The following is a 112,239-nucleotide window of genomic DNA, read 5'->3' on the forward strand; positions in this document are numbered from 1 at the left end:
AAAAGGCATTACGGCTCAAAGTCATGGCTCACCTCAAAATAAGGGTGCGGTGCGATCACCGCTTGGGAAACTAGATAGTTCCGAAACCCGACGTTTCAAGGCGACAAACCGGCAGGCCCGGCGGTAGCATCCCCGGCGTTGCCATACCTTCAGCGAGTACATGATGACCATCCAGATCGGACAAACCATCCCGGATATCGAGGTCGCCGTCGTCGACGGCAATGCGGCCGTGGAACGGCTATCAACCACGCGCCTTTTTGCGGAACGCAAGGTGGTGATGTTCGCTGTACCGGGTGCTTTCACACCCACCTGTTCAGAACGGCATCTGCCAGGCTACGTGAAACACTTTCCCGACTTTCAAGCTCGCGGTGTCGACGTCTACTGCATGGCGGTGAACGACGCATTCGTGATGAAAGCCTGGGCAGTATCGCAACATGTGCCGCCTGGCTTGAAATTGCTGGCGGATGGAAATGGCTCGCTCACCAAAGCGCTGGGACTTGAGATGGACGGCAGCGCCTACGGCTTGGGTATGCGATCACGGCGCTTTGCGCTCTACGCCGAGGATGGCGTGGTGAAACTGCTCAACGTCGAAAGCCCAGGTGAATTGCGCGTCTCGACCGCAGAGACAATGCTGACTTCAATTCAGCATTGAGGCCTACAAAACAACGAGATTATCATCACATTACAAAGGCGGTTTTTCTTACAGAGTAGCCATAGGCTTTCGATCCGATGTGTAAAAGGGATCGCTCGAGGGGGAAACAGCGATGATGATCCGCCGCATTTCAACAACTTTTGCCGTGCTGGCCGTGTACGCAACTAGCCTTCATGCCACAACGGCATCGGGAGTCATCCAGTTTACCGGGCTGGTTTATCAACCGGCCTCGGCGCCCATGGTTTTTCACGCATCCGGATCGCAAGAGCGAACATGGATCGTTCAAACCTATCCGCTCAGCGAAGCCATGAATAAGCTGCACAGCGATGTCCTCGATTACTTCGCGACCTACGCACGCAGAAATTCCACCGTCGTGAGCGCCACTTACGAGTAATCACTTCACATGGCTTGTGCTGAGTGTTGAGTGATGCGGGTTCATTGACAAAAAAAGCCCCGGGTTGACCGGGGCTCTTCCACGATGCATCGGGCGAACTTATTCGGCGCTCGGTTGCGTATCCGACGATTCGCCCTGCTCCGGCGGCAGATCTTCGCCGGCATCTGTCTCATCGCCGTTGCTTTCATCGGCGTCCAGGCGAACCACACTGACCAGCGATTCTTCGGTCGGCAGGCGAATGAGCGTGACACCCTGCGTGTTGCGGCCTAGCTGTGACACTTCGGCAACACGCGTACGCACCAGGGTTCCCTGATTCGAGATCAGCATCAACTCGTGAGCTTCCGTCACCTGCGCTGCAGCAACCAGGGCACCATTGCGCTCTGAGCACTGAATGCCGATCACGCCTTGCGTACCGCGCCCCTTCTTCGGGAACTCGTCGAGCTGCGTACGTTTGCCGTAGCCGCGTTCGGTGGCGGTGAGGATGTCACCCTCTGCGGCAACGATCAGCGACACGACTTCCGCACTATCCGCGAGCTTCATGCCACGCACACCGGTAGCGGTACGGCCCATCGGACGTACCTCGCTTTCGTCGAAGCGAACGACCTTGCCGTTCGACGCGAACAGCAATACGTCGCTGTTGCCGTCGGTGATCATCACGCCGACCAGCGCATCGCCCTCATCCAGGTTGATGGCGATCTTGCCCTTCTGCAGCTGATAGGCGAATTCCGTGAGCGGCGTCTTCTTGACCGTGCCTTGCGCGGTGGCGAAGAACACGAAGCGGTCTTCGGTGTATTCGTGCACCGGCAACACCGCCTGCACTTTTTCACCCTCCGCCAACGGCAACAGATTCACCATCGGCTTGCCGCGTGCATTCGGACCCGCGTCGGGCATCTGATAGACCTTGAGCCAATAGACGCGACCGCTACTGGTGAAAGTGAGCAGCGTATCGTGCGTATTCACTACCCACAGCTGCTCGACAAAATCCTCTTCCTTCAGCGCCGAAGCCGAACGCCCCTTGCCGCCGCGACGCTGCGCACGATAGGTGTTTGCAGGCTGGCGCTTCACGTAGCCAGCATGCGACAAGGTGACGACCACGTCTTCCGGCGCGATCAGGTCGAGAACGTTGAGATCTTCCTGCGAGTGCTGAATCTCGGTGCGGCGCGCGTCGCCGAACTCGGCCTTGATGGCCTCGAGCTCGTCGCGAATGACCGCCAGCAAGCGCACCGGATCTTCCAGGATCTGGATGAGGCCGCGGATGGTCTCCAGAATCTCGCGATATTCGTCGGAAAGTTTTTCCTGCTCCAGACCGGTCAGTCGGTGCAAGCGCATGGCGAGGATTTCCTGCGCCTGCGTGTCGGACAACTGATAACCCTCGGCCTTCAGGCCGTCGCGCGGGTCCATGTCTTCCGGACGCGACGCTTCCGCACCCGCGGCAGAGAGCAGCGCACTCACCATGCCGGGCTGCCACTTGCGGGCCAGCATGCGCTCGCGCGCTTCTTGCGGCGAGGACGAGGTCTTGATCAGCTCGATCATCTCGTCGATGTTGGCGAGCGCGACGGTAAGGCCTTCCAAAATGTGCGCACGCGCGCGTGCCTTGCGCAATTCGAAAATCGTGCGCCGCGTGACCACTTCGCGACGATGGCGAATGAAGGCCTCGAGGATTTCCTTGATGTTGAGCGTGCGCGGCTGGCCATCGACCAGCGCCACCATGTTGATGCCGAACGTTACCTGCAGCTGCGTCTGCTGGAACAGATTGTTCAGCACCACATCGGCCATCGCATCGCGGCGCACCTCGATGACGATGCGCATGCCATCCTTGTCGGACTCGTCGCGCAGTTCGGAGATGCCCTCGACTCGCTTCTCTTTGACCAGCTCGGCGATCTTTTCGATCAGGCGCGCTTTGTTTACCTGGTATGGCAGCTCGTGGACGAGGATCGTCTCGCGGCCATTGGATTCGGTTTCGATCTCGGTGCGCGCGCGCACGAAAATACGGCCGCGTCCCGTGCGATACGCTTCGACGATGCCCGCCGCGCCATTGATGATGCCCGCCGTCGGGAAATCCGGACCGGGAATGTGCTGCATCAACTCATCGATGCTAAGCGACGGATTGTCGATCAGGCCGATGGTGGCGGAGATCACTTCGCTCAGGTTGTGCGGTGGCACGTTGGTGGCCATGCCCACCGCGATACCGGCCGAACCGTTGATCAGCAGGTTCGGTACGCGCGTGGGCAGCACCAGAGGCTCGTGTTCGCTCTCGTCGTAGTTGGGGCCGAAGTCGACCGTTTCCTTGTCGATGTCGGCAAGCAACTCATGCGTGAGCCGAGCCATGCGCACTTCGGTATAACGCATCGCCGCGGCGTTGTCGCCGTCGACCGAACCGAAGTTACCCTGGCCGTCCACCAACATGTAGCGCAGCGAAAACGGCTGGGCCATGCGCACGATGGCGTCGTACACCGAGGCGTCGCCATGCGGATGGTATTTACCGATCACGTCACCGACGACACGCGCGGATTTCTTGTACGGCTTGTTCCATGCGTTGCCCAGCTCGTTCATCGCGAACAACACACGGCGATGCACTGGCTTCAGGCCGTCGCGGACATCCGGGAGGGCGCGTCCCACGATCACGCTCATCGCGTAATCGAGGTAGCTCTGGCGCATTTCGTCTTCGATATTGACGCGGATGACTTCTTTGGCGAGCTCTGCCATCAATAGGCTTCCCTGGTGACAAATAACAACCCTTGGACAGGCGCACAAAAAGCGTGTCCGCGAGGGTCAGGCGGTGATGTAAAAGTGTAACACAAAAAGACTTGGAAAGCGCTTATTTAAGCCTTTTCAATCAATGAGTTACGAGCGTGTTTTGGCGCGCTTAAAAAGCAGTGTCCGGGCACTGATGAAATTGACTCCGGCGGCAATTGCCGAGCCCACCGCCACGGCCAGAACAGGCCATTTATGCCAGCTCGGAAATGCCAGCAGGCAGGCCACGAAAGCACCGTAATTGACGGCTGCCCCGCCCCCCATGAGGGCCATCCAGTGCAGCCATTCGCCCAATAGGGAACGCCCGCTATGGCGCGCCGCGAAGGTGTGGCTACGATTCCACCACCATGTCGCCGTGGCGGCTGCCAAAAAGGAAATGATCCGGCCAATGTACGGATTGACGTGCGCAAAACTGACGAGCATCTGCACGATGCCTGCATCGACGACAAAGCCGATTCCTCCGCCGACCGCAAACAGCATGACCTCGTGGCGCAATCTCATGCGGTGAAAACGGCTCGCATGCCTTCAACCGTCGGCTGTTCGATCACACCACGCTCCGTCACGATGGCATCGATCAGCGATGCAGGCGTGACGTCGAACACCGGATTCCAGGCTTGCGCACCTTCCACCACCGTGCGACGTCCAGCCACGCTCAGAAGCTCGGCCGAATCGCGCAGCTCGATCTCGATATCGTCTCCGGAAGCCGTGGCCATATCGACCGTCGACGACGGCGCAACCACCATGAACTTCACGCCGTGATGGCGCGCTGCAATCGCAAGCTGGTACGTACCGATCTTGTTCGCCGTATCGCCGTTGGCCGCAATACGGTCGGCACCGACGATCACCCACTTCACTTCGCCGGATTTCATCAGATGCGACGCGGCGGAATCGGCAATCAGTTTCGCCGGGATACCGTCGCGGACCAGCTCCCACATGGTGAGTCGGGCGCCCTGCTGCCAGGGACGGGTTTCCCCGGCATAGACCTGCTGGATGCGCCCCGCTGACACGCCTGCGCGAATCACACCGAGGGCCGTGCCGAAGCCGGACGTTGCCAGTGACCCGGTATTGCAGTGGGTCATGACACTGGAACCCGGTGCGATCAACGCGGCGCCCAGTTCGCCCATGTGCCGGTTTGCGGCCAGATCCTCGTCTTGTATCGCTTTCGCCTCGCGCTCAAGAGCCTGCGTGTCCGCGCCGGCCGCGATGCGCGCCTTCATGCGGTCGAGCGCCCACATAAGGTTCACCGCCGTAGGCCTTGCGGAACGAAGATGTGCAAGCGCTTGCTCCAGCGGCTCTCCACGTAGCGCCGCCAATACCACACCCCACGCCGCCGCGATGCCGATAGCGGGGGCACCGCGCACCGCAAGATCCTTGATCGCGTGGTAGACGGATTCCGAGTCGCGGCAATCGATCCACTTCTCTTCGGCCGGCAAAAGCCGCTGATCGAGCAGACGGAGACGGTCGCCGTGCCATTGCACGGCGCGGATGGTGTCGTGGATCTGGGGGATATTTGTAGAGGTCATCCGGCTAGTTTAGAGGGCCGTGCCACTTGGGGCGAGAAAAAAACATGAGCGCCGGGAATCCGGACTACCGGCTACCTGAAAAAATATCGTCATCCAGGCGAAGTGGAAAAACGAGCCGCGCCTTGATCGTTTCAACCCGCGCGATATCTTTCAGCTCCGCTCTCTCAGCCATTGGTGGATGGCCGGAGCCACCTCGCGTTGCGCACGTCCCGAGACATAGATGCCGATGTGCCCGCCCTTGAATGCCAGCTCGGTGTAATCGTCCGTGCCAAGGTGGCTCTTCAGCGAGCGGGACGCGTCAGGCGGCACCAGATGGTCCTGGACCGCGTAAATGTTCAGCACCGGCTGACCGATCATGCCCAAGTCAACGGGCTGATTGCCGATCTGCAGATCGCCCTTGATCAGCTTGTTCTGCTGGTAGAAATCCTTGATGAACTGTCGGAATGCCTCGCCCGCCTGATCCGGCGAATCGAAGATCCAGCGCTCCATGCGAAGGAAGTTCTTGAGCTCTGCCGGATTGTCGAGAATATCGACCAATCCCACATACTTCTGCTGATTGAGCCGCAATGGCTTGAGCATCAAGTACACCCAGTTCATCAATTCCGCCGGAACATTGCCCAACGTGTCGACGAACAGATCGACGTCCATGCTTTGCACCCATTGCGAAAGCATGTTGTCGGGTGTCTGGAAATCCACGGGTGTCACCATGGTGACCAGGTTCTTCACCTTCTCCGGATGCATCGCGGTGTAGCACAGCGAAAACGTACCGCCCTGGCAAATGCCCAACACGTTGATGGCATCAATCCCATGGCGCTTGCGCAATGCGTCGACGCAACGGTCGAGATAGCCGTTGAGATAATCGTCGAGCGTCAACCAGCGATCTGCGCCGTCGGGATAACCCCAATCGATCAGGTAAACATCTTCGCCTTGCGCCAGCAGGTTGCGCACGAGCGAGCGGTCATCCTGCAGATCGGTCATCCACACCGTGTTGACAAGCGCGTAGACGATGAGCGTCGGTACTTTCGCGGTGGGCTGGGTGTTGCCCTTCATGTGCCACACCGTGAGCTTGTCCTCGCGATAAACGGCTTCGCGTGGCGTATTGGCGTATTCCTGCTCGCCCAGACCGCGCAGATGCTGCATGCCGGCTGCGAGTTTCCGCTGGAAGGCGGCGACTTCGTTGAAAGCTTGCTGGGGGTCGATGTGCAAAGGCGTCTGCATGGCCGATCCTTACTTGCGCTTGGCCGAGGCGGAGCCCGCTGCTTTCGCGCGTGGCGTGGCCGTCGAATGCTTGTCGTTGTCGCCGGATTTGATCGGCCTGACCGCCGCGGTCTTCGTCGATTTGCTGGCCGCCAGCTCGCGCTTGAGCGTTGCGATTTCCGCGCGCAGAACGTCCACTTCCGACGCGTCCGCTCGCGGGCTTTCCTGGTGCCGCACCTGCATGTCGCGCCGCAGTTGCTGCACGCGCTTGCCCAGGCTATCGAGTTCGCTGCGCGTCGGAATGCCTAGTTCACGACACATCTGCTCGGTCTGCTGTTGCTGCAGTTTGCGCACCTGCATTTGCGCATTGACCAAAGCTCCGAAAACTTCGCGGTACTCTCCGGAAAGCGCCATTTTCGAATAGGCGTCTTCCATCGCGTCGACCCACATGTCATACAAACCCTTGAGCGATTCGATCTGCTTGCCGGGTTCGCTATGCTCCTTGAGCAGTTCCTGCATGCGCTCGATGCCCTGCGCATTCACCTGCTGCAGCAACGTTTGATAGCGCGCGTTGATCTGCGCGTATTCGTTCATGGCCGCAGCCATGGCCTGCTGATCCAGCTGCACTTCGCGCGTGATGCCAAACGCAGCCATCGCGCTGGGCATGGACATGCCACCCATACCACTACCACTCATGCCACCCATGCCGCTGCGTTGCATCGCCTGCAGCCAGGACTGCCATTGATGGTCCAGGCCAAACGCGGAAGCGCTGTCGAGGCCCGCCACCGTCTGCGCGAAAGGCTGATTGAATGCCGCCAGGAACGGTTGCATGGCCGCAGGCTGCTGCCAGTTGCCGAACTGGCCCGTCGCCCCGGCGCCGGCGGCCTGCTGGAGCCAGCTGCCGTAGGCCTGAAGGTTGGCGAGGCTGCGCGTCAGAAAGTCATTGGCGGGAGGCGTCGGTGGGGGACTGAAGCCGAAGGGAACGGAAGCACCGGGTTGTTGCTGGAGATATCGCATCCAAGCATCCCAGGATTGCTGTGCGAACGCCTGGTAGTCCTTCAGAAATTCATTGGCCTGGTCGGGCATGCCTGCATCCTCGAACTGAAACGCCATCGTACCAAATACAAGCTTGCGAAAATGAGAACGCCCGGCTACGGGAGCCGGGCGTTCTTGATGATCAGCTTGTCGGAAAAGCTCAGGCGCTGGCGCCTTCGTCCTCGGTGACAGCCTTCATGGACAGGCGGATACGGCCCTGCTTGTCCACTTCGAGCACTTTGACCTTCACGATGTCGCCTTCCTTGAGCTTGTCGGACACCTTCTCGACGCGCTCGTTGGAGATCTGCGAGACGTGGACGAGACCGTCCTTGCCCGGCAGGATCGTGACGAAAGCACCGAAGTCCATCAGCTTGGCAACCTTGCCTTCGTAGATGCGGCCCGGCTCGACGTCGGAAACGATCTGCTCGATGCGTGCCTTGGCGGCGTTCGCCGCTTCGCGGTTGACTGAGGCGATCACGACGGTGCCATCGTCGGTGATGTCGATGGTGGTACCGGTTTCTTCGGTGATGGAGCGGATGGTGGCGCCGCCCTTGCCGATGACTTCGCGGATCTTGTCCGGATGGATCTTGATGGTGAGCAGGCGCGGTGCGTACTCGCTCATTTCCGAACGCGGCGTGCTGATCACCTTGGCCATTTCGCCCAGGATGTGCAGACGACCACGCTTGGCCTGCTCCAGCGCCAACTTCATGATTTCTTCGGTGATGCCTTCGATCTTGATGTCCATCTGCAGCGCGGACACGCCATCGGCGCTACCGGCCACCTTGAAGTCCATGTCGCCGAGGTGATCTTCGTCGCCCAGGATGTCGGAGAGCACGACGAAGTCGTTGCCTTCCTTCACCAGGCCCATGGCGATACCGGCCACCGGCGCCTTGAGCGGCACGCCGGCGTCCATCATGGCGAGCGAGGAACCGCACACCGAGGCCATCGAGGACGAACCGTTCGACTCGGTGATTTCCGACACCACGCGCAGCACGTACGGGAACTCTTCCATCGTCGGCTTCACGGCCTGCACACCGCGCTTGGCGAGACGGCCATGACCGATTTCGCGGCGCTTCGGTGCACCGAAACGACCGGCTTCACCGACCGAGAACGGCGGGAAGTTGTAGTGGAACAGGAACGGATCCTTCGACTCGCCTTCCGGCGCATCGATGATCTGCGCATCGCGCGCGGTGCCCAGCGTGGCCACGACCAGCGCCTGGGTTTCGCCGCGGGTGAACAGCGCCGAGCCGTGGGTACGGGGCAGCACGCCCACGCGCACGCTGATCGGACGGATGTCGTCCAGCTTGCGGCCGTCGATGCGCACCTTGGTCTTCAGCACGCCGTCGCGCATGGTGCGGTATTCGATCTCGGCGAAAGCGTTGCTGACGTCCAGGTCGCTCCAGCCGTGCGAAGCGGCAGTTTCGGCGATGCCGGTCTTGATGTCGGACTTCAGCGCTGCGATGGCGTCGCGGCGCTCCAGCTTGTCGCGGATCGCGAAAGCCTTTTCCAGACGGTCGCCGAGAATGCTGCCGATGTCGTTGAACAGCGCATCGTTGCGAACCGGCGGCGCCCACGTGAAGGACTTGCGGCCGGCCTGGGCGACGAAGTCGTTGATCGCGTTGATCACGGTCTGCATCTGCTTGTGGCCGAACACCACGGCGCCCAGCATCACTTCTTCGCTGAGCAGCTTGGCTTCCGACTCCACCATCAGTACGGCGTTGGAGGTACCCGCGACGACCAGGTCCAGATCCGAGGTCTTGAGCTCGGTGGCGGTCGGGTTCAGCAGGTACTGGCCGTTGGCATAACCCACGCGCGCGGCGCCGATCGGGCCCTTGAACGGGATACCGGCCAGCGTCAGGGCGGCGGAGGCGCCGATCATGGATGCGATGTCGCCGTCGATTTCCGGGTTCAGCGAAACGACCTGCGCGATGACCTGCACTTCGTTCTTGAACTCTTCCGGGAAGAGCGGGCGAACCGGACGGTCGATCAGGCGCGAGGTGAGCGTTTCCTTCTCGGTCGGACGGCCTTCGCGCTTGAAGAAGCCGCCCGGGATACGACCAGCGGAGTAGAACTTCTCGACGTAATCGACGGTGAGCGGGAAGAAGTCCTGGCCTTCTTTCGCCTTGGCTGCCGCCACCACGGTGACCAGCACCACGGTGCCGCCCATGCTGACCATGACAGCACCCGAAGCCTGGCGGGCGATTTCGCCCGTCTCCAGTGTGACTTCGTGATTACCGTACTGGAATGACTTGGTTACTTTCGCCACTGGGTTTGTCCTCGGTCCGATCAACGACGCAAGCCGAGGCGCTCAATCAGGCTCTGATATCGGCCCAGATCGCGATCCTTCAGGTAGCCGAGCAGACGCTTGCGCTGGTTGACCAGCTTGAGCAGACCGCGGCGGGAGTGATGATCCTGCTTATGAGCCTTGAAATGATCGGTAAGGTGATCGATGCGGGCCGACAGCAGGGCAACCTGCACTTCGGTCGAACCGGTGTCGTTCGGCGCGTGGCCGAAGTCAGCAATGATCTTGCCGGACTGTTCTGCAGTAAGGGACATGTGTATCTCTTCCTAATAAAAACGGGTGCGGAACTTGCGCAACGTCACCGGGTGATGAGGTTGCGCAAGCTCCGACAGATTGAATGAAAGCTACTGAGTCAAGTGGGTTATTGTACCGAGCCTGACCGCGTTGCAACAAGACCATAATCCGGAAGTGTTAAGCCTTCCCGGGCGGTACAGGCAAATTGAAGCCGCGCAGAATGCGTACGCGCCCCAGCTCATCGCAGTCGACGAGCGCCAGCAGCCGCCCATCGCTGGCGAACGCGGCGGTGCGCTCCCGCAGGGCCTGGCCAGGCCAATCGATCTGGCGCCCCTGTGAGACGGCCTGGCTGGCATCCGGGTCCAGATGCAGCGCAGGGAGGTCCGCCAACCCCGCCGCCATGGGCAAGACAAGCCGATCGAGCACCTCATCCCCCTGCTCCGCCGCGTCCCGGAGCTGATCCAGCGTCACCATGGCCGGCTCCCGGAAGGGTTCGACCCACAGGCGCCGCAAGGCGGTCAGGTGCGCGCCACAGCCCAGGCGCTCGCCAAGGTCGACGGCAAGGCTGCGGATATAGGTTCCCGATCCGCACTCCACTTCGAGGGTCAGCGTATCCGCGGTGCGGGCGATGAGCTCCAGCCGATAAACCTCCACCTCGCGGGGTGGTACCTGGACGTCTTCACCACGCCTGGCCCGGAGATAAAGCGGTTCGCCGTCCTGCTTGAGCGCCGAGTACACGGGAGGAACCTGAACAATGCGTCCGCGCAGTGTGGCAAGCGCGGCCTCGGTCATCGCCTCGTCGAGTTCGGGCACGGATCGTTGGCTGAGCACCTCGCCTTCGCGATCCGCCGTCGTGGTCGTCACGCCAAGCTGGCATTCCGCCAGGTAGGCCTTGCGCGAACCGAGCAACGTACCCGCGATCTTGGTGGCTTCGCCGAAACACAGCGGAAGCAGGCCGGTGGCCAACGGATCCAGCGCGCCGGTGTGTCCGCCTTTTGCCGCACGGAGCATGCCCAACGCCACCTGCAGCGCCTTGTTCGAGCTCATGCCCAATGGTTTGTCGAGCAGCAGGATGCCGTGAAGGTCACGGGCACCGGGGCGTTGGCGGCGGCGACTCATGGTGTTGGGTACAACCGTTGGGGAAACTCAGTCGTCGCTATCTTCGGACGAGCTGCTGGCGGGATTCTCGCGCAGCAAATGATCGATGCGCTCGCCCTTGTCGACCGAGTCGTCGTACTTGAAGCGCATCTCGGGCACACGACGCAGGCGCATCTGGCGCGACAGCGTGCGGCGGAATTCGCCGGCCAGTTCGTTCAGCGCCTTCACGGCTTCCTTCGACTGCTCAGGCAGCAGTGCGGTCACCCACACCGTCGCCCAGTCGAGATCGCGCGTGACCTCGACGTCCGACACGCTGCACGAAGGCAGGCCGTGATCGCGCACGGCGGCATGCACCAACGTGCCGATTTCGCGGCGAAGTTCGGCGCCGACGCGGTCTGTGCGTTTGAAGTCGCGGGAAGGCATGGTTCGTTAGGAACTCTGTCAAAAGCCCTCTCCCTAATGGGAGAGGGCGGTCAAGACTTACAGGGTGCGGGCGACTTCGATGCGCTCGAAGCACTCGATCTGATCGCCCACCTTCACGTCGTTGTACTGCTTCACGGCGATACCGCATTCCATGCCATTGCGCACTTCGTCGACAAGGTCCTTGAAGCGGCGCAGCGATTCCAGTTCGCCCTGGAAGATCACGGTGTTGTTGCGCAGTACGCGGATCGGCTTGCTGCGCTTGACCGTGCCTTCCACCACCATGCAGCCGGCGACGGCGCCAAACTTGGAGCTGCGGAACACGTCGCGCACCTGAGCGATACCGATGATTTCTTCGCGCACTTCCACCCCCAGGAGACCCGAGGCGGCCTGCTTCACCTGGTCGATCACGTCATAGATGATCGAGAAGTAGCGGACGTCCAGACCGGCGGTGTCGATGACCTTGCGCGCGGAAGCGTCGGCACGCACGTTGAAGCCGATGATCAACGCCTTCGATGCGGCGGCGAGCGTCGCGTCGGATTCGGTGATGCCGCCGACGCCGGCCGCGATCACGTTCACCTTCACGTTCTCGTTGCCGATCTGGCTCAGCGATTCGCGCAACGCCTGCACCGAGCCCTGCACGTCGGCCTTGACGAGGATGTTGAGCGTCTGCTGTTCGGACGCCTGACCCATCTGCGCCATGATGTCTTCAAGACGATTGGCCTTGCTGACCATGCGCGAGTCGCGGCGCTTCTGCTGACGCTCCGCCGCCACTTCACGCGCCAGGCGCTCATCGGCGACAACAACGAAATCATCGCCGGCTTCCGGCACGCCGGAAAGACCGAGCACTTGCACGGGAATCGACGGACCGGCTTCCTGCACGGTCTTGCCGGTTTCATCGATCAACGCGCGCATGCGGCCGTATTCAATACCGCACACCACGAAATCGCCGCGCTTGAGCGTACCCTGCTGCACCAGCACGGTAGCGACCGGACCGCGGCCGCGATCGAGCGCGGACTCGATGACCACACCCGACGCAGCACCGTCTTTCACGGCGGTGAGTTCCATCACTTCGGCCTGCACCAGGATCGCGTCGAGCAGGTCGTCGATGCCCAGGCCGGTCTTGGCCGACACCGGCACGAACGGTGTGTCGCCACCCCACTCTTCCGGAATCACTTCCAGGTTGCCGAGGCCTTGCTTGACGTGGTCCGGATTGGCGTCGGACTTATCCATCTTGTTGATCGCGACGATCAGCGGAACCTTGGCAGCGCGAGCGTGCTGCACGGCTTCCTGCGTCTGGGGCATCACGCCGTCATCCGCTGCGACGACCAGCACCACGATATCCGTGGACTGCGCACCGCGTGCACGCATCGACGTGAACGCGGCGTGGCCCGGGGTATCGAGGAATGTGATCACGCCCTTCGGCGTGTCCACGTGATACGCACCGATATGCTGCGTAATGCCGCCCGCTTCGCCCGACGCGACCTTCGTGCGGCGAATGTAATCGAGCAGCGAGGTCTTGCCGTGGTCGACGTGGCCCATGATGGTGACCACCGGCGGACGCGTGGAGCGCTCGCCTTCCAGCTCGGCATTCTGCGTATGCGCGGCAAGCGCGGCTTCCGCGCCTTGATCGCTGGCTTCGACGACCGTGTGACCCAGCTCCTCGACCACGAGCACGGCGGTGTCGTGATCGATGGTCTGGTTGATGGTCGCCATGACGCCCATCTTGAAGAGCGCCTTGACCACCTCGGAACCTTTGACCGCCATTTTCTGCGCGAGCTCGGCCACGACGTTCGCATCGCCCACGACCACTTCGCGCACAACCGGCGCGGTCGGACGCGAGAAACCGTGCGTGCCGGCAGCTGCCGGAGCACCGCCGCGCGGAGCTTCGCGTACTGCAGCCCTGCCACCCTTTCCTCGCTTGTTGGAACGGCGGGCGCGATCGGCTTCGGAAAGATGCAGCTCGCCTGCGGCAAAGCGCTTGCCTCCTGGCACGTCATCCCGATCGCGTACGTTGTGGTGGACTTTGCCGCCACGGGCGGCACCGCCGCCACTGGTCGGCGCAGGAGTGGCTGCCGCTGCCGCTGCTGGCGCGGGAGCAGGTGCAGGCGCAGCGACCGGCTTCTTCTCACGCTTACGCGGCTCGTGGATGCGCGGGAGAATCATGCCCAGCGAATGCTGGTCGATACGCTTCACCGAAGCCGCTTCCTGCTCGGTGCGCTCTTCGGGTTCTACTGTTTCGGCCTCGGGCGCGCTGACACTCTCGGGCGCCGGCTGCGCAGCCCTCTGTTCCGCCTCGGCCTTGGCCCTGGCAGCGGCTTCGGCGGCTGCCTGCGCTTCCTGATGCGCACGTTCGGCTTCGGCCGCGCGACGCGCTTCCTCTTCGGCATGCAGGCGCGCTTCATCCTGGCGCCGACGCTCGGCGTCGATGCGCTCGCTTTCCTCATGCTCACGCAGCTGCTGCGATTCATGCAACTTGCGCAGCGCATCTTCGCGCTCCGGCTCGGCGCTCGCTTCCTCGGCGATCACGCTGCGCTTGACGTAGGTGCGCTTGGCGCGCACTTCCACGTTCACCGTCTTGGCGCTGCTCGGCGCGCCGCGGCCGCCCGGCGTGGCGACTTTCAGTTCGCTGATCTTTCGGCGCTTGAGCGTGATCTGCCTGGGCGAGGAGTCATCGGCCTCCGGCGCGACATCGGCTTTGCCGTGCGTGCGACGCAGGAAACCCAGCAGCTTCACCTTCTCGGTGCTGCTGATGACTTGCTCCGGATCGGAGAATTTCATACCCGCTTCGCCAAGCTGCGTGAGCAGCCTGTCGACGGGCATACCCAGAACCTGGGCGAGTTGTTTAATCGTGACGTCCGACATCGTGTTCTTTCTCCGCCGTTCCCGCGCTTATCGTCCGTACAAAACCTCTTTGCACGGCCACCTCCGTCCTTGGTGGAGACGTTTCAGTCTCCCGGCGCGCCCATCCAGGGCGCTGCCGCCGGGTTAGCCGCCCTTCTCCAGCCGCGCAATCATCGGCGCACGTGCCGCCATGATGAGTGCCGCTGCGCGTTCTTCATCCATGCCCTCGATGTCGATCATGTCGTCGACCGCGAGGTCGGCCAGATCGTCCATCGTGACGACACCGCGCTCGGCGAGCGCATAGGCCGTCGATTCGTCCATGCCGTCCAGTTCAAGCAGTTCCTGCGAAGGCTGGTGTTCGTCGATGTTTTCTTCGACGGCCAGCGCTTCGGTAAGCAGCGAGTCGCGAGCGCGGGCACGGAGTTCTTCGACGATGTCTTCGTCGAAGCCTTCGATGGCCAGCAGTTCGGCGCTCGGCACGTAGGCGATTTCCTCGACGCTGGAGAAACCTTCCTGCACGAGGATGTTCGCGATTTCCTGGTCCACTTCCAGCTTGTCCATGAAGAGCTGGCGGGCGGATTCCTGCTCGGCTTCGCTCTTGGCGGCCACCTGGTCCTGCGTCATCACATTGAGCTGCCAGCCGGTGAGCTTGCTGGCCAGACGCACGTTCTGACCGCCGCGGCCGATGGCCTGCGAAAGCTTGTCTTCGGCGACCGCGATATCCATCGAGTGCTTGTCTTCGTCCATGATGATGGACTGCACTTCGGCGGGTGCCATCGCGTTGATGACGTACTGGGCCTGGTTTTCATGCCACAGGATGATGTCGACGCGCTCGCCGTTGAGTTCGTTGGATACAGCCTGTACGCGCGAGCCGCGCATGCCGATGCACGCGCCGATAGGATCGGTGCGGCTGTCGTGCGCCACCACCGCGATCTTGGCGCGATCGCCCGGATCGCGGGCGCAGCCCTTGATTTCGACCAAGCCCTGACCGACTTCCGGCACTTCGAGCTTGAACAGCTCGATCATGAATTCCGGCGCAGCGCGCGACACGAACAGCTGCGGACCGCGCACTTCGGAGCGCACTTCCTGCAGATAACCGCGCACGCGGTCGCCGACGCGATGCGATTCGCGCGGAATGGTCTTGTCGCGCGGGATGAAGGCCTCGGCATTGCCGCCAAGATCCAGATATACGTTGCCGCGCTCGACGCGCTTGACGATGCCGGTCACCAGCTCGCCGACGCGATCCTTGAACGCATCGACCACCTGCTGGCGCTCGGCCTCGCGCACGCGCTGCACGATCACCTGCTTGGCAGCCTGCGCAGCGATGCGGCCGAATTCGGCATTTTCGATCTGCTGTTCGATGAAATCGCCCACGGTGGCGTCTGCGCGCTCGTCGACGGCATCCATCAGGCGCAACTGGCGGAACGGCGATTCCATCTCACCGTCGTCGGCGATGACTTCCCAGCGGCGGTAGGTTTCGTAGTCGCCCGAGTTGCGGTCGATGCTCACGCGGATGTCCGGATCTTCGTCCGGGTAGCGCTTTTTGGCAGCCGACGCCAACGCAGCTTCCATGGCCAGGAAGATCACGTCGCGCGACACGCCTTTTTCGTTGGCAACTGCATCAACGACCAACAAAAGTTCTTTGCTCATTGCAACCACTCCGTGAACGCCACCCGGCGCTCCATCGACAGATTGAATTATTTCGAAGCCTTCTTGCCCGGCTTACGGCCACCGGGCTTGGGTTGCGGCACATATCCGAGCGCGACCCAGTCCGGCACGATGCGTGCGCTTTCCATCGCATCGTGTGCAAATTCAAAAACCTTGCCTTCGGCTTCCAGCGCGATCTGATCGCCTTCCACCGATGCCACTTTGCCGCGCAAACGGCGGCGACCTTCAATCGGCGCCTTCAACAGCACCTTCACTTCCTGACCGACCACCTTCGCGAACTGCGCAGCCGTGAACAGCGGACGGTCGATGCCAGGCGAGGAAACTTCCAACACGTAATGGCCTGGAATCGGATCTTCCACGTCCAACAGCGCGGAAAGCTCGCGGCTCGCGGCTTCACAATCATCGAGCGTGACTTCACGGCCTTCCGCATCGAGATAGACGCGCAGCGTACTCTGTCCCTGCGAAGGGCTGAATTCGACACCAAGGCATTCGAGCTGAAGATCAGCCAAAACGTCGGTGAAGCGTTGTGCCAGAGCTAGCGTATCCATGTCGTCCGTCTACCGTCGTCAGAAACAAAAAATGGGCTCAAGCGGCCCATTCCCTTATCTCGCCGATGTCCCGACTCGTCCAGGCTCTTTCCCGCACCCCTTCATAGCAAAAATAGCCTGACAAAGTGCACCGCATCCTTGCGGCCAACAAAAAAGCCTCACGAGGAGGCTTTCTTGTCCAAGAAAGATCTGGTAGCGGGGGCAGGATTCGAACCTGCGACCTTCGGGTTATGAGCCCGACGAGCTGCCAGACTGCTCCACCCCGCATCAGAGTCCGAGAAGTCTAGCGAGATGGCCGGATTCTTGCAAGGCCTTTACACGCCGATTTCCCATCCAATACGTGCGGATCGCACTCCTCAACCCACGAAGGCCTGCTTGCACCAACTCAAGAGCGGTCCCCAATACAGGCCCAGCGCGAGCAACACCAAAGCATTCAACGATAAAGCCAGACGCAGCGTGAAATCGCTCTGAAGACGGACCTCAGTGCCTTCGACGGGCTTATCGAAGTACATCACCTTCACCACGTGCAGGTAGTAGTAGAGGCCGATGATGGCGAACACCGCGCCAACGATAGCCAGCCACATCATGCCTGCATGGATTGCAGCTTGCAGCACCAGCAGCTTGGCGAAGAAGCCGAACATCGGCGGCACGCCAGCCAGCGAGAACAGAGCCAGCATCATCAGGAAAGCCATCCACGGCGAACGCTGGTTGAGTCCCTTGAAGTCGTCGATCTCTTCGCATTCGAAGCCGGCGCGGCTCAAGGCGATGATCACGCCGAAAGCCGCGGTAGACATCAGCGCGTAGCTGACCGCGTAAAACATCGCTGCGGAATAGCCTTCCGGTCCCGCGTTGACCAGACCCAGCAGCAGATAACCCATGTGGGAAATGGTCGAATACGCAAGCAGACGCTTGAGGTTGGTCTGCACGATCGCAACCAGATTACCTATGGCCAGCGACAACACGGCCAGTACCGCGAGCATGAGCTGCCAGTGTTGCGAGTAATCGCCCATGCCGGTTTCGAGCAGACGGAACGCCATGCCGAATGCGGCCAGCTTCGGCGCCGAACCGATGAAGGCCGTAACGGCCGTGGGCGCACCCTGATAGACGTCCGGAATCCACATATGGAACGGCGCGGCACCCAGCTTGAACGCAATGCCGATGATCATGAAGATCAAGCCGAACACCAGCAGGTGCGGCATCGTGCTCTGCGGAATCGCCTGATGCAGCTGCACCAGATCCAGCGTGCCGGTTGCGCCGTACACCATCGACATACCGTAAAGCAGCATGCCCGACGCCAGTGCGCCCAGCACGAAGTACTTGATCGCAGCTTCCGAAGACAGCTTGGAATCGCGATTGAGCGCCACCAGTGCGTAGGACGACAGCGTCAACAGCTCCAGGCCCAGGTAGACCATGACCAGGCTGCCGGCAGAAACCAGCAGCATCACGCCGATCACCGCGAAGATCGTCAGCGTGTAGAACTCGCCCACGAACAATTTGCGGTCGATGAGATAGGGACGTGCGTAGATGAACACCAAAATCGTGCTCAGCAACGCAAAGACCTTGAGGATCTCTGCAACGCCATCGCGGATAAATGACCCGTTGAATGCAGTGACGGATCCTGCGGGCTGACCCTTGACTACCAGGTAAGCCGCGACAACAAGCACCAAGATGGAGAGCCAATGTATCCAGACGCGTTTGGCGGCTGGCAAGAAAGCGTCCGCAAGTAGCAGCACGCACGCCGCGGCGACCAGATAGAACTCCGGCAGCGTGATCAGAATGTCGTTCAAATTCGGCATGGTCGCTCTCGATCAGACCTTGTGAATGGCCAACAGCTGGACCAGTTGGTTCACCGAGCTGTCCATCAGATGGGTCAGCGGTTCGGGCCAGATACCTACGAACAGCACCATGGCCGCGAACACACCCAGCACGAAGGTTTCGCGCCCGTTGATGTCCTTCATCTCTGCCACGTGCGAGTTGGTCACATCGCCCCACAACACGCGCTTGACGAGATAAAGCGTGTAGGCCGCGCCGATGATCAGTGTGAAAGCCGCAAACAGCGCAATCCACGGGTTGGCGCTGAAGCTGGCCAGGATCACCATGAATTCACCCACGAATCCACTGGTACCTGGCAGACCGCAGTTGGCCATCGCGAACAGCACGTAGAGGAAGCCGAACCAGGGCATCACGTTGATGACGCCGCCGTAATCTTTGATCAGACGCGTATGCAGGCGGTCGTACAGCACGCCGATGCACGAGAACATCGCGCCCGACACGAAGCCGTGCGAAATCATCTGCACCATGGCACCCTGCATGCCCAGACGCGCGGCATCGGTATTCCCAAGGTCGCGAACCAGCATGAAGGCGATAAATACGCCTAGCGTCACGAAGCCCATGTGCGCAACGGACGAATACGCCACGAGCTTCTTCATGTCCTCCTGCACCAGCGCCACGTAGCCGATGTAAACCACGGCGATCAGGCTGAGCAGGATCACGAACCAGGCGAAATGTGCCGACGCGTCGGGCGTAATCGGCAGGCTGAAGCGCAGGAATCCGTACCCGCCGATCTTCAGCATCACCGCCGCCAGCACCACCGAACCGCCGGTCGGCGCTTCCACGTGCGCATCCGGCAACCATGTGTGCACCGGCACCATCGGCACCTTCACCGCGAAGGCGATCAGGAAGGCAAAGAACAGCCAGCTCTGCTCCTGCAACGTGAGCGGCAGCGTCGCCAGCGTGTGCAGATCGAACGTGCCGGCCTTCAGGTACAGGTAGATCAGGCCGATCAGCATGAAGATCGAGCCGAGGAACGTATAAATGAAGAACTTCAGGGTGGCGTACACGCGACGCGGGCCACCCCAGATACCGATGAGGATGAACATCGGTATCAGCATCGCTTCGAAGAACACGTAGAACAGCAAGGCGTCGGTGGCGCAGAACACACCGATCATCAGGCCTTCGAGCACCAGCATGGCGGCCATGTATTGATGCGGCTTGTCCTGGATGACTTCCCAGGCACCCACGATGACCAGGATGCCGACGAGCGTGGTCAGCAGGATCAGCGCGACCGAAATACCGTCGACGGCCAGGCTGTAATGCACATTCAGCGAGGCAATCCACATATGGCTTTCGGCCAGCTGCATGCCACCCGCATCCGCGTTGTACTGCGGAATCAGGAACAGGCTGACGGCAAAGGTGAGTACTGCCATCAGCAGGGACAACCAGCGGGCCGTGTTGGGCCGGCTGGAACCGGCCAGCAGAACAGGCACCGCGCCTACGATGGGCAGCCAGATCAACAGGCTGAGCAGATGATTGAACATGGAGCTCGTTTCCCTTATTGCCCGATCAGCCAGTACCCGCCCATGAGCAGGATCAGACCGAGGATCATCGCAAACGCGTAGTGGTACAGATAACCAGACTGGACACGGCGCAAGCCCGAGGCGATGCGCTGGATCGTGCTGGCCGAACCGTCAATCAAAACACCATCGATTACAGCGGCATCGCCGCCCTTCCAGAACATGCGACCCAGAGCAACACCGCCACGCGCGAAAATCGCGAAGTAGATGTCGTCGACCCAGTATTTGCGATCGAGGATCGTCCAGATCGGCTTGAGCGCGCTCTTGATCTTGTCAGCCACCGACGGATTGAACAGGTAGATGTAGGTGGTCATCATGAATGCAGCAAACACCAGCCAGAACGGCAGTTGCGCAAAACCATCGAGACCCGCCTGCCACCAACTGTGGAAGTCCTTACCAACTTCTTCCAACACGTTGTTAGCGCTCTGCACGTGAATCGATTCGCCGAACCAGCCACCGAACAGCATCGGCTTGACCGTGAACATACCCACGAACAACGACGGAATGGCCAGCAGGATCAGCGGCAAGGTCACCACCCACGGCGACTCCTTGGGCGGATGATGCAGCACACCCTGCTCATGATGATCGTGGTCGTCGTGGTGATCATCGTGGCCGTGCGCATCGTGATGACCGTGATGCTCGACAACCTTGAAGCGCTCCTTGCCGTGGAACGTCATGTACATCTGGCGGAACGTATAGGTCGCCGTCACAAAGGCACCAACCACCACGCAGAAATACGCGTAACCGGAGCCCCAACGATGCGACTCGTGCACCGCATCGATGATCGAATCCTTCGAGTAGAAACCCGAGAAGAACGGGACGCCGCAAAGCGCGAGCGCACCGATCCACATGGTGATCCAGGTGATCGGCATGTACTTGCGCAGGCCGCCCATGTAGCGCATGTCCTGCTCATGGTGCATGGCGATGATCACCGAACCGGCGCCAAGGAACAGCAATGCCTTGAAGAACGCGTGCGTCATCAGGTGATACACGGCGCCAGCGTAGGCCGAAACACCCAGCGCGACGGTCATGTAGCCAAGCTGCGACAGCGTCGAATAGGCGACAACGCGCTTGATGTCGTTCTGCACGATGCCGATCAAGCCGGTGAACAGCGCACCGGTGGCACCGATCACCAACACGAAGCTGAGCGCCGTCTCCGACAGTTCATACAGCGGCGACATGCGCGCCACCATGAAGATGCCGGCGGTCACCATCGTCGCGGCGTGGATCAGCGCGGAGATCGGGGTCGGGCCTTCCATCGAGTCGGGCAGCCACACATGCAGCGGCACCTGTGCCGACTTACCCATCGCACCGATGAACAGCAGGATGCAGATCACCGTAGCGGCGTCCCACTGCGTGCTCTGGGTCACCGTGAGCGTCTTGCCGATCAGCGTGGGCGCCGCCGAGAACGCGGTGGCGTAATCCAGCGTACCCAGGAAATAAAGGATCGCAGCGATACCGAGCAAGAAGCCGAAGTCACCCACGCGATTGACGATGAACGCCTTGAGGTTGGCGAAGATCGCGGTCGGACGCTTGTACCAGAAACCGATCAGCAGGTACGACACCAGGCCCACCGCTTCCCAGCCGAAAAACAGCTGCAGGAAGTTGTTGCTCATCACGAGCATCAACATCGAGAAGGTGAACAGCGAGATGTAGCTGAAGAAGCGCTGGTAGCCGTCGTCATCGGCCATGTAGCCAATGGTGTACACGTGCACCAGCAGCGACACGAACGTGACCACCACCATCATCATGGCGGTAAGGCGATCGATCAGGAAGCCAACGGTGGCGGTGTATTTGCCGATCTCGAACCACGTGTAGATATTGTGGTTGTAGACCGGCGCGCCGCCCATCGTGATCTGGTACAGCACGTAGAACGACAGCCCGCAGGAAATCAGCAGACCCAGAATGGTGACGCTGTGCGCGCCGACGCGACCGATCTGCTTGCCCAGGAACCCGGCGAGCAGGCAGCCGACAAGCGGCGCCAGCGCGATGGTCAACAGAATGGAGGTGGAAAGTTCCATGTGCTCAACCCTTCATGCTGTCGATTTCGGCGACGTTGACCGTGCTCCGGTTGCGGAACAGCAAGACCAGGATCGCCAGGCCGATGGCGGATTCCGCCGCGGCCACGGTGAGGATGAAGAAAACGAAGACCTGCCCCGCCACGTCGTGATTGAAGCGCGAGAAGGCAACGAAATTGATGTTCACGGCCAGCAGCATCAGCTCGATCGCCATCAGCAACACGATGACGTTCTTGCGGTTGATGAAGAGGCCCGCGACCGAAATGCAGAACAGGATCGCGCCAAGCACGATGTAATGCGAAAGCGTAATCATGACTTGGACTCCTGGGCCGACGCGGGTTGGCTATCGACCGGACGTTCAGCCGCCATCTTGATGATGCGCACCCGGTCGCTGGCCTTCACCGCCACCTGCTCGCTGGCCTGCTGATGGCGAACACCGGTGCGCTGACGCAGCGTAAGTGCCACAGCGGCGATCACACCGACGGTCAGGATAAGCGCAGCGACTTCGAACGGCAGCAGGTATTGCGTGTAGAGCGCCATACCCAGCCAGGCCGTATTGGACATGCCCGCCGCAGTAGCTGGATTCACACCCATCGTCTGGGTATGCATGACGCGCACGCCGATCAGGCCGAGCATCTCGACCAACATGACGACGGCCACGATGAGGCCGACCGGAAGGTATTTCACGAACCCCTCGCGCAGCTTCTCCTGGTCGATGTCCAGCATCATCACCACGAACAGGAACAGCACCATCACCGCGCCGACGTAAACCACGATCAGCGCGATAGCGAGAAATTCGGCCTCAGCAAGCATCCAGATGCAGGCGGTGCTGAAAAACGCCAGCACCAGGGACAGCACGGCCTGTACCGAATTGCGCAGTGTGATCACCGACAGCGCCGCGATCACGGTCACCGCCGCGAAGGCGTAGAAGCAGACGAGTTGGAACACAGACGGATCAATCATCGATAGTGTCCTCAGCGATAGGCCGCGTCTTGCGCGCGTGCTGCCGCGATATCGGCTTCGAAGCGATCACCGATGGCCAGCAGCTGCAGCTTGTTCACCACGTTCTCGCCACGATGTTCGAAGTGGTATTCGTGCACGTGTGTTTCGACGATCGAATCCACCGGGCAGCTTTCTTCGCAGAAACCGCAGTAGATGCACTTGAACAGGTCGATGTCGTAACGCGTGGTGCGACGCTGACCATCGCTGGCGCGCGGCGCCGAGTCGATCGTGATGGCCAGCGCGGGGCACACGGCTTCGCACAACTTGCACGCGATGCAGCGCTCTTCACCGTTGGCGTAACGGCGCAACGCATGCAGACCGCGGAAGCGGTTGGATTTGGGAATGTGCTCCATCGGATAGCGCATCGTGTACTTGGGGCTGAACAGATACTTCCAGGTCAGCACCATGCCCTTGAGCAATTCGATGAGCAGCAGGCTTTTGAAATAGTTGGTAATGCGAGACATGGCTTTCTTTAGCCCCCCGTGCCGATGTGAACCCAGCCGTAGTACTTCATGCAGCCGGCGACGAACACCCACACGATGGCGATGGGAATGAATACCTTCCAGCCCAGACGCATGATCTGGTCATAGCGATAACGCGGGAAGGTGGCACGGAACCAGAGGAACAGGAACGCGAAGAAGAACGCCTTCGCCAATAGCCAGATGAAACTGGTGTGCCCAAGCACCGGCACGCTTTCCGGGAACGGACTCAACCAGCCGCCCATGAACAGGAGCGAAGCCAGGAAGCTGACCAGGATCATGTTGGCGTATTCGGCCAGGAAGAACAGCGCGAATGTCGAGCCCGAATATTCCACATGGAAGCCGGCCACGATTTCCGATTCGCCTTCCGCGACGTCGAACGGTGCGCGATTGGTTTCGGCCACGCCCGAGACGAAATAGACCACGAACACCGGCAGCAACGGCCACATGAACCAGTCCAGGATGCCCTTATGGCCGGCCTGTGCATTGACGATGTCGGTGAGGTTGAGGCTGCCCGCCAGCACCAGCACACAAACCAGGCACAGACCCATCGCCAGTTCGTAGGAGATCACCTGTGCAGCCGAACGCATCGCACCCAGTAGCGCATAGCGCGAGTTGGAGGCCCAGCCGGCGAGGATGATGCCGTACACACCCAGCGAAGTCATCGCGAGCAGATAGAGCAAACCCGCATTGGCGTTGGACAAAGCAAAGCGCGCACCGAAAGGTATCACCGCCCATGCTGCCAACGCAGGAATCAATGCCAGCAACGGTGCCGTGTAGTACAGGAACTTGTTGGCATTGGTGGGCAGGATCACTTCTTTGCAAATCAGCTTCACCACGTCGGCGAAGGCTTGCAGCAAGCCCAACGGACCGATCTGGTTGGGCCCCATGCGCACGTGCATCCAGCCCAGGACCTTGCGTTCCCAGTACACGTACAGCGCCACCGTGAGGGTGAGCGGAAGAACGACCGCCACGACCAGCAATATGGGAATGATTAGCTGATGGAGAATCTGATCGCCCATGATTTACGCCTTGCTCAAGGTGATGGCCGCGCCGTAAGGCGGCAGCGTCGCGGTCTGATCGTGTGCGGCTTCGATCCACACGGAACCATCGGGTACCGTCGCATCGATGACCAGCGGGAGGACGACGTTCCCCACTTTGACCTGACCACCGTCGGCCAGGCCCTGCCGCTGAGCTTCTTCCGCATTCACGCGCACGGCCGCTGCGCGATTGAGCGGATGCGCCTGCAGCGCGGTGGCGCGGCGAATCACAGCGTCGCTGCGATAAACCGGCCACGTAGCGAGACGGCTGAGACCTTGCACCGACTTGCGCGCGGCCAGTCCCTGCTTCGTCGCAACAACCTGTTCGGTAATGCCCGCACGCAGGCCAGCAAGATCGTCGAACTCGAAGCCGGCAAGCTTCATCTGGCCGCCGAGCGCACGCAGCACCTTCCAGCCGGCACGAACATCCTGGCCCGGCGCCTTGGCACCGACTTCCACGTGCTGAGCGACGCCGTCGACGTTCACGAGCGTGCCGTCGATTTCCGGCAACAGACCGATCGGCAGGATCACATCGGCAACGTCACGCAGCTCAGGCGTTGCGAACGCCGCAAACGCGACGATGTGCTGCGTGCCGTGCAGCGCGTTGACCACCGCCGAACCATCGGCGAAGTCGTGCGGCAATTCCAGGCCATAAAGCACATAAGCCTTGCGCGGCTGAGCCAGCATGGCCTGCGCATCGAGACCGCCGTTGCCCGGCACCACGCCGACTTTGGCGAGACCGACGGCGTTGGCACCCGCCGGCAGCTCGTTGTAGGCGGCACCCGTCGCTTCGGCGACGAAGCGCGCGATGGCACGAAGCCACGAGGCCTGCGGATGCGTGACCGCGGCGTCGCCGAGGATCACCACCGCCTGACCGGACTTCAGCGCGGCAATCGCATCGCTATCGCCCTGATCGTTCGCCGCGCCATTGATGGCGTCGGCCAGATGCGCCGGAGCCGTTGCACCCGCAGCGACCGCTGCCTTGGCGAGCGACAGCAACGCATCGACCAGCGCATGCGGCGCAACGATGGCTTCGCCGGCCAGCTTGTAGTTGAAGTGGAATTCCGCCGGATTGACGGCGTAGACCTTGGCGCCCTTCTTCACCGCCTGATGGATGCGGTGGTTGAGTAGCGGCATTTCGTAACGCAGATTGGAGCCGACCAGCAGCGCAGCCTTCACCTTGTCGACGTTGGCGACGGCCATGCCGAACGGTTGCGCCACGGCGTTGTCGGCGAAATCGAGCTGGCGCAGGCGGTGATCGATGTGCGCACTGCCCAGGCTGCGAGCGAGGCGCACCAGCAGGTCGCCTTCCTCGTTCGTCGTGGACGGATGCACCAGCACGCCGAGATCGTTGCCCGATACTTCCTTCAATGCGGCGGCGGCGGTGTTGAGCGCGTCTTCCCACGTCGTACCCTGCCAGCGACCGTTGCGCTTCACTTCCGGCGTGCGCACGCGATCGGCGGCGTAAAGACCCTGATGGCTGTAGCGGTCGCGATCCGAAAGCCAGCATTCGTTGATGGCTTCGTTGTCGCGCGGCACGGTGCGCAACACTTCGCCGCGACGCGTGTGCAACCAAAGGTTGGAACCCAGCGCATCGTGATACGCGATCGACGGCTTGGCGACCAGTTCCCAGGCACGCGCCTTGAACTGGAACGGTTTGTTGGTCAGCGCACCGACCGGGCATACGTCGATGATGTTGCCCGACAGCTCGGTCTCCAACGTCTTGCCGATGTAGGTGCCGATCTGCAGGTTTTCACCGCGGCTCATGCCACCCAGTTCGTAGGTACCGGCGATTTCGCTGGTGAAGCGCACGCAGCGCGTGCACTGGATGCAGCGGGTCATCTCGGTGGCAACCAGCGAGCCGAGGTTTTCGTCGGCGATGGTGCGCTTGCGTTCGGTGTAGCGCGACACGCTGCGGCCATAGCCGAGCGCCACGTCCTGCAGTTCGCACTCGCCGCCTTGATCGCAGATCGGACAGTCGAGCGGATGGTTGATCAGCAGGAATTCCATCACGTCGCGCTGGAACTTCAGCGCTTTTTCCGTGCGGGTCGTGACCTTCATGCCCTCGGCCACCGGCGTAGCACAGGCCGGTTGCGGCTTGGGCATCGGACGACCGCCCATTTCGACGTCGACCAGGCACATGCGGCAGTTGGCGGCGATCGGCAGCTTGCGGTGATAGCAGAAACGTGGGATCGCGATGCCGATGGCGTCAGCCGCCTCGATGATCATCGCGCCCTTGCGGATCTGCGTGGGCTTGCCATCGATCTCGATGTTCAGGAGATCAGGCGCGGTATTGGCTGGCTGCGCACTCATGCAGCAACTCCACGGCGGTTTTCGGCAAGCCGGTCTTCGGTCATCGAGCGACCATGCTGCACGTAGTATTCGAATTCATTCCAGAACTTGGCGAGGAAGCCTTGCACCGGCCACGCGGCGGCTTCGCCGAACGCGCAGATGGTGTGGCCCTCGATCTGGCCGGCGATGGCCTTGAGGCGATGCAGGTCGTCCTGCGTGCCCTTGCCTTCCACGATGCGGCTCAGCACGCGGAACATCCAGCCGGTACCTTCGCGGCACGGCGTGCACTGGCCGCAGGATTCGGCGTGGTAGAACTGCGAGATGCGATGGCAGGCCTTCACCATGCAGGTGGTCTCGTCCATCACGATCACCGCGCCGGAACCGAGGCCCGAGCCCAGCTTCTGCAGGCAGTCGTAATCCATGGTGGCGGTCATCATTTCCTCGGCATTGAGCACCTTCATCGAAGAGCCGCCGGGAATCACCGCCTTGAGTTTGTTGCCGTTGCGCACGCCACCGGCCAACTCCAGCAAGTCCTTGAACGACGTGCCGAGGCGAACTTCGAAGTTGCCCGGATGGTTGACGTGGCCGGACACCGAGAAGATCTTCGGACCGCCATTGTTCGGCTTGCCGAGGTTGAGGAACCACTCCGCGCCGTTGCGCAGGATCGCCGGCACCGAGGCATAGGTTTCGGTGTTGTTGATCGTGGTCGGCTTGCCGTACAGGCCGAAATTGGCCGGGAACGGCGGCTTGAAGCGCGGCTGGCCCTTCTTGCCTTCGAGCGATTCCATCAGCGCGGTTTCTTCGCCGCAAATGTAGGCGCCGGCGCCGAGTGCGCCGTAGATGTCGACGTCGATGCCGCTGCCTTGAATGTTCTTGCCGAGCAGGCCGGCCGCGTACGCTTCCTTCAATGCCTCTTCGAAGTGTTCGAAGGGTTCATGATGGAATTCGCCGCGCAGGTAGTTGTAAGCCACCGTCGAACCGGTCGCGTAGCACGCGATCGCCAGACCTTCGACCACCGAATGCGGGTTGTAGCGCAGGATGTCGCGGTCCTTGGCGGTGCCGGGTTCGGATTCGTCGGAGTTGCAGAGAATGTACTTCTGCATGTTGCCCTTCGGCATGAAGGACCACTTCAAACCAGTGGGGAAGCCCGCGCCGCCACGGCCGCGCAGGTTGCTGTTCTTGACGATATCGACGATCGAGGCGGGATCGGGCTTCTCGGCGAGGATTTTCTTCCACGCCTTATAGCCGTCCATTTGCAGATAGCTGTCCATCGCCCACGGCTTGTCGAAATGCAGCGTGGTGTAGACGACCTGGTGTTCCTGGGGTGCGGGTCCGACTGCCATTGCCCTGCCCTTACTTGAGACCGTCGAGAATCTCGTCGACCTTTTCGGTCGTGAGACGCTCGTGGTAGTGACCATTGACCGTCATCGCCGGCGCATACACGCAGGCAGCGATGCACTCTTCTTCTTTCTTCAGATACACGCGGCCGTCAGCCGTGCTTTCGCCCGCCTTGATGCCGAGCTTCTTCTCGCAGTGACGCAGCAGATCTTCGCCGCCGTTGAGCCAGCACGAAATGTTGGTGCAGACGGCGACGTTGTGACGTCCGACCGGCTTGGTTTCCAGCATCGAGTAGAAGCTGGACACTTCGTAAGCCCACACGGCGGGCACGTCGATGTACCTCGCAACGGCCGTGATCAGTTCATCGGTGAGATAACCGTGGTTCTGTTCCTGCGCGGCGAACAGCGCCTGGATCAGCGCGGAGCGCTTGCGATCCGGCGGGAACTTGCCCAGCCAATGATCGATGTGATGACGCGTATGCTCGTTGAGCACGACGAGCGGATCGACGTTCTTGACCTGCTCGTAATTTCCGGTGACTTTCATGGTTTCGTTACTCCGGGCTCAGCGATCGACTTCGCCGAACACGAGGTCATAGGTGCCGATCACCGCCACGGCATCGGCCAGCATGTGGCCGCGCACGAGGGCATCCATCGACGACAGGTGGGCAAAACCCGGTGCGCGCAGGTGTACACGGAACGGCTTATTCGCGCCGTCGGAAACCAGGTAGCAACCGAACTCGCCCTTGGGGGCTTCAACCGCGGCGTAGGTTTCACCCGCCGGCACACCGTAACCTTCGGTGAAAAGCTTGAAGTGATGAATCAGCGCTTCCATGTCTTCCTTCATGGCCTCGCGCTTGGGCGGCGCGACCTTGAAGTTTTCCACCATCACGGGGCCCGGGTTGGCTCGCAGCCAAGCCACGCACTGTTTGATGATGCGGTTGGACTGGCGCATTTCTTCGACGCGCACCAGGTAACGGTCGTAGCAATCGCCATTGACGCCGACCGGTATGTCGAAATCTACATCGGCGTACTTCGCATACGGCTGCTTCTTGCGCAGATCCCAAGCGATACCGGAACCGCGAATCATCGCACCGGTCATGCCCCACTGCTGGGCAAGTTCGGGCGACACGACGCCGATGCCAACGGTACGCTGCTTCCAGATGCGGTTGTTGGTGAGCAGCTCTTCGTACTCATCCACCTTGGTCGGGAAGTCCGAAGTGAAAGCATCGAGGTAGTCGAGCATCGAGCCTTCACGCCAGCTGTTGAGGCGTTTAAGATCGCTGCCCTTGTGCCACGGCGACTCGCGGTACTGCGGCATCTTGCCGGGCAGATCGCGATACACGCCGCCGGGGCGATAGTAGGTGGCGTGCATACGTGCGCCGGACACGGCTTCGTAGCAGTCCATCAGCTCTTCGCGTTCGCGGAAGGCGTAGAGAAATACCGCCATCGCGCCAAGGTCGAGCGCGTTCGAACCCACCCACATCAGGTGATTGAGGATGCGGGTGATCTCGTCGAACATCGTGCGGATGTACTGCGCACGCTCCGGCGCCTGAATACCCAGAAGGGTTTCGATGGCGCGCACATAAGCGTGCTCGTTGCACATCATCGACACGTAGTCGAGACGATCCATGTAGCCGATCGACTGATTGAACGGCTTGGATTCGGCCAGCTTCTCGGTACCACGATGCAGCAGGCCTACGTGCGGATCGGCGCGGACGACGGTTTCGCCGTCCATCTCCAGCACCAGGCGCAGCACGCCGTGCGCAGCGGGATGCTGCGGGCCGAAGTTCATCGTGTAATTGCGGATTTCTTGCACGCTCATGCTCAGTTCTCCCGCCAGTGGTCGGCGGCTTCCGCCTTGGCCTGGATCAGGTCGGCGTCGTCGCGGATCACGCGCGGGACGAGCACGCGCGGTTCGATCGAAACAGGTTCATAGACCACACGCTTCTGCTCGGGGTCGTAGCGCACTTCGACGTTGCCGATGAGCGGGAAGTCCTTACGGAACGGATGGCCGACGAAACCGTAGTCGGTCAGGATGCGGCGCAGGTCCGGATGGCCGTCGTAGATGATGCCGAACAGGTCGAACGACTCGCGCTCGAACCAGTTCAGGCCCGGCCAGGTATGCACGAGCGACGGCACCACCGGAAGACTGTCGTCTTCGCAGAACACGCGCACGCGCAGGCGTTGATTGAGTTCGATCGACAGCAGATGGACGACGGACGCGAAGCGGCGCGGGATCGCAACATCGCGCGGACGGTCGGCCCACGTGAAGCGACCGATGGCCTCGCCCTCCACGCCACGCGAGAAGCCGGTACTGGTGACGTCGGTGGTATCCCACTCCGTCTGACCGTAGCCGAGATAATCGACGCCGCACAGATCGACCGCTTCCGTGAAACGGAAGCCGGGCTCATCGCGCAGCGCGGTCGCGACAGAAAGCAGGCTGGCCGCGGCAACTTCCGCCGTGGTCTGGCCGTGCGAAACGGTGACTTTCACCAGATCGCCGAATCGCGCGGAGAGGCGCTCGACCAGCGAGTTCGTTTGTGTATCGCTCATGACGACGCCTTTCAGGAACGCGCGATGGTGCTGGTACGACGGATCTTCTTTTGCAACTGCAAAATGCCGTGAATCAACGCCTCGGCCGTGGGCGGGCAGCCAGGCACGTAGATGTCCACCGGGACGATTCGATCGCAACCGCGCACCACGGAATAGGAGTAGTGGTAATAACCGCCACCGTTAGCGCAGCTGCCCATCGAGATCACCCACTTCGGGTCGGGCATCTGGTCGTAAACCTTGCGAAGCGCAGGCGCCATTTTGTTGACCAGCGTGCCGGCCACGATCATCACGTCGGACTGGCGCGGGCTGGGACGGAACACCACGCCGTAGCGATCAAGGTCCAGACGCGCAGCGCCGGCGTGCATCATTTCCACCGCGCAGCAGGCCAGGCCAAAGGTCATCGGCCACATCGAACCGGTACGCGCCCAGTTCATCAGCGCATCCACGGTGGTGGTGACCGCGCCGCGCTGGATCACGGGGTTGTCGCCAGCCGGACGCAGAATGTCGTCGACCACGTTCAACGGCTGCGGGTTGTGCATCACCCGATCAATGGCGGAGATCACTCCCATTCCAGCGCTCCCTTTTTCCACACGTAGGCAAAACCGATCACCAGCAGCAACAGGAACAGGCCCATTTCAATGAGCGCAACGATGCCGATGTGCTGGAACACTACCGCCCACGGAAAAAGGAAGGCGATTTCCAGATCGAAAATGATGAAGAGAATGGCGAGGAGGTAATAGCGCACGTCAAACTGCATGCGCGCATCCTCGAAGGCCTCGAAGCCGCACTCGTACGGCGAGAGCTTGTCCGATTCGGGGCGACGCGGGCCGACCAGCAGGCCGAGCGTGACGAGGACGATACCCATTCCGGCGGCGACCGCGATGAACAGGAGGACGGGCCAATATTCGGCAAGCACGGTTTAACTTACCTCCGCACCTCAGTGGTGCATCAGTGACCGTTGGGGTAAACGGTCCGGAGTTCGATTCAGCGGGCTGTCCAGCCCTGTACGCTGACATGCAGAATGCAGGTGCTCGACGATCCTCGGGACGAGCCCGGGGATCGGGATATTGTATCAGCGCGTACGGGTGCGCCGACAAGCCTTGTGTGGCGCAACATGGGACATTTCTTGCAGTAATTGGATATTTCTAACAATAACTTTCAATAAGGCGCCTATGGTGAGGCTCCTAAGTTATCGACCGGCATGATCCCCTGCCCCGTGAAGCATGCGGCGCAAGTTACCGCGATGGAACTACATCGTCTGCGTAGGGCGTTCCGAACCCAGCACACCGGCAAGCAACGACTCGATACGGCCACGCGCCGCTTCGCCATCGTTCGATTCGTTGAATTGCACGCCGATGCCGGCCGTACGGTTGCCTTGCGCGCCGATCGGCGTGATCCAGACAACCTTGCCGGCGACGGAAAGACGTTCGCTTTCGTCGATCAGGCTGATCAGCAACACCACTTCATCGCCCAGCGAATAACGCTGCGCAGTGGGCGCAAACAGGCCGCCATGCTTCAAGAACGGCATGTACGCGTTGTAGAGCGACGTGGTGTCCTTGAACTTCAGCGAGATGATGCCCTGGCGGGCGGCGACCGGGTTCATGCCTGCTCCTGCCGTGCGGCGCTGTCGGCGGTTGTCGAGATCGCATCGTAACCACCCGACCTCTTTAGCGCAAAGCCGTGATCGCAGGGAACCGCCAACACGGCCTCACAAAGCATGCCAACCCCAGTGATCGAAGATCCACGGTGTGGGCCAATCCAGGTGAAGCTTGGCGAAGGCGGGTTTCGGCAGCGGATGTCCCGAAGGCCATGTGAATCGGTATGTGCCATCCGGGTCCCTGGCGATGGGCGCATCGATCCAGCGCCAATCCTGGACGCCGGCTGGTGTAGCCACCATCAATCGGAGCCAGCGCCCAAGCGCACTCGGGGGTCGCCAAGGCAGTCGCAGGTCGCCAGCGGCGGTGTCGGCCGCCATATAGCGTTCCGGACCGAGTGCCAGGCGTCGCATGCGCCTGCCACTCAGCGCCATCTGCGTCTGGTTCTCTTCGAGTGCCCGGGACTTGCGTTGCTGTTGATCCGCCGCAGCCTCGACAAGGATGGGATAACGCTCCGTGTTTGCCTCGCCGTGGACGGGATAGGCAAGCAGCGTCGGCGCGGAAGGCATATCACTCAGCGCCAAGCTGCACAGCACGTGCGCCGCACCGTGATCGGGATGGCGGTCATCCAGAGCCGGGCAGCAGATCACGCTGGGCTGAAATTCCTGCAACTGCGCACGGATCGCCGCCATGGAACCGAACGCATCGTCACGAAGGCGATTCGTGATGCCCATATCCGACCAGCCGAGGGGATGTAGCGCGGAAGCAGGCACGCCCAACTGCGCGATGGCGTGCATGACTTCCGCTCGACGCCGCACTCCCCAACGCTTGCGGGCCGCATCGTCAATGCGCAATCGACGCTCGATAAAGCGTTGCGGCCAAGGGTTGTTGTCGCCGTCCGTCAACAGCAAAAGCCGGACCATCCCTCCTGCCGCCAGCACCTGCTGAACGAGCAGTCCGCATCCGATGGTTTCGTCGTCCGGATGCGGCGCCACGACCAACAGACGGGTCTGCGCGGAAACGGACAACGGCTGCATCAGCGCCAGCGCCCCAGCAACTCCAGCAACAACAGGTCGCCACGCAAAGGTCCGCGCAACGCTTCGCGCGTGCGATTCGCCGCGTCGTACCATGCTCCCAGACTTTCGATGTCGAGTGCACTGGAAAGCGGACCAGCCTGCGTCGCCGCGCGAGCGCGCATTTCGTCCGCGACGGCTTGCGCGGCAAACCACAGTCGTTGCTGGGGTGCGTTGTCGAGCCAGCGCCGGCCCATCTCCATGGCATCGCCGCGTCCGGCGGCAAGCGCGGCCAGGTCTTTGCGAACCTCCTGCCGCTGAGCCAGGGCGCCCTCTTCCGCCCAGATGCGCGCAAGCCCCGGATTACCGCCGGCGGCCGCCAGCGCGCCTGCGGCATCGCTCACACCGGCGCTCTGCAACCAGGCAAGCGAATCGGCCTGCGTGGGCAATTGAAAATCGATGCGCTGGCAGCGGCTGCGGATGGTCGCCGGCATGCGCCAGGGTTCGTCGGCCAGAAGAATCAGCATGGTCTGCGAGGCCGGCTCTTCCAGCGTCTTCAATAGCGCGTTGGCCGCTGCCGCGTTCATGGCATCGGCCGGATCGATGCTGGCGATCTGCCAGCCGCCGAATTGGCTGGACGTGGAAAGGCGCGCGGAAAGCTCGCGAATCTGATCGACCACGATTTCCGAACGCTGCACGCCGTCCTTGCGCAGGCCATAGCTCAACGATACGACATCGGGATGCGTACCGGCATTCACCAGCAGACAGCTGCGACACGTGCCGCATGCGTCGCCGTTCGTCGCGTTCTGACACAAAAGCCCGCGCACGAAGCGCTGCAGAAAATCACGTTTGCCCAATCCGCGTGATCCGCACAGCAACAACGCGTGCGGCAATGCATGACGTTCGCGACGCGCCTGCAGACGCGCCCAATGATCGGCGTGCCACGGAGGGATACTCATGCGTGCGTCTCGAACAAATGCGCCATGGCGGCTGTCGCCGCCCGCAGCACGTCATCGGGAGACAAGCTGGCGTCGATGACACGCCAACGTTGCGGCTCGGCATGGGCCCGCTCGCGATAGGCCTGTCGAACGCGCTCGAAGAATGCATCGGCTTCGGTTTCGATACGATCCGCCGCACCGCGGCCTGCGGCACGCGCGCGACCTGTGGATACCGGCAGATCGAGCAGCAGGGTCAGGTCGGGCTTCAATCCCGCGCACGCCCAGCGTTCCAGCTCTGCAATGCGTTCCTGCGGCTGACCACGCCCGGCACCTTGATAGGCGTAGCTCGCATCGACATAGCGATCGCACAGCACCCAGTGCCCGGCGTCCAGCGCCGGCAGAATGCGTTCGCGCACCAGTTGCGCGCGAGCGGCGAACATCAGCAGCAACTCGCTTTCGGGACTGATATCCGGATGCGAAGGATCAAGCACGATCGCACGAATCGCCTCGCCCAGTTTCGTGCCGCCGGGTTCGCGCACCTGCAGCAGGTCTACGCCATGCTGTTGCAAATAATCGCGCAGCCCGGCCAGCAAGGTGCTCTTGCCTGCACCTTCGCCACCTTCCAGCGTGATGAAACGTCCTCGCTTGGTCATTGGCAGTGCTTCAGCTGATAACAGGCCACGTTGCGATTCTGCTCCTCGAGCGTGTCGGCAAAGATATGCGTACCGTTTCCTTTGGCCACGAAATAAAGCGCCGTGCCGGATGCCGGATGCAGTGCCGCTTCGATCGCCGGCTTGCCGGGCATCGCGATCGGCGTGGGCGGCAAGCCGAGTCGCGTATAGGTGTTGTAAGGCGTATCCGTGGTCAGATCGCTCTTGTGGATCGTACCGGCATAGCTGGCGCCCATTCCATAAATCACGGTGGGATCCGTTTGCAGCAGCATGTTTTTCTGCAGGCGACGCGTGAACACTCCGGCCACCTGCGGACGCTCGTCAGCGCGGCCGGTTTCCTTTTCCACGATGGAAGCCAGGATCAGCGCGTCGTATGGTGCCGCCAACGGCACGCCGGGATCGCGCTGGGCCCACAAGGCGTCGAGCGTTTTTGTCATGGCCGCATGCGCGCGTCGCAGCACATCCAGATCGCTGTCGCCCTTCACGTAGGCATAGGTTTCCGGAAGGAACCATCCTTCGGGCTTCTGTCCGGGCGCGCCGATCTTCTGCATGATCGTGGCATCGTCCATGCCCACGGTGTCGTGCTGCAGCTTGTCGGCTTTGTTCAGCGCCTGCAGCACATCGTGGAACGTCCACCCGTCGACGATGGTGACGTCACGCTGCAACACCCTGCCCTGCGCCATGTTGGTCAGCAGTTGCTGCGGCGTGATCCCGGGAGCGATGGCGTATTCGCCCGCGTGCAACCGTCCGGCCACGCGCATGCGCTCGGCAAGCAGTCGCCAGTAAAACGGGGCTGCCGTGCTCAGTCCCTGCGCGCGCAATTGATGCACGATGTCCTTGAAACTGGTTCCTTTGCCGATTTCGACGCTTTCGCCCGACGCACTGACACGTAGCGGCGTGTCGCCAAAGCGCGTGAAATCTCGCCAGAACCAGGTAGCGGCAGCGACGAATGCCAGCAACAGGACCAACAGGATAAGGCGCCACGACACGCGCCCATGGGTTGCACCGCCTCGATTCATGCCTGCTCCGTCGGAAAGCCCAAATCGCGCCAATGCCGCTGCATGGCGCGGGTTACCGGGCCGGGAGCGTACACGGTATTGCCCACGGCCTGAACTGGCAGGATGCCGCGAACGCTGGAACTGAGGAAGAGCTCCGAGGCTCCCAGGCATTCCGACAACGGCAGATCACGGACTTCGCAGTTGCCAAGGACGTCGAGCACCGCCGCGCGAGCCACGCCCGCGACGCCGCAGCGATCCACCGCCGGGGTCACCGGCACACCGTCGACAACGGCGAAAAGATTGGCCGCCGTCGCCGATATCGCATGGCCATGCTGATCGCACACCAAGCCTTCGGCCAGGGCCGGGTCGCTCCACTCGGCCCGCGCAAGCACCTGCTCCAGCCGATTCAGATGCTTGATCCCGGCCAGCAAAGGCTGATCGGCAAGCGTGGTATGGCATCGGTGCATGCGGATGCCATCGCGGTAGGTCTGCACGGATAGAGCCGGCATGGCGAACGCACCGACGATGCGTGTCGCAACCACCACGGAAGGCGGCGCATAGCCCCGCTCGCCTACCCCGCGAGTCATGGTAATTCGCACCACCGCGTCTTCGAACTTTTTCTTGACCTGTTGCGCTTCGTCCAGAAGTTGCTGCGCATCGGGACACGGTATCCGCAGGCGCTCGCACCCGGAACGCAGACGCTTCATGTGTCGATGCCACAAGGGAGCTGTGCTGCCGACGAACCGAATCGTTTCAAACAAGCCGTCGCCGTAGCTCAATCCTCGATCAAGTGCCGACACGCTTTCCGCAGGCTGGCCATTGATCAGCATCATCAACCGGCGACTCCCAGCGCTCGCAACATGCCGCGAGCCTTGGCGCGCGTTTCTTCCAGTTCTTTCGACGCAATCGAATCGGCAACGATGCCTGCGCCGGCGCGGAGACTTGCGCGGTTGCCCTGCAGTGTCAATGTGCGAATGAGGATGTTCAGGTCGAGGTCGCCATTGCGATCGAGGTAGCCCAGCGCACCGGTGTATGCGCCGCGCGGAGCATCTTCGAGCGCGGCGATGATCTCCATGCAACGCACCTTGGGGCAACCCGTGATCGTGCCGCCCGGAAAAGTGGCTGCGATGACCTGGCCTGGCGTCACGCCATCGCGCAAGCGTCCGCGCACATTCGAGACGATGTGATGCACGTGCGCGTAACTCTCGACGACCATCAACTCGTTTACCTCGACCGTGCCCGGACGACAGACTCGGCCAAGGTCGTTGCGCTCGAGATCGATCAGCATGACGTGCTCGGCGCGCTCCTTGGGATGTGCGCTGAGTTCCCGGATGCGCGCAAGATCGTCGTCCCCCGCTACGCGTGGCCGTGTACCCGCAATCGGGCGGGTTTGTGCCATGCCGCGTCGCACTTCGACCAGCCGTTCGGGTGAAGAGCTGACGATGGCCCAATCGTTCTGCTGCAGCAATCCCGCAAACGGTGCCGGGTTGGCCCGACGCAACGCCGCGTAGAGACTTGCGGCCGAAGGCGCTTCGGCGAAGCGCGCACGCCAGGCGCGGGAGAGATTGGCCTGAAACACATCGCCTGCGTGCAAATGTTCGTGGACGCGTGCCACGCCATCGAGAAACAAAGATGGTTCGTCTTCCTCGATGGCCTCAGGCGCCGCAAGCGACGGGATGACCGGCTCGGCGCCCAGATCGGCCTGCATCGCATCCAGCAGCGCCGCTTGATCCGCTTCGGCGACGAGTACGGTTCGATCGTGCAGGTGATCGACAATGATCGCCGCCGGACAGCGCACTGCCAGCGCCATGGGCAATTCGTCCGAATGACGCAGGCGCAGGGACGGTTCGATCTCCGCAGCCAGTTCATACGCCAGCAGCAGAACCCAGCCGCCGTGGAACGGCAATCCGTCATCGGCATGCCGCGGCAGACGCTCCGCCTGCCACGCAGCATCCAGCGCGTCGAGAAATCGCCCTTGGCTGATGCGTCCGTCGGCGCCGTGCACGCCGCCATCCGCATCAAGGCTCAGCGCGCTTTGCGGAAACGCGAAAAGGATGTCGTAACGCGCGTGCGCACTCGCGCGCGTCACGCTTTCGAGCAACGCGGGATAGCGCTCTGGAAACGCAGCGGCCGGCGCGAGAAGGTCGCGCCGGCCGGCGAGTGTGCGGGTAACGCAGGTCACTAGATACGACGGAAGGCGAGCGTGCCGTTGGTACCGCCGAAGCCGAACGAGTTGGAGATGGCGATATCGATCTTCGCCTCGCGCGCCGTATGGGGCACGAAATCGAGATCGCAGCCTTCGCCCGGTTCATCGAGGTTGATCGTGGGCGGCAGCACCTGATCGCGCAGGGCGAGAATGGTGAAGATGGCTTCGACGCCACCCGCGGCTCCCAGCAGATGGCCTGTCGTCGACTTGGTGGAACTGATGGCCAGCTTGTACGCGTGATCGCCGAACACGCGCTTGGCCGCCAGCACTTCACCCAGATCGCCCAGCGGCGTCGAGGTGCCGTGTGCGTTGACGTACTGCACATCGGTCGGATTGATCCCGCCATCACGCAGCGTGTTTTCCATGCAGCGTGCTGCGCCTTCGCCGCCTTCGCTGGGGGCCGTGATGTGATAGGCGTCGCCACTCATGCCGAAGCCGATCAGCTCGGCATAGATGCGAGCACCGCGTGCCTTGGCGTGTTCGTATTCTTCCAGCATCAGCACGCCAGCACCGTCGGAAAGCACGAAGCCGTCGCGATCCTTGTCCCAGGGACGGCTCGCCTTGTGCGGCTCGTCGTTGCGGGTCGACATCGCCTTGGCCGAGCAGAAGCCCGCCATCGCGGTACCGGTGGTTGAGAATTCGGCACCGCCGGCGATCATCGCGTCGGCATCGCCGTATTGGATCATGCGCGCGGCCAGGCCGATGTTGTGGGTGGCCGTCGTGCATGCGGTCACGCATGCGATGTTCGGGCCCTTCAGGCCAAACATGATCGACAGGTGACCCGAAACCATGTTGATGATCGAGCTGGGCACGAAGAACGGCGACACGCGGCGCGGCCCTTTTTCATGCAGCTCGATGGCTGTGTCTTCGATGGTGTTGAGGCCGCCGATGCCGGCGCCTACGGCCACGCCGATGCGCGGTGCGTTGGCTTCCGTCACTTCCAGCCCGGAATCACGCAGGGCCTGCGTGCCTGCCGCGACGCCGTAATGGATGAATGGATCCATCTTCTTGACGTCTTTGGGGGGCATCCATTGCAGGGGATCGAAGTCGCGCACCTGACCCGCAATGCGGGTGGCATACGCGGTGGCATCGAAGTGCGTCACCTCGCCGATGCCACTGACGCCTTTGAGAATGTTGTCCCAGGCGGTGGCGATGTCGTTGCCGACCGGCGAGATGATGCCCATGCCGGTCACTACCACTCGTCGTTTGCTCATGGATCTGTTTCCTTGCTGGTTCTGGAAGGATCAGCCGCCAGGCATCACCATCCGATGCACGTCGACTCCGCACACCATACGGGATCGGACGTTACATATTGCAGAAACGAAAACTGCGCCTTGATGGCGCAGCTTCCGGTATCGCTACGTGGAACATGGGACGCGATGTGCGTCGCCGCCACGAGGATCATTCCTTGGTGTGGGCCCTGATGTAATCAACGGCCTGCTGCACGGTGGTGATCTTCTCGGCGTCTTCGTCGGGGATTTCGGTTTCGAATTCCTCTTCGAGCGCCATCACGAGTTCAACCGTGTCCAGCGAATCCGCGCCCAGATCGTCCACGAACGAAGCGTTCGCCGTGACCTCATCTTCCTTCACGCCCAGCTGCTCGACGACGATTTTCTTGACGCGTTCTTCGATGGTGCTCATGTTGCCTTTACCTCCCAAGGGGAAATTGTCCGTCTTGCCTGGCTTTTGGCCGGCAAAGTCTGCGGCATTGTAGTGGCTAAGCCGCGAAGCCGCCAATTATATGCCAGGGAATGCAAGCCGCCACAGCCCCGCGCCGGCGCGAAGACGCCGATTGTCACCCAAAACGGGCTCCGTGACGACTTTTTCATCTCACCCGGCCCCAACGGGCCGGGAAATTCAAACGGTGCGATGAAAGACACCGCATACGAAGAGCGAGCTTGTGCCCGTCCCGGCGTTTTCAAGGCATGTACATGCCGCCGTTTACGTGCAAAGTCTCACCGGTTATATAGCCGGCCGCCGGCGAAGCGAGGAAGCCGACCGCCTTGGCGATATCGGTGGCCTCACCCAGACGTCCAAGTGCGATCTGCCCCAGCAGGGCTTGTTTGGATTCTTCAGGCAGGCCCCGGGTCATGTCGGTATCGATGAAACCGGGCGCGACCACGTTGACGGTGATGCCGCGCGATCCGATCTCGCGAGCCAGCGACTTGGAGAACGCAATGATGCCCGCCTTCGCCGCGGCGTAGTTTGACTGTCCAGGGTTGCCGGTCAATCCGATCACGGAGGCGATCGAGATGATGCGTCCCTTGCGTGCCTTCATCATCCCGCGCATGACGCCCTTCGACAGGCGATAGACGGAGGTGAGATTGGTATCGAGGATGGCCTGCCAATCCTCATCACGCATGCGCATCAGCAACTGGTCGCGCGTGATGCCTGCGTTATTGACCAGGATCGACACATTGCCGAATTGCTTGGCGATCTCGTCGATCAGGGCATCGACGGCAGCAGGATCGGTGACATTGAGGACGCGACCATGACCACCATGCGCCGCGAGGCGTTCGCCGATGGCTGCCGCGCCGGATTCGCTGGTTGCGGTGCCGATGACGGTGGCGCCCATGGCGGCGAGTTCATCGGCAATGGCAGCGCCGATACCGCGGCTGGCGCCGGTCACCAGCGCGACTTCACCTTGCAGTGTGCTCATTCTTCGATTTCCTTCAATGAAGCGAGATTCGAAACGTATTCAAGCCCATTCGCTACGCGCAGCATCCAGATCGGCGGGCGTGCCGATGGCACGCGCCTCGACGCTCTTGTCGATACGCTTGATCAAGCCGGCCAGCACTTTGCCCGGGCCGCATTCGGCCGCGCGCGTCGCGCCGCCGGCAACCAGCGTTTGCACGCATTGCGTCCAGCGCACCGGCAGATACAGCTGGCGCTGCAAGGCACCGCGGATATCGTCGAGCGATGCATAGGCGCGCGCCTCGGCATTTTGCACCACCGGAATGACCGGCAACTGCCACGCGATGGACGCCATGCGCTCGCCGAGCTTGTCGGCTGCTTCGCGCATCAGCGCGCAATGCGACGGTACGGAAACAGCAAGCTTCACGGCCTTCTTTACGCCCAATTCGGCGAGCCTGGCCAAGGCGCGATCCACCGCCTCGGCATGACCGGCGATCACCAGCTGACCGGGCGAATTGAAATTGGCCGGCGCTACAACTTGCCCCTGCGCGACTTCTGCACAGACGGCGGCAATCTGCTCATCGTCGCCACCGAGAATCGCCGCCATGGCACCGACACCCGCGGGCACGGCCGCCTGCATGAGACGACCGCGCTCAGCCACCAGAGCTGCCGCATCATGCAGCGACAAAGCATCGGCGCACACCAGCGCGCTGTATTCGCCAAGGCTGTGTCCCGACAACTGTGCCGGCTTCGCGCCGCCGAGCTTTTGCCACACGCGCCATACGGCAACGCTTGCCGCAAGCAAAGCGGGCTGCGTGTTTTCAGTGCGGTTGAGCTGATCTTCCGGCCCCTGCTGGCTCAATGCCCACAGATCGACGCCGGCGCCTTGCGAGGCCTCATCAAACGTCGCCTTCACATCGCCATGGGCGGCAGCCAGTTCGGCCAGCATGCCAACCGATTGCGAGCCCTGACCTGGAAAAACGAAAGCTAGCGAAGCGGAACTCATGGAAAGTCGATTTCCCACTGGGTGAAAAACGCAATGGTGCCAGCATCGACGCGCATACGCAGCCGTATTCGTAAATCGTCCTTCCGAGGCCGCTCAACCTGCTGAAAGGACTTGGCGACTACGCAGCGTCGAGCGTCCTGGCACCGAACACGAACGATGCCGTAACGATCTTGCCGGCCCGCACCTCATACATGCAGACCAGCTCGATCCGTCCAAGCCCTTCGGGAAACGTGCGCGATACGTACTCGTGATCGATCATCATCTCGCCCATCGCGACGCGCTTGAGCAACCTTGCGTGCAAGTTGGGCTCCGCGAAGCGCGACTCGGCCCGTGCACGAATTTCAGCGTGCCCGGAAGCAAGCAGCGTGGCGGGATGCTCGAATTGCCGCGCGTCCGGAGCATACGTGCTCACCCACGCATCGAGATCATGCGCGTTGTAAGCGTCCAGTTGACGCTGGACAACCTGCTCGGGCGTGTCGACATCGCACATGGGCGAACGACAGCGACTCAGTAACGCAGCAGCGCCGATGCCCAGGTAAATCCGCCGCCGAAGGCTTCCAGCAGCAGATTCTGGCCACGTTTCACCTTGCCCGAACGCACGGCGCTATCCAGCGCCAGCGGCACGGAGCCCGACGATGTGTTGGCATGCTTGTCGACGGTCACGATCACCTGCTCCATCGGCATGTTCAGGCGCTTGGCCGTCGCTTCGATGATGCGCAGGTTGGCCTGGTGCGGGATCAGCCAATCCAGCTGCGATGCTTCCATGCCTGCGGCGGCGAGCGTCTCCTCGACGAGCGAGTCGAGTGTCTTCACGGCCACCTTGAACACTTCACGGCCGGACATGCGAATGCGCACGCCGTGGTTGGGCTCGTCCTTGAAGCCGACGGAAACGCCGACCGGGTTGTACAGCAGTTCCTTGTGGCCGCCATCGGCATGCAGACACGTGGCATAGATGCCTGGCTCGCTGGAAGCTTCCAATACCACGGCACCCGCGCCGTCGCCGAACAACACGCAGGTTTCGCGCTCGGTCCAGTCGACCATGCGGGTCAGCGTTTCAGCGCCGATCACCAGCACTTTTTTCGACTGGCCGCTGCGAATGAATTTGTCCGCAATGCCTAGTGCGTAGACGAAACCGGAACACGCCGCATTGACGTCGAATGCGGGACAACCGTTGGCGCCGAGACGATGCTGAACCAGGCAGGCTGTCGACGGAAAAATGATGTCGGGCGTGGTGGTGCCCAGAACGATCAGGTCGATCTCGGAAGCCTTCACGCCGGCCGCATCAAGCGCACGCTGCGCAGCCAGCGTGGAAAGGTCGCCCGTGGTCTCGCCTTCCGCCGCGACGTGGCGCTGGCGAATGCCGGTGCGGGCGTGGATCCATTCGTCGCTGGTGTCGACGAATTTTTCGAGATCGGCGTTGGTCAGAATGCGCTCGGGCAGCGCACTGCCGGTGCCCAGGATGCGGGAGTAGAACTGTGCCATTGAGTATCCATCGACAAGCGGAAAGTGCTACGCGCCATCCGCCTTGCGGGTGACCGGGCACGCTGGAACCGCAACGTTACGTTGCCGGAAGCCAGAACGCAAAGCGGCGCGTCACCGCGCCGCCATGCGAAACCGGATCCCGGAGCCTGAAGGCTCTCAGGGGCTCAGTCTTCCTCGACCACCGACACGTTGGTGTCGATCACCTTCTTGCCGCGGTAATAGCCATCGGCCGTCACGTGGTGACGACGATGCACTTCGCCGCTGGTCGGATCGGTGGCCAGCTGCACGGTGCTCAGCTTGTCGTGCGAGCGACGCATGCCGCGGGTGGACGGGGTCTTGCGGCTCTTTTGAACGGCCATGGTGGTTCTCCAGCTCTAAATCAGTTCTTTTTGAGTTCGCGCAACACCGCGAACGGGTTATCGGAACGCTCTTGGGCGGGAACTTCTTCCGCCGGCGGGCGTGTGACTTCTTCGGGCAGTTCGCTGTCCGGATTGACCGGCACCAGCGGCAGCGCCAACAGCAATTCGTCCTCGATCACATCGATCGGGTTCAGCTTGTCGTCCTCGGCGACCAGCAGTGGCTCGCATCCTGCCGGCAACGCGGATTCCTCGCGCTCGGAACGGATCAGACCCAACCGACTATCCACCGTGACCGGCATGACGAACGGTTCGAGCGTGCGCTGGCAGACCAGCCACAAAGGCGCCTGAACACGAACGTCGACGTATGCCGTGCCGTACTCGTCCCGACCGAAATCGAGCTCATACGTGGCCAAACCTGCATCATCCGCCAGCACTTCGCAGAGGCGAGGCATTGCGGCGATGGGCAGTGACCCCTGAAACGAACGCCGCGCCGAAACCATGCGCCAAGCGTCCACGGACTCTGGCAGTGTCGCGGACATAACCGGGAAATAGTAAGTTTTCAGGGAGTTGAAGTCAACCGGACCGGTTTTACGCCGACGGGGAGCAAACCCCGTCACGCCACCCGCCATCCGGCTTTGCCTGAATCAGGCACATACGGCAGACTGCGGCCATATTCCTGCCTGAGCCGCCCCTCCACGTGAACATCTACCTGACGCTCGGCGTGGCTGTCGTGGTCATTCTAGTGGCTGCGGCACTGACTGGCATCGTCCTGTCTCGCCGACTTGCCAGACGATCCGCCAGCCTTCGCCGCATTATGGACGTGGCCGACCAGCTGGAAGCCGATCTGAAGTCCTGCCGGGCCCGCCTGCAGCAGGCCCATGCGGTCATGTCGCTCAACCCGGACCTGCCCGCGGCAAGCGAGCAGGAAGCCTCCCATGCGGTCGACGCCGGGCTGCGTGCCCTGCTGTTGCAACGCATCTGGATCCGCGACCGCGCCCCAACTGCCAGTCAAAGCGAACTGGACGCCGCCATCCAGTCCATGGATCAGACCCGCGAAAAACTGCTGCCCCTGCTCCAGGCCCTGGGGCAAGCCCAGAGTGAACTGGACAGCGCCATGCGGGAACACATCAGGCAGGATTCCTCGTCGTGACGACACCCTCCCTGGTGCTCGGCTCCACCTCCCGCTATCGGGCCGAGCTATTACGTCGCCTCGGCCTGAATTTCGAATCCAAAGCACCAGGAACCGAGGAAGAGGTGATCGCCGGGGAAACGCCGGCCGCGCGAGCGATGCGCCTAGCCATCACCAAGGCCACCGATGCAGGAAAAGGTCTTGGCGATGCGCTGGTGATCGGATCCGACCAAGTCGCCGAACTGGATGGCGTGCTGCTGGAAAAACCCGGCACGATTGAACGCGCGCATGCACAGCTGGCTGCATGCTCCGGTCGCTCGGTACGTTTTCATACCGCGCTATGCGTACTGGACACCCGCCGTGGCCAGCGCCACACGCATCTTGACCTGACGCAGGTTCATTTCCGAACGCTCCACGCAACGGAAATCAGCCGCTATATCGAGCGCGAGCAACCGCTCGACTGTGCCGGCAGCTTCAAATGCGAGGGTCTGGGTATCAGCCTGTTCGATCGCATCGAGAACAGTGATCCCACCGCGCTGATCGGTCTTCCGCTTATTGCGTTGGCTCGACTGCTGCGCGATGCCGGGATGGAGATTCCGTAACTATCGTTCCGAAGCCATGGCATTGCGCCATGCCACGCAGTCTTCGGGACGACTCGTGCTCGGGCCCAAAGAGCCGGCAAGCTTTCCTCGATAGAACGCCACGCTCTTGCGATCGTCGAACAAGCTCATTCGCTGCATCGCCTGAAGATCCGCGATGCGCGCGCACAGCGAACCGAGCCACGACGCGCGGTTGCGTTCGCGCAACGCATATTCATCGACAACCAGCAATACCGATGCACCCTGATGCATGCGGCGCAATGCCGTTTCGTCGGTGCCCCACAAGGCGACTTGCGGCGCGCGGCCGTATCGCAGGTTCAAGGGACTGTCGAGCGTGTAAACGTCACGCTTCCCATCGAATTCAAAATCGAGTTCGGCGGCCATCATGAAGTTATCCGCCACGAGGACAGCCGGCTGCTTCGCCAGCTGCATCTTGGCCACGTCCGCACTTTCGCGCCAGCCGAGAACACTCGTCGGGACAGCGCGTGCAGCACCCAGCCGGCGCGCACTGCCTGGAAAAGACGCCATACCGAGATAGATCAATCCTGCAACGATCGCAAGGAAGGCGAGTCCGGCGCCTGCCGACGCCACCACGCGCCACGCCCGACCAACGTTCGATTCACGCAACAGCGCCGGAAGTGCTGCCAGCAACGGCAAATATCCCGGCAAAGGCCAGTGCACGCGGAAGCGCTGATCGTCGGCGAACAATCCCGCCACGAAATAAACCACGATAAAAGTGAGCGACAACAGTGCGATGACATCCCATGGACCGCTTCCGCGACGGCGCCAGCTATGCCAGGCCGTCCACAAAAGAGCGACATAGAGGAGCGGCGTGCATGTCACCGCCTGCTCCAGCGGCTGCACGAGCGTATCGGCATGGAAGCGCCACGGATTGCGCTCGACCAGCTGGAAGCTCACGCCGGCGCCATGCAATTGCCAGTTGGAAATGACAAGCGGGATCAATCCCAATGCCGCCACCGACATGGCCAACCAGAAACCGGCGCGCCTCCACTGCGCTCTGCCGCGAGGCGTAAGCAGCAGCAACAGCAAACCGGCAACGATGAACATCGCCGCGCGGTAGTGGCTCATCCAGCACACGGCGAGCGCCGCACCGAGCAGCAACCAGTCGCGCCAATGGTTTTCATCCATCGCATTCAGCAAGGCGAACATGGCAACGGCACCGGCCACCGTCAGCGGCACATCCGGCATCGCCATGACACCCAGGCTGCCCGCCAGTGGCAGACACAGACAAAGCAGCCCGGCCTGCCACCCCACTCGTGCGTCGAACGCGCGCCGGCCGAAGGCCACCAACACCCACGGCAGCAGACTGCCCAGCAGCAGAAACGGCCAGCGCATGCCCAGCGTCCCGTGTCCGGCCAGGCTTTCCCCCAACCGGATCAGCCAGGCCGTCAACGGTGGCAGGTCGCTATAGCCCCAGGCCAGATGGCGACTCTCCTGCCAGTAAAACGCCTCGTCGCCAAACGGCTGCATGACCGCGGCAAGCGCCAGCTTTACGGCAAGCAGAAAGAGAAAAGCCGTGACGAATGCCGCTCGCCAGCGCGCAAGGCCGGCGACTACACTGGCGTCATTCCCTAAATCTGTCCTCGCCTTCCACAAACCCATGTCAGCCATCACTCCGCTTCGTGATGAAAACCTGCAGCAGCGTCTCCACGCCGCCATCGCCCAGGTGAATCGTGTACTGCTCGGCAAAGCACGTCAGGTCAAATTGGCTTTCACCTGTCTGATCGCCGGAGGCCACCTGCTGCTGGAAGACGTGCCCGGCGTCGGCAAGACCACGCTGGCTCACGCACTCGCGGCAAGCTTCGCGCTCGATTTCCAGCGCGTGCAGTTCACCAGCGACCTGCTGCCCTCCGACATTATCGGGGTCAGCATGTACGAGCGCGAGACGGGACAGTTTCGTTTTCATCCCGGCCCGGTCTTCGCGGGACTGCTGCTTGCTGACGAAATCAACCGCGCCACGCCGAAAACGCAAAGCGCGCTGCTCGAAGCGATGGCCGAGCGCCAGGTGACGGTAGACGGCCAGACGCATACGTTGCCCGATCCCTTCTTCGTGGTGGCCACGCAGAATCCGCTTGATCTTGCGGGCACGTTCCCATTGCCCGATTCGCAGCTTGACCGCTTCATGCTGCGCGTGTCGCTGGACTATCCCGATGCGAGCGCAGAGCGCGAACTGCTGACCGGCACCGACCGGCGCGACCTGCTGACGCGGCTGTCACCGCAGCTCGACGCAGCAAGCCTGACTGCCCTGTATCGACAGATGCAGAGCATCACCGCCAGCCCTGCTCTGCTGGATTACCTGCAAGCCTTGCTGACGGCCAGCCGCAGGCATCCCGAGGTGCGCGTCGGCCTGTCGCCGCGCGCCGGCCTTTCTTTGCTGGCCGCGGCGCGTGCTTGGGCCATGCTCAGCAATCGCGGACATGTACTGCCAGAAGATATCCAGGCGCTGTTCGTGCCGTTGGCTGCGCATCGCCTGGTCGCCGCGCGAGGCGCCAGCGGCGACACCTTGGCACGCACCTTGTTGAGCGAAGTCGCCGTCGACTAATGCAAGCCCAGCTCCAGCGCCTGCAAGAATGGGCCGAACGTCGGTTGCCGGCGCTGACGCGTCATCGCCGGCTCGAAGAACTGCCGATCCAATTGAATCGACGGCGCATCTACATCGTACCCACCGGTTTTGGCGCGGCATTCACGGTGCTGCTGCTGGTGATGATGGTCGGCAGCTTGAACTACTCCAACAACGCCGCTCTTCTGCTTACTTGTCTGCTCGGTGCTTCCACGGCCATGAGCATGCTGATCGCGTTTCGTACGCTGAACGGCTTGTGCGTGCGCAGCGTGCGCGCCGGTCACGCAACCGCCGGGCAACCGATCGATGTCATTTTCGATTTTCAGGCATCGCGCCTGCGGCAGGCGGTCAGACTCGATATTGCCGACGGCAGCATTGCGTTCGACGTCAACGGGCGAACCGACGTCAGGGCAAGCATTCCCACTGAACATCGTGGCTGGCTTACGTTGCCGCGCTTCCGCATCTGGACCACCTGGCCGATGGGATTGTTTCGTGCATGGACATGGTCGCGACCGAACCTTGCCGTGCTGGTATGGCCGAGGGCGGAAGTTTCTGGACCGCCTCCGACACTGCTCGACGCAGACAGTCGGCAGCAGCGCCTGCACCGCGGCGAGGATCTTGCGTCCTTGCGCGATTACCGCAGCGGCGATTCGATGCGGCACGTAGCCTGGAAGGCCAGCGCGCGTCATGAAACCTTGCTGGTGAAAGATTACGAACAACCCGAAGCCCGCCAGGAATGGCGGCTGGATTGGCGGCATTTGCGTGGCCTGGACAATGAATCGCGCATTGCGCGGCTCGCCCGCTGGCTTGGAGAAGCTCAAATACAGGGACGCCCGTGCAGCCTGTGGCTGCCAAGCGAATTCATCGAACTGGGTAGTGGCCCGACCCATTACGCGCGCTGCATGAGCGCACTGGCGTTGTTGCCATGATGGGCATCGGACAGGCGTCGCAGCTTCGCCGCGTACAGGAGCACGTAAGCAATCGCACGTTCGACCTGATGTGCGTCGCCACCGCATTCGTCTTGGCCGTCCATGCCAATCATCTGCCGTGGTGGCTGAGCGTGGCACTGGTTCTTTCGCTTGCATTGCGCTGGTGGCAGCGCAGGGAGCGCCCCGGTCGCGTACCCGGGTGGTTGAAAGTCCCGATGTTGCTCATTTTGGTTGCGGTGGTCGTCCTGGACTACGGCAACATCTTCGGCCGCGAACCGGGTTCGGCGCTGGCCGCCGGATTGTTGGTGCTCAAGCTGACAGAGAGCGAATCGCCGCGCGACGCGCGTGTCGCTGCCGCATTCGCCTGCTTCTTGTTGATGGCTGCGCTGTTGTTCGGACAAAGCCTCACCGCAACGGCAGTGGTGGCACTTGGATTGTTGCCCGCCATGACGACCTGGCGATCGCTGGAGCCGACGCAGATACCGACCAAACTGTCGCGCCAGCTACTGCCGGCACTGGTGTTGCTGGTGGCATCGCTTCCCGTGACTCTCACGGCGTTCGTGCTCGTGCCGCGGCTGAGTTCACCGCTCTGGGGTACATCGAATTCGCGGGAAGCACGCACAGGTCTGAGCGACCAGATGTCGCCTAGCGACTTCACCGAGTTGCTGACGGACGACAGCCCCGCCATGCGCGTCACCTTCGATGGAGCGCCGCCGCCGAATGACCAGCGCTATTTCCGTGCTTACGTGATGTGGGATTACGACGGAAGGGATTGGAAACGGGCAGATGTGCCTACGGCTGTTTCGCTGCCGGTTCAGACCACAAGTTCCGTCGAATATCGCGTCAGCCTGGAGCCTACGCACCAGCGTGCGCTGCCCATGCTGGACTTGCCTTTGCAGGCGCCATCTCAATCGCACATGCGCGTCGATGGCGAAGTATTCACCGACAAGCCTGTCGATGAGGTGCAGGACTACACGGCCCGCTCCGCATTGCATTACCGACTTCAAACTGAGCTGGACCCGGACACGCGCACGCGTGCACTGGAGCTTCCGTCTGGCTTCGATCCGCGCACCCACGCATTGGCGGCCGAGCTTCGGCAACGCTTTGGCCACGACGACGCCAGCATCATCGCAGCGGTACTGCGCCGGTTTCACGATGACGGTTTCAGCTACACGCTTCTGCCTGCGCCACTGGGTCGCGATGCCGTCGATGATTTTTTGTTCAACACCCGCGAAGGTTTTTGCGAACACTACGCTTCGTCATTTACCGTGTTGATGCGAGCGGCCGGCATCCCGGCGCGCGTTGTCACCGGTTACCAAGGTGGCTTCTGGAACACCCTTGGACAGTACCTGCTGGTGCGCAATGCGGATGCGCATGCCTGGAGCGAGGTCTGGCTGGCCGGTCGCGGCTGGGTGCGCGTGGACCCCACCGCTGCTGTGCGGCCGCAACGGATCAATCTCGGTGCTGCCAGAGCCGCGGCGGGTCAGCTTCCCTGGTATGAGTCGGGACTGCTCGAATCGGTCCGCAATCAGTGGGACATCGTCAACCGAATATGGGACCAGAGCGTTATCGGTTTCGACGCATTGCGCCAACGCGGATTGCTGACCCCCTTCGGCATTCGCGACGTGGACACCGGCACGCTGGAAAGGCTGCTGGCCGTCAGCATCGCGTTGTTTGGCATAGTCGGCCTTTCGTGGGCGCTCTGGCGCCGGTCGGAGGGTGACCCTGCCCTTGCGGCAATGCGTGCGCTGGAGCGCAAGCTTGCCCAGGCAGGGATCGCTCGTGGGCGCAGCGAAGGGCCGCGGAATTACCTTCGCCGCGCCATCCGTGCACTACCCGGGCAGCGTGTAGAACTGGATCAGTTGATGAGGTGCTATATCGAACTGCGCTACGCCACTGTCGAACCTTCACCCGAATCCTTGCGCGCGTTCCGGCAGGCAGTACGGAATTTCCAACCGCACCGCGTGGTCTAAACAAAGCGCAACGCTGTAGCATGCAACCGCCCATGATGGAGAAAAACCTCTATGTCTCCCCTCTTACGAATTCTCAGCCTCGCAGCGGCCACCGCGCTGTTGGCCGCTTGCGCGACGGTGCCGCAGCCATTGCAGGGCAACTACGCCGCCAATGTCACCTCGCTTAGCGCTCAGCAGGGCAGCGCCAGCGGTACGCAAGTGCGCTGGGGCGGAGAAATCATCAGCACCGAACCGGGTCCGCAGTCGACCTGCTTTTACGTCTTGGGCCGTCCGCTGGATGGCCAGGCTCGCCCGACACGCACTGGCAACAACGACAGCCAGGGTCGCTTTGTAGCCTGCCGCGCCGGCTTCTACGATCCGGAGGTTTTCGCGAAGGGTCGTGAGATCACCGTTACCGGGGCGATCCAGGGCACGATGACGCGCAAGGTCGGCGATTACGACTACGCCTACCCCCGCGTGGATGCCAACGTGGTCTACCTGTGGCCGAAGCGCCCGGTGGTCGTCGGCTACCCGTATGGCCCGGGTTGGTACGATCCGTTCTGGGGTCCCTACTGGGGTGGCCCGTATTGGGGCCCTTACTGGGGTTGGGGCGGCTACGCTCCCCCGGTGATCGTCGTGCGTCGCCGCTGATCTGACGATGACTTACAAAAAACGCCGGCATCTGCCGGCGTTTTTATTTGTGCATCGTCGATGTCGTGATCAGCCCGGCGGCCAGGTCATCCTGCGCCCGGCAAGGAGGTGCACATGCAGGTGGAACACCGTCTGTCCGCCATGCTCGTTGCAATTGACGACTGTGCGATAGCCGTCCTTCTCGAAACCCTGGCGCTTGGCGTAATCGGCGGCGGCCAGCAGGAGTTTGCCCAGCAATTCGGCGTCGGCAGGACCTGCTTCGTTCAAGGTTGCAATCGGGCGCTTCGGCACGAAGAGCACATGCACCGGCGCCTGCGGATTGAGATCGCGGAAGGCCAGAACCTCATCGGTTTCGTAGACGATATCGGCCGGGATTTCGCGGCGGACGATCTTGCCGAAAATGGTGTCGCTCATGCATGTCCTCCGTTTTTGATCCAACAACTTTTAATCCAACGACTTATTCCAACGATTGCCGGCTGCCGAACGCATGCGCCAGCGTGCTGCGATCGACATATTCCAGTTCGCCGCCCAGTGGGACGCCGTGTGCGAGGCGGGTTGGCTTGATCCCCGCAGCACGCGCCAATTGCGCCAGATAGTGCGCGGTCGCTTCGCCTTCCACGGTGGGATTGGTGGCGAGAATCAACTCCTCGACTTCGCCCTCGGCCAATCGCTCGGCCAGCAGTCCGAGTCCCAACTCTTCTGGCCCCAGACCGTCCAGCGGCGAAAGACGTCCCATCAGCACGAAATACTGACCGTGGTAACCCGTGGCCTGCTCGATGGCGGCCAGATCGGTCGGAGACTCGACGACGCAGAGCACATGGCGGTCGCGGCTCGTGCTCGCGCAGATCGCGCACACCGTCGCTTCGCTGAAATTGCGGCAGCGCGTGCAGTGGCCGATCTTCTGCATGGCCTGCTGCAGCACCGCCGCGAGCTTCAGGCCGCGCTCGCGTTCGCGCTCCAGGAGATGAAACGCCATGCGTTGCGCGCTTTTGCCGCCCACGCCAGGCAGGCAGCGCAGCGCTTCGATAAGTTCGTTGAGAAGTGGCGAGCTGCTCATGCGTCTCTACTCCCGCTCCCGCAAGGGAGAGGGAACACCATCAAAACGGCATCTTGAAACCGGGCGGCAGACTCATGCCTGCCGTGACGCCACCCAACTTGTTCTTGCTCGCCTCGGCGACTTTGTTCACGGCATCGTTGATGGCCGCGGCCACCAGGTCTTCGGCCATCTCCGGATCGTCGGCAAACAGCTTGCGGTCGATCTGCACGCGACGCACTTCGTGCGCACCGCTCATCACCACGCTGACCAGGCCGCCGCCCGAGCTGCCCGTCACTTCCAGCTTGGCGATTTCTTCCTGCGCGCGCTTCATGTCTTCCTGCATGCGCTGCGCCTGCTGCATCAGCTGGCCAAGTTGTCCTCTCATAACACGTACTCCGGAATATCAGGATTCAAAAGGTTTGATGGATTGCGGCACGACGCGCGCACCGAATTCGCGCTTGAGCGCCTGCACCAGTGGATCGCCTTCGATCGACGCCTCGGCGGCGGACTGGGCCGCGCTGCGTGCACTGGCGGCACGAGCAGCCGGTGTATGCGCAGCGCCCTGGCTGTCGCCGATGAAGCGCAACCTTATTTGTTCGCCCATGACTTCGCTGAGACGATCGGCGATCTGACTCACCATCGGCTCGACCGCCAGATGCATATGGGTAGGCTGCAAAGCCAGCACAAGCGTGTTGCCTTCGCGCCCGCGCAAAGCCGAATTCTGCGCGAGCTGTCCGAGCGGGCCGCGCAGGTCGGCACGCTGGATCAGCGCCTCCCAATCGGGCATGCCGCCGGCATCGGCCACACGTGGCGTAGCAGCAGGAGCCGGCGCATGCGTCGCCAGTGCCGGTGTCGCATGGGATGGCACCGGCGCAGGCCGCGCCTGCTGGACAGGCGCCGCAGCCGGTGCGGATGGTGTCGCGGGCGCTGATCGCTGCGGCGACGGTGCGGACCGCTGTCCACCGGACGCAGCAGGCGTTGCGCCATCGGACGGACGGAACGCCAGCATGCGCAGCAACGCCATGTCGAATCCGGTGCGTGCATCCGGCGCAAACGACAGATCGCGTCGGCCGGTGGTAGCAATCTGGTAGTAGAGCTGCACGTCTTCGGGAGCCAACCGCTCGGCCAGGCTGATGAGTGCGCTGTCATCGCCATCGTGATTTTCCGGCCGATAACCGGGAACCAGCTGGATCAGCTGAATGCGATGCAATGCAGCGGCCAGATCGTCCAGCACGCTGCCGAAATCCGGCGAGAAAGACGCAATGCGCGTCGACTCGGCCATCAAGGCCTGCCCGTCGCCGGCAGCCAGCGCGTCGAGCACGCCGAACACCTGTCCGCGCTCCACGCTGCCGAGCATCGCCCGGACGTCATCGGCCTTGAGCGAACCGCCACCGTAGGCAATCGCCTGATCGAGCAGCGACAGGCCATCGCGCAGCGATCCATCGGCCGCACGCGCAAGTTCGCCGATGGCCGCGTCTTCGTACTCGATATGTTCGGCACCGAGAATGTGCCGCATCTGTCCGGCAATCTGATCGGGAAGCAGACGCTTGAGGTTGAAGCGCAGGCAGCGCGAGAGAACCGTCACCGGGAGCTTCTGCGGATCGGTCGTCGCCAGCAGAAATTTCACGTGCGGCGGCGGCTCTTCCAGCGTTTTGAGCAAGGCATTGAACGCCGGTTTCGAAAGCATGTGCACTTCGTCCACCAGGTACACCTTGAAGCGACCGCGCGCGGGGGCGTATTGCGCGTTTTCGATCACTTCGCGCACATCGTCCACGCCGGTGTTGCTGGCCGCGTCGATTTCCAGCAGATCCACGAAGCGGCCGGCATCGACCGCCGTGCACACCGAGCACTCGCCGCACGGATCGGCCGACTCGCCCCGCTCGCAATTGAGCGACTTGGCGAAGATGCGCGCGATCGTCGTCTTGCCCACGCCGCGCGTGCCGGTGAACAGGTAGGCGTGATGCATGCGTCCGCTGTCCAGGGCATTGGTCAGTGCGCGTACGACGTGCTCCTGTCCGACGAGTTCGGCGAACTTGCGGGGGCGCCACTTACGCGCGAGTACCTGATAAGACATGCGTCACGGTCAGTTGGGGGTAGAACCCGATTGTGCCAAGTCGATCGAGGCAAGTCATGCGACACCGGCGGCAGTCGCAAAAGGCGGCGGCCCCGCCAGCCACACCCCGGCACCCGAATCATTCGCTACCGTTGCTTCCTTCCGGACCTGGCGGGGTTTGCAAACTATCGTCGCGGGGGGACCGACGGGGCCACCATAGGGGTGGGCGCCGAAGCCCGGATGAACGCCAGATCAAGCGCTGTCGTCCATCTCGCTGAATTTGACGGAGAGAGAAGGATTGTTCGGCCCATCCATGGGCCTCACCCCTTCGCGCTGCGCGCTACGGGGCCAGCCTTCGGCTGTCCAAATTCGTTCCTGACGAATTTGTCAAACCGGGAGGATTCTCACCCTCTCTCTTTCCTTCCATTCCTAACTTTGCGCCAGCATCCAAGCCGTCGCACCTTTCAATAACTGGCGGAGAGAGAGGGATTCGAACCCTCGATACGGGGATAAGCCGTATACACACTTTCCAGGCGTGCTCCTTCAACCACTCGGACATCTCTCCGCACGCATAAACCGCTTTGCCGCGAAAAGCGCCGGCAAAGAAGCGGAAGGATAACGTCTGCCCCCGATTCAGACAAGAGAGTATCGGGCTCAACCGGCGTCCGGACGCGGCGGCGGCGGGGCGGCCAGCGTTACGCGTTCGCCGGTACCGGCGATCCGGTACCCGCGTGCGGCGAGCGCCGTCCCATCCGCGACGCTCCCGTAGTGGTAGAGCAACAGCCGTGCGCGCAGCGCCGCGTCGTAGTCGCGTTCGATATCGTCCACGCCGGTGTGCGAGGGATTGCCGACCAGCCCGCAGTCGTGTGCGATCAATGCCTGCTCGCCCGCGTATCGAGCCAGCACCTCCGGAATCGGCCTCGTATCGCCCGTGAACGCGAAGCTTCCCCGCAGCGCCAGGCCAAACGACGTGTCCGGCCGGTGATGCCTCGTTGGAAACACATCGAACCACCATCCAGCCAGCCAGAAGCCGCGCGAGCACGGCACTAGCCGGAATGCCTCCCAGTAGTTCACGCCGCCTTCGGCCAGCACATTCGGGTAATCCGCCACGCGCGTCTGCAACCAAGGCACCAACGCGGCGTGAGTGAATACGCGCGTCTGGCCACGCAGGTTTTCGTTGAACCACAGTCGCGTGAATAGCCGCTCCAGGCCACCCACGTGATCCATGTGCGTGTGAGTGATGTAAAGATTACGCGGCGGCTCGCCATAGGCAGCGACATAGCGGTCCAGCGTATCGGGGCCGCAATCGATCAGCAGCAGCGGCTTGCCATCGCGCTCGAGCACGGCGGACGACGAACCCAATTCCACCGCATGCGCGGCGCCCGTGCCAAGAAAGTGAAGATGCCAGTTCATGCGCTTAGCGTACGCTCGTAGCCGTACATCAGAGGTGTCCAGATCGCCTTATCGAAAGCCGCCTCGCCTTCTGCCGCAGCGCCAACCTTGAATAGCGACCGACGCAACCGCTGCAGGTTTGCCATGCGCCAACCCTGCGCCGGCGGGCGCAAACGCCCACGATCGAAATCGATGAGGTAAAGCATGTCTGCCGCGACAAGCACGTTGTGGGCATTGAGATCGGCATGCCACACGCCCGCACGATGAAAACGAGCCACCAGGGCGCCAACTTCCTGCGCCAATTCCGCATCCAGGCGCTGGGCGGGGATGCACTGCGCCAAGGTCTGCGTTCCAACGATACGGCGCGTGATCAAGTCGGCACGGTAATGGATGCCGTTGCGCTGGTACCTGGCGGCAACGACTTGCGGCGCAGGCAACATCAACCGTGCAACGGCCTGCAACAGGCGAAATTCGGCAAAGCAGCGCGTATGATCGGCCCCCGTCCAAAGATAGCGATCACCCATCAACGCCGCGACCATCCCCCCGCGGCGATAGTGTCGAAGCACGCATTCGCCGGCCGGCGTACCGACCACGGCCACACCGCCCCGGCCGCCTGCCTCCGTGCTTAGCGCACCGCGGCTTCGCCAGTATTCGGGGTCGAACCACTCACCATCGACTTGTGGCGACACCGTGGGGTCGAACAGAATCGCACCTTCGGCGTCGCGGCGCAGTTGCTCGTGCATAGGTGCTGCCGTGGCCCTGTCTTGGTTCATTGCCCGGCGATTCTACATGTCCGATCCCAAATCCATCTGCCTTTTGCGTACTTCCGCCATTGGCGATGTCACGCATGTGGTGCCGCTTATGCACACGCTGAAGCAGGCCTGGCCGCAGGCCTCGCTGACCTGGATCGTAGGCAAACTCGAACGCAAGCTCGTCGGCGACCTGCCTGGCGTGGAGTTTGTGACCTTCGACAAAAGCGCGGGCTGGGCCGGCATGCGTGAGGTCCATGCAGCCTTGCGCGGCAGGCGATTCGACGCCCTGCTGCATATGCAGGTCGCTCTGCGCTCGAACCTGTTGAGCCTTGGCATCAAGGCGAAGCGTCGTGTCGGCTATGACCACGCACGCGCCAAGGACTTGCACGGCCTGGTGATCAACGAGCGCATTCCCGCCCGCACCGGCGAACACGTGCTGGAGGCCATAGGAAGTTTTTGCGAGCCGCTGGGCCTGAAGCAGAACACCGTCCGCTGGGACATCCCGATTCCCGAGGAAGCCCACACCTGGGCTGCCGAGCAGTTGCCCGGCGACGATCCCACCCTGCTGGTCAGCCCCACCTCCAGCCATGCATTGCGCAATTGGCAGCCGCAACGCTACGCGGCGGTGATGGATCACGCCGCGGCTCATGGATGGCGCGTGGTGCTGATTGGCGGCCCTTCCCAGGGCGAGCGCACGATGGCCGACGCTGTGCTCGCTGCGTGTCGCCACACACCTTTGGACCTTACCGGCAAAGACACGCTCAAAAAGTTGATGGCGATGTTCTGCCGCGCGCAGCTCTTGTTGACGCCGGATTCCGGTCCGATGCACATGGCCAACACGGTCGGCACGAAAGTGCTCGGCCTGCACGCGGCCAGCAATCCCAAACGTTCCGGTCCCTATTCCGACGTGCGTTGGTGCGTGGACAAATACGACGAAGCTTCGCGCAAATACTTCGGCAAACCAGCCAGCGACATTCCCTGGGGCAGCAAGATCGAACGGCCCGGTGTGATGGATCTGATTTCAGTCGACGATGTCGTCGAGCGTTTTGAAGCGGCAGCCTTGGCCCTGGGCGTCAACAAGGCGTGAATGGCATGTAACGCCCGGCGGCGGCAGAAATCATTTCTTCCGGTAATCCTGATACGACTTCTCTTCCACTAGCTGCGAACCCAGCTTGAGATTGATCTCGCGCTTCACTGCCGCGCGATCATCGTTCTGGAAATACACCGCACGCGCCAGCTCGATGAATTCCGCATCGAAAGCCTGCGCTTTCTCCTTCATGCGGATACGGTCCTCGATGTCCCACAACGCTTCGTTCACCGCCAGCAGGCGCGCACGTTCCTTGGTGATATCGGTCTGCGATGCATGGTGATTGGCCCACGTGGCGTTGAGCAGATTCAGCTCGTTGTGCACGTTGGCGAGCTTCGCCTCGTCCGTGATATGGCGCGACTTGATCTCAAGTATCGTGATCTTGTCGATCAGTTCGCCGAAGGATACCGGTACCTGGATCAGACTCATGGAAACCTCACGCTGGAAGACGTATGCCGGCCAAGGCCGGAAAAGGTGCCCATGATAGCGCCCCTGGCGCTTCTTTACGTCTTGCAGGCGTCGAGGCGCGAACAGAGGGCTTCGTAGAAAGCCTCCGGCAGCTCGGCCTTCACCGGGACACTCCACCAGCTTTGCCCGGAGAAGGCACCGCACTTCACGGCATCCTTTTCGGTCATCAGCACTGGCAGATCGTCGCGAAAATCCAGATCTGCGGCTACGAACGCATGATGGTCGGGAAAGGGATGGGCAATCACGTCGACGCCCTGCGCGGCAAGGCTGTCGAAAAAGCGCTGCGGGTTCCCGATCGCAGCCACCGCATGTGCACGCGTTCCCGCAAAAGCGGTAATGGATTGCTCGTGCCCATCGGCTAGCGCACGCACCTTGCCACCCTGCAATCGCATGGGAATTTCCGCGGATTGCGAAATGCCGCCGTTGCATACGCGAAAGTCGACGTCGGCCAGGCGATCCAATGGTTCGCGCAGCGGTCCGGCGGGCAGCAGGCGGGCATTGCCGAAGCGGCGCTCGCCGTCGATCACGCAAATCTCGATATCGCGAGCCAGGCGATAGTGTTGCAGGCCATCGTCGGCAATCACGACGTCGCAGCCTGCGGCAATCAGTAACTGAGCGGCGGCAGGCCTGTCGCGACCGATCGCAACGGGAACGCCGGATGCGCGGATCAAGCACGGTTCGTCGCCGACTTCCGCCGGATTCGGAACATCGCCGAGCAACGTCGGCTCACGCACGCTGCCACCATAACCGCGACTCACCACGCCCGGCTTGTATCCTCGTGTGCGCAGCGTATCGATCAACGCAAGTGTGAGCGGCGTCTTACCCGCACCACCCGCTGTGAGGTTGCCGACAACGATCACTGCACAAGGCTGACGCACCGCACGCAGCCAGCCTGATCGGTACAGCGCACGGCGAACCTTCACTACAGCGCCATAAACGCCCGACAGCGGATAACACCACCAGGGCAAACGCCCCGTGCCGTACCAACCTGCCTGGAGCGTTTCGGCCAGCGCCATGACGCTTAGTCGATACCTGCAGCAACGGGACGTTCGTTGAACTGCATACGGTGCAGCGCTGAGTAGTGCCCCTCCAGCGCCATCAACTCCGTGTGCGAACCGCGTTCGATAATCCGGCCCTTGTCCATCACGGCGATCTGGTTTGCATGCTCGATGGTGGAAAGACGATGCGCAATGACCAGCGTCGTGCGATCGCGCATCAGACGTTGCAAGGCCTGCTGGATCAGGCGCTCGGATTCGGTGTCGAGCGCACTGGTCGCTTCGTCCAGCACCAGGATCGGCGCGTTCTTGAGAATGGCACGCGCAATCGCAATACGTTGCCGCTGACCGCCCGAGAGCATGTTGCCACCCTCGCCGATCTGGCTGTGGATGCCCTTGGGCAGCCTCTCGATAAACTCCATCGCATTGGCCGCTTCGGCGGCAACGATGATGTCCTGCTCGCTGGCTCCCGCCAACTCGCCGTAGGCGATGTTTTCCGCGACAGTGCCGTCGAACAGCACGACGCTCTGCCCCACCCAGGCGATCTGCCTGCGCAGCGAAGGCAGCGTGTAGGACTCGTAGTTCACGCCATCCACCAGGATGCGGCCGCTGGTCGGCTCGTTGAACCGTGGCAGGAGACTGACCAGGCTGCTCTTGCCGCTGCCCGAACGCCCCACCAGCGCCGTGACCGTACCCGGCGCGCAGTGCAGGCTCACGCCGGACAACGCCTCGAAATCCCCGCGCGGATACACCAGGCGAACGTCCTCGAAGCGCAAGTCCCCGGGAGTACGCTCCAGCACCTGCGTGCCGTGATCGACTTCCGCCGGGGTATCGATCAGCTCGAACAAGCTCTCGGCGGCGGAGATGCCCGTTTGAATGATGGACTGCACATTGGCCAAGCGTTTCAGCGAAGGCAACATCGCACCCATCGCCGTGAGCACGGCGACGAACACGCCCGGCGTGATGCTGTTGATGATGAAAGGACGCGAACCGAGGAAGATCAGTCCAGCCAGCGCGAACGACGCAACGGTCTGGACTGCGGAGCTCGACGTCGCGCTGGTCGCGGCAATCTTGAGGTTGAGGTAGCGCGCCCGATCCGATACTTCCTTGAAACGCGTGTCGGCCTGTTGCTGGCCGCCGTAAATGCGCACTTCGCGATGGGCCTCCACCGCTTCCTGCACCGTCCCCGTGACCGAACCCATCATGTTCTGGATACGGCGACTGATGACGCGATAGCGGCGACTGACCAGCGCTGCGATAAGCACAATGGGAGGAATCAACACGATCAACGCCAGCGTCAGGTAAGCACTGTTGTGCAGCATGACGATGAACATGCCGATCACCATCGCGCCTTCGGTCACCGCTACCTTCAAGGCATCGGTGGAGGCACCGGCGATTTGTTCGCTTGTATAGGTGATGCGCGAGATCTGGTGACCGGAATGCTCGTTGCCGAAAAAGGCGGCTGGCAGGCGCAAATACGCGGCGAACACGTCGCGCTGCATGGACTGCACGACGTTGCGTCCGATGTACGAAATACCGTAGTTGCCGAAGAAGGCCGCCACGCCACGCACGAGAAAGATCCCGATGATCCAGATCGGCATCCAGAAGATGAGATACGGATCTTTCTTGGCGAACAGCTCGTCGATGATCGGCTGCAGCTTGTTGGTGAAGAACGCCAGACAGCCGCTATCCACCGACATGCCGACGATCGCGATGATCGCCACGGGCCAGTAGCGTACCGAGTAGCCAAGCAATCGCTTGTAGACGCGTCGGCTGTCGGCATCCCAAAGCGGGACTTTCTTGCCGCTCATTTGCCTGCTTCCGACTGCGTCGGTGTCGTGGCGATGGACAGATGGGTGAAGCCGAGCTGGCCGAGCGCGTCCATGGCGGTGACGACGTTCTGATGCGCCGTCATGGCGTCCGCGCGGATGGTGACGGTTTGAGTGCGGTCATCACCGGCGACGCGCGCGATGGTGTCCTTGAGAGGCTCCACGCCCTCGCCTGTCACTTCGTCGCTTCCCACGTAAAAGTGGCCGTCGCGATCCACCATGATGGTGATCGCGGGCGGCTGCATGTCGCGGTCTTCCGCGCTGGCCTGCGGCAACTCCACCTTCAGGCGCGAGTGCTCCACGAAGGTGGTCGTGAGCACGAAGAACATCAGCAGAGTCAGCAGCACGTCGATCAACGACACCACGTTGATCTCGAAATCGTCGCTGCGACGTTCGTTACCGATACGCATAGATCAGACCGGCGCCTTGCCGCCTGCCGCGGCCACCGATGCACGACGCGGACGCGGCGTGGCGGCGGTTGCGGACAAGGTCAGGTCGTCCAGCAGCAACGTCGCTTGCTTTTCCATATCCACGCAGTAACCGGCAACTTTCGAACGAAAGTAACGATGCAGCACGTAAGCGGGAATGGCGACGGTCAGGCCTGCCGCGGTACAGATCAGCGCCTCGCCGATGCCGCCGGCCATCTTGGTCGGGTCGGCCATGCCGCCCACCATCACCTGCATGAACATACGGATCAGGCCGATGACGGTACCGAACAGGCCGAGCAGCGGACCGATCAACGCAATCGTTCCCAGGGTGTTGAGATAACGCTCCATGCGATGCACCACATGGCGGCCGGTATCTTCGATGCGTTCCTTGATGAGATCGCGCGGACGGTCGCGCACGGCTAGCGCAGCGGCCAGCAATTCGCCCAGCGGCGAACCGGTGGCGAGCTTTTCCAGGTGAGCAGGATCGAGCTGATCGGAGCGCGCCCATTCGCGCACTTCCTGGGCAAGTCCGGGCGGGAGTACCGATTTGCGCCGCAAGGTCCAGCAGCGTTCCAGCACGATCGCCAGCGCCACCGCCGAGCAGATCAGGATGGGCGCCATCGCCCAACCGCCAGCCATCAAAATCTGACCCAAATCACCCACAACAAACTCCCGGCCGTGCCGTCTGCGTGAAGCAGGCATCATAGCAGCGTCGTCATGGCATACCGTGCGGGGCGTGGCATTTCATTCCCGCCAGTAATGCCGCTCCTGCCAGCGCCAGCGTACCGCTACATAGGCAGCCTTATCCGCAGGAAAATCAATCTGAACGGCTCCGTCCAAGGCGGTATTAAAGACCGGCACGCCGGCCGCCGCGTAACGCTGCAAGACCTCCGGGCGCGGGTGACCAAAGCGGTTCAGCCAGCCTGCTGACGCGATAGCGAGTTCCGGCTTTATGGCCGCAATAAATGCGGGGCTGGACGACGTGGCACTGCCATGGTGAGGCATCTGCAGCACCGGCGCCGGTCCCGATCCCAGGGCCGCTGCGACGCGCGGTTCGATGTCCGAGGCGATGTCCCCGGTCAGAAGCATGCGGCCGCCCACGCCTTCGATCAGCAGGACGCAGGAGCGGTCGTTATCCGAAGTTGCCTGCCCCGTTTCATCGGGATTGAGGACTCGAAAGTGCACGCCGTCCCACGTCCACTGCTGACCGGTCGCGCATTGCGTCATCGGCAAGTGCATGCGCTCGGGCTCACCGGCGTAACGGGCCGCCTCCGGAAATGCAGCCGCCACCGCCGGAGCGCCACCTGCGTGATCGTTATCCGCATGGCTGATCATCAACGTATCCAGATGATCGATCCCCAACGCATGCAGGGATGGAATCACCACTGCGCTGCCGAGATCGAATTCCGACGGATAGCGTGCGCCGGCGTCGTAGACCAGGGCGTGATCGTGGGTCCGCACCACCACGGAAAGCCCCTGCCCCACATCCAGCACCCATACCTGAAACGCGCCATCGGCGGGTACCTGCCGCATCGGATATACCAGCGGCAAAAACAACAGTGCACCGAAGATTCGCAAAGGCACACCGGCAGGCATGAACAACCACAGCGCGCCCACCGTTGCGAGTGCGAGCGCCCACGGCTGCACGGCTGGCAAATACCAGTGCGCGCCCGGCCATGTAGCCGTCTGCTCCAGCAACCACCATTGCGCATGCGATAGCTTTCCCGCCAGCTGAAGCACCGGCAGCGCCAATGGCGGGCAAATCATCAGCAGCAACACTCCTATCAATGCGCAGGGCACGATCATGAAACTGATGAACGGCACGGCGACGAGATTGGACACCGCGCCCACCAGCGATGCCTCGCCGAAGAACCACTGCGTCATGGGCAGCAAGGCGACGGTCATGACGAGTTGCCCTGCCGTCAGCTCGCGCAGGAACGCGCGGATACCGTGGCCCCTGGTTTCCAGGCAAAGAATCAGAAACCCCACACCCACGAACGACATCCAGAATCCCGCTTCCAGCACGGCCAGAGGGTCGACGATCACGATTGCCATGAGCGCAAGCGCCAAGGCATGTCCCGCACCCGACGCGCGCCTGAAGCAGCGAGTCATCGCCACCGCGGCGATCATCAGGACCGTGCGAACGGTCGGCATGCCGAATCCGGCAAGCGCGGCGTAAAAAGAAGCCCACGCCAAAGCGGCTATTGCTTGCGCTTGCACGCGCGGGAAGCGTAATGCGAGCGATGGAAACAACCCATACATCGCATAACAAAGCCATGCACCGAATACGGCCACAACACCGACGTGGAAGCCTGAAATGGCGATCAAATGGGAGACACCGTTGGCGCGCGCGACATCCCAGTCGTGTTGTTCCAGTCCCCGCGTATCGCCCACCGTGAAGGCACGCAGCAGCGCGGCATCGTGCGCATCCGATACGTGAGTCCGGATATCGTCGGCCAGCGAGGCACGCAGGCGGTCGATGCAGAACCGCGTGACGGATTTTCGCTGGTTGGATGGGTCGTCGCGCACGTAACCCACTGCCACTATTCCATGTGCCAGGGCGCTTCGTTCGCCATCCGTGCCACCCGGGTCAATCAGCCCGCGCGGCCTTCGCAGATGCAGCACCATTTGCCAGCGTGAACAAGGTTCAAGATCTGCTGCCGATCCGTTGTACCAGCTGATATGCGCCAAACCATGCCAAGGCAGGGTCTGCCCCTGATACGCCACCTGTTCGATTTGGAACTCAAAGCTGGTCGCATCGGCCCTGGTCTGCGCCAAACCTTCGACGCGACCGATCACGCTGAAATCCTGTCCTTCCCAGGCGCGTGGCAGACGCGCATCCATCGCTGCACTGCCTCGCCACGCACCCCACGCAACACCCAGCACTACGATCGCCAGCAAGCGCGTGCGAGGAAAGCGCCACGCCAGCACAGCCCCACACACGACAAGCGCCGCCATGGCCATCCGCGACGGCAACGAGGGCAACCATTGCACTATGGCCACGCCGGCAAGCAACGCGAACGCTGCCGCCATTGCACCCGGCCATTTGCCTTCCTGCAGCATGCGTGCGCCGCTCCGTGTTTCCATCCATGAACACTAGCGTTCGGCTTGCGGCTTTTCGTGTAGGCAGAAGGCGTCGTGTCGCACCCGGCAACACGGGTCAAGCGTGAAAGCAGACCTTACGTGGATCGATTCAGCGTGCGGTCCAAACCGATCCGAAGGTTTCAGGGCTTTTCGCGCAGCTCGCCGTTGTGCAGCTCGAGCGTGCGATCCATGCGCGCAGCCAAATGGTTATCGTGCGTCACAAGGATGAAACTGGTGCCGATTTCACGATTCAGCTCGAGCATCAGCTCATAAACCTGCTCAGCATTGACCTCATCGAGATTGCCGGTGGGCTCATCGCCCAGCACGCACGACGGACGCGTCACCAAGGCACGCGCCACCGCACAACGCTGGCGCTCGCCACCGGAAAGTTCGGCCGGCTTGTGCTCCAGCCGCTGTCCAAGCCCTACGCGCTCGAGCAGCGCCTTCGCCTGCTTCTGCGCGTCGCCGATCCTCGTGCCGCGAATCAGCAACGGCATGCAGACATTCTCGAGTGCCGTGAATTCAGGCAGCAGATGATGGAACTGATAGATGAAGCCCAGCGAACGATTACGCACGCGTCCACGATCGGCATCGGAAAGCTTGGAGAGCATCTGCCCTTCCACCTCCACCTCGCCCGCAGTAAGCGTATCGAGACCGCCGATGATATGCAGGAGCGTGCTCTTGCCCGAGCCGGACGCGCCCACGATCGCCAGCGTTTCGCCGCGTTTCAGCGTGAAATTGACGTTGGTGAGCACCGTGGTGCGCAGATCGCCTTCCTCATAGGTCTTGGCGATATGGCTGGCGCGCAGCACGATGTCGGAAGAAGCACTTGTCATGGGCTTACTCATAGCGCAATGCCTGCGCCGGCTGGGTACGCGATGCACGCCACGCGGGATACAGCGTGGCCAGCAGGGAGAAGGCAAAGGTGGTCAGCGCCACCCAGGTCACGTCGTGCCAGTCGAGTTTGCTGGGCACTTCGCTGATGTAATAGACGTCCGGCGAAAGGAAGACCACGCCCGTGACGTGTTCGATCCACTTCACGATGCCCGGCAACTGCCACGACAGCAGCGATCCGAGGGTGACGCCGAACCCGATACCGACAAACCCCACCAGCACGCCCTGCACCATGAACATCCCCATGATGCTGCGCGGCGTGGAACCCAGCGTACGCAGAATGGCGATATCCGCCTGCTTGTCGGTCACCAGCATCATCAGCATCGAAATCAGATTGATGACCGCGACCAGAATGATCAGCGAGAGGATGATGAACATCACCTTCTTCTCCATCGAGATCGCGGAGAAGAAATTCGCGTGGCTGTCCATCCAGGTCGTCACTTCGTAAACCTGCCCCAGGGTATTGGCCAGTTCGCGCGCCACGGGGCCTGCGTTGTAGAGATCGTCGAGTTTCAGGCGAATGCCCGTAGGACCATTGATGCTCTTGAGTTTCTCGGCATCGCTCATACTGATCAAACCGAGCCCTGAGTCGAACTCCTCCATGCCCATCTCGAAAATGCCGCTCACCTTGAAGCCACGGATGCGCGGCACGGCGCCCATGGGCGTTGCGCGCAGTTCCGGAACCACCATCGTGACGCGATCGCCGACATTCACGCCGAGCTGAATCGCCAGGTCCTTGCCGAGCACGATGTTCCAGCTATCGGGTGTCAGCGAATCGAACGACCCGGCAATCATGTGCTTGTTGATGTCCGATACGTTCGGCTCCTGCGCCGGATCGATGCCACGCACAAGAGCGCCAGTGGAACGCTGTGCCTGCATGAACGACTGGATTTCGACATAAGGCGCGGCGCCCCGCACGTGGGGATTGGCCTGCACGACCTTCATGGCGTAGGGCCAGTTCTGAACGCTTTCGCCGGGGAGTCCCGCCACTGTGGCATCGGAGATCGCGCCGAGAATGCGCGAGCGCAGCTGGTAATCGAAGCCGTTCATCACCGACATCACCGTGATCAACGCCATCACGCTGATCGTGATGCAGACGATGGAAACGCTGGAGATGAAGGAGATGAACTGGTTGCGCCGTTTGGCGCGGGTGTAGCGCAGGCCGATGAAAAGCTCGAGCGGTCGGAACATGGAGGGTTCGCTTATGGGATTCGGGTGACAGGCCGCCCGGGTGCCTTGATATCGTGGAACCACTTGGACCATGCCGCGCGCGCAGAGTGCCCGAAGCGGCGTCGGGCGGCAACCGCGGACTTCAGGGGGCCTCGCCCTGATCGGCCGGCAGCACTGCCAACCGCATGCGCAGGCGCCTGCGGATATCCGCATCCGAGTTGTCGGGCATCAACCAGAGCGTAAGCTTGCCGTGACGCCGGCTTGCCATCCGGAGCAAGACCGAGGTCCGCACGATCTTGTGCGAGAGCAGCGTGGCCGGCTCGTCCGTACCATCCAAGCCATGCAGGCTCCAGCCGCCCTGGCCGCTCCAGCCGACGGCAACGACTGGCAGATGCAGCCGCCGCAGCGTATTGGCACACGCTGCCACGACGCCAAGCGAGACGCCGATTTGGAGCAGTCCGGGAAGACCGGACAACACAACTGCCAGCAGCGTCAGCGCGGCCGCCGCGATGAGCAAGCGCTGCGCCCAGCGCGAGTAGCGATACTCAAAGCCGATGGCGGGCGCGGATGTCATCGATGATCGTCTGCCAATCCGCACGCGGAGCCTTGCCGTGGCCCATCACCCAGTCCCAGAGATCCGGGTCCTGCACGTCGAGCAGCTCTTCGAAAGCCTGCTTCAGGGCTTCATCTGCATTGGGAAAGGAAGACTCCAACCAGCCGCCAAACAGCGAGTCGAGTTCGCGAGTACCGCGACGTGTTCGCCAGCGCAGGCGTTTGATGCGGGCGGCGTCCATAAATTCCCAGAGGCTACTCTTGCCTTGTCGTCATCCCGGCACAGGCCGGGATGACGTGTTCGCTTACGCCGAGCGACGCTCCACGATCAGCTTCTTGATCTCCGCAATCGCCTTGGCCGGGTTCAGACCCTTCGGGCAGGTGCGGGCGCAATTCATGATGGTGTGGCAGCGATAGAGCTTGAACGGATCTTCCAGGTCGTCCAGGCGCGCACCGGTGTCTTCGTCGCGCGAATCAACGATCCAGCGATACGCCTGCAGCAGGATGGCCGGACCGAGGTAACGGTCGCCGTTCCACCAGTAGCTCGGGCAACTGGTCGAGCAGCAGGCGCACAGGATGCACTCGTACAAACCGTCGAGCTTCTTGCGATCTTCCGGCGACTGCAGGCGCTCGCGATCGGGTGCGGCGCTCTGCGTGCGCAGCCACGGCTTGATCGACGCGAACTGTGCGTAGAAGTGCGTGAGATCGGGCACGAGATCCTTCACCACCGGCATGTGCGGCAGCGGGTAGATCTTGACGTCGCCCGACGGGCAATCCTCGATGGCCTTGGTGCAGGCCAGCGTGTTGGTGCCGTCGATATTCATCGCGCACGAACCGCAGATGCCTTCACGGCACGAACGGCGCAGCGTGAGCGTGGGGTCGATCTCGTTTTTGATCTTCAGCAGCGCGTCCAGAACCATCGGGCCGCACGCGGCCAGATCGACTTCGTAGGTGTCGATGCGTGGATTCTGGCCATCATCCGGCGACCAGCGATAGATGCGGAACGTACGCGATTTCTTCGCGTCCTTCGCCGGATAGTGCTTGCCCGGCTGGATCTTGGAATTCTTGGGTAGCGTGAACTCGGCCACGATTGCCTCTCCAGTCGGTAATGCTTAGTAAACGCGCTTCTTCGGCGGCACAACCTCAACATCGCTGGTGAGGGTATACATGTGCACCGGACGGAAGTCGAAGCTGCTCTTGCCGTTTTCGTCGATGTTGACGAGGGTGTGCTTCATCCACTCGTGATCGTCGCGATCGGGGAAATCTTCGCGGGCGTGCGCGCCGCGGCTTTCCTTGCGCTGCTCGGCCGAGTGCATGGTTGCCACGGCCTGCGACAGCAGGTTGGAAAGCTCAAGCGTTTCGATCAAATCGGAGTTCCACACCAGCGAACGGTCGCTGACTTTGACGTCCTTGAAGGAGTCGTAGACGGCCGAGATCTTCTTGCTGCCTTCGTCGAGCGTTTCGCCCGTGCGGAACACGGCGGCATCCTTCTGCATCGTACGCTGCATTTCGCCACGGATCTTCGCCGTGGGCGTGCCGCCATTGGCGTTGCGCAGACCGTCGAAGCGACCGAGCGCCTTGTCCAGCACGCTTGCGGGAAGGTCTTTGTGCGCGGCGCCCGGTTTGATGATTTCGGCGCAACGATGCGACACCGCGCGACCGAACACCACCAGGTCGAGCAGCGAATTGGAGCCCAGACGATTGGCACCATGCACGGACACGCATGCCGCCTCGCCGATGGCGAAGAGGCCCGGCACGACGGAATCGACGTCGTTGCCCTTCTTCTGCACCACTTCGCCGTGATAGTTGGTCGGAATGCCACCCATGTTGTAGTGCACGGTGGGCAGCACCGGGATCGGTTCCTTGGTCACGTCCACGCCGGCAAAAATGCGTGCGGACTCGGCAATGCCCGGCAGGCGCTCGTGAATCACTTCGGCGCCCAGATGCATCAGATTCAGATGCACGTGATCCTTCTGCTCGCCCACGCCGCGGCCTTCGCGCACTTCCAGCGTAATGGCGCGACTGACGACGTCGCGCGAGGCAAGATCCTTGGCGCTGGGCGCGTAGCGCTCCATGAAGCGCTCGCCGTTGGAGTTGGTCAGATAACCACCCTCGCCGCGCACGCCTTCGGTAATCAGCACGCCGGCACCGTAAATACCGGTGGGATGGAACTGCACGAACTCCATGTCCTGCAGCGCAAGACCAGCGCGCAACACCATGCCGCCGCCGTCGCCCGTGCAGGTATGCGCGGACGTAGCGCTGAAATAAGCGCGACCGTAACCGCCGGTTGCCAGCACCACTGCCTGACCGCGGAAGAAATGCAGCGTGCCTTCATTCATGTCGAGCGCAAGCACGCCACGGCAAACGCCTTCCTCATCGAAGATCAGATCGATCACGAAGTATTCGATGAAGAATGTTGCGTCGTGCGCCAGCGCCTGCTGATAAAGCGTGTGCAGAATCGCGTGACCAGTACGGTCGGCCGCCGCGCAGGTGCGCTGGGCGGTGCCCTTGCCGTAATGGGTGGTCATGCCGCCGAACGGGCGCTGGTAGATGCGGCCATCGTCCGTGCGCGAGAAAGGCACGCCGTAGTGTTCCAGCTCGTAAATTGCCGGAATGGCTTCGCGACACATGTATTCGATCGCGTCCTGGTCGCCCAGCCAGTCCGAGCCCTTGATCGTGTCGTAGAAGTGGAAGCGCCAGTCGTCCTCGCCCATGTTGCCGAGCGCGGCGGCAACGCCACCCTGCGCCGCCACCGTATGCGAGCGGGTCGGGAACACCTTGGTGATGCATGCGGCCTTGAGGCCCTTCTCGGCAAGACCGAAGGTGGCGCGCAGGCCTGCGCCACCGGCGCCGACCACGATCACGTCATATTTGTGTTGTTGAATTTTGTAGGCTTCCATCGGCCTCAGGCTCCCAATGCGATGCGCAGCACAGCCAGCGCGCCAGCCAGCGCACCCAGCACCGCGAGGAACTTAATCGCCACCATCAGGAAAACTTCTTTCCAGCGGGTGTGCACGTAATCTTCGATCACCACTTGCAGGCCGAGCACGGCATGCCACAGTGAAGTGATCAGGAATGCAACAAGCAGAACGGCATTCCAAGGCTTGGCCATGGTGGCGCGAGCGGTTGCGTAATCGGCATGCTGCAGACCCAGCACCGTGATCACGAGCCACAGGCCCAGCAGCACCAGGCCCACGGCGGTGACGCGCTGCGTCCACCAATGCGACACGCCAAACTGGGCCGAACCAAGTCCGCGCGCACGCTTGAGCGGGTTGCGCAAATCCTTCGCATTCGTGCTCATGCGGCACCTCCGGCGGTCAACACATAGACCCAGACCAGCAGCGTCAACACCATGCTGATGATCACCGACAGCCAGCTCGAACGAACAAATTGGGAAATGGCGTAGCCGGCGCCGGCGTCCTGCACCAAGTGACGTACGCCATTGCACAGGTGATAGAAGAACGCCCAGCTCCAGCCGATCATCACGATCATGCCGAGCGGACTGCCCATGCAGACCTTGAACTGGTTGAAGGCGTCTTCGCCAGCAGCGAGGGAAAGCATGCCCCACACGATGAGCAACGTGCCGACGGCAAGTACGATGCCGGTGGCGCGATGCAGGATGGAGGTCACCATCTGCACTTGCCACTTATATATCTGCAGGTGGGGTGAAAGCGGTCGTTGCGTGTCTGCCATGGCGGCTATCCTGGGGTGGAATCGCTAATGCCCGCACCGCCACCTGACCCCCTGCTCCATCGCCGCATCCACGGCACGGATAGCGCAGCGGATTAGAAGTCGATGCAGCGTCCGTTCTTTTCCCAATCGCCGTAGCGCGTGGGATCCGGCGCCGATCGCCCGGCCGGTTCCTTCTCTTGCAAGGGCGAAGCAGGCGTAACGGCACGCTCCGTCGGTGCGGGTTCGGGACTGGTTGCGGGTTTGGAGGATGTGTCGGGCATGGTTCGTATCGCTAAAAGCGTAATACTTGCGGCATAGCGGCACAACCAGTTGACGGGCGGCATCAAGCTTTGCATGGCTCCGCCCGCTGCCTTGCAGCACACCTTCACCGCCCCCATCACTACGCGCATGCCCATATCCCCTACCGCCCAAGCAGTCTTGCTCGAAGGCCAGGACGCCATCGCTTTCGCGCAGTCCCAATTCACCAGCCAGGTCACCGCCCTGCCCAACGGCCAGTGGCAGTTCAGTAGCTGGCTCGATGCACAGGGCCGCGTGCGCGTGCTGTTTCATCTGGCGCGACTTGACGACCAGCGACTGCTCCTTGTCTTGCGCGGCGGTGACGCAACGACTTTTGCAGAAGCGTTGCGCCGCTTCGTATTTCGTTCGCGCGTAAAAGTCGTCATTGCCGATGCATGGACACTTGGCAATGCACCGGCAATGCCCATGCATATTGTTGACGCAAACAGTGACGTCATACGTCTCGGTTGTGGCACGCACACTTTGCAATTAAGCGCGAATGCTGGCGACAACGATTCGTGGCGCATCGCTCAATTGCACGCAGGATGGCCATGGCTTCCCGACGATGCACTAAATGAATTTATTCCGCCCGCGTTGTCGCTGCATCGACTCGGCGCGATTGCACTCGACAAGGGTTGCTATCCAGGCCAGGAAATCGTGGCGCGATTGCATTATCGCGGCGGGAACAAACGCCACTTGCATCGAGTCCAACTGTCCACATCTGTTTCAGATGGCACAGCGTTGCTCCGCAATGATCGTGAATTCGTGCGATTGCTCGATGTCATAGCGCACGCGGAACGCGTTGAAGCATTGGCTGTGATCGCTGACGACGTTGCAAGCAACATCTCGCAAGACATGGAAAACGTTAGTGATGATGGCATCGAAGTGAAGCTTCTCGACAGTTGGCAAAGTTGATGCATGCGCGATTCACAACGTGAGTGAAATGTGAATCAAACTGAACAGGCACTTGCAAAGTCAGAAAAGCCCCACTAGATTCCGCCAAACTTTTTTCGGCACCCACCAGCCCGCAGGGTGCCGTGATACGCGACGAACCGGAGGGGTCCGGATCGGCGCGACCCGGCAGAAATAGTTGCCGGAGGACAATTCGCCGTATGCGCGAACACGCTGCACGCATGGGCCTTTAGCCCGCAGCGTAATTGCCAAATCAATGCCGATCAGCACCGGACATGCTGGTCGATTCCGCCACGTTTTCGTGGCCAACCGTTCGCGCCACAAGTTTCGGCGCGTGCGATAGATCCAGGTGGAACGGCCTGCCCGCCCGTCCACCGCAACTGCGTCAAAAGCATGCATGTGGTGCTCTGACGTGACTGCAAGTTGGAGGCAGATATGAAACTTTCCATGTTGTTGTGGCTGATGTCCGTGTTGCCCCAACCGCTCGCAGACCAGACTTGTCTGGCGACCACCGTCTATCTGGAGGCACGCAGCCAGTCGACGATCGGTCAGATGGCCGTGGCAGAAGTTGCCATGCGTCGACGCGAACGCGGTCAGTGGGGCGGCACGGTATGCGATGTGGTGAAATCGCCGCATCAATTTGCATTATCCACAACGCCACAGTCCCAGGACATCGACAATCTCAAGGCCTTCCAGAAGGCGTGGGATATCGCAGGCAAGTCGATCGTCAACTGGGATCTTCCCGTCGACGAGCGTCGCTTCTTCGTTCCGCATGCGGATCACTTCGCCACGGCATCCGTCGCGCCCGTGTGGTCGCACAATCGCAGCGCCGTAACGATCGGCGATCACAAGTTCTATTCGGTCAACTGATACGCAGCAGCAGCCCAATAAAAAGGCCCTCGAAAGAGGGCCTTTTTCATATAGACGTCTAGACGTCCATATGTCAGCGCGGATACACCAGGTTGTTGTTGATCACGACATAGTCGCCGGGGCGAACGCCTGGATTGGGAATCTGCGTAACGGTCGCGTACTGGCCGTTGTCGAGACGCACGACGATCTGCCACGCAGGCACCGTGCCGCCCGGCTGGCTGTTGGCCGCCCCCACCTGATTGCCCACGACGCCGCCAACCACCGCGCCGCCGACGATAGCTGCCGTATTGCCCCGGCCGTGACCGATCGTGCTGCCCAACAGACCGCCAGCCACGGCGCCGATCACGGTGCCGACGCCGCTGTTATTGGTGCCCTGCTGCTGGATGTACACCTGCTGGATCTGCTGCACCACGCCGCAGCTCTGGCAGCCGCGATAGCCGTAGGTCGTCTGCCCCTGATAAGCCGGTTGCGTCTGACATCCGGAAAGCGCCGCCACGCCCACCAAGAGCGCTGCCACCACACCGAACTTGCTTGACTTCATATTCACGACGACCTCCTTGATGTAACGATCACTGCGCATCCGAGACTGCTACGACGCCACCCTGCTGCACCATGACCTGGTTGCCCGGGTCGTGGTCCATGCGGGTCGTGCGCGTGACGCCGTTGAACACATACGTCACGTCATAAGCCACGATATTACCGCCGGGATTCGCAACGGTAGTGCAATGGTGAACTACCTCGGCCTTAACGTTTTTATCCTGCTCGTGCGCCTCGATGCGATTGCCCGCATAGCCGCCGCCGGCCGCGCCGGCGACCGTCGCGATGGTATTTCCCTTGCCGCTGCCGATCATGTGGCCCAGCAGGCCGCCTGCCACGGCGCCAATGACCGTGCCCGCGATCCGATGCTGATCCTTCGGCGGCACCTTCTTGTATACCGTTTCGTCATGACAGACCTGCTGCGGCGCGCCGGCATCCCGAACGGGCGTTACGCTCACCACCTGCGCGTATTGCGCGCCGCCCACACCGGTCTGCGGCTGACCGGGCTGCCCGGCAACCTGGGCCGCTTCTGGCGCGCTGCTTGTAGCCGCCACACCCGCGTTATCGACGTCCGTGCCCGCTTGCTTGCTGCAGGCTGTCAAACCGAGTGCAAACGTTGTCGCCAGACTCATGCACAATGCTTTGACTATCAACTTGCTCATTTCAGACTCTCCTGGACCATTAACAGCCGCAACGTACGCTGCGCCCCTCGAAATATATTGCGCACGCGCATTGAAACGCCGCGACGCTGAATAGCACCTAGACTGATTTCAAAACTGTCGATTCCACCTCACCCCGCCGCGACGGGGCCCATGCTTCGGGATGGCATCTGCCAGAAGGACCGCCCCATACCCATGCCAAGACTCGCCGACAGCCACGTACACCTCGACGATGCGCGCTTCGCCCCGGACCGCGAGGCCGCGATCGAACGCGCGCATCGCGCAGGCCTGGAGCTGCTGGTCGTTCCCGGCACCACCGCCGCCAGCTGGCCGCACATTCACGCCCTGTGCTCACCGGGAAGCGGCCTGTTCCCCGGCTACGGCCTGCACCCGATGTTCATGCGCGAGCATCGCGACGACGACCTGCACGCGCTCCCCCACTGGCTGGAAAACCATCGTCCCGTTGCGGTGGGCGAAATCGGACTCGACTTCCATCAGGAAGGACAGGACACCCAACGGCAGCGCGACTACTTCGAGCGCCAGCTGCGCCTCGCCCGCGAATTCGACTTGCCCGTGATTCTGCACGCGCGCGCAGCGATGGATGAGGTGACCACGACATTGCGTCGAACAGGCGGCCTGCGCGGTGTCGTGCACAGTTTCTCGGGAAGCGAGGAACAGGCCAGGCAACTGTGGAAAATCGGCTTTCACATCGGCATCGGCGGTCCGGTGACTTACGAGCGCGCGCAACGCTTGCGCCGAATCGTCGCCAGCATGCCGATCCAATACCTGCTACTGGAAAGCGATGCCCCGGATCAGCCAGGCGCCGCGCATCGTGGCGAACGCAACGAACCTTCCTATCTTCCCGACGTCCTGACATGCGTCGCCGCGCTGCGAAACGAAGATCCAGAGCAGATCGCCGAAGCCACCACGGCCAACGTGCGACGACTGTTCAATATCTGAGCACCCCTCCCGACTGAACGAGGCACTTGCAGGGCATCGCAGTTGTGTTGCACCATTTATTTCATCAGTGAAATATGCACCGATGAAATGTCATTACTCGAAAAGCTAAAAAGGCTGGACGAAGGCATCGCCCGCGTTCGCCAGGCCATTCCCGAAGTGCCGGAAGACGCAGCGCTCTGTCGCGTCCTGTTGCTCGTGGGCGAGCGCCTGAAGGAACAGTTCGAAAGCAGGCTTAAGCCGTTCAAGCTCAACGACAGCGAGTTCCGCACTTTGATGATGCTGTTCTCCAGGCCCGACGGAAGCTCCACGCCGGGTGAGTTATGCGAATTCACCTCGCAAGGCGCGACAAACATGACCCGCATCGCCGATGCGCTGACCAAGCGCGGCCTGATCACGCGCGGTCCCAGTGCTGAAGATCGGCGCCGCGTGGTGGTGCGCATTACGGCGGCGGGCCGGCGCTTCGTGCAAAAGATGCTGCCGGCCATGATTCCCGCCGTGGAGCGGACTTTCGTGGGCTTCACCGATACCGACCGCCGCCATTTGAGCCGCTTGCTGCGCAAGCTCGCCGACAACATTAGCCAATTCGAAAACGAAGCGGGTGATCCCCCATGAACCTCGCTCCATCCCACGCATCCATGCGCCTCCGCCCTCTCGCGCTGGTGATGCTGCTGACCGCTGGCGTCGCCGGTTGCGGCTTTATTCCCAAGAAAGTGCAGCATCCGGCACTGCGCGATGATGTGCCGCTCGCAGGCCTGCAAGTTCCAACGCGCGCTGGCTGGCCCGCTGCCGAATGGTGGCGCGTCTACAATGATCCGCAACTGGACAATCTGATTGACCTGGCGATGAAGCAATCGCCCGATCTGGCGCAAGCCCACTCGCGTGTGCAGACCGCCGAACAATCCGTGAAAGTGGCAGCGGCGCAGGCTGGCTTGACGATCAATGGCAACGCTCAGGTCACGCGCCAGCGCATGAGCGACCACGGCCTGTTCCCGCCTTCGTTGCTTGGTTTCAACTGGTACGACCAGGCGGATCTCGGCATCCAGGCCGAATACGACTTCGACTGGTGGGGCAAGAAACGCGCATCGATCGAAGCCGCACTCGATCAAGCCCACGCGGCGGAAGCCCAACGCAGCGCTGCAGCACTGACCATTCAGAACGCTGTCGCCGACACCTACTTCGGTTGGCTTGCCGATGAAGCCCGGTTTCGCCTGGCGCGGCAATCCGTCGACATCCAGCAGCGCCTGCTGCAAATCGCCCAGTTGCGTGTGAAACAAGGCGTGGATCTGCCCGACACCGTCCAGCAGGCACGCGAGCAACTCGCGAGCGCGCAGCAGATGCAAGTCACCTTGCAGGGTTCGATCGAGCTTCGCAAAGTCGCGTTGGCTGCCTTGGTGAACGTATCGCCCGCCGATCTTCCCAAATTGCAACCTCACGCCCTACCAAGAATCGAGGGCGCGTTGCCGGATGACGCGCGTCTGGATCTGATCGCACGCCGTCCCGATATCGCCGCGAGCCGCTGGCAGGTCGAATCGGCGCTGAAGCAAACCGATGTCGCACGCGCCGAGTACTTCCCGGATGTCAGCATCAACGCGATGGCCGGACTCTCGAGCACGAACCAGGGCTCGCCGCACATTCCAGGTTTGTCGAAGGGCAGCTCAGGCGACCTTGGAAACCTGTTCGACTGGGGCAGTCGCGTTTTCGGCATCACGCCCGCGGTGCACCTTCCCATTTTCGAAGGCGGCCGACTGAAGGCGAATTACGGTGCGAGCCGCGCGGAGCTAGATGCCTCCATCGCGCAGTACAACGTCGCCGTGCGCGATGCCGCGCGCGACGTGGCGACGCAAGCGGTCACGGCGCAGCAGATCGCCGAACGCCGCAAGAAGCAGGACGTCGAAGTGCGCGCCAGCGACATGCTCGTGACCACCGCGCAAGCCCGCGCGCAACAAGGCACGAAGGACGCGCGCGAAAGCCTTTCAGCCGAAGCGCAGCTTCTTCAGCAGCGCGATCAGGCCATCAGCCTGCACGCCCAGGCGCTGAGCACGGATCTCGCGCTGATCAAGGCACTGGGTGGCGGTTACCGCTCCGACGCCGACAACAACACGCCGCCACCGGCAATCTCTTCCTCCCCCACTGCTTCCATTTCGAATTCCGACGGAGCCCCACGACCATGAGCGCCTCTGAGTCCGCCATCGCCAAGGACGCCAACGATAGCGGCCTGGCCGCGAAGAATCCCGCCAAACGCAGTCGTGCGCTGCTGATCGTGGGCGGCATTTTCGCGCTTGCCGCGCTGGCATGGTTCCTGTTGTGGCTCTTCGTTTTGTCCACACGCGAAACCACCGATAACGCCTATGTCGGCGGCTATCAGGTCGCGCTGTCCTCCCAGGTGGCCGGCACCGTCACGGCGATCATGACCGACGACACGCAGCGCGTCGAAGCCGGACAGGTGCTGGTGAAGCTGGACGGCACCGATGCGGATGTACGCCTGCGCCAGACCAGCAGCGCGCTCGCGCAGGCCGTGCGCGAAGTACGCCAGCAGACCGAGACGGTCACTGGCGCCGATGCGACTGTCGCCGCGCGCGAAGTCGATCTTCGCAAGGCACAAGCCGATCTCAAGCGTCATCTGCCGCTGGTCGCCGCACAGGCCGAATCGCCCGAAGTCGTCCAGCACATGCGCGACAGCGTGGCGCAGGCGCAGGCCGCACTGGATCAGGCCAAGGCGCAGGCCAAGGCATCGCGCGCCGCCGTGGAAGGCACGGATATCGCCAACAATCCTTCCGTGCTGCAGGCTCGCGCGAATTTCCGCGCCGCGTGGGTGGCGGCGCAACGCAACACCATCGTCGCGCCGGTTTCCGGTTACGTCGCGCAGCGCAGCGTGCAGTTGGGCAGCAGCATCGTGCCGGGCCAGCAACTGTTGACCATCGTCCCGCTGCACGATTTGTGGGTCGATGCGAACTTCAAGGAAAACCAGTTGCGCCATATCCGCATCGGTCAGCCGGTGAAGATCAGCACCGATATCTACGGCGGTAGCGCGGAATATCACGGCAAAGTCATTGGCCTGGGCGCCGGCACCGGCAGCGTGTTCTCCTTGTTGCCCGCTCAGAACGCCACCGGCAACTGGATCAAGGTCGTGCAGCGCGTGCCTGTGCGCATTGCGCTGGATAACGACGAGCTCGACAAGCATCCGCTGCGCATTGGCCTGTCCGCCGACGTGACCGTGGACATCACCAACGACAAGGGACCGCTGCTCGCAAGCGCGCCGCAACAACCTCCAGCGGAAACCGCGGTGTACGACAAGGTGGCCAGCCAGGCCGACGCGGAAGCGGAAAAGATCATCCGCGCGAACCTCGGCAGCTCTGCCGACACCTCGAACTGATGCCCGCCTAGCGAGACCGTCATGGCTGCCACCCCAGAGAATGCGGCACCTTTGAAGCCGCTGCACGGCACCCCGCTGGTGCTGCTGACCATCGCCGTCGCGTTCAGCACCTTCATGGAGGTGCTGGACATGACCATCGTCAACGTCTCCGTGCCGCATATCGCCGGCAGCCTGGCGGTAAGCCCCAACGAAGGCACCTGGACGATCAGTTCCTACTCGCTGGCGAGCGCGATCATGCAGCCCCTTACCGGTTGGATCGCACGCCGCTTCGGTGAAGTGCGCACCTTCGTGACGTCGGTGGTGCTGTTCGTGTTGTTCTCCATGTTGTGCGGCATGGCCACCACCATGCCGATGCTGGTGTTTGCCCGCCTGATGCAAGGTGCCGGGTCCGGCCCGATGGTGGCGCTTTCGCTGACCTTGTTGCTGTCAAGCTACCCGAAAGAAAAACAAGGCATCGCACTGGCGATGTGGGCGATGACGGTGGTGATCGCACCGATTTTCGGGCCCATTCTGGGCGGCTGGATCACCGACAACTTTTCGTGGCCGTGGATCTTCTACATCAACGCGCCGGTGGGCGTGCTGGCCGCCATCATCACCTGGAGCCTGCTGCACAAGCGCGAAACCAAGACGGTGAAAGCGCCGATCGACGTGGTTGGCCTGGTGCTGCTGGTGGCGGGCGTAGGCTCGCTGCAGTTCATGCTGGACAACGGCAACGACCACGACTGGTTCAATTCCACATTGATCCTGGTGCTGGGACTGATCGCTCTGGTGTGCCTCACCTTCCTGGTGGTGTGGGAAATCCACGCCAAGCATCCGGTGATCGACCTGTCGCTGTTCAAGAAGCGCAACTTCACTGCGGGCGTGATCAGCCTTTCGATGGGCATGTTCGCCTTCTTCGGCCTCAACGTGGTGTTTCCGCTGTGGCTGCAGACCACGCTGGGCTACACCGCGACCTGGGCCGGTCTGGCCGCGGCGCCTGGCGGCGTGCTGGCGTTTCTGTTTTCGCCGCTGGTCGGCCGCAACATGCATAGGATCGACCTGCGCATCCTGGTGACGCTGGCATTCATCATCTTCGCGGGCACGTCGTATTGGTTCTCCACCTTCGACAGCTCTGCGTCCTTCGCCACGCTGATCGTGCCGCGCTTCGTGATGGGCCTGGCGATCCCCTGCTTCTTCATTCCGCTGAACCAGATCTACCTCTCCGGCCTGCCTGCGGCCGAGATCGCCAGCGCATCCGGTCTTTCCAACTTTTTCCGCACCCTGGGATCGAGCGTCTCCACCGCCGTGATGGTGACCTTGTGGCAGCACCGCGGCATCTACCACCACGCCACCCTGACCGAGTACGTGAACAAGGGCGATCCGGCCTCGGCCCACTTTCTGCAGAACCTGTCTCACGTGGGCCTGAGCGCCGCCCAGCAATTGGGCTACATCAATCAGATCGTGGACAGGGAGGGGTACACCCTGGCGGTCAACGACATCTTCTACGGGTGTGCCATCCTGTTCGTGATCCTGGTGCCCGTGCTCTGGCTTGCCCGACCGCCCTTCGGGAGCACCGGCGGCGGTGCCATGGGGCATTGACCTACACCCATTGCTGCACCCTGGGGTGCAGCATAAAAGCAAGGGCCTGACTGGTGCGGCGCAATACCTTCTGCTAGTTTGTGTCGCATGGCACAAACAAATCGCATCATCAAGAAGTATCCGAACCGTCGGCTCTACGACACGGAGATCTCCAGCTACATCACGCTGGAAGAGGTCCGTCAGCTGGTTCTGGATGGTGAGCACTTCGAGGTCCGTGACGCCAAGTCCGGCGAGGACCTGACCCGCTCCGTGCTGCTTCAGATCATCTCCGAGCACGAGGAGAAGGGTCAGCCGATGCTGTCACCCCAGCTGCTGAGCCAGATCATTCGTTTCTACGGTGACTCCCTGCAGGGATTCATGGGGCCGTACCTGGAACGCAGCCTGCAAGTCTTCCTCGACCAGCAGCAGCAGTTCCGCACCCAGCTCAACAGCCTGATGGGGCAAACCCCCTGGTCGCTTTTGAACGAGCTGACGGAACGCAACATGGACGCCTGGAAGTCGATGCAGCGCGGGTTCCTCGATGTCGCGTCACAGTCGTCGCAGGCCAACCCCGCTCCGGGCCAGCCCGGACGTCCCGGTACGAAGAAACCCTGATCCGTCTGGTCCGGTTCCCGCTGCAGCACAGCACGTGCTGCCGCGCGGCATGCGCTGAGGGAATTACGTGATGACTTCGTCAACATCCAGCGCACGTGTCGCTATTGTTACAGGCGGTATCGGCGGTATCGGCACCGAAATCTGCATGCGGCTCGCGGAAGCCGGACGCGCGGTGATTGCCGTCGACCTGGCCACGCGTGGCGAACGCATTGAGGCGTTCCGCGAAAAGACGGCGTCCTATAACGGCGCCATCCGCTTCGAGCCCTGCGATGTCAGCGACTTCAAGGCATGCGGCGGCCTCATCGAATACGTCGAGCGCGGCATCGGCCATGCCGACATCCTGGTGAACGCCGCAGGCATCACGCGCGACACCAGCTTGCGCAAGATGGACCCGCAGCAATGGCACGAGCTGATGCGCGTGAACCTCGACGGCGTGTTCAACATGTGCCGGCACGTGGTCGAAGGCATGACCACGCGCCATTTCGGTCGCATCGTCAACCTGAGTTCGGTCAACGGACAGACTGGCCAGTTTGGGCAGACCAACTATTCCGCAGCAAAGGCTGGTGTCCACGGATTCAGCATGGCGCTGGCGCGCGAAACGGCGCGCAAGGGTGTCACCGTCAACACCGTTTCGCCGGGTTATTGCGACACCCCCATGGTCGCCGCCGTGCCGGACGAGGTTCGACAACAGATCATTTCCGATATTCCCGTGGGACGCCTCGGGACTCCAGCCGACATCGCGCGTGCCGTCATCTTTCTCACTGCCGATGACGCCAGCTACATCACCGGCGCCAACCTGCCGGTGAACGGCGGCTATTTCATGAGTTTCTAGGCGAGCGCCGCCGTCGCAGCGACGGGTGAACGCGTCGCTGGTGCGCCCTGTCCACCCTGTCGTACTTGCGGGAATCGCCCAGTTGCGGAACAGTGTTGCGCTACCTCCCACGAGACGCAGCATGACACGGCAATCCATCACCTTGATCGGCGGCGGCTTGGTAGGCGCATTGATGGCGCAGTTGCTGGCCAAGCGCGGATTTGCCGTGGAGGTTTTCGAAAAACGTCCTGATCCGCGGCGATTCGGTTTCGTGGGCGGCCGCTCGATCAATCTCGCACTCGCGGAACGCGGGCTCCAGGCACTGCGCACCGCAGGGCTTGCCGACGATGTGATGGAACGCGCGGTGATGATGCGCGGTCGCATGGTGCATCCGCTCGAAGGCGCCTCCGGTCTGCAGCGATACGGTGTGGACGACAGCGAGGTGATCTGGTCGGTATCGCGCGGCGCCTTGAACATGCTTTTGCTCGATGCCGCGGAAGCAGCTGGTGTGACACTGCACTTTGGACAATCCCTGGCTTCCGCCGATTTCGACGCGCGACGCATCGCGCTTGTCGACGAAAACGGTACGCAACGCCATCACGATGCATCCGTGCTTATCGGAGCCGATGGCGCGGGTTCCGCGCTTCGCGCGGCGATGGACGAATATTCCCCGATAGGCGCACGCGTCGAATCCCTGGGGCACGGCTACAAGGAACTGGAAATTCCGCCTCGCGCAGGTGCAGAACGTTTCGCCATCGAGCCGCACGCACTGCACATCTGGCCGCGTGGCGGGTACATGTGCATCGCGCTACCCAACACCGAAGGCAGCTTCACGGTCACGCTGTTCCTGCCCGCGCACGGGCCTCACCCCAGTTTCGATACGCTGCCGGACTCGTCGGCCGCGGCTGCATTCTTCCGTGAAGACTTCCCGGACCTGCTGCCGCAGATTCCGCGCTTCGCGGAGGATTACGACAGCCATCCCGTCGGCACACTCTCCACGCTTTATCTCGACCGCTGGCATATCGACGGACGTGCGCTGCTGATCGGCGATGCCGCACACGCCATCGTTCCGTTCCACGGCCAGGGCATGAACTGCGGCTTCGAAGACACGGTGGTGCTGGCGGATCTCCTGGCCGAGTCCGGCCGCGACACCGCCGATGCCTTCGCCGAATTCCAGCGCATTCGCCAACCCAACGCCAACGCGATTGCAGCGATGGCGCTGGAGAACTACATCGAGATGCGCGATTCAGTGGCCGATCCGTACTACCTCGCCAAGCGCGAACTGGGCGCACGACTCGCCGAACGCGCGCCGAAGCACTTCATGGCGCGCTACCGCATGGTGACCTTCACCCATCTGCCCTACGCCTACGCCTACGAGCGTGGCCGTGCGCAGGATCAACTGCTCGAACAATTGCTGCGCGGTTCCACCCATGCCAACGATGTATCGCTGGACGCCGCCATCGCCACGCTGGAAGCCACCCTTCCCCCGCTCCCGAAACTAAGGGCGTAAAGTCATCCCATGGACAGCACGCTGATTACCCACTACCGGACCACCGATTACCGAGTGCGATTGCTGCAAGGCGGATGGGCCAGCATCCGCATCGACAAGGTCTTGCCGGCTGCGCTGCAAGCGCTGACGGGAGGCCGTGGCTGGGCCTTCATCACGGCCTGGAATCCTCAATCGCAGCTGCTGCCGCGCTCCCTCAATCATGCTGCCCAGATAGCTCTGCTGGCGGCGTTGCGGGGCCTGCGGCGGACGCTCTACATCCGTCCAGGGCTGGGCGCGGGCCAGAGTTGGCGCGAGCCCAGCTTTTTCGTGATCGGCCCGGAACTTGAGGAGATCGATGAACTGGCGCAGCAATTTCACCAGAACGCCTACATCCACGGGCTGGGCACCGGCGCAGCACGACTGCGCCTCGCCAGTGACAGGCCGCCGCATGGACAAGCCGGATGAGCATTCCCGACAATGCCGGCGATGACCTCCGAGCCCTCCGCCACGCCGCTGCTTGAAGCACGAGCCCTCAGCTTCCACCGCCAGGACGAACCCGTGTTCGGCCCGCTGGATTTCCGTCTCGATGCGGGCGAACTCACCCTGATCGAAGGCGACAACGGCAGCGGGAAAACCACGCTGATGCGCATCCTCACCGGTTTGCTGCGCCCGGAGGAAGGCGAGCTCTACTGGCGCGGCCAGCCGCTGACGTGGGATCGCTGCAGCGGCGAGGTTCTGTTTCTGGGTCATCAGCTCGGATTGAAGACCGAGCTCAGCGCACGCGAAAACCTGCGCTTCGCCATCGGCCTGCACGGTCACCGCGAACATAGCGATATCGACAACGCGTTGACGCGCGTGGGTCTGGCCGGCTTCGGCGACGAGCCTGTGCGAAAGCTCTCCGCAGGCCAGAAAAAGCGTGTCGCGCTGGCGCGCTTGCTGTTGGTTCCCGCCGCGCTGTGGCTGCTGGACGAGCCCTACGCCAATCTGGACCGCACCGGGATCGAGCTGGTCAACGGCCTGCTGGAGGCGCATATCGCGCACGGCGGCGCGGCCCTGGTCACCAGCCACGGTGCCGTGCAGTTCCACGGCGGCGAGCCGCAACGGATCCGTCTGCATGGCTGATCTGCGACGTCCCGGACTGGGTCACGCCTGCATCGCCGTCCTGCGCCGCGACCTGACCCTGGCCTGGCGCCAGCGCGGCGACATGGTCTTGCCCGTGCTGTATGCGTTGATCGTCACCTCGCTGTTCCCGTTCGCACTGGGTCCCGAAGATGCCTTGCTGCGCCGGATCGCCGCCGGCGTGGTGCTGGTAACTGTTCTGCTGGCGATGCTGCTGGCACTGGACGCGATGTTCCGCAGCGACATCGAGGACGGCTCGCTGGAACAGTTGATGCTGGCCCCGCAGCCGCTCGCGCTGATGCTGGGCATGAAGATCCTGGCGCACTGGGTGGCCACGGCGGTTCCGTTGATCGTGATCGCACCGCTGCTGGCCGGCATGCTGCACCTGCCTGCGCCGGTCATGCCGGTGTTGCTGCTGGCGCTGCTGCTGGCGACGCCGCTGCTCAGCCTGCTGGGCGGGATACTGGTCGCGCTAACGGCCGGGACGCGGCGCTCTGGTATGCTCCTAGCCTTGATGCTGCTGCCGCTATGCGTGCCGGTGGTGATCTTCGCCGCCGGGGCCCTGGCAGCCGCCCAAGAGGGGTTGCCGTGGGCTGCCCCCATTGCATGGCTGGGTGCAGCGCTTGCCCTGGCTGTGGTGCTGGCGCCGTTGGCCTGCGCTGCCGCACTTCGTATCGCGTTGGACTCGTAGATCGCCTATGGCCCATTGGATTCCCCTGTGGTTGCACAAGTTGAGTTCTCCGCCGGTGTTCTACGGCTTCGCCGGCAAGCTGCGTCCATGGGCGATCGCGCTGGCCTTGGTTCTCGGCCTCGTCGCGCTTTACGGCGGACTGGTGCTGGCGCCACCGGATTACCAGCAGGGTGACGACTACCGCATCATCTTCATCCACGTCCCATGTGCCTGGATGAGTCTTTTCATCTACGGCGTGATGGGCATCGCCGCCTTCATCGCACTGGTGTGGCGCATCAAGCTGGCTGAAGTGGTGGCGATGGCATCCGCACCGATCGGCGCGTCGTTCACCTTCATCACGCTGGTCACCGGTTCGCTGTGGGGCGAGCGCATGTGGGGCACCTGGTGGACGTGGGATGCGCGACTCACGTCGGAACTGGTGCTGCTGTTCCTGTATCTGGGCGTGATCGCGCTCTACCACTCGTTTGAAGATCGCCGCCAGGGCGCGCGCACGGCGGCGTTCCTTGCGCTGATCGGCATCGTCAACGTACCGATCGTGCATTTCTCGGTGAACTGGTGGAACACGTTGCACCAGGGCTCGACCATCCGCCTGCTCGGCCCCTCGTCGATCTCGCCATCGATGATCTGGCCGCTGTTGACGATGATGATTGCCACCAAGCTTTATTACATCGCCAGCCTCTTCGGCCGTGCGCGCGTGGATCTCCTTTCGCTGGAAAGCGGAAAGGATTGGGTGCGGCAGATCGCCGAAAACGAGGTGCGTCGATGAGCGCAGGTTCGCTGCAATCCTTCTTCGCCATGGGCGGTTACGCCGCCTATGTCTGGCCGGCCTACGGCGTGTTCTTCATCGTGCTGTTGATCGACTGGCTGGCACCGCAGCTTCGCCGCCGCCGCCTGCTGCGCGAACTGCGCGAACGCATGGCACGACAGGACGCGCGCAAGGAGCGCGCAAACCGAAACTCCGCGACCGCAACCTAGCGGCGGCCGCCTGGCACTCATTTCTTATGAATCCGACACGTCAACGCCGACTCACCATCGTCATTGCCATACTGATTGCCGTGATCGTGGCGTCGGCGCTGGTGGTGTATGCGCTGCAGCAGAACATGAACTACCTGTTTACGCCGTCGCAGGTGCAGGCAGGCGAAGCGACCAGCTACAAGACCTTTCGCCTCGGCGGCATGGTCAAGGCAGGTTCGATTCAGCGCAGCAACGATTCGCTGCGGGTCACCTTCACCGTTGTCGATGCCAGCGGCGTGATGCCGGTCGAATACAACGGCATCCTGCCGGACCTGTTCCGCGAAAACCAATCTGTCATCGCCACCGGACATATGGATGGCGCTCGCTTTGTCGCCACTGAAGTGCTTGCCAAACACGATGAAACCTACATGCCCAAAGAGCTGAAAGACGCCATGGCGAAGGCTCACCAGGGCAAGCACATCGACGAGTCGGCAAGCCAGGACAAGTCATCGCTATGACACCCGAACTCGGCCAACTGGCACTTATCCTCGCCTTGCTGCTGGCGATCGCGCAGAGCGTGCTTCCGATGGTGGGCGCATGGCGCGGCAATCGCGCGCTGATGGCCGTCGCGCGCCCTGCCGCGAGTGGACAGGCGGTTTTTGTGGCGTTGGCTTTTGCGATTCTCGTTTGGGCATTCCTGCACTTCGATTTCTCGGTGCAGTACGTCGCCGACAATTCCAATCTGCAACTGCCCTGGTATTACCGCATTGCCGCGGTATGGGGCGCGCACGAAGGGTCGATGCTGTTATGGGTATTGATCCTCAATGTCTGGACCGTGGCGCTCGCACTGTTCAGCCGACGACTGCCGGACGTCTTTCTTGCGCGCGTATTGGCCGTGCTCGGCATTATTTCCGTGGGGTTTCTTTCGTTCATCCTGTTCACCTCCAATCCGTTCGGCCGCCTGTTGCCGATGCCGCCGGACGGCGCCGATCTCAATCCGGTGCTGCAGGATCCGGGCATGACCTTCCACCCGCCCGTGCTGTACATGGGCTACGTGGGCTTCTCGGTGGCGTTCGCGTTTTCCATCGCGGCCTTGCTGGGCGGCTCGATGGAACAGGCGTGGGTGCGTTGGGCGCGTCCATGGACCAATGCCGCGTGGGGCTTTCTGTCCTGCGGCATCGTGGCCGGCAGCTGGTGGGCGTATGCCGAACTCGGCTGGGGCGGCTGGTGGTTCTGGGATCCGGTGGAAAACGCGAGCTTCATGCCGTGGCTGGTCGGCGTGGCGTTGATCCATGCGCAAGCCGTCACTGAAAAACGCGGATCGCTGCGTGCCTGGACGATTTTGCTTTCGCTGTTTGCGTTCTCGCTGTCGTTGCTGGGCACGTTCCTGGTGCGCTCGGGCATCCTTACGTCGGTGCATGCGTTCGCATCCGATCCGCGACGCGGCACCTTCATCCTGTGCTTCCTCGCCGTCATCGTGGGCGGATCGCTGCTTCTTTATGCGCTGCGCGCACCGAAAGTGGCGGGCGGAAAGGCCTTTGCATTGGTGTCGCGCGAAAGCGCCATCCTGATCGGCAACCTGATGTTCACCGTCGCAGCGTCAATGGTCATGCTCGGCACGCTGTTTCCGCTGCTTGGTGATGCGCTGAACCTCGGCAAGGTTTCGGTGGGACCGCCCTACTTCGGCCTGCTGTTCCCGCTGTTGATGCTGCCGGTGGTGCTGTTGCTGCCGTTCGGGCCTTATTTGCGCTGGGGTAAAAGCGACACGCCCGTACTCAAGCAGGTGCTTGCGCGCACCGGTATCGCAGCGGTCGCCTGCGCTGTGCTTGCGGCATTTTTCGTGCAGGGACAGCTCAAGGCGATAGCAGGCGTCGCCTGCGCGGTGTGGGTCGGCGTGGGTGTGGCGCTTTATGTGATCAAGCGCTGGCGGGAAATGCCTCGCGGGCGCCGTTATCCGGCCGAGATGACCGGCATGCTATTGGCCCACGTTGGCGTCGCGATTTTCCTCATCGGGGTGCTGCTCTCCGAATCGCTGAGCGTCACGCGCGATGTGCGCATGACGCCTGGACAGGTTGCCGTCGTAGGCGGTTACGAATTCCGTTTCGACGGCGTCACGCAAACCACTGGCCCCAACTGGCAGGCGGAGCAAGGCGTCGTCACGGTGACACGCAACGGCGCGCCCGTGGCGGTGATGCATCCGCAGAAACGCACGTATACGCACGAGCAGGTTCAGACGGAATCGGCCGTCGATCCGGGAATCACGCGCGATCTCTACGTGGCCCTGGGCGAGCCGATGGATCCGAACCACATCGAAGGCGCCTGGGCGCTGCGCCTGTATACGAAACCCTTTATCCGCTGGATCTGGGCTGGCGGCCTGTTGATGATGCTGGGCGGATTCGTCAGCGCCGGGGATCGCCGTTTCCGCGTGAAACGCGAAGCCGAAGCTGCACAGACGGTCACCACGACGATGCAGGAATCGCAGGCATGAGCCGGCTGCTGCCCTTCATCGGCTTCATGCTGCTGGCCTGTCTGCTTGGCTTCGGCATCTGGTGGAACAGCTCACATGATCCCACGGCGGTGCCATCGCCGCTCATCAACAAGCCCGCACCCACGTTTGCCCTACCCAAGCTGGACAATCCCACGCAACTGGTCAGCAAGGATTCGATGCTGGGCAAACCCTATCTGGTCAATGTCTTCGCCAGTTGGTGTTTCGCCTGCGGCGAGGAACATCCCGTGTTGATGGCGGAATCCAAAACATTGGGCATTCCAGTGATCGGCTACGACTACAAGGACGAGCCCGCCGATGCCAAAGCGTGGCTCGCGCAGCATGGCAATCCCTACGACATGGTGATTGCCGATCAATCCGGCCACACCGCGATCGATTTCGGCGTGTACGGCGCGCCGGAAACCTTCCTGATCGATGGCAAGGGCGTCATTCGCTACAAGCGCATCGGTCCGCTCACGCCGGATGTCATTGCACGACAACTGATGCCTGCCATCGCTGCCCTGCAAAAGGAAGCACCGTGATGGGCAAGGTGTTTCGCACCTGGATATGGCTGACGCTGGTTGCAATAAGCGGCCTGGCGGCGGCGCAAGCGATCGACCCGCTGCCGTTCCGCGATCATGCCGAGGAGCTGCGTTTTCAGCATCTCACCAGCGAACTGCGCTGCCTGGTCTGCCAGGACGAAGATCTCGCCGACTCGAACGCCGATTTCGCGCGCGACCTGCGCCATAAAGTGTTCGAGCTGATGCAGCAAGGCAAGAGCGATGCGCAGATCAAGCAGTATCTGGTCGACCGCTACTCCGATTTCGTGCTTTACGATCCGCCGGTCAACACGCATACCTGGCTGCTCTGGTTTGGGCCGCTGTTGATTCTGATCGCCGGCGGCGCGGTGGTCGGCTACACCATCCGCAAGCGCAGCCACACGGGCACGCCCGCCGCACCGACCGACAATGGGGACGATTGGTGAAGTTTGCTTTCTACATCGCCGCCGCAGTGATGATCGCTGTGGCGTTGGCATTGCTGCTGATTCCGCTACTTCGCAACGGCCGCCAATCGGGCCAGCCGCGAGGCGTGTTCGCGCTGATGCTTTTCATCGTGCTGGTCGTTCCGGCCGGCACCGCCCTCCTGTACCTGCGAGTGGGCGCGCCTTCGACACTGAGTGGCGTCGCCACGCAGACGCAGACGGCAACGGACATCAACAAAGCACTGGATGAGTTGCGCGCTCACCTGGCCAGCAATCCCAAGGATGTGCAAGGCTGGATGCTGCTCGCGCAGGCCGAGACGGAAATGCAGCACATGGGTGAGGCGCGCGATGCGTTCGATCACATATTGCAGCTAACCCCGAACGATACAACGGCGATGGTGGGCTGGGCCGAAGCCGATTCAGCCGCACGACCGGACCACCGCATCGAAGGGCGTGCACGCGATCTGCTGGAACAGGCGGTAAAACTGGAACCGGACAATCAGCGCGGATTGTGGTTGCTCGGCATCAGCGATTTTCAGGAAGGCCGCTTTGCCGATGCAGCGGCCACGTGGCGCGTACTGCAGCCGCAACTGCAACCCGGCTCGAGCGTGGCACAGGCGGTCGCACAGCAGATCGCACTGGCCGATGCACGCGCTGGCGGCTCCCCCGCCTCGGCTTCAAGCGCGAGCTCTTCGTCCCCTGCACGGCCTCAAGGTCCGGCCTTGCAAATCAAAGTGGCCATCGCACCTGCACTGAAAGCAAAGCTTGCCGCCGGCGACACGCTGTTCGTCTACGCACGCGCCGAAAAGGGTCCGCCCATGCCGCTTGCCGTGGCTCGACTCGATGCAAGCCAACTGCCGGCCACCGTCACCCTCACCGACTCCATGGGCATGATGCCGTCGATGAAGCTGTCTTCGGTTCCACGTGTTTTCGTGGGTGCGCGCATCAGTCATAGTGGCGAGGCCGTGGCCCAGGCGGGCGACCTGGAAGGTAATGCCGGCGTGGTGGCGGTCAACGCCAAGACGCCCGTCAGCATACTCATCGACAAAGTGCACGACTAAGGAATGGTAATGAGCGATGCGCGCCAGTACTTCAAGCTGCCTTCGCCTTTCGCGATGAAGCGCGGCGGCGCGTTGCACGGCGCGCACGTCGCTTACGAAACCTGGGGCACCCTGAACGCGGCACGCGACAACGCCGTACTGATACTCACCGGACTTTCTCCCAGCGCACACGCGGCCGCCAATGCGCAGGACCCATCGCCGGGCTGGTGGGAAGAGATGCTTGGACCCGGCAAAGCCATCGATACCCGGCGCTGGTTCGTCATCTGCGTGAATTCCCTCGGCAGCGACAAAGGCTCTACCTGCCCTGCCTCGACCGATCCGGCGACGGGCGAACCGTATCGCCTCAGCTTTCCCGATCTTTCGCTGGAAGATGTCGCCAACGCCGCGCACGGCGTGGTCACGCACCTTGGTATCGACAGCCTGGCGTGCCTGATCGGTTGCTCCATGGGCGGCATGAGCGCGCTGGCGTACATGCTGCTGCATCCTGGCAGCGTGTGCGCGCATATCAGTGTCGATACCGCGCCGCAGGCACAGCCGTTCGCGATTGCCATACGCTCGCTGCAGCGCGAAGCGATCCGGCTCGATCCGCACTGGAACGAAGGCCGTTACGACGCCGAGCACTATCCGGATATCGGCATGAGCATCGCGCGCAAGCTCGGCGTGATCACGTATCGCTCGGCCATGGAATGGAACGGCCGCTTTGCGCGCATCCGGCTCGAAGCCGAGCAGCGCGAAGAGCAGCCATTCGGCTTCGAATTCCAGGTGGAGTCGTATCTTGAAGGCCACGCGCGACGCTTCGTGCGCACCTTCGATCCCAACAGCTACCTCTATCTTTCCCGTGCCAGCGACTGGTTCGATATTGCCGAATACGGCCACGGCAACGTGATGGAAGGCTTGAAGCGCATACGCATCGAACAAGCCATGGTGATCGGCGTGAGCACCGACATCCTGTTTCCGCTCGAACAGCAGGAGCAGATCGCGGAAGGGTTGGAAGCGGCAGGCGCCAAGGTGGAATTCGTCGCGCTCGACTCGCCGCAAGGACACGATGCGTTTCTCGTCGACATCGAAAACTACAGCCGCGCCATTGGTGGATTCCTGGCGCAGCTGTAACGCATCGCGACGCCGCTGGTGCTGTTACAGCGCGATCGGCTCGAACCCTGCGAACAGCGCCTCCGCTTCAGGCAGCTCACGCAGCGGCACGTAATCGCAGACGTTGGCGAAACGCTCCCACAACTCCACCACGCGCGGACTCGAATGCGCCGCCTCGATCCCGCCATCCTGCCATTCGAAGACCTCGACGATCGTGCCGTCCTTGGCCCGCATGGCCTGTGCGGGCCGATCCGTCATCAGGCCCAGCGTACGCAGGCAAGGCGCATGCTCGCGGACCAGATCCTCCAGCTTGTCCTCACACCCCGGCTTGGGCCGGTAAGCTACAATCACCATCACACCCATGGACTCCCCCTCCGGGCTTGATCAGGCATAGATCATACGAAGGCTAGCAGAGAGGCCTTATCCAGGCTTCAGCCAGTTTGTTCTTCCATAAGGGTTGTCTGCAGACCCGGATCCATCCGAGACCGCCATGCTCACTACGGAATTTCCCGGCTGTCAAAAGCTGATCCACGCGATCGATGAAGCCGTCACCAAAGGCTCCACACCCGCTATCACCGACAGCCTGCGCAATAGCCTTTGCAAGCTGATCCGCAGCAAGGAAATCGCCCTGCCCGATTGCGTGTTCGAAACCGCCGAGAACCGCTACGCCCGCCGCGAGCTCTACCACAGCGACGAATACGGTTATTGCGTGGTGGCCATGACCTGGGGCCCTGGCCAAGGCACCCCCATCCACGACCACTGTGGCATGTGGTGTGTCGAAGGTGTGTGGAGCGGCGCGCTGGAAGTGGTGCAGTACGAGCGCATGGCCGACGAAGGCGATCTGTGCCGATTCCAGGCGGTGGGCTCCATCCAGGCAGGCCCCGGCTCGGCCGGCAGCCTGATTCCGCCGCACGAGTACCACACCATCCGCAACCCCAGCGACGACACCGTGGCGGTGAGCCTGCACGTCTATTCGGGCAACATGACTCACTGCGCCGTGTTCCAGCCCAAGGGCCAGGACGAGCGCTACGAGCGCTCGGACCGCCAGCTGAGTCTCGACCCGGTCCATTGAACACGGCATAATAGGCGTTCGTTCCCTGCCGGTGTGGCGGAATGGTAGACGCGGTGGACTCAAAATCCACTGGCAGCGATGTCGTGTAGGTTCGAGTCCTATCACCGGTACCAACGTGAAAACCCGCGCAAAGCGGGTTTTTCTTTGCCCTGGGCATTCACGTCCGTTCCACATTGTCGATAGCGGCGAACCGCGCGGCCTTTCGGTCGTCGAAAGCATGTCGCTCGAGCAAAACCATCGCCGTGGTCCGGAATCGCGTACACGCGTTACTGCTATTCGATATGTAATAAGGTAGTGCCGTGCCACTCAGGGGACAGTGACGACTCCATGATGCCGCTGCTCGCAATCGGTTTCGTCCTTTTGCATGCAATGTCCATCCTGCTGCTGCCAGGGCACGCCATGGCGGCATCGTATGTGTTCCTGGTGGTTGCACCCTTGCTCGCCTGCGCCTTCGCCGTAAGGCGAGGGCTGATGATGGGGCTGGCTCCCGCCCAGGGATGGAGCCTGGCCGCGCTGAGCATGTTGCTCTGGACGCTGGGCATGGCCAGCAGCCTTTATCAGGATCTTTTCCTCAGCAACAGCAACCTCGCTCCTGGCGAAACGATGTTGCTTTACATCCTTTACGGCGTACCCATCTCCTACGCGGTGGCTATCGTCGGGGTGGAAAGCCGCTCGCATATCCAGCGGGGTATCGACGCCGTGCTGGCTGCATTGCTGGGTTATCTCTACTTCGTCCTGATGTTTTCCTGGACGACCTTGCAGGGCGTATCGAGCCAGCAATCGGCGCAGATGATTGCTTACATGTTCGACGTGGAAAACGCCTTTCTGGCCGTCATGACGACAGTCCGCTTCTTCGCCGCCGATGCACCACGGCAACGCCATCTGTTTGCCGCCATGGCATCGTTTACCTGGCTCTACGGCATCAGCTCGGCCTACTACAACCACCATGTCGCCCTGGATATCTCGCCGAACATCGGCACCCTTTACGACGTGATGGTCGACGTGCCGTTCCTGGTTTTCATCCTCATGGCATGGCGCATGCCATCGCGGATTCCGCTCACGCTCAATCCACCTTTAGGTCTGGTGCGTTTCGTGCGCATCGGCAGTCCTTTGTTGCTGGCGCTGTCCGTCTTGGCCATCGCACTGCTTGTGCTGCGTCAGCGGTTCGCCCTCGGCGTTGCGGGCGTGGTGATCGCTGTGATCGGCTACGGTCTTCGCAGCATCCTCAGTCAGGTTCGGCAGATCGAGACGGCAGACAGGCTGCGCAGCGATCACACGATGCTTGCCGAACTCGCCCTGCATGACGGTCTGACCGGCTTACTGAACCGACGCGCCTTCGAAGAGGCCATCGGGCGTGAATGGCGCCAGGCCCTTCGGACGCAGCAAGCCGTGTCGCTGCTGCTGATCGACGTCGACATGTTCAAGCAATACAACGATCGTTATGGACACCTCGCCGGCGATGCCTGCCTGCGTGATGTGGCGGCGATACTCACGCAGGCCGTGCAGCGACCCATGGACTTGCTTGCCCGCTATGGCGGCGAGGAATTCGTGCTGATTCTTCCATCGACGCCGCTGGCAGGCGCGAAGGAGGTTGCCGATCGTCTTTGCAAGCTGGTGCGGCAACTCAATCTGCCTCACGACGACAGCCCGATTCAACGCATCACGGTCAGCATCGGCGCGGCGAGCATCGTGCCTACGCACGACGCGTTGCCGGATGCATTGATAGCCTCGGCCGATCGCGCGCTCTACGAAGCCAAGCGCAAAGGGCGCAACCGCTTCGAATTGGCCACGTAAACGATCGACGCTGCAAGCCTGCCCGCCCCTCTCACTTACGAACCATCAGCATTCAGAAACATGCTTCCGTGTTCGGTGAAGTAAATGGTCGAGCGGCGACTCACACGTAACTGACTGGCCGTATCTACCGAGGCTGCCAGTGCCGGCGCCATCTCATGGACATCGATCACCCGGTTGGCATGACGCCTTTGCTTTCCTGCAAAGCGCATGCGGTTGTAGAAAGCCCAGGCACCCAGGGAAAGCGCGCACACGCACGCCACGCCTAACACCAGGTCGAAGTTTTCGACCGCCTGGAACGGATGACCCAGTCCAAGCTTGATGTAGATGTCCTGCAGACCCAGCAGCCACGCGATCAGCGTGAGCAGAGGCAGCCACAACGATACCCAGAACGTCCAGGCAATCATGGTGATGAGCGCAAAGGTTGCGCGTTGCAGTGGTTTCTGCCGCTCTGGGCGGTTGATGATGAGCGGTTCGGCTTTCATCGGACACCTCTGTCAGGACTGACCCATACAGCGCGCGTGCCTTTGCGTTTCAGCAGCGCCTTGGGGAACGCCACGATGGACGTGGTGGTGGTGATCATCCAGTAAGCGATCGGATACCAGATCATCCAGAAGTAGTTGCGGCCAATGCGCTTTTCGTAGCGCCTGTCGATCAACAGGCTGACCAGGAATTGCAGCATGCACACGACGCCGAGCACGACGCCGTTCCATTGCGCGAACAGTGTCGGCACCCGCATCGATGGAGGCATTTCGACGACCTGACCGAGCAGCCAAAGCAGCACGATGACAGCCATGTCGAGCGACCAGATCAGGCTTACCACGTATTCAATCGCCACCAGCCACATGCGACGCTGACGCCAGGACAGCAGCTTCGACCAGTAACGCAACAGCACTTCCGAGCCGCCCTGTGCCCAGCGCAGCCGCTGCTTCCACAGGCCGCGCAGTGTTTCGGGCATGAGAATCCAGCACAAGGCGTTGGGTTCGTAGCGAATCTCCCAGTGCCGCATCTGCAGGCGCCAGCTGACGTCGATATCTTCGGTCACCATGTCGGTATTCCAGTAACCGACATCGTGCAGCGCGACCTTGCGGAACGCTGCTATCACGCCCGACACGGTGAAGATGCGCCCATAGACGCGTTGTGCGCGCTTGATCAACCCGATGATCGAGGAGAACTCGCCGACCTGCAGCTTGCCCAGCAAGGTCGAGCGATTGCGGATGCGCGGATTGCCCGTGACGGCACCGACGCGCGCACTGCCAAGCAGGTGCACCATCAGCCAATGCGTCGCGTAGCGATCGAGTACCGCATCGCCGTCGACACAGACGAGATATTCCCCTTTCGCCGCCAGCGTCGCCGCGCGCAGACCCATCGCCTTGCCTTGGTTGCTGGACAGATGCAACACGCGAAGCTGCGGGTACTCCTTCATCAGTTGATCGAGCTGCTCGCCGGTGTCGTCCTTCGAACCATCGTTGACCGCGATGATTTCGAAATCGGGCCAGGTTTGTTCCGCAAGGTGCGCAATGGTTTCACGCACCTGCAGGCCTTCGTTGTGGCACGGCACGATCAGCGACACCATCGGATACGACGGCAGCGCCGGCGGCTTCAGGCGCGACGGCTCCGTGCGCTCCCAGCGAAGGAAATAGATAAGCCCCCCGGTCATCCAGATCAGCGACATCGCCAACGGATAGAAGAAGGCAAAATCAAGCAAGGTATGAATGAAGCCAGCGTTCATCGTGATGGCTCCGGATAAGGGTAATCGGCGATCGAGATAGACGTCCGGACGCGCTCCAGTTGCGGTTGGTTCTTGATGAAATCGTCGGGGTAGTACCCGATGTGCCGCACGCCGGATGCCTGGAGCAATCGGATGCGATCGCTCAGTTGAGTTTCGCTGATGGGTTGGTCGTTCCGCCAGTCGTGCGTGGCGAGCTCGAACAGCGTGTGATCCAACGCATGCGGAACGGACGCTACGCGCTGCACCAGATGGCGATACCAGGCGGACGTATCGTCTTGCTTGTCCAGTTGCGGCATCGCCATCACGGCGGTCATGTCGTAACCGGCCAGGAACGCTGGAAGGCTTTGCGCGAACCATGCTTCCGATGCGGGATCGACAATCGGGCGCGTGTAGATATTGCGCACCGTCTTTACCTGCGGGCGCCAGACGCGCACGCGATCGGCAAGTTCGTGGGTGAAATCGATCAGCGCCTGGGTTTTCTGCGCCGGCGTCATTCCCGACCACGGGCCGAGATGGTCGGTATCGCGCAGATAAGCGTCATCGGAGAACAGCAAGCCTGCCTCGTCGGCATGCATGGCGAGATCTTCGTAGACGTCGCCGATCCATTGACGCACGCGCGGATCCCACGGAGCGAGCCGGTAATGATCGCCGCCGGGCTTGGGTTCGCCGGCGAGGGACGGAAGGTTCGGCGCATCCGCAAAGCGGAAGGCCATCACCGGCATCCATGCATACACGCGCACACCGGCACGGGTACGCAGCTGCCATGCCACGCGCGAGAACAAGTCCGCACGCATCGGCAGATGGCGATTGGGGAAGTACACCGATTCGGCGACGCCGTCGCCTTTGGGATCGGCGTAGGCCTGCAACCATACTTCGGTGGGTTGCATGCGTTTGATGCGATCGAGCAGCTGAGACAGATTGCGTTCCTGCTGTGCGGGATCGGCGTCGTAGACATAGTCCAGATCGACCTGCACAGCGCGCACGGCATCGATACGCGACTGATGACGCATCAGCCAGCCCAGACGATCGGGGTTGATGTTGCCGCTGACCAGCAGGCGCGGGATGGTGCTATCGATCTGCACGCTGGGCAGCGAGTCGTCCAGGCTGAAGGACAACGTCAGACCTTCACTCGCTGCCATCTGCACCGCAATCGTGTTGTATGCGCCGTAAGGCCAGACAATCGCACGTGGCCGGTGTCCGGTTTCCTTTTCAATTTCGTCGATGCTGTGACGCAGATCGTCGCGCAGGCGTTGGGTGTATGCCTCTTTCGTTTCATACGTGCCGGACGCCTTGTTGTAACGCAACGTCACTACCGCGGGCATTTCATTGCCCTGCGGATTGCCCGGTATACCCATGTGCAGCTGCCAGGTGTGCGAGGCAAACTCCACCAATCCGGACTTCTGGATCTCCCGCACCTGATCCCAGGTCAGGAAGCAATCGCGTGTGCATTGCCTGCCGTTGTAGGCCATGCTCTGGCCCTTCGGCATGTCCATCCAAGAGCCAACCAGCGCCGCGACGGCCGGATAGTTGTAAGCCCGCAGCAACGGATATACGCGCGTGTAGAAACTTTCCAGGCCATCGTCGAAGGTCAGCAGGACGGCGTGATCGGGCAATGCGGGGCCGCCTTGCGATGCATTCACCACGTCTTCAAGGCTTACGACGTGATAGCCGTTGGCTTTCAGCCAGTCGAAATGCGCGATCAGATGATCGGTGTTGGTCGCATCCGAATCGCGATCGCCTTGCGCGCCCACGTCATCGCGTACGTCGTGATACGTGAGCACGATGAACGCAGGTTTTGATGGCGCCTTGGTTTGCGCGTACGCAAGATGCGCGACCGCGAGCAAGATCAAGGTGAGGAGTATGCGGCGCATCGTCACTCTCCCCAATGCATCGTGAGGTCGAGCACGAGACGCGATTCGTGCCTGCCGTCGTAAGGTTGGTAATGCCAGCCCAATCCCCAGCCAAAACGCAGGCCGGCCTTCGGCTGGAAAACTTGTCCGTAGCGCGCGCTGACCATCAGGCCCGTCGCATAGTGGCGCTCGGCGTATTGGCCTACGGAGAGATCGAGACGCTCTGTCCAGCTGCGCTCGTCGTATTGGCTTAGCACGTTCTGCAAGGTGCTGGTGAGCGCGTAGGAGCGATCTTCGGACGGATTGAAATAGGGACGATCGGTTTCGCTGTTATGCGAACCGCCGATCTCCACGCCACCGTCCCAGGTGAAATTAGCGCCGGTATGCAAACGCTGGATGACGTTCGCCAACCAGCCTTGGCGCAAATTGCCGTCGCTGAACCGGTCGCGATACACCGCCAGACGCGCCGATGTCAGTTCGCTGGCACGCCATTGCACAGCGGTGCTGAAGGTGTTGCCGGTGATGCCGTAATACTGCGCACGCAATGGCACATCGTTGCCCGCGCTGCTCCAGTCCGTCGACCATGACCAGTGATCGCTGATGGACCAGTTGAAGCCGGTTTCGACTGCGGTGCGATGCACGAAGCGGTCCGCGGACGGAAGCGCCTGCAGATAGAACTCGATGCCATGGAAGTAACCCTGCAAGCCCAGACCCGCGCGTTCGCGCGCGACGTTGCCTTCCGGCAGCGCGGCGGTGGCGTATTGGGCGAGTGTAAGTACGCGCCAGTGATCGCCGATCAACGGACTGGCCAGCGTGGCCTGCGTTTCCTGGTCGCGATCGCCAAAGTCGGGGCTGTTGCCGCGACCATTGTCGTGAGTGAGATCGAACTGCCAGCCGGTTTCGCGATCCCAGGCTGCCTGCGCGTCCTGTACGCGGCCGCTGCGTCCGGCTTCCTGCTGTGCCTGCGCGAGGTCCGCTTGCGTCGCCGCGTAGTCGTACAGCGTACGATGCGCTTCGGCCTGATCCAGCGCCGCGTTCGCGTCGCGTTCGTCGACCGTATCGGCAATCTTCAAGGTATCCAGCGCACGGCGCGGCCAGCCGCGAGCCAGCTCGGCCATCGCCAGATCGCGTCGGATATCGGCATTGCCCGGCGCTTCGGCACACAGCGCCGCGAGGCGCTTGTATGCATCCTCCAGCAATCCTTCGTCCTGGTGGACCGTTGCGGCATTGATATCCGCATCGACCTTTCGCTGATTCTGCGTGTTGCCGCGGACATTGCGCAGATGCAGCCAGCGCGGCTCGCTGGCTGCATCTGCGTCGATGGTTTTCAGTGCATCGCGCGTGCGGCCGGCGGCCAAATAGGCCGAGGCCAGACCGATACGCGGATCGGTTTCGCTGGGATCGTAAGGGCCCGGGTCGCGGCGAATGCTGTCTTCATACAATGCGATCGCTTCGCTTGGCCGATGCTTCTGCATCATGGCATCGGCAACCGCCTGCTCTGCGTAGGACGGCAGTTGCACGCCTTCTTTCTTCATCGACTCGTAAAGGGCGAGCACCTCTCCAGCCCGATCGGCCTGATCGAGCACGGTGAGCATGTCCAGGCGCGCGCGCAGACGAATATCGGCAGGCGCACTGGGATCGTTGGCCAGACGCGCGATATCGGCAGCAGCCTTGTCGGCTTCCTGATAAGGGTGATGCGCGTCGGCGGGCTCGCCACGAGCCCAGCGAACTTCGTGAGCGTCATAGTCGGCGCGCACCCGCATGCGGGCGGATGGATCCGGCAGTGCCGACACCAGCTCTTCGGCACGAGCCGATGCTCCGAGTTCCGCCAGCAACTGCACGTTGAGCTGGCGCGCGTCCTGGTTGTCCGGCCAGCGCGCCAGCACATCCTGACAATGGGCGAGCGCATCCACGCGTTGTCCTGCCGCCCGCTCGGTGCGTGCCAGGGCCAGGAGGGTCGCCGGGTCGGTGGCGGCCGGGGCCGTTGCCTGCCCCCAAGCGCATTCGCTGACGCCATAGAGCGACAACAGCACGCACAGGGCCGTTTTCGCCCGATGCAGGTACGCCGTGTGCCTTGTTGTTTTTTCTATGGACATGCGTGGACCTGCACTACCTAATGCATTCGTTCGTCTGCGGTATTTCCCCCGCGCAGGGCATGGGTGACTCGGCCAGGGCCGTCCTTGCACCACCCGATGTCTGCGCTGTTCGCCAAAACTTACGCAAGAACCAGGCCATATGTGATGCGGATCACATTTCTTAAGGTGCCCGGCCTGGCGACCTGGCTACAGCCTCACGAAAACCTCGATTCGTGGCGCCCGCAGGTGTGCGGTGGCGCTTACCGACCATCCTTCCAACGTTCGTTTTATCCGGCCGGGCACCGGGGAACCGGCCGAGAGTGACTAGCCATGATCGTCCGAGTGCCCGTACACGTCCTATTGCGACCAAGAGCGCACGATCGCAAAGGGTCGGCTCTGCAAATCTATCGATGGCCCACCGGGTAAGCTTTCAGAAGATTCCTATTCGCCAGACCCGCAGGGATGGCGGCGGCCGCCAGTTGGGCGCGTAGAGCGAGGGGTGCTGGACGGAGGGAACGACGCCGCTCGCGCCCGCCGTGATGAAGCGTCGACGCCTCAGGGCGTTTTGTCCGGCGCCGGGTGACGCAAGCCGAACAGGATCAGCAGCACGGCCCCCACGCAGATGCCGCAATCGGCCACATTGAAGGTGGGGTAATACCAATCACGGTAGTAAACCTGGATGAAGTCCGTGACCTGCGAGGCATGCAGGCGATCGACGAGGTTGCCCAGCGCGCCCCCGATCACCAGGGCCAGCGGCAGTGCCGTGCGCCATTCGCGGCGGGCCGTACGGGCCAGCCAGACCACCAGCGCAAGACTGATCGCCACCGCCAGCACCACGAAAAACCAGCGTTGCCAGCCACTGCCCTCGGCGAGAAAGCTGAAGGCAGCGCCGGTATTGAACGCCAGCGTCCAGTTGAGAAAGCCCGGAATCACCGGATGCGGCATGCCGGCGGGCTGCAGCGCGGACAGCGCCCAGATCTTGGTGAGCTGGTCGAGTGCGATCAACAGCACGGAAACCAGCAGCCAGGGCAGCGCGTTGGGTTGGGTGATCGAGCGATTCATGAGTACGTAGCCATGTGAGTGTTGCCGCGTCTTTCTCCCTCTCCCCTTCGGGGAGAGGGAGTTGCTTGAGGCAAATGGTCAGAACCAGCGACGATCCTCGCCCGGCCCTTCGACATTGCCGACACAGCGGCCGCAGATCTCCGGATGCGCGGGGTTGCTTCCCACATCGTCGCGACGGTGCCAGCAACGGATGCACTTGGCCGCGTCGCTCACACTGGCGGAAACGTACACCTCGCCATCGTCGAGCGGCACCGCCAACGCTTCCGAAGGACGCGGCTGCAGCGGCTCGAAGCTCAGTTCCGACGTGATGAAGAAGAAGCGAAGCTCGTCCGCGGACGCCGCGTAACGCGCCGTGGTGGCCGGATCGGCATGCAGCACCACTTTCGCTTCCAGCGCGGCACCGATGCGTTCGGCCTTGCGCATGTCTTCGAGCACACGCGATGTGGTATCGCGGATCGCGAGCAGATCGGCCCAGTAGCGACGCTGTTCCGGCGAATCCTGCCTGTTCACGAGACCGTCGTACCAGGTTTCGAACAGCACGCTCTCGCCGCGCTCGCCCGGCATGTGCTGCCAGATTTCCTCGGCGGTGAACGACAACACCGGTGCCAGCCAGCGCACCAGCGCTTCCAGGATGCGATACATCGCACTCTGCGCGCTGCGGCGACCGAGGCTTTCGGTCGGCATGGTGTAGAGGCGATCCTTGGTGATGTCGAGATACAGCGCGCCCATTTCGTTGGTGCAGAAGTTCTGCACGCGCTGGACGATTTCCGGGAAGTCGTAGCGTTCGTACGCGGCAATCACTGCCTGCTGCACTTCGTAGGCTTGTCCAACGGCCCACTGGTCGAGCAACAGGCTCTTTTCCACCGGCACCAGGTGCTTGGTCGGATCGAAACCATCGAGATTGCCGAGCAGGAAGCGCGCGGTGTTGCGGATGCGGCGATACGCGTCGGCCACGCGCTTCAAGATCTCGTCGGAGACAGACATCTCGTTGCGATAATCCGCCGATGCCACCCACAGACGAAGGATGTCCGCACCGAGCGTATCCATCACCTTCTGCGGCGCGACCACGTTGCCCTGCGACTTGGACATCTTGCGGCCCTGCCCGTCCACGGTGAACCCGTGCGTGAGCAGCGCCTTGTACGGCGGCTGTCCGTCGAGCATGGACGAGGTGAGCAGCGAGGAATGGAACCAGCCGCGATGCTGGTCGGAGCCTTCCAGATAAAGATCGGCGGCGAACGTGGAAACATCCACGTGCGAACCGCGCAGCACGTGCCAGTGCGTCGTGCCGGAATCGAACCACACGTCCAGCGTGTCGCGGTTCTTTTCGTACTGCGACGCTTCTTCTGCGCTCAGGAATTCGCTCGGCTCGACGCTTTGCCACGCCTCGATGCCGTCGCGCTCGACGCGCTTGGCGACTTCTTCCAGCAACTCCGGCGTGCGCGGATGCAGCTCGCCGGTTTCGCGATGCACGAAGAACGCCATCGGCACGCCCCACTGGCGCTGACGCGAGAGCGTCCAGTCCGGGCGATTGGCGATCATCGCATGCAGGCGCTGCTTGCCCCACGCGGGATAGAACTTGGTGGCTTCGATGCCGTCGAGCGCGGCTTCGCGCAACGTCTTGCCACCTTCTTTCGGCACGATATCCATGCCGGCGAACCACTGCGAGGTCGCGCGATAGATGATCGGCGTCTTGTGGCGCCAGCAGTGCATGTAGCTGTGCACATACTTGTTGTGATGCAGGAGCGAGCCGGCCTGCTCCAGTGCTTCGACGATTTTCGGATTGGCCTTCCACAGAAACATGCCGCCGAACAGCGGCAGCGTGGAGGCGTAGTGACCGTCGCCCATCACCGGATTGATGAAGTCGGCATCCTTCATGCCGTGCGCCTTGCACGACAGAAAGTCCTCCACGCCGTACGCCGGCGAGGAGTGCACGATGCCGGTGCCGGTATCGAGCGTCACGTAATCGCCGAAATAGACCGGCGCCAGACGCGCGTAACCCGGATCGGCGTTGTAGAGCGGATGGCGGAAGCGCAAATCGCCCAGCGCACTGCCCGGCGCCGAAGCGATGATGTTGCCTTCCAGGCCGTAGGTTTTCAGGCACTCTTCCACGCGTTCGGTCGCGAGGATCAGCAGACCCTTCGGCGTATCGACCAGGCTGTAACTGAAATCCGGATGCAGGTTGAGCGCCTGGTTGGCGGGAATCGTCCACGGCGTGGTCGTCCAGATCACGATCTGGCCGTTGGGCTTGGGCAACTTTTCCAGGCCGAACGCCTTCGCCACGGCAACCGGATCGTCGAACGCGAAACCGACATCGATGGCGATATCGGTCTTGTCTTCATACTCGACTTCCGCCTCCGCCAGCGCGGAACCGCAATCGAAACACCAGTTCACCGGCTTCAGGCCGCGATAGATGTAGCCCTTGCGCAGCATCTCCGACAGCGCGCGGATTTCCGCCGCTTCGTTGAAATGATCCATCGTCAGATACGGACGATCCCAATCGCCCAGCACGCCCAGGCGCTTGAAGTCCGCCTTCTGCGCCTGGATCTGCTCATTGGCGTAAGCACGCGCCTTGCGCTGCACTTCGGCCGCCGGCAGATTTTTGCCGAACTGCTTTTCGACCTGGATCTCGATCGGCATGCCGTGGCAGTCCCAGCCCGGCACATACGGCGCATGGAAGCCCGAAAGCACTTTGGACTTGACCACGATGTCCTTGAGGATCTTGTTGACCGCGTGACCGATATGGATCGCGCCGTTCGCGTACGGCGGGCCGTCGTGCAGCACGAACATCGGGCGGCCGATCGATTTGGCCTGGATCTGGTGGTAGCGCCCCGCCTTTTCCCATTCGGCCAGCCAGCCCGGCTCGCGCTTGGGCAAATCGCCGCGCATGGGGAAGCTGGTCTGCGGCAGGTTGATGGTGCTCTTGTAGTCCTGGGTCATCGCTCGGGTGCCGTCTCAAGGGATGCCGTCACCATGACGGCACCGCCGGTCTTTCATCCCGCTTCGTTACCCTAGCTACCCAAGGAACCGAAGCGTCGTACGTTTGCTCGCCGCGCGCGGCGGCAAGCGCTCGCGCTTCGGCGAGTGCTTCAAATAATAATGATCGCCACGGCCGCGTTGGGCGACGTGGTGCGGAGCGCTGGCATGGTGTGGGGGCTCATGTCGGGGGCTTTCACGCGTTGATCAGTGCCGGGTTCATGCCCAGGATCTCCCGGGCAGAACGTGCATCATGATCCATTTGTACCTTTAATGGGTCCAGTCCGTCGAATTTCATCTCGTCGCGGAGCTTGGCCACGAACTCCACGGCCATGCGCTGGCCGTAGAGATCACCTTCGAAATCGAACAGATGCACTTCCAGCAGCGGCTCGGCGACCTCGTTGACGGTGGGCCGGGTGCCCAGGCTGGCCACGCCCGGCCAGCTGCATTCGCCCTCGCCCAGGCCGACCCGCACCGCAAAAATGCCGTGCACCGGCGTGGTCCGGTCGCGCAGATGGATGTTCGCCGTGGGAAACCCCAGCGTGCGGCCTAGCTGGTTGCCGTATTCCACCTTGCCTTCGATCACGAACGGACGGCCTAGCAAGGGCGCGGCAGCGCCGAAATTGCCGGCCGCCAGCAAGGCCCGCACCCGGCTCGCGGAAACGCGCTCGCCATCGAGCTGCACCGCGGGCATGGTGTGCGCCGTAAACCCGCGCGCCGCTCCGACCCTTTCGAGCATCGCGACATCGCCCGCGCGCTTGTGGCCGAAGCGAAAATCCGCGCCGACCCAGACTTCGCGCGCACCCAGGCGATCGATCAGAACACGCTGGATGAAATCCTCCGCCGACATGGCGGTCAGCGACTGGTTGAAGCGCAACAGCACGGTGTGCTCCATGCCGGCCGCTGCGAAGCCGCGCAGCTTCTCGCGCACGCTGGAGAGGCGCGGCACCGGCTCTTTCGAAAAGTAAGCGCGCGGCAATGGCTCGAAGCTGACGACGATCGGCATGCAGCCGAGCGCCTGCGCGCGTTCGCGCACCTGGCTCAGCAAAGCTTGGTGACCGCGGTGCAGACCATCGAAGGCGCCGACCGCAATCACGCTGCCATCGGGAGCCACGCACGGCCCCGCGACGTCCCGGGACAGTTTCATCATTCCCCCAGTATAACGGTCATGCGTGGTGCAATTCGCGTAGACGGAAACCTGTCGCGAAAAGTACGGCGACATAGGTCCCGCCGCCAGCGCATACCAGAAGCGCCAGACGCCAGATGCGTCCCATCACCTGCATCTGCGTCCAGTCCGGCCAATACCAGCGGCCGAGAAGCAGAACGATCGTCATCGCCACACAAGCCAGCGCCAATCGCGTGAGGTGGCGTCCCCAGCCCGGTTGTTGCTGGTAAATGTCCGCCTGCCGCAGCCAACGCCACAGCAACAGCAGGTTGATGTAGCTTGCCACCGCGCTCGCCATGCCCAATGCCAGGTGCAACCCGGGCACCTTGGAAAGACCTTCGAGCAACGGCCCGGCCTTCAGTGAGTCGGGCGCCCACATGGCATACAGCATCAACAGGAAAACGCCATTGAGCAGCATGTTGGTAATCAGTGCGGCCACGCCGGCGCGAACAGGGGTGCGCGTATCTTTGCGCGCGTAGAACGCAGGCAGCAGAACTTTTACCTGCGCATACGCCGGCACGCCGAAACTCAACGCCGTCACCGACAGCGTCGCCATGCGCGTATCGAACGGACGGAACTCGCCATTCTGGAAAAGCGTGGCAACCAACGGCTCGGCGAGCAGCATCAAGCCGAACATCGCCGGCACCGCGATCAGCAAGGTCGTGCGCAGACCCCAATCCAATGCCTTGGAAAATCCTTCGTGATCCGTAGCAACATGATGCCGCGACAACGAAGGCAGGATCACCGTGCCCAGTGCGACACCGAACACGCCCAGCGGCAATTCCAGGAAGCGATCCGCCTGCGAAAGCCAGGTCTGCGAACCGGAAATGAGCAACGACGCGATCACCGTGTCGAACAGCAGATTGATCTGCGACACCGACGAACCGAACAGCGTCGGCACCATCTGGCGCATGATCCGGCGCACCTCCGGATGGCTCCAGCCCCAGCGCGGCCACACCAGCAGATCGAGTTTGCGCAGCGTCGGCAGCTGAAAAAGCACCTGGAAAATGCCTGCCGCGAACACCGCCCAACCCAACGCCAGAATCGGCGTCTGCAATCGCCGCGACAGCCACCACGCGCCGGCGATCATGCACAGATTGAGAATCACCGGCGTCAGCGCCGGCAATCCGAATCGATGAAAACTGTTGAGTGCGCCGCCCGACAGTGCGGTCAACGACACGAACAACAAGAACGGAAACGTGAGGCGCAGCAGTTCGACCGTAAGGGTGAACTTGTGCGGCTCATCCACGGCACCCGGCGAGAAAACGGTTGCGACTTGCGGTGCGAACAACACGCAGATCGCGGTGAAGATCAACAGTACGCCGCCCAGCGTGCCGGAGACGCGCGACATCAGCTCCTTCAGGTCATCGTGATGGCGCGTCTCCTTCACCTCGGTAAAAACAGGCACGAAGGCGGTGGAAAACGAACCCTCCGCGAACATGCGGCGCATGAAATTGGGAATGCGAAACGCCACCCAGAATGCATCGGTGGCCACATTGGCGCCGAAGACGTGGCTGATCGAGATATCCCGCAACAGCCCGAGCACGCGCGAAATCATGGTCATGCTGCTGAACGAAAGCAGCCCGCGTAACATGCTGGGAGACTTCATGCCCCTGCTGAAACCCTTGGAAACAGCGCGTAGTTTGGCAGCTTTTCGCTTTTCTCCCTCCTCCTTGGGAGGATAAAGCCGGGGTGAGAGGCCAACCTCGCCTCAACGCCCCATTTAGAGCCGCTTCGTTGCAGATAAAGGCTAGAATGGTCACTCATCCGCCCCTTCGGGCCGCCTTCTCCCCAAAGGGGCGAAGGAAATCGGAGTTCCCGCGGGACGCGCTGGTTAAGCGCTTGACCTATCGGCAAATTGACGTCATAATTGCCGCCTTTTTCCAACCCAAGTAATTCATTCCGGAGTTCTACCTTGGCTAACATCAAGTCCGCGAAGAAGCGTGCGCGCCAGTCCGAGCAGCGCCGCCTGCGCAACGTCAGCGCCCGTTCCATGGTGCGCAGTGCCCTCCGCAAGGTCGTCAAGGCCATCGAGGCCAAGGACAAGGCTGCCGCTGTGGCCGCTTTCGACATCGCTCAGCCGGTGATGGATCGCTACGCCGCCCGCGGCCTGATCCACAAGAACAAGGCTGCCCGTCACAAGAGCCGCCTGAACGCCAAGATCCGCGAGCTCGCTTAAGCGTCTCGCCATATCGGGTTGGCAAAAAAGCCGGCGGAGACGCCGGCTTTTTTTGTTTGCCATCTCCCCTCCCACTTAGCGGGAAAGAGCGGTCAGCACTTCCTTCATGGCTCGCACCTCGGCCACGCTGGTCTGCTCGATATCGGGCGACAAATCCTGCAATGCCGGATTGAGATAACGCATGGCAGAACGGATCACGGCGCGCGCCGAGCCATGAAACTCGTGCGCCCTGGTTAGCTCAACTATCTCTGCCAGATTGGTCGAACGAATGCCGGCACCGGCCATGACCACCAGGCGATCACCCGCCTGCTTCACCAGATCCGCAATCACGTGAGCGCCAGCCTGCGCGTTCGCGCAGCCGCCCGAGGTCAACACGCGTTCGCAACCCAACGCCACGATGTCCTCCAGCGAACGACTGGGATTTGCGCTGGCATCGATGGCGCGATGGAACGTCACGCCAAGCTTGCCGGCGGCGCCGACCAATTCGCGGCAACGCGGATCGACGTTGCCGTCGGCATCCAGCGCACCGATGACCACACCGTCGCAGCCGAGGCTTACGCAGGTTTCCACATCGCGCCGCATGATCTCGAACTCGGCATCGCCGTAGAGAAAATCGCCGCCACGCGGACGGATCAGCACATACACCGGAATACGCACACGATCGCGCAGCATGGCCAACGCGCCGTACGAGGCGGTGGTGCCGCCTTCCGCCAGAGTGCCGCAGAACTCCACGCGGTCTGCACCACCCTCCTGTGCGGCGACGGCCGACGCCACTGAACCCGCCGCGATCTCAAGTAAAGGTTGCTTTGCCATCAGCTGAACGTCGTCTCGTAAACGCTGGGCGAGGCCAGCAGGCGGTCTTGCTGATGCGCATCGCACACGGCGTAGGTGAAACCTTTCTGGATCGCATAGGCACCGCATTCGCCATCGCGACGCAAAGCGAGAAAGCCCACCTGCAATTCCTTGGCGGCATCAGGACGCTTTTTCACGATGCGGCGCACGGCTTCCTCGCAGGCTTCCTGCGGACTGCGGCCCTGCCGCATCAACTCCACCACAAGGAAACTGCCGGCCGTGCGGATGACTTCTTCACCCACGCCCGTGGACGTCGCGCCGCCGACCTCGTTGTCGACATAGAGGCCAGCGCCGATGATCGGACTGTCTCCCACGCGCCCATGCAGTTTCCACGCCATGCCGCTGGTGGTGCAGGCGCCAGCGAGGTGACCGTTGGCGTCGACGGCGAGCATGCCGATGGTGTCGTGATTGTTCTTGCCGCCGGGCATCCCCAGGTTCTGCACGCTGCGGTGATAGTCGATGTTTTCGCTGTTGGCGACCGGCGTGTACTTGGCCTGCTTCAACCATTCATGCCACGCCTTTTCAGACTCGGGCGTCAGCAGGTTCTCCTTCGTGAATCCTTCCTGCAGCGCGAATTCCAGCGCACCATCGCCGACCAGCAAGACGTGCGGCGTATCTTCCATCACCTTGCGCGCCACCTTGATCGGATGCGCGATATGTTCGAGCGCGGCGACCGCGCCGCAGCGGCCATCGCCATCCATGATGCTGGCGTCCAGCGTGACCTTGCCGTCGCGATCCGGATAGCCGGCCCTTCCGACGCTGTGATTGTGCAGATCGGCTTCGGGTATCAGCACGCCGGTTTCCACGGCATCCAGCGGCTTGCCGCCTTTGCCGAGCACACCCCACGCCGCGATATTGGCAGGCACACCGAAGTCCCAGGTGGAAACGACGCGCGCGCCGACACCGCCGGGAACGGTGCCCGATAGCGAAGTGGCACTGCGCGACATGCGCGGCAGCGCCAACGCGGAAGTGGCCAGCAGCGTGGTTTTCAGAAAATCGCGGCGATTACTCATGAGGCCTCCAAACAGCGGCGCAACGCCGCAAGACCCTCATGATGAACGATGTGGATCGTTCAGGCGACCCTGTACATCGACCTAGCTTCGATCTTCGCCGCGCAGGCGCACATCACCCGGCAGCATGTCGCTGCGTTCTTCGCGCGCCTGTTTCTGCGATTCGAAGAAACGCTGTACGTGCTGGCACACCGTCAAGGTGTTCTCGCGCGCGATGGCCGAGACGAGAAACCATGGATGCTTCCATTCCAGGCGCTTGATGATGTCTTCGGCGATGGCCTGACGCTCGTCTTCAGGCAGGACATCCTCCTTGTTCAGCACCAGCCAGCGCGGACGCTGAAGCAGTTCGGGATCGAACTTCTCCAGTTCGTGTTCGATGGCGTGCACCTGATCGACCACGTCGGTGCCGTCGATCGGCGCGATGTCCACCAGATGCAGCAGCAGACGGGTGCGCGCCAGATGACGCAGGAATTGAATGCCCAGGCCCGCACCTTCGGCCGCGCCTTCGATGAGGCCCGGAATATCGGCGATCACAAAGCTCTGATCGGTGCCCAGGCTGACGACGCCGAGATTCGGGTGCAAGGTGGTGAACGGGTAATCGGCGACGCGCGGCGTGGCGGCGGAAACGGCGCGGATGAAGGTGGACTTGCCCGCATTCGGGAAACCGAGCAATCCCACGTCTGCCAGCAGCTTCAGCTCCAGCTTGAGCTCGCGCGCCTCGCCCGGCGTGCCCGGTGTGGATTTGCGCGGCGCACGGTTCACTGAACTCTTGAAGTGGATGTTGCCCAGACCGCCCTTGCCGCCCTGTGCCACCAGCAGGCGCTGGCCGTTTGCGGTGAGGTCACCGATGGTTTCGTCGGTATCGACATTGGTGACGACCGTGCCGACGGGTACGCGGATGACTGTGTCCTCGCCACCCTTGCCGTACATGTCGCTGCCCATGCCGTTCTGTCCGCGCTGAGCCTTGAAGCTGCGCTGGTGACGGAAATCGATCAGGGTATTGAGGCCTTCGTCGGCAATCAGCCACACGGAGCCGCCCAAGCCGCCGTCGCCACCGTCCGGACCGCCGAACGGAATGAATTTCTCGCGGCGAAAGCTGATGCAGCCGTTGCCGCCGTCACCGGCATGGACTTTGATGATCGCTTCGTCGACGAATTTCATGGGCGTGAGACCGTAAAGGAGGGATCGTGACGACAGCGCGATCTTGCCATACCGTCATTCCGGCCTGCGCCCGAATGACGACGGACGATAACCTGTCGTCGCACACGATCCGGATAACGAATAAAACAAAAGCCCCGCCGGAGCGGGGCCTTCGTCGCAGCGTGAGAGCTGGATCAGCCCTTGACGACGCTGACGTACTTGCGGTTGTTCTCGCCGCGGGTCTTGAACTCGACCGTGCCGTCGACCAGCGCAAAGAGCGTGTGGTCACGACCCAGACCCACGCCGGTACCGGCATGGAACTTGGTGCCGCGCTGACGCACGATGATGTTGCCGGCCTGGATGGCCTGGCCACCGTAAATCTTCACGCCGAGGTATTTCGGGTTCGAATCGCGACCGTTGCGGGATGAACCTACGCCTTTTTTATGTGCCATGACTGTCTACTCCGGCTGTATCAGGCGTTGATGCCCGTGATCTCGACTTCGGTGAAATGCTGACGATGTCCCTGCTGCTTCTTGTGGTGCTTGCGGCGGCGGAACTTGATGATGCGGACCTTGTCGGCGCGGCCATGCTTGCGCACGGTGGCGCTCACGGTGGCGCCGGCCACGATCGGGGCGCCGACGGTGATGGTTTCACCGGAGCCGACCAGCAGCACCTGGTCGAACTTCACGCTGGCGCCTTCTTCGGCGTTCAGCAGTTCCACGCGCAGGACATCGCCCTGCTGGACGCGGTATTGCTTGCCGCCGGTTTTAATGACTGCATAACTCATGGGAATAGCCCTTCTGTCGTTATTCTCTTGGGTTCGCCGCGACCTATTCGGACGCAGCGAACTGAGGATTATAGCGATCAGGCGCTGGGCTGGTCAACAAGTGACCAGCCGCCGAACCGGGGTCACTGCTGGCCCGAGCCGCCTCCGGGCGACGCTGCGGGCGGGTTGTCCGATCCGGTCCCGAGGCAGCGCCCCTGGGCGTCCAGCTTGCCCTCCTTCTGGAGTTCCGAGAACATGTCCGACGTGCGTTGGCGGCCCCACTGCTGGCCGCTCTGCGCGGCCTCTGTCATGGTCGCGGGCATCTCCGAGACGAGCTTCTGGCCCAGCGGCGAGCGGTAGAACTTGATCAGCCCGGCCACTTCGTCGGCGGTGAAGTGGTGCTGGTAGGCGGGAATCATCGCTTTGATCAGCTGTTCCTGCCCGTTCTTGTCGATATAGGTCTGCCAGTAGCTGGCCGGGACGCAGGGCAGCTGCTGGCTCATCATCGCCGCCATCTGTTTGTTCATCACGGTGAACTGGTCCGGCACGTCCATCACCTGCATCAGCTCCCGCACCTGCGCTTCCGTCGGCTGCGCCGCCAGGACGGAACCCGTTGCCAACGCCATGCACGCACCCACGCCCATCAGCCACTTGCCAGCCGTCATGTCGAACCCTCCGCAGTCACGGGAATCGGGAAATAGCGGTCGAGCATAGTCACCCCGCACATCGCTGCCTAGGGACACTCTGATCAATTCTTCGTAGGCGGCATGATGTCCAGAAGGCCCGCAGGCTGTGTTGCACGGCGCCGGGAAGACTGGCCGTCTTGCCAAGCCGTGCGGCGCAGCCTGCGGGCCTTCTGGACATCACCCCATCACTTAAATTCAGCACGTTGGGGCCAGTCCTGTCTGTCCGCATGCCTTCGGCCCGCCGTCTCGACAGACGGCCAGTCTGCCTTCGCCGACGGCCCTACGGCTTGCGAACAGACAGGACTGGTGACGCCTACGAAGAATTGATCAGAGCGTCCCTAGGTGGACCACAAACGCGGCTACTGACATAACGTTGTCAGCAGGTTTTTACACCCATGGCGCAGACCGGGCGCACTGGCTTGGTATAGTGATCTATTCCCCAATGGTTCTGCGTCATGGACACCATCCGCATCCGGGGCGCCCGCACGCACAATCTCAAGAACATCGACCTGGACCTGCCTCGCGAT

The 112,239-nt window shown here is 62.1% G+C and carries 115 protein-coding genes, 3 tRNA genes and 1 other RNA gene (2 of these 119 cut by a window edge); 35 read left to right on the forward strand and 84 right to left on the reverse strand.

Translation table 11 applies throughout. The annotated features are described in order from the left end of the window. Window positions 1–25, reverse strand: the beginning of a protein-coding gene (locus tag DWU99_RS04385; protein WP_115476751.1) for an Hsp20/alpha crystallin family protein. Its footprint begins 422 nt before the window's first position; the window shows 25 of its 447 coding nt (coding positions 1–25); the start codon lies at window positions 23–25; the stop codon falls past the left edge of the window. Window positions 26–163: 138 nt separating this feature from the next. On the opposite strand from DWU99_RS04385, the gene DWU99_RS04390 reads away from it, so the two are divergent. Beyond that, entirely contained in the window at window positions 164–652 is a 489-nt protein-coding gene (locus DWU99_RS04390) for a peroxiredoxin (protein ID WP_115476752.1), read from the forward strand. A gap of 112 nt (window positions 653–764) precedes the next feature. After that, window positions 765–1,046, forward strand: coding sequence for a hypothetical protein (locus tag DWU99_RS04395; RefSeq protein WP_115476753.1), 282 nt, complete (start codon window positions 765–767; stop codon window positions 1,044–1,046). A 99-nt stretch (window positions 1,047–1,145) separates the two neighbouring features. On the opposite strand, the gene gyrA is transcribed toward DWU99_RS04395, so the two are convergent. The 42 genes from gyrA to DWU99_RS04605 form a co-directional block, all read right to left on the reverse strand. Next, a complete protein-coding gene (gyrA, locus tag DWU99_RS04400; RefSeq protein WP_115476754.1) occupies window positions 1,146–3,752 on the reverse strand; it encodes a DNA gyrase subunit A in 2,607 nt (868 codons plus the stop codon). A gap of 138 nt (window positions 3,753–3,890) precedes the next feature. Continuing rightward, a complete protein-coding gene (locus tag DWU99_RS04405; RefSeq protein WP_115476755.1) occupies window positions 3,891–4,301 on the reverse strand; it encodes a GtrA family protein in 411 nt (136 codons plus the stop codon). Continuing rightward, window positions 4,298–5,323, reverse strand: a complete 1,026-nt coding sequence (gene mtnA / locus DWU99_RS04410; protein ID WP_115476756.1) for an S-methyl-5-thioribose-1-phosphate isomerase — start codon at window positions 5,321–5,323, stop codon at window positions 4,298–4,300. The genes DWU99_RS04405 and mtnA overlap by 4 nt, the downstream gene beginning before the upstream one ends. A gap of 150 nt (window positions 5,324–5,473) precedes the next feature. Beyond that, window positions 5,474–6,541, reverse strand: a complete 1,068-nt coding sequence (locus DWU99_RS04415) for a class III poly(R)-hydroxyalkanoic acid synthase subunit PhaC (protein ID WP_115476757.1) — start codon at window positions 6,539–6,541, stop codon at window positions 5,474–5,476. Window positions 6,542–6,550: 9 nt separating this feature from the next. Further along, a complete protein-coding gene (locus DWU99_RS04420) occupies window positions 6,551–7,606 on the reverse strand; it encodes a poly(R)-hydroxyalkanoic acid synthase subunit PhaE (RefSeq protein WP_158543232.1) in 1,056 nt (351 codons plus the stop codon). A gap of 109 nt (window positions 7,607–7,715) precedes the next feature. Then, entirely contained in the window at window positions 7,716–9,821 is a 2,106-nt protein-coding gene (gene pnp / locus DWU99_RS04425) for a polyribonucleotide nucleotidyltransferase (protein ID WP_115476759.1), read from the reverse strand. A 20-nt stretch (window positions 9,822–9,841) separates the two neighbouring features. Continuing rightward, window positions 9,842–10,111, reverse strand: a complete 270-nt coding sequence (gene rpsO / locus DWU99_RS04430) for a 30S ribosomal protein S15 (protein ID WP_115476760.1) — start codon at window positions 10,109–10,111, stop codon at window positions 9,842–9,844. Window positions 10,112–10,268: 157 nt separating this feature from the next. Further along, a complete protein-coding gene (truB, locus tag DWU99_RS04435; RefSeq protein WP_115476761.1) occupies window positions 10,269–11,210 on the reverse strand; it encodes a tRNA pseudouridine(55) synthase TruB in 942 nt (313 codons plus the stop codon). A 27-nt stretch (window positions 11,211–11,237) separates the two neighbouring features. Beyond that, on the reverse strand, window positions 11,238–11,612 hold the full coding sequence (rbfA, locus tag DWU99_RS04440; RefSeq protein WP_115476762.1) for a 30S ribosome-binding factor RbfA: 375 nt from the start codon (window positions 11,610–11,612) through the stop codon (window positions 11,238–11,240). 57 nt (window positions 11,613–11,669) lie between these two features. After that, window positions 11,670–14,474 carry a translation initiation factor IF-2 gene (gene infB, locus DWU99_RS04445; RefSeq protein ID WP_115476763.1) on the reverse strand — a complete coding sequence of 935 codons (2,805 nt, stop codon included), beginning with the start codon at window positions 14,472–14,474 and terminating at the stop codon, window positions 11,670–11,672. A gap of 123 nt (window positions 14,475–14,597) precedes the next feature. After that, complete coding sequence (gene nusA / locus DWU99_RS04450; RefSeq protein ID WP_115476764.1) at window positions 14,598–16,103, reverse strand: transcription termination factor NusA; 1,506 nt, start codon at window positions 16,101–16,103, stop codon at window positions 14,598–14,600. 47 nt (window positions 16,104–16,150) lie between these two features. Next, a complete protein-coding gene (locus DWU99_RS04455; protein WP_115476765.1) occupies window positions 16,151–16,669 on the reverse strand; it encodes a ribosome maturation factor RimP in 519 nt (172 codons plus the stop codon). Between the two features lie 190 nt (window positions 16,670–16,859). Then, a tRNA-Met gene (locus DWU99_RS04460) sits at window positions 16,860–16,936 on the reverse strand. 89 nt (window positions 16,937–17,025) lie between these two features. Further along, window positions 17,026–18,465, reverse strand: a complete 1,440-nt coding sequence (nuoN, locus tag DWU99_RS04465) for an NADH-quinone oxidoreductase subunit NuoN (protein WP_115476766.1) — start codon at window positions 18,463–18,465, stop codon at window positions 17,026–17,028. A gap of 12 nt (window positions 18,466–18,477) precedes the next feature. Continuing rightward, a complete protein-coding gene (locus DWU99_RS04470; protein ID WP_115476767.1) occupies window positions 18,478–19,986 on the reverse strand; it encodes an NADH-quinone oxidoreductase subunit M in 1,509 nt (502 codons plus the stop codon). A gap of 14 nt (window positions 19,987–20,000) precedes the next feature. Then, on the reverse strand, window positions 20,001–22,043 hold the full coding sequence (nuoL, locus tag DWU99_RS04475; protein ID WP_115476768.1) for an NADH-quinone oxidoreductase subunit L: 2,043 nt from the start codon (window positions 22,041–22,043) through the stop codon (window positions 20,001–20,003). Between the two features lie 4 nt (window positions 22,044–22,047). Beyond that, window positions 22,048–22,353 carry an NADH-quinone oxidoreductase subunit NuoK gene (gene nuoK, locus DWU99_RS04480; RefSeq protein WP_115476769.1) on the reverse strand — a complete coding sequence of 102 codons (306 nt, stop codon included), beginning with the start codon at window positions 22,351–22,353 and terminating at the stop codon, window positions 22,048–22,050. Continuing rightward, window positions 22,350–23,003, reverse strand: a complete 654-nt coding sequence (locus DWU99_RS04485) for an NADH-quinone oxidoreductase subunit J (protein ID WP_199535695.1) — start codon at window positions 23,001–23,003, stop codon at window positions 22,350–22,352. Before DWU99_RS04485 ends, nuoK begins: the two co-directional genes overlap by 4 nt. A gap of 11 nt (window positions 23,004–23,014) precedes the next feature. Beyond that, window positions 23,015–23,506 (reverse strand): NADH-quinone oxidoreductase subunit NuoI, encoded by a 492-nt coding sequence (nuoI, locus tag DWU99_RS04490; protein ID WP_115476770.1) that lies wholly within the window; start codon window positions 23,504–23,506, stop codon window positions 23,015–23,017. An 8-nt stretch (window positions 23,507–23,514) separates the two neighbouring features. Continuing rightward, a complete protein-coding gene (nuoH, locus tag DWU99_RS04495; RefSeq protein WP_115476771.1) occupies window positions 23,515–24,543 on the reverse strand; it encodes an NADH-quinone oxidoreductase subunit NuoH in 1,029 nt (342 codons plus the stop codon). 3 nt (window positions 24,544–24,546) lie between these two features. Continuing rightward, on the reverse strand, window positions 24,547–26,874 hold the full coding sequence (nuoG, locus tag DWU99_RS04500; protein WP_115476772.1) for an NADH-quinone oxidoreductase subunit NuoG: 2,328 nt from the start codon (window positions 26,872–26,874) through the stop codon (window positions 24,547–24,549). Further along, on the reverse strand, window positions 26,871–28,196 hold the full coding sequence (gene nuoF, locus DWU99_RS04505; RefSeq protein ID WP_115476773.1) for an NADH-quinone oxidoreductase subunit NuoF: 1,326 nt from the start codon (window positions 28,194–28,196) through the stop codon (window positions 26,871–26,873). Before nuoF ends, nuoG begins: the two co-directional genes overlap by 4 nt. A 10-nt stretch (window positions 28,197–28,206) precedes the next feature. Beyond that, window positions 28,207–28,734 carry an NADH-quinone oxidoreductase subunit NuoE gene (gene nuoE / locus DWU99_RS04510; RefSeq protein ID WP_115476774.1) on the reverse strand — a complete coding sequence of 176 codons (528 nt, stop codon included), beginning with the start codon at window positions 28,732–28,734 and terminating at the stop codon, window positions 28,207–28,209. A gap of 18 nt (window positions 28,735–28,752) precedes the next feature. Next, entirely contained in the window at window positions 28,753–30,012 is a 1,260-nt protein-coding gene (locus DWU99_RS04515; protein WP_115476775.1) for an NADH-quinone oxidoreductase subunit D, read from the reverse strand. Between the two features lie 2 nt (window positions 30,013–30,014). Beyond that, entirely contained in the window at window positions 30,015–30,743 is a 729-nt protein-coding gene (locus tag DWU99_RS04520) for an NADH-quinone oxidoreductase subunit C (RefSeq protein WP_115476776.1), read from the reverse strand. 11 nt (window positions 30,744–30,754) lie between these two features. Further along, window positions 30,755–31,312, reverse strand: coding sequence for a NuoB/complex I 20 kDa subunit family protein (locus DWU99_RS04525; protein ID WP_115476777.1), 558 nt, complete (start codon window positions 31,310–31,312; stop codon window positions 30,755–30,757). Continuing rightward, on the reverse strand, window positions 31,303–31,659 hold the full coding sequence (locus DWU99_RS04530; protein ID WP_115476778.1) for an NADH-quinone oxidoreductase subunit A: 357 nt from the start codon (window positions 31,657–31,659) through the stop codon (window positions 31,303–31,305). Before DWU99_RS04530 ends, DWU99_RS04525 begins: the two co-directional genes overlap by 10 nt. A 333-nt stretch (window positions 31,660–31,992) precedes the next feature. Continuing rightward, entirely contained in the window at window positions 31,993–32,346 is a 354-nt protein-coding gene (locus DWU99_RS04535; protein ID WP_115476779.1) for a PilZ domain-containing protein, read from the reverse strand. A 105-nt stretch (window positions 32,347–32,451) separates the two neighbouring features. Beyond that, the gene (locus tag DWU99_RS04540; protein ID WP_115476780.1) at window positions 32,452–33,375 is read right to left on the reverse strand and encodes a PIG-L family deacetylase; all 924 of its coding nucleotides are present in this window, start codon (window positions 33,373–33,375) and stop codon (window positions 32,452–32,454) included. Beyond that, window positions 33,375–34,310: a DNA polymerase III subunit delta' gene (holB, locus tag DWU99_RS04545; protein WP_115476781.1), complete on the reverse strand. Its 936-nt coding sequence runs from the start codon at window positions 34,308–34,310 to the stop codon at window positions 33,375–33,377. Before holB ends, DWU99_RS04540 begins: the two co-directional genes overlap by 1 nt. Continuing rightward, entirely contained in the window at window positions 34,307–34,942 is a 636-nt protein-coding gene (gene tmk / locus DWU99_RS04550; protein WP_115476782.1) for a dTMP kinase, read from the reverse strand. The genes holB and tmk overlap by 4 nt, the downstream gene beginning before the upstream one ends. Then, window positions 34,939–35,979 carry an endolytic transglycosylase MltG gene (gene mltG, locus DWU99_RS04555; protein ID WP_115476783.1) on the reverse strand — a complete coding sequence of 347 codons (1,041 nt, stop codon included), beginning with the start codon at window positions 35,977–35,979 and terminating at the stop codon, window positions 34,939–34,941. Before mltG ends, tmk begins: the two co-directional genes overlap by 4 nt. Then, window positions 35,976–36,791 carry an aminodeoxychorismate lyase gene (gene pabC / locus DWU99_RS04560; protein ID WP_115476784.1) on the reverse strand — a complete coding sequence of 272 codons (816 nt, stop codon included), beginning with the start codon at window positions 36,789–36,791 and terminating at the stop codon, window positions 35,976–35,978. The genes mltG and pabC overlap by 4 nt, the downstream gene beginning before the upstream one ends. Beyond that, window positions 36,791–38,140, reverse strand: coding sequence for an aminodeoxychorismate synthase component I (locus DWU99_RS04565; protein ID WP_115476785.1), 1,350 nt, complete (start codon window positions 38,138–38,140; stop codon window positions 36,791–36,793). Before DWU99_RS04565 ends, pabC begins: the two co-directional genes overlap by 1 nt. Continuing rightward, window positions 38,140–39,378: a beta-ketoacyl-ACP synthase II gene (fabF, locus tag DWU99_RS04570; RefSeq protein WP_115476786.1), complete on the reverse strand. Its 1,239-nt coding sequence runs from the start codon at window positions 39,376–39,378 to the stop codon at window positions 38,140–38,142. Before fabF ends, DWU99_RS04565 begins: the two co-directional genes overlap by 1 nt. A 187-nt stretch (window positions 39,379–39,565) precedes the next feature. Further along, entirely contained in the window at window positions 39,566–39,805 is a 240-nt protein-coding gene (gene acpP, locus DWU99_RS04575; RefSeq protein WP_115476787.1) for an acyl carrier protein, read from the reverse strand. 277 nt (window positions 39,806–40,082) lie between these two features. Then, a complete protein-coding gene (gene fabG, locus DWU99_RS04580; protein ID WP_115476788.1) occupies window positions 40,083–40,823 on the reverse strand; it encodes a 3-oxoacyl-ACP reductase FabG in 741 nt (246 codons plus the stop codon). A gap of 39 nt (window positions 40,824–40,862) precedes the next feature. Beyond that, window positions 40,863–41,804, reverse strand: coding sequence for an ACP S-malonyltransferase (gene fabD / locus DWU99_RS04585; RefSeq protein ID WP_115476789.1), 942 nt, complete (start codon window positions 41,802–41,804; stop codon window positions 40,863–40,865). Between the two features lie 118 nt (window positions 41,805–41,922). Then, window positions 41,923–42,294: a nuclear transport factor 2 family protein gene (locus DWU99_RS04590; RefSeq protein WP_115476790.1), complete on the reverse strand. Its 372-nt coding sequence runs from the start codon at window positions 42,292–42,294 to the stop codon at window positions 41,923–41,925. 17 nt (window positions 42,295–42,311) lie between these two features. Beyond that, on the reverse strand, window positions 42,312–43,286 hold the full coding sequence (locus tag DWU99_RS04595; RefSeq protein ID WP_115476791.1) for a beta-ketoacyl-ACP synthase III: 975 nt from the start codon (window positions 43,284–43,286) through the stop codon (window positions 42,312–42,314). Between the two features lie 164 nt (window positions 43,287–43,450). Then, window positions 43,451–43,645: a 50S ribosomal protein L32 gene (gene rpmF / locus DWU99_RS04600; protein WP_115476792.1), complete on the reverse strand. Its 195-nt coding sequence runs from the start codon at window positions 43,643–43,645 to the stop codon at window positions 43,451–43,453. 20 nt (window positions 43,646–43,665) lie between these two features. Further along, on the reverse strand, window positions 43,666–44,274 hold the full coding sequence (locus DWU99_RS04605; protein WP_325048458.1) for a YceD family protein: 609 nt from the start codon (window positions 44,272–44,274) through the stop codon (window positions 43,666–43,668). 68 nt (window positions 44,275–44,342) lie between these two features. On the opposite strand from DWU99_RS04605, the gene DWU99_RS04610 reads away from it, so the two are divergent. Next, window positions 44,343–44,795, forward strand: a complete 453-nt coding sequence (locus DWU99_RS04610; protein WP_115476793.1) for a hypothetical protein — start codon at window positions 44,343–44,345, stop codon at window positions 44,793–44,795. Further along, complete coding sequence (locus tag DWU99_RS04615) at window positions 44,792–45,376, forward strand: Maf family protein (protein WP_115476794.1); 585 nt, start codon at window positions 44,792–44,794, stop codon at window positions 45,374–45,376. Before DWU99_RS04610 ends, DWU99_RS04615 begins: the two co-directional genes overlap by 4 nt. Here DWU99_RS04615 and DWU99_RS04620 read toward each other — a convergent pair whose 3' ends face one another. After that, the gene (locus DWU99_RS04620; protein WP_233510864.1) at window positions 45,377–47,005 is read right to left on the reverse strand and encodes an ArnT family glycosyltransferase; all 1,629 of its coding nucleotides are present in this window, start codon (window positions 47,003–47,005) and stop codon (window positions 45,377–45,379) included. It abuts the gene before it with no gap. On the opposite strand from DWU99_RS04620, the gene DWU99_RS04625 reads away from it, so the two are divergent. From DWU99_RS04625 to DWU99_RS04640, 4 genes are read left to right on the forward strand one after another with little or no spacing between them, the layout of a single operon-like run. Beyond that, window positions 46,995–47,936 carry an AAA family ATPase gene (locus tag DWU99_RS04625; protein ID WP_115476796.1) on the forward strand — a complete coding sequence of 314 codons (942 nt, stop codon included), beginning with the start codon at window positions 46,995–46,997 and terminating at the stop codon, window positions 47,934–47,936. The two genes, DWU99_RS04620 and DWU99_RS04625, sit on opposite strands and share 11 nt — an antisense overlap. Further along, window positions 47,936–48,883, forward strand: a complete 948-nt coding sequence (locus DWU99_RS04630) for a DUF58 domain-containing protein (RefSeq protein ID WP_115476797.1) — start codon at window positions 47,936–47,938, stop codon at window positions 48,881–48,883. Before DWU99_RS04625 ends, DWU99_RS04630 begins: the two co-directional genes overlap by 1 nt. Next, on the forward strand, window positions 48,880–50,856 hold the full coding sequence (locus DWU99_RS04635; protein ID WP_233510866.1) for a transglutaminase TgpA family protein: 1,977 nt from the start codon (window positions 48,880–48,882) through the stop codon (window positions 50,854–50,856). Before DWU99_RS04630 ends, DWU99_RS04635 begins: the two co-directional genes overlap by 4 nt. 51 nt (window positions 50,857–50,907) lie before the next feature. Beyond that, window positions 50,908–51,486: a Slp family lipoprotein gene (locus tag DWU99_RS04640; RefSeq protein WP_115476798.1), complete on the forward strand. Its 579-nt coding sequence runs from the start codon at window positions 50,908–50,910 to the stop codon at window positions 51,484–51,486. Window positions 51,487–51,555: 69 nt separating this feature from the next. Here the strand turns inward: DWU99_RS04640 and DWU99_RS04645 are convergent, their stop codons facing one another. The 8 genes from DWU99_RS04645 to DWU99_RS04680 form a co-directional block, all read right to left on the reverse strand. Continuing rightward, window positions 51,556–51,900 (reverse strand): histidine triad nucleotide-binding protein, encoded by a 345-nt coding sequence (locus DWU99_RS04645; protein ID WP_115476799.1) that lies wholly within the window; start codon window positions 51,898–51,900, stop codon window positions 51,556–51,558. A gap of 43 nt (window positions 51,901–51,943) precedes the next feature. Further along, on the reverse strand, window positions 51,944–52,543 hold the full coding sequence (recR, locus tag DWU99_RS04650; RefSeq protein ID WP_115476800.1) for a recombination mediator RecR: 600 nt from the start codon (window positions 52,541–52,543) through the stop codon (window positions 51,944–51,946). A gap of 40 nt (window positions 52,544–52,583) precedes the next feature. Next, complete coding sequence (locus DWU99_RS04655; protein ID WP_115476801.1) at window positions 52,584–52,907, reverse strand: YbaB/EbfC family nucleoid-associated protein; 324 nt, start codon at window positions 52,905–52,907, stop codon at window positions 52,584–52,586. A gap of 18 nt (window positions 52,908–52,925) precedes the next feature. Then, window positions 52,926–54,596 carry a DNA polymerase III subunit gamma/tau gene (gene dnaX / locus DWU99_RS04660; RefSeq protein ID WP_115476802.1) on the reverse strand — a complete coding sequence of 557 codons (1,671 nt, stop codon included), beginning with the start codon at window positions 54,594–54,596 and terminating at the stop codon, window positions 52,926–52,928. Between the two features lie 90 nt (window positions 54,597–54,686). Continuing rightward, window positions 54,687–54,783: signal recognition particle sRNA small type (ffs, locus tag DWU99_RS04665), an RNA gene on the reverse strand. A gap of 264 nt (window positions 54,784–55,047) precedes the next feature. Beyond that, window positions 55,048–55,140, reverse strand: a tRNA-Ser gene (locus DWU99_RS04670). Between the two features lie 89 nt (window positions 55,141–55,229). Continuing rightward, a complete protein-coding gene (locus tag DWU99_RS04675; RefSeq protein WP_115476803.1) occupies window positions 55,230–55,988 on the reverse strand; it encodes an MBL fold metallo-hydrolase in 759 nt (252 codons plus the stop codon). Continuing rightward, a complete protein-coding gene (locus DWU99_RS04680) occupies window positions 55,985–56,710 on the reverse strand; it encodes a 3-deoxy-D-manno-octulosonic acid kinase (protein WP_115476804.1) in 726 nt (241 codons plus the stop codon). The genes DWU99_RS04675 and DWU99_RS04680 overlap by 4 nt, the downstream gene beginning before the upstream one ends. Before the next feature lie 46 nt (window positions 56,711–56,756). Between DWU99_RS04680 and DWU99_RS04685 the strand changes: the two genes are divergently transcribed. After that, window positions 56,757–57,806 (forward strand): glycosyltransferase family 9 protein, encoded by a 1,050-nt coding sequence (locus tag DWU99_RS04685; protein WP_115476805.1) that lies wholly within the window; start codon window positions 56,757–56,759, stop codon window positions 57,804–57,806. A gap of 30 nt (window positions 57,807–57,836) precedes the next feature. Here the strand turns inward: DWU99_RS04685 and DWU99_RS04690 are convergent, their stop codons facing one another. From DWU99_RS04690 to DWU99_RS04760, 15 genes are all read right to left on the reverse strand, one after another. Then, window positions 57,837–58,235, reverse strand: coding sequence for a DUF6165 family protein (locus tag DWU99_RS04690; RefSeq protein WP_115476806.1), 399 nt, complete (start codon window positions 58,233–58,235; stop codon window positions 57,837–57,839). A 74-nt stretch (window positions 58,236–58,309) separates the two neighbouring features. Then, window positions 58,310–59,290 carry a tetraacyldisaccharide 4'-kinase gene (gene lpxK, locus DWU99_RS04695; protein ID WP_115476807.1) on the reverse strand — a complete coding sequence of 327 codons (981 nt, stop codon included), beginning with the start codon at window positions 59,288–59,290 and terminating at the stop codon, window positions 58,310–58,312. A gap of 5 nt (window positions 59,291–59,295) precedes the next feature. Then, entirely contained in the window at window positions 59,296–61,080 is a 1,785-nt protein-coding gene (gene msbA, locus DWU99_RS04700) for a lipid A export permease/ATP-binding protein MsbA (RefSeq protein ID WP_115476808.1), read from the reverse strand. Then, window positions 61,077–61,508, reverse strand: coding sequence for an ExbD/TolR family protein (locus tag DWU99_RS04705; protein WP_115476809.1), 432 nt, complete (start codon window positions 61,506–61,508; stop codon window positions 61,077–61,079). The genes msbA and DWU99_RS04705 overlap by 4 nt, the downstream gene beginning before the upstream one ends. Before the next feature lie 3 nt (window positions 61,509–61,511). Next, window positions 61,512–62,180, reverse strand: coding sequence for a MotA/TolQ/ExbB proton channel family protein (locus DWU99_RS04710; RefSeq protein WP_199535715.1), 669 nt, complete (start codon window positions 62,178–62,180; stop codon window positions 61,512–61,514). A gap of 90 nt (window positions 62,181–62,270) precedes the next feature. After that, window positions 62,271–64,589 (reverse strand): DNA internalization-related competence protein ComEC/Rec2, encoded by a 2,319-nt coding sequence (locus DWU99_RS04715; RefSeq protein ID WP_115476810.1) that lies wholly within the window; start codon window positions 64,587–64,589, stop codon window positions 62,271–62,273. Window positions 64,590–64,750: 161 nt separating this feature from the next. Then, on the reverse strand, window positions 64,751–65,446 hold the full coding sequence (gene lolD / locus DWU99_RS04720; RefSeq protein ID WP_233510868.1) for a lipoprotein-releasing ABC transporter ATP-binding protein LolD: 696 nt from the start codon (window positions 65,444–65,446) through the stop codon (window positions 64,751–64,753). Between the two features lie 4 nt (window positions 65,447–65,450). Next, window positions 65,451–66,695, reverse strand: coding sequence for a lipoprotein-releasing ABC transporter permease subunit (locus DWU99_RS04725; RefSeq protein WP_115476812.1), 1,245 nt, complete (start codon window positions 66,693–66,695; stop codon window positions 65,451–65,453). Window positions 66,696–66,816: 121 nt separating this feature from the next. Then, window positions 66,817–67,248: a hypothetical protein gene (locus DWU99_RS04730; RefSeq protein ID WP_115476813.1), complete on the reverse strand. Its 432-nt coding sequence runs from the start codon at window positions 67,246–67,248 to the stop codon at window positions 66,817–66,819. Beyond that, entirely contained in the window at window positions 67,220–67,468 is a 249-nt protein-coding gene (locus tag DWU99_RS04735) for an FAD assembly factor SdhE (RefSeq protein ID WP_115476814.1), read from the reverse strand. Before DWU99_RS04735 ends, DWU99_RS04730 begins: the two co-directional genes overlap by 29 nt. A 63-nt stretch (window positions 67,469–67,531) precedes the next feature. Beyond that, window positions 67,532–68,314 (reverse strand): succinate dehydrogenase iron-sulfur subunit, encoded by a 783-nt coding sequence (locus DWU99_RS04740; protein ID WP_115476815.1) that lies wholly within the window; start codon window positions 68,312–68,314, stop codon window positions 67,532–67,534. 24 nt (window positions 68,315–68,338) lie between these two features. After that, window positions 68,339–70,126 carry a succinate dehydrogenase flavoprotein subunit gene (gene sdhA, locus DWU99_RS04745; protein ID WP_115476816.1) on the reverse strand — a complete coding sequence of 596 codons (1,788 nt, stop codon included), beginning with the start codon at window positions 70,124–70,126 and terminating at the stop codon, window positions 68,339–68,341. A 5-nt stretch (window positions 70,127–70,131) separates the two neighbouring features. Further along, window positions 70,132–70,527 (reverse strand): succinate dehydrogenase, hydrophobic membrane anchor protein, encoded by a 396-nt coding sequence (gene sdhD, locus DWU99_RS04750; protein WP_115476817.1) that lies wholly within the window; start codon window positions 70,525–70,527, stop codon window positions 70,132–70,134. Next, a complete protein-coding gene (gene sdhC, locus DWU99_RS04755; protein WP_115476818.1) occupies window positions 70,524–70,919 on the reverse strand; it encodes a succinate dehydrogenase, cytochrome b556 subunit in 396 nt (131 codons plus the stop codon). The genes sdhD and sdhC overlap by 4 nt, the downstream gene beginning before the upstream one ends. Window positions 70,920–71,011: 92 nt before the next feature. After that, window positions 71,012–71,179 (reverse strand): DUF1674 domain-containing protein, encoded by a 168-nt coding sequence (locus tag DWU99_RS04760; RefSeq protein ID WP_115476819.1) that lies wholly within the window; start codon window positions 71,177–71,179, stop codon window positions 71,012–71,014. Between the two features lie 91 nt (window positions 71,180–71,270). On the opposite strand from DWU99_RS04760, the gene ygfZ reads away from it, so the two are divergent. After that, on the forward strand, window positions 71,271–72,110 hold the full coding sequence (gene ygfZ, locus DWU99_RS04765) for a CAF17-like 4Fe-4S cluster assembly/insertion protein YgfZ (RefSeq protein ID WP_233510870.1): 840 nt from the start codon (window positions 71,271–71,273) through the stop codon (window positions 72,108–72,110). Between the two features lie 432 nt (window positions 72,111–72,542). After that, window positions 72,543–72,977: a cell wall hydrolase gene (locus DWU99_RS04770; RefSeq protein WP_233510872.1), complete on the forward strand. Its 435-nt coding sequence runs from the start codon at window positions 72,543–72,545 to the stop codon at window positions 72,975–72,977. A 73-nt stretch (window positions 72,978–73,050) separates the two neighbouring features. On the opposite strand, the gene DWU99_RS04775 is transcribed toward DWU99_RS04770, so the two are convergent. Both DWU99_RS04775 and DWU99_RS04780 read right to left on the reverse strand, forming a co-directional pair. Then, the gene (locus DWU99_RS04775) at window positions 73,051–73,518 is read right to left on the reverse strand and encodes a glycine zipper 2TM domain-containing protein (RefSeq protein ID WP_325048459.1); all 468 of its coding nucleotides are present in this window, start codon (window positions 73,516–73,518) and stop codon (window positions 73,051–73,053) included. Between the two features lie 28 nt (window positions 73,519–73,546). Beyond that, window positions 73,547–74,176: a glycine zipper 2TM domain-containing protein gene (locus DWU99_RS04780; RefSeq protein WP_115476820.1), complete on the reverse strand. Its 630-nt coding sequence runs from the start codon at window positions 74,174–74,176 to the stop codon at window positions 73,547–73,549. A 192-nt stretch (window positions 74,177–74,368) separates the two neighbouring features. Here DWU99_RS04780 and DWU99_RS04785 point away from each other — a divergent pair, with 192 nt between their 5' ends. The 19 genes from DWU99_RS04785 (at window position 74,369) to metX (ending at window position 91,380) form a co-directional block, all read left to right on the forward strand. Next, window positions 74,369–75,133 carry a TatD family hydrolase gene (locus DWU99_RS04785; RefSeq protein WP_115476821.1) on the forward strand — a complete coding sequence of 255 codons (765 nt, stop codon included), beginning with the start codon at window positions 74,369–74,371 and terminating at the stop codon, window positions 75,131–75,133. Between the two features lie 87 nt (window positions 75,134–75,220). Further along, entirely contained in the window at window positions 75,221–75,745 is a 525-nt protein-coding gene (locus DWU99_RS04790; protein ID WP_115476822.1) for a MarR family winged helix-turn-helix transcriptional regulator, read from the forward strand. Beyond that, entirely contained in the window at window positions 75,742–77,304 is a 1,563-nt protein-coding gene (locus DWU99_RS04795) for an efflux transporter outer membrane subunit (protein ID WP_115476823.1), read from the forward strand. Before DWU99_RS04790 ends, DWU99_RS04795 begins: the two co-directional genes overlap by 4 nt. Then, window positions 77,301–78,506, forward strand: coding sequence for an HlyD/EmrA/EmrK family protein (locus tag DWU99_RS04800; protein ID WP_115476824.1), 1,206 nt, complete (start codon window positions 77,301–77,303; stop codon window positions 78,504–78,506). Before DWU99_RS04795 ends, DWU99_RS04800 begins: the two co-directional genes overlap by 4 nt. A 21-nt stretch (window positions 78,507–78,527) precedes the next feature. Further along, window positions 78,528–80,084, forward strand: coding sequence for a DHA2 family efflux MFS transporter permease subunit (locus tag DWU99_RS04805; protein ID WP_115476825.1), 1,557 nt, complete (start codon window positions 78,528–78,530; stop codon window positions 80,082–80,084). Window positions 80,085–80,171: 87 nt separating this feature from the next. Further along, window positions 80,172–80,678: a polyhydroxyalkanoate synthesis repressor PhaR gene (gene phaR, locus DWU99_RS04810; protein WP_115476826.1), complete on the forward strand. Its 507-nt coding sequence runs from the start codon at window positions 80,172–80,174 to the stop codon at window positions 80,676–80,678. 70 nt (window positions 80,679–80,748) lie between these two features. Then, a complete protein-coding gene (gene phbB / locus DWU99_RS04815; RefSeq protein ID WP_115476827.1) occupies window positions 80,749–81,510 on the forward strand; it encodes an acetoacetyl-CoA reductase in 762 nt (253 codons plus the stop codon). A gap of 121 nt (window positions 81,511–81,631) precedes the next feature. Beyond that, on the forward strand, window positions 81,632–82,999 hold the full coding sequence (locus tag DWU99_RS04820; protein WP_115476828.1) for an FAD-dependent oxidoreductase: 1,368 nt from the start codon (window positions 81,632–81,634) through the stop codon (window positions 82,997–82,999). Between the two features lie 9 nt (window positions 83,000–83,008). Further along, window positions 83,009–83,443, forward strand: a complete 435-nt coding sequence (locus tag DWU99_RS04825) for a DUF3293 domain-containing protein (protein WP_115476829.1) — start codon at window positions 83,009–83,011, stop codon at window positions 83,441–83,443. Window positions 83,444–83,464: 21 nt separating this feature from the next. Continuing rightward, window positions 83,465–84,100: a cytochrome c biogenesis heme-transporting ATPase CcmA gene (gene ccmA, locus DWU99_RS04830; RefSeq protein WP_115477191.1), complete on the forward strand. Its 636-nt coding sequence runs from the start codon at window positions 83,465–83,467 to the stop codon at window positions 84,098–84,100. Further along, entirely contained in the window at window positions 84,093–84,788 is a 696-nt protein-coding gene (ccmB, locus tag DWU99_RS04835; RefSeq protein WP_115476830.1) for a heme exporter protein CcmB, read from the forward strand. The genes ccmA and ccmB overlap by 8 nt, the downstream gene beginning before the upstream one ends. A gap of 7 nt (window positions 84,789–84,795) precedes the next feature. Continuing rightward, a complete protein-coding gene (locus tag DWU99_RS04840) occupies window positions 84,796–85,554 on the forward strand; it encodes a heme ABC transporter permease (RefSeq protein ID WP_115476831.1) in 759 nt (252 codons plus the stop codon). Continuing rightward, on the forward strand, window positions 85,551–85,763 hold the full coding sequence (ccmD, locus tag DWU99_RS04845) for a heme exporter protein CcmD (protein WP_115476832.1): 213 nt from the start codon (window positions 85,551–85,553) through the stop codon (window positions 85,761–85,763). Before DWU99_RS04840 ends, ccmD begins: the two co-directional genes overlap by 4 nt. A gap of 26 nt (window positions 85,764–85,789) precedes the next feature. Further along, window positions 85,790–86,260: a cytochrome c maturation protein CcmE gene (ccmE, locus tag DWU99_RS04850; protein ID WP_115476833.1), complete on the forward strand. Its 471-nt coding sequence runs from the start codon at window positions 85,790–85,792 to the stop codon at window positions 86,258–86,260. Further along, window positions 86,257–88,230 carry a heme lyase CcmF/NrfE family subunit gene (locus DWU99_RS04855; protein WP_115476834.1) on the forward strand — a complete coding sequence of 658 codons (1,974 nt, stop codon included), beginning with the start codon at window positions 86,257–86,259 and terminating at the stop codon, window positions 88,228–88,230. The genes ccmE and DWU99_RS04855 overlap by 4 nt, the downstream gene beginning before the upstream one ends. Then, complete coding sequence (locus tag DWU99_RS04860; protein ID WP_115476835.1) at window positions 88,227–88,769, forward strand: DsbE family thiol:disulfide interchange protein; 543 nt, start codon at window positions 88,227–88,229, stop codon at window positions 88,767–88,769. Before DWU99_RS04855 ends, DWU99_RS04860 begins: the two co-directional genes overlap by 4 nt. Continuing rightward, window positions 88,769–89,212, forward strand: coding sequence for a cytochrome c-type biogenesis protein (locus DWU99_RS04865; protein WP_115476836.1), 444 nt, complete (start codon window positions 88,769–88,771; stop codon window positions 89,210–89,212). The genes DWU99_RS04860 and DWU99_RS04865 overlap by 1 nt, the downstream gene beginning before the upstream one ends. Further along, the gene (locus tag DWU99_RS04870; RefSeq protein ID WP_115476837.1) at window positions 89,209–90,270 is read left to right on the forward strand and encodes a tetratricopeptide repeat protein; all 1,062 of its coding nucleotides are present in this window, start codon (window positions 89,209–89,211) and stop codon (window positions 90,268–90,270) included. The genes DWU99_RS04865 and DWU99_RS04870 overlap by 4 nt, the downstream gene beginning before the upstream one ends. 9 nt (window positions 90,271–90,279) lie before the next feature. Further along, complete coding sequence (gene metX / locus DWU99_RS04875; RefSeq protein ID WP_115476838.1) at window positions 90,280–91,380, forward strand: homoserine O-acetyltransferase MetX; 1,101 nt, start codon at window positions 90,280–90,282, stop codon at window positions 91,378–91,380. Between the two features lie 24 nt (window positions 91,381–91,404). Here the strand turns inward: metX and DWU99_RS04880 are convergent, their stop codons facing one another. Further along, window positions 91,405–91,722, reverse strand: a complete 318-nt coding sequence (locus DWU99_RS04880) for a hypothetical protein (RefSeq protein WP_115476839.1) — start codon at window positions 91,720–91,722, stop codon at window positions 91,405–91,407. A gap of 127 nt (window positions 91,723–91,849) precedes the next feature. Here DWU99_RS04880 and DWU99_RS04885 point away from each other — a divergent pair, with 127 nt between their 5' ends. From DWU99_RS04885 to DWU99_RS04895, 3 genes are all read left to right on the forward strand, one after another. Continuing rightward, window positions 91,850–92,431 carry a cysteine dioxygenase family protein gene (locus DWU99_RS04885; protein WP_115476840.1) on the forward strand — a complete coding sequence of 194 codons (582 nt, stop codon included), beginning with the start codon at window positions 91,850–91,852 and terminating at the stop codon, window positions 92,429–92,431. Window positions 92,432–92,458: 27 nt separating this feature from the next. Next, window positions 92,459–92,544 (forward strand) — tRNA-Leu (locus DWU99_RS04890). 217 nt (window positions 92,545–92,761) lie between these two features. Then, window positions 92,762–94,225 carry a GGDEF domain-containing protein gene (locus DWU99_RS04895; protein ID WP_233510873.1) on the forward strand — a complete coding sequence of 488 codons (1,464 nt, stop codon included), beginning with the start codon at window positions 92,762–92,764 and terminating at the stop codon, window positions 94,223–94,225. Between the two features lie 35 nt (window positions 94,226–94,260). Here the strand turns inward: DWU99_RS04895 and pgaD are convergent, their stop codons facing one another. The 8 genes from pgaD to murJ form a co-directional block, all read right to left on the reverse strand. Further along, window positions 94,261–94,707, reverse strand: coding sequence for a poly-beta-1,6-N-acetyl-D-glucosamine biosynthesis protein PgaD (gene pgaD / locus DWU99_RS04900; protein WP_115476842.1), 447 nt, complete (start codon window positions 94,705–94,707; stop codon window positions 94,261–94,263). Then, window positions 94,704–95,954, reverse strand: a complete 1,251-nt coding sequence (gene pgaC / locus DWU99_RS04905; protein WP_115476843.1) for a poly-beta-1,6-N-acetyl-D-glucosamine synthase — start codon at window positions 95,952–95,954, stop codon at window positions 94,704–94,706. Before pgaC ends, pgaD begins: the two co-directional genes overlap by 4 nt. Then, on the reverse strand, window positions 95,951–97,825 hold the full coding sequence (gene pgaB / locus DWU99_RS04910) for a poly-beta-1,6-N-acetyl-D-glucosamine N-deacetylase PgaB (protein WP_115476844.1): 1,875 nt from the start codon (window positions 97,823–97,825) through the stop codon (window positions 95,951–95,953). The genes pgaC and pgaB overlap by 4 nt, the downstream gene beginning before the upstream one ends. A 2-nt stretch (window positions 97,826–97,827) precedes the next feature. Continuing rightward, entirely contained in the window at window positions 97,828–99,900 is a 2,073-nt protein-coding gene (pgaA, locus tag DWU99_RS04915; RefSeq protein WP_115476845.1) for a poly-beta-1,6 N-acetyl-D-glucosamine export porin PgaA, read from the reverse strand. Window positions 99,901–100,434: 534 nt separating this feature from the next. Further along, window positions 100,435–100,941: a signal peptidase II gene (gene lspA, locus DWU99_RS04920; RefSeq protein ID WP_115476846.1), complete on the reverse strand. Its 507-nt coding sequence runs from the start codon at window positions 100,939–100,941 to the stop codon at window positions 100,435–100,437. A gap of 78 nt (window positions 100,942–101,019) precedes the next feature. Further along, window positions 101,020–103,878, reverse strand: a complete 2,859-nt coding sequence (gene ileS / locus DWU99_RS04925) for an isoleucine--tRNA ligase (protein ID WP_115476847.1) — start codon at window positions 103,876–103,878, stop codon at window positions 101,020–101,022. Between the two features lie 232 nt (window positions 103,879–104,110). Further along, window positions 104,111–105,064: a bifunctional riboflavin kinase/FAD synthetase gene (locus tag DWU99_RS04930; protein ID WP_115476848.1), complete on the reverse strand. Its 954-nt coding sequence runs from the start codon at window positions 105,062–105,064 to the stop codon at window positions 104,111–104,113. A 16-nt stretch (window positions 105,065–105,080) separates the two neighbouring features. Beyond that, window positions 105,081–106,673, reverse strand: a complete 1,593-nt coding sequence (gene murJ, locus DWU99_RS04935; protein ID WP_199535716.1) for a murein biosynthesis integral membrane protein MurJ — start codon at window positions 106,671–106,673, stop codon at window positions 105,081–105,083. Between the two features lie 321 nt (window positions 106,674–106,994). On the opposite strand from murJ, the gene rpsT reads away from it, so the two are divergent. Beyond that, window positions 106,995–107,258, forward strand: a complete 264-nt coding sequence (gene rpsT, locus DWU99_RS04940) for a 30S ribosomal protein S20 (RefSeq protein WP_115476850.1) — start codon at window positions 106,995–106,997, stop codon at window positions 107,256–107,258. Between the two features lie 75 nt (window positions 107,259–107,333). On the opposite strand, the gene DWU99_RS04945 is transcribed toward rpsT, so the two are convergent. From DWU99_RS04945 to DWU99_RS04970, 6 genes are all read right to left on the reverse strand, one after another. After that, entirely contained in the window at window positions 107,334–108,071 is a 738-nt protein-coding gene (locus tag DWU99_RS04945; RefSeq protein WP_115476851.1) for a copper homeostasis protein CutC, read from the reverse strand. Beyond that, window positions 108,071–109,123 carry a glycosylasparaginase gene (locus DWU99_RS04950; RefSeq protein WP_115476852.1) on the reverse strand — a complete coding sequence of 351 codons (1,053 nt, stop codon included), beginning with the start codon at window positions 109,121–109,123 and terminating at the stop codon, window positions 108,071–108,073. The genes DWU99_RS04945 and DWU99_RS04950 overlap by 1 nt, the downstream gene beginning before the upstream one ends. 81 nt (window positions 109,124–109,204) lie before the next feature. Then, window positions 109,205–110,281 (reverse strand): Obg family GTPase CgtA, encoded by a 1,077-nt coding sequence (cgtA, locus tag DWU99_RS04955; protein ID WP_115476853.1) that lies wholly within the window; start codon window positions 110,279–110,281, stop codon window positions 109,205–109,207. A gap of 173 nt (window positions 110,282–110,454) precedes the next feature. Continuing rightward, window positions 110,455–110,712 (reverse strand): 50S ribosomal protein L27, encoded by a 258-nt coding sequence (rpmA, locus tag DWU99_RS04960; RefSeq protein ID WP_115476854.1) that lies wholly within the window; start codon window positions 110,710–110,712, stop codon window positions 110,455–110,457. Window positions 110,713–110,732: 20 nt separating this feature from the next. Further along, the gene (gene rplU, locus DWU99_RS04965) at window positions 110,733–111,047 is read right to left on the reverse strand and encodes a 50S ribosomal protein L21 (protein ID WP_115476855.1); all 315 of its coding nucleotides are present in this window, start codon (window positions 111,045–111,047) and stop codon (window positions 110,733–110,735) included. Between the two features lie 122 nt (window positions 111,048–111,169). Then, the gene (locus DWU99_RS04970) at window positions 111,170–111,691 is read right to left on the reverse strand and encodes a DUF2059 domain-containing protein (RefSeq protein ID WP_115476856.1); all 522 of its coding nucleotides are present in this window, start codon (window positions 111,689–111,691) and stop codon (window positions 111,170–111,172) included. A gap of 476 nt (window positions 111,692–112,167) precedes the next feature. Here DWU99_RS04970 and uvrA point away from each other — a divergent pair, with 476 nt between their 5' ends. After that, window positions 112,168–112,239: the start of an excinuclease ABC subunit UvrA gene (gene uvrA, locus DWU99_RS04975; RefSeq protein ID WP_115476857.1), read on the forward strand. The gene runs 2,820 nt beyond the window's last position; only the first 72 of its 2,892 coding nucleotides appear in the window; the start codon lies at window positions 112,168–112,170; the stop codon falls past the right edge of the window.

Source organism: Dyella psychrodurans (genome assembly GCF_003363265.1).
GTDB classification, from domain to species: Bacteria; Pseudomonadota; Gammaproteobacteria; order Xanthomonadales; family Rhodanobacteraceae; genus Dyella_B; species Dyella_B psychrodurans.

Excerpts from the sequence above, each read along its gene's own strand:
- DWU99_RS04950 (WP_115476852.1), bottom strand. The coding sequence starts at position 109,123 with ATGAGTAATCGCCGCGATTTTCTGAAAACCACGCTGCTGGCCACTTCC.
- nuoG (WP_115476772.1), bottom strand. The coding sequence starts at position 26,874 with ATGAGTGCGCAGCCAGCCAATACCGCGCCTGATCTCCTGAACATCGAG.
- DWU99_RS04390 (WP_115476752.1), top strand. The coding sequence starts at position 164 with ATGACCATCCAGATCGGACAAACCATCCCGGATATCGAGGTCGCCGTC.
- DWU99_RS04420 (WP_158543232.1), bottom strand. The coding sequence starts at position 7,606 with ATGCCCGACCAGGCCAATGAATTTCTGAAGGACTACCAGGCGTTCGCA.
- DWU99_RS04605 (WP_325048458.1), bottom strand. The coding sequence starts at position 44,274 with ATGGCGGGTGGCGTGACGGGGTTTGCTCCCCGTCGGCGTAAAACCGGT.
- DWU99_RS04880 (WP_115476839.1), bottom strand. The coding sequence starts at position 91,722 with ATGGGTGTGATGGTGATTGTAGCTTACCGGCCCAAGCCGGGGTGTGAG.
- DWU99_RS04415 (WP_115476757.1), bottom strand. The coding sequence starts at position 6,541 with ATGCAGACGCCTTTGCACATCGACCCCCAGCAAGCTTTCAACGAAGTC.
- tmk (WP_115476782.1), bottom strand. The coding sequence starts at position 34,942 with ATGACCAAGCGAGGACGTTTCATCACGCTGGAAGGTGGCGAAGGTGCA.
- DWU99_RS04640 (WP_115476798.1), top strand. The coding sequence starts at position 50,908 with ATGTCTCCCCTCTTACGAATTCTCAGCCTCGCAGCGGCCACCGCGCTG.
- DWU99_RS04800 (WP_115476824.1), top strand. The coding sequence starts at position 77,301 with ATGAGCGCCTCTGAGTCCGCCATCGCCAAGGACGCCAACGATAGCGGC.
- nuoI (WP_115476770.1), bottom strand. The coding sequence starts at position 23,506 with ATGTCTCGCATTACCAACTATTTCAAAAGCCTGCTGCTCATCGAATTG.
- DWU99_RS04590 (WP_115476790.1), bottom strand. The coding sequence starts at position 42,294 with ATGTGCGATGTCGACACGCCCGAGCAGGTTGTCCAGCGTCAACTGGAC.
- DWU99_RS04405 (WP_115476755.1), bottom strand. The coding sequence starts at position 4,301 with ATGAGATTGCGCCACGAGGTCATGCTGTTTGCGGTCGGCGGAGGAATC.
- nusA (WP_115476764.1), bottom strand. The coding sequence starts at position 16,103 with ATGAGCAAAGAACTTTTGTTGGTCGTTGATGCAGTTGCCAACGAAAAA.
- ccmD (WP_115476832.1), top strand. The coding sequence starts at position 85,551 with ATGAGCGCAGGTTCGCTGCAATCCTTCTTCGCCATGGGCGGTTACGCC.
- lolD (WP_233510868.1), bottom strand. The coding sequence starts at position 65,446 with ATGACAAGTGCTTCTTCCGACATCGTGCTGCGCGCCAGCCATATCGCC.
- DWU99_RS04735 (WP_115476814.1), bottom strand. The coding sequence starts at position 67,468 with ATGGACGCCGCCCGCATCAAACGCCTGCGCTGGCGAACACGTCGCGGT.
- mtnA (WP_115476756.1), bottom strand. The coding sequence starts at position 5,323 with ATGACCTCTACAAATATCCCCCAGATCCACGACACCATCCGCGCCGTG.
- ccmA (WP_115477191.1), top strand. The coding sequence starts at position 83,465 with ATGACCTCCGAGCCCTCCGCCACGCCGCTGCTTGAAGCACGAGCCCTC.
- DWU99_RS04780 (WP_115476820.1), bottom strand. The coding sequence starts at position 74,176 with ATGAGCAAGTTGATAGTCAAAGCATTGTGCATGAGTCTGGCGACAACG.
- DWU99_RS04770 (WP_233510872.1), top strand. The coding sequence starts at position 72,543 with ATGAAACTTTCCATGTTGTTGTGGCTGATGTCCGTGTTGCCCCAACCG.
- DWU99_RS04675 (WP_115476803.1), bottom strand. The coding sequence starts at position 55,988 with ATGAACTGGCATCTTCACTTTCTTGGCACGGGCGCCGCGCATGCGGTG.
- DWU99_RS04705 (WP_115476809.1), bottom strand. The coding sequence starts at position 61,508 with ATGCGTATCGGTAACGAACGTCGCAGCGACGATTTCGAGATCAACGTG.
- pabC (WP_115476784.1), bottom strand. The coding sequence starts at position 36,791 with ATGATGCTGATCAATGGCCAGCCTGCGGAAAGCGTGTCGGCACTTGAT.
- lspA (WP_115476846.1), bottom strand. The coding sequence starts at position 100,941 with ATGAATCGCTCGATCACCCAACCCAACGCGCTGCCCTGGCTGCTGGTT.
- DWU99_RS04785 (WP_115476821.1), top strand. The coding sequence starts at position 74,369 with ATGCCAAGACTCGCCGACAGCCACGTACACCTCGACGATGCGCGCTTC.
- sdhC (WP_115476818.1), bottom strand. The coding sequence starts at position 70,919 with ATGGCAGACACGCAACGACCGCTTTCACCCCACCTGCAGATATATAAG.
- DWU99_RS04760 (WP_115476819.1), bottom strand. The coding sequence starts at position 71,179 with ATGCCCGACACATCCTCCAAACCCGCAACCAGTCCCGAACCCGCACCG.
- ileS (WP_115476847.1), bottom strand. The coding sequence starts at position 103,878 with ATGACCCAGGACTACAAGAGCACCATCAACCTGCCGCAGACCAGCTTC.
- DWU99_RS04595 (WP_115476791.1), bottom strand. The coding sequence starts at position 43,286 with ATGGCACAGTTCTACTCCCGCATCCTGGGCACCGGCAGTGCGCTGCCC.
- DWU99_RS04540 (WP_115476780.1), bottom strand. The coding sequence starts at position 33,375 with ATGCAGCCGTTGTCCGTTTCCGCGCAGACCCGTCTGTTGGTCGTGGCG.
- DWU99_RS04455 (WP_115476765.1), bottom strand. The coding sequence starts at position 16,669 with ATGGATACGCTAGCTCTGGCACAACGCTTCACCGACGTTTTGGCTGAT.
- DWU99_RS04470 (WP_115476767.1), bottom strand. The coding sequence starts at position 19,986 with ATGTTCAATCATCTGCTCAGCCTGTTGATCTGGCTGCCCATCGTAGGC.
- metX (WP_115476838.1), top strand. The coding sequence starts at position 90,280 with ATGAGCGATGCGCGCCAGTACTTCAAGCTGCCTTCGCCTTTCGCGATG.
- acpP (WP_115476787.1), bottom strand. The coding sequence starts at position 39,805 with ATGAGCACCATCGAAGAACGCGTCAAGAAAATCGTCGTCGAGCAGCTG.
- fabD (WP_115476789.1), bottom strand. The coding sequence starts at position 41,804 with ATGAGTTCCGCTTCGCTAGCTTTCGTTTTTCCAGGTCAGGGCTCGCAA.
- truB (WP_115476761.1), bottom strand. The coding sequence starts at position 11,210 with ATGAGTCGCCGCCGCCAACGCCCCGGTGCCCGTGACCTTCACGGCATC.
- ccmE (WP_115476833.1), top strand. The coding sequence starts at position 85,790 with ATGAATCCGACACGTCAACGCCGACTCACCATCGTCATTGCCATACTG.
- DWU99_RS04825 (WP_115476829.1), top strand. The coding sequence starts at position 83,009 with ATGGACAGCACGCTGATTACCCACTACCGGACCACCGATTACCGAGTG.
- DWU99_RS04395 (WP_115476753.1), top strand. The coding sequence starts at position 765 with ATGATGATCCGCCGCATTTCAACAACTTTTGCCGTGCTGGCCGTGTAC.
- ccmB (WP_115476830.1), top strand. The coding sequence starts at position 84,093 with ATGGCTGATCTGCGACGTCCCGGACTGGGTCACGCCTGCATCGCCGTC.
- DWU99_RS04930 (WP_115476848.1), bottom strand. The coding sequence starts at position 105,064 with ATGATGAAACTGTCCCGGGACGTCGCGGGGCCGTGCGTGGCTCCCGAT.
- cgtA (WP_115476853.1), bottom strand. The coding sequence starts at position 110,281 with ATGAAATTCGTCGACGAAGCGATCATCAAAGTCCATGCCGGTGACGGC.
- rpsO (WP_115476760.1), bottom strand. The coding sequence starts at position 10,111 with ATGTCCCTTACTGCAGAACAGTCCGGCAAGATCATTGCTGACTTCGGC.
- pgaC (WP_115476843.1), bottom strand. The coding sequence starts at position 95,954 with ATGAACGCTGGCTTCATTCATACCTTGCTTGATTTTGCCTTCTTCTAT.
- sdhD (WP_115476817.1), bottom strand. The coding sequence starts at position 70,527 with ATGAGCACGAATGCGAAGGATTTGCGCAACCCGCTCAAGCGTGCGCGC.
- pgaA (WP_115476845.1), bottom strand. The coding sequence starts at position 99,900 with ATGTCCATAGAAAAAACAACAAGGCACACGGCGTACCTGCATCGGGCG.
- rpmF (WP_115476792.1), bottom strand. The coding sequence starts at position 43,645 with ATGGCCGTTCAAAAGAGCCGCAAGACCCCGTCCACCCGCGGCATGCGT.
- DWU99_RS04855 (WP_115476834.1), top strand. The coding sequence starts at position 86,257 with ATGACACCCGAACTCGGCCAACTGGCACTTATCCTCGCCTTGCTGCTG.
- DWU99_RS04620 (WP_233510864.1), bottom strand. The coding sequence starts at position 47,005 with ATGGCTGACATGGGTTTGTGGAAGGCGAGGACAGATTTAGGGAATGAC.
- nuoE (WP_115476774.1), bottom strand. The coding sequence starts at position 28,734 with ATGAAAGTCACCGGAAATTACGAGCAGGTCAAGAACGTCGATCCGCTC.
- DWU99_RS04790 (WP_115476822.1), top strand. The coding sequence starts at position 75,221 with ATGTCATTACTCGAAAAGCTAAAAAGGCTGGACGAAGGCATCGCCCGC.
- DWU99_RS04895 (WP_233510873.1), top strand. The coding sequence starts at position 92,762 with ATGCCGCTGCTCGCAATCGGTTTCGTCCTTTTGCATGCAATGTCCATC.
- DWU99_RS04730 (WP_115476813.1), bottom strand. The coding sequence starts at position 67,248 with ATGACATCCGCGCCCGCCATCGGCTTTGAGTATCGCTACTCGCGCTGG.
- fabG (WP_115476788.1), bottom strand. The coding sequence starts at position 40,823 with ATGAGCACACTGCAAGGTGAAGTCGCGCTGGTGACCGGCGCCAGCCGC.
- DWU99_RS04535 (WP_115476779.1), bottom strand. The coding sequence starts at position 32,346 with ATGAACCCGGTCGCCGCCCGCCAGGGCATCATCTCGCTGAAGTTCAAG.
- DWU99_RS04625 (WP_115476796.1), top strand. The coding sequence starts at position 46,995 with ATGTCAGCCATCACTCCGCTTCGTGATGAAAACCTGCAGCAGCGTCTC.
- DWU99_RS04820 (WP_115476828.1), top strand. The coding sequence starts at position 81,632 with ATGACACGGCAATCCATCACCTTGATCGGCGGCGGCTTGGTAGGCGCA.
- mltG (WP_115476783.1), bottom strand. The coding sequence starts at position 35,979 with ATGAATCGAGGCGGTGCAACCCATGGGCGCGTGTCGTGGCGCCTTATC.
- DWU99_RS04945 (WP_115476851.1), bottom strand. The coding sequence starts at position 108,071 with ATGGCAAAGCAACCTTTACTTGAGATCGCGGCGGGTTCAGTGGCGTCG.
- DWU99_RS04805 (WP_115476825.1), top strand. The coding sequence starts at position 78,528 with ATGGCTGCCACCCCAGAGAATGCGGCACCTTTGAAGCCGCTGCACGGC.
- phaR (WP_115476826.1), top strand. The coding sequence starts at position 80,172 with ATGGCACAAACAAATCGCATCATCAAGAAGTATCCGAACCGTCGGCTC.
- rbfA (WP_115476762.1), bottom strand. The coding sequence starts at position 11,612 with ATGCCTTCCCGCGACTTCAAACGCACAGACCGCGTCGGCGCCGAACTT.
- DWU99_RS04885 (WP_115476840.1), top strand. The coding sequence starts at position 91,850 with ATGCTCACTACGGAATTTCCCGGCTGTCAAAAGCTGATCCACGCGATC.
- DWU99_RS04655 (WP_115476801.1), bottom strand. The coding sequence starts at position 52,907 with ATGAGAGGACAACTTGGCCAGCTGATGCAGCAGGCGCAGCGCATGCAG.
- DWU99_RS04865 (WP_115476836.1), top strand. The coding sequence starts at position 88,769 with ATGGGCAAGGTGTTTCGCACCTGGATATGGCTGACGCTGGTTGCAATA.
- rplU (WP_115476855.1), bottom strand. The coding sequence starts at position 111,047 with ATGAGTTATGCAGTCATTAAAACCGGCGGCAAGCAATACCGCGTCCAG.
- DWU99_RS04970 (WP_115476856.1), bottom strand. The coding sequence starts at position 111,691 with ATGACGGCTGGCAAGTGGCTGATGGGCGTGGGTGCGTGCATGGCGTTG.
- murJ (WP_199535716.1), bottom strand. The coding sequence starts at position 106,673 with ATGTTACGCGGGCTGCTTTCGTTCAGCAGCATGACCATGATTTCGCGC.
- dnaX (WP_115476802.1), bottom strand. The coding sequence starts at position 54,596 with ATGTCTTATCAGGTACTCGCGCGTAAGTGGCGCCCCCGCAAGTTCGCC.
- DWU99_RS04685 (WP_115476805.1), top strand. The coding sequence starts at position 56,757 with ATGTCCGATCCCAAATCCATCTGCCTTTTGCGTACTTCCGCCATTGGC.
- gyrA (WP_115476754.1), bottom strand. The coding sequence starts at position 3,752 with ATGGCAGAGCTCGCCAAAGAAGTCATCCGCGTCAATATCGAAGACGAA.
- DWU99_RS04840 (WP_115476831.1), top strand. The coding sequence starts at position 84,796 with ATGGCCCATTGGATTCCCCTGTGGTTGCACAAGTTGAGTTCTCCGCCG.
- DWU99_RS04515 (WP_115476775.1), bottom strand. The coding sequence starts at position 30,012 with ATGAGCGTGCAAGAAATCCGCAATTACACGATGAACTTCGGCCCGCAG.
- nuoL (WP_115476768.1), bottom strand. The coding sequence starts at position 22,043 with ATGGAACTTTCCACCTCCATTCTGTTGACCATCGCGCTGGCGCCGCTT.
- DWU99_RS04680 (WP_115476804.1), bottom strand. The coding sequence starts at position 56,710 with ATGCACGAGCAACTGCGCCGCGACGCCGAAGGTGCGATTCTGTTCGAC.
- DWU99_RS04860 (WP_115476835.1), top strand. The coding sequence starts at position 88,227 with ATGAGCCGGCTGCTGCCCTTCATCGGCTTCATGCTGCTGGCCTGTCTG.
- DWU99_RS04635 (WP_233510866.1), top strand. The coding sequence starts at position 48,880 with ATGATGGGCATCGGACAGGCGTCGCAGCTTCGCCGCGTACAGGAGCAC.
- phbB (WP_115476827.1), top strand. The coding sequence starts at position 80,749 with ATGACTTCGTCAACATCCAGCGCACGTGTCGCTATTGTTACAGGCGGT.
- holB (WP_115476781.1), bottom strand. The coding sequence starts at position 34,310 with ATGAGTATCCCTCCGTGGCACGCCGATCATTGGGCGCGTCTGCAGGCG.
- recR (WP_115476800.1), bottom strand. The coding sequence starts at position 52,543 with ATGAGCAGCTCGCCACTTCTCAACGAACTTATCGAAGCGCTGCGCTGC.
- DWU99_RS04630 (WP_115476797.1), top strand. The coding sequence starts at position 47,936 with ATGCAAGCCCAGCTCCAGCGCCTGCAAGAATGGGCCGAACGTCGGTTG.
- rpmA (WP_115476854.1), bottom strand. The coding sequence starts at position 110,712 with ATGGCACATAAAAAAGGCGTAGGTTCATCCCGCAACGGTCGCGATTCG.
- sdhA (WP_115476816.1), bottom strand. The coding sequence starts at position 70,126 with ATGGAAGCCTACAAAATTCAACAACACAAATATGACGTGATCGTGGTC.
- DWU99_RS04775 (WP_325048459.1), bottom strand. The coding sequence starts at position 73,518 with ATGAAGTCAAGCAAGTTCGGTGTGGTGGCAGCGCTCTTGGTGGGCGTG.
- pgaB (WP_115476844.1), bottom strand. The coding sequence starts at position 97,825 with ATGCGCCGCATACTCCTCACCTTGATCTTGCTCGCGGTCGCGCATCTT.
- infB (WP_115476763.1), bottom strand. The coding sequence starts at position 14,474 with ATGTCGGACGTCACGATTAAACAACTCGCCCAGGTTCTGGGTATGCCC.
- DWU99_RS04525 (WP_115476777.1), bottom strand. The coding sequence starts at position 31,312 with ATGGGAGTGATCTCCGCCATTGATCGGGTGATGCACAACCCGCAGCCG.
- pgaD (WP_115476842.1), bottom strand. The coding sequence starts at position 94,707 with ATGAAAGCCGAACCGCTCATCATCAACCGCCCAGAGCGGCAGAAACCA.
- msbA (WP_115476808.1), bottom strand. The coding sequence starts at position 61,080 with ATGAGCGGCAAGAAAGTCCCGCTTTGGGATGCCGACAGCCGACGCGTC.
- nuoK (WP_115476769.1), bottom strand. The coding sequence starts at position 22,353 with ATGATTACGCTTTCGCATTACATCGTGCTTGGCGCGATCCTGTTCTGC.
- DWU99_RS04715 (WP_115476810.1), bottom strand. The coding sequence starts at position 64,589 with ATGCTGCAGGAAGGCAAATGGCCGGGTGCAATGGCGGCAGCGTTCGCG.
- DWU99_RS04485 (WP_199535695.1), bottom strand. The coding sequence starts at position 23,003 with ATGATTGATCCGTCTGTGTTCCAACTCGTCTGCTTCTACGCCTTCGCG.
- DWU99_RS04725 (WP_115476812.1), bottom strand. The coding sequence starts at position 66,695 with ATGTTCCGACCGCTCGAGCTTTTCATCGGCCTGCGCTACACCCGCGCC.
- DWU99_RS04795 (WP_115476823.1), top strand. The coding sequence starts at position 75,742 with ATGAACCTCGCTCCATCCCACGCATCCATGCGCCTCCGCCCTCTCGCG.
- nuoH (WP_115476771.1), bottom strand. The coding sequence starts at position 24,543 with ATGGGCGATCAGATTCTCCATCAGCTAATCATTCCCATATTGCTGGTC.
- lpxK (WP_115476807.1), bottom strand. The coding sequence starts at position 59,290 with ATGGCGCTGGCCGAAACGCTCCAGGCAGGTTGGTACGGCACGGGGCGT.
- DWU99_RS04520 (WP_115476776.1), bottom strand. The coding sequence starts at position 30,743 with ATGAGCGATACACAAACGAACTCGCTGGTCGAGCGCCTCTCCGCGCGA.
- nuoF (WP_115476773.1), bottom strand. The coding sequence starts at position 28,196 with ATGGCAGTCGGACCCGCACCCCAGGAACACCAGGTCGTCTACACCACG.
- nuoN (WP_115476766.1), bottom strand. The coding sequence starts at position 18,465 with ATGCCGAATTTGAACGACATTCTGATCACGCTGCCGGAGTTCTATCTG.
- DWU99_RS04645 (WP_115476799.1), bottom strand. The coding sequence starts at position 51,900 with ATGAGCGACACCATTTTCGGCAAGATCGTCCGCCGCGAAATCCCGGCC.
- fabF (WP_115476786.1), bottom strand. The coding sequence starts at position 39,378 with ATGAGCAAACGACGAGTGGTAGTGACCGGCATGGGCATCATCTCGCCG.
- DWU99_RS04690 (WP_115476806.1), bottom strand. The coding sequence starts at position 58,235 with ATGAGTCTGATCCAGGTACCGGTATCCTTCGGCGAACTGATCGACAAG.